A 115,343-nucleotide genomic window follows, 5' to 3' on the forward strand; every position below is an offset into this window, starting at 1 on the left:
CCCATCACCCGCACCTGGTTCGCCCTCTGCAACCCCGGCCAGCGCCGGGCGATCCAGGTGCTGATCGTCAACATGGGGGTCAACATTGGACGCCGATATGGGGTCAACTTTCCGCGCCGATTGACACGTCTGCATCTGCCAAGCCATGCGAAGGTGCGCTCCACGACCCAGCGACGCGGCAGAACCTCGAAGCTCTTGGCCTTGTCGTTTCGCTTGACAATCTGGACCGTGAACCAATCCGCGGCTGTTCCGTCGCAAGTCTCAGCAGACTGGCGCCGACCCGGCTGATCCCAACCCCATGTCTCGCATCGCGGCGCAAGGCCGTCAGGCAATCCACGTGTAGCGCCCTCGACAATCGCGGCGCCGAAACGGAACTAGGCGCCCGGCATTGCTGCCAGGCGCCACGTCATCAATGCAGCGGGAATTCGTCTTCAGTCGGCCTTGCCGACGGCGTGATAGGTGAAGCCGTGGGCCTCCACTTCCGGCGCGCGGTAGACATTGCGCAGATCGACAAAGACAGGCGAGACCATCGTCGACTTCAGCCTCGACAGATCAAGCGCGCGGAACTCGTTCCATTCCGTCACCAGCACCAGGGCCGCGGCACGCTCTGCGACCTGGTAGGGACCGCTGGCAAAATCGATGTCCATCATCTGACGGGCATTGTCCATGCCTTCCGGATCGTAGCCACTGACGACTGCGCCGGCATCCTTCAGCGTCTGGACGATGGCAATGGCCGGGCTGTCGCGCATGTCATCCGTGTTCGGCTTGAAGGTGAGGCCCAGCAGACCGATCTTCTTGCCCCGCACGTCGCCGCCAAGGGCGGCAATGACGCGACGACCCATGGCCCGCTTGCGATTGTCGTTGATGGCAATCGTGGTTTCGATCAGGCGAACCGGGCTGTCATGGTCCTGCGCCGTCTTGACCAGCGCCAGCGTGTCCTTCGGGAAGCAGGAGCCGCCATAGCCCGGGCCCGCATGCAGGAACTTGGCGCCGATGCGGCCATCCAGGCCAATACCGCGCGACACGTCCTGCACATCGGCGCCGACGCGTTCGCACAGGTCGGCGATCTCGTTGATGAAGGTGATCTTCATTGCCAGGAAGGCATTGGCCGCATACTTGATCAGTTCGGAAGTGCGCCGGCCGGTGAAGACCAGCGGCGACTGGTTGAGATAAAGCGGACGATAGACTTCGGTCATCACACCGCGGGCCCGGTCATCCGTCACGCCGACCACGATGCGGTCCGGCCGCTTGAAATCGTCGATGGCAGCGCCTTCCCGCAGGAATTCCGGGTTTGACACGACCGCGAAATCGGCGTCCGGATTGGTTTCGCGGATGATCCGTTCCACCTCGTCGCCAGTGCCGACCGGAACCGTCGACTTTGTAACGACCACGGTGAAGCCCTTGATCGCCCGGGCGATCTCCTCAGCCGCAGCGTAGACGTAGCTCAGATCCGCATGCCCGTCGCCGCGTCGCGACGGCGTTCCCACGGCGATGAAGACCACATCGGCAGCCGCGACCGCCGGGCCGAGATCGGTGGTGAAGGACAGACGCCCCGCCGATCGGTTCGAGGCGACCAGCGCGTCCAGACCGGGCTCGTAGATCGGCATGATGCCGTTGTTGAGCGCCTCGATTTTCTCAGCCGCCTTGTCGACACACACGACGTCGTGGCCAAAGTCGGCGAAGCAGGCGCCCGAAACAAGTCCGACATAGCCGGAGCCAACCATGACTATTCGCATTCACAATTCCTCATCGAGAGTGTTTCAAGATCTTTCGCCGAAGCGGAACGACATCACTTTATTGCATCGCAATATTGCAGCATCAAATCAACCGGCCGTCTGCAGCACAAGCGGATTTGGCAGCATGGCAGCAGCGTTCAAGCCTTCTCCCGGCCATAATCATCCTCAAGCCGAATGATATCGTCCTGCCCCAGATAGGCGCCCGTCTGCACCTCGACCATTTCCAGGAGGATCTTGCCCGGATTGTGCAGGCGGTGCACTTCACCCTGCGGAATGAAGATCGACTCGTTTTCCCGAACCAGGCGGACGCTGTCGCCGATCGTCACTTCTGCAACACCCTTCACGCAGATCCAGTGCTCGGCCCGATGATGGTGTCGCTGCAGGGACAACCGCTTTCCCGGCAGGACGAACAGGCGGTTCACCTGGAAGCGGTCGCCATCGAGCAGCGAGGTAAAGCCGCCCCAGGGTCGATAGGAAGTCGGGTGGCTTTCCGTCAGCCGCGCCGTCGATGCTTCGGCCGCCAGCCGCTTCACCAGCTTGCCAACCTCCTGGCTGTCTTCCAGCCGGCCGACATAGACCGCATCCTCACTGGCAATCACCGCCATGTCGCGCACGCCCTGCACGGCCAGATGATGCCCGGCCCGCGACACCACCAGGGAGTTTTCGGCATTGATGAGCGTCGCATTGCCCAGCACCACATTGCCGGCTTCGTCCTTGGCTCCCAGCTTCCATACGGCATCCCAGCTGCCGAGGTCCGACCAGGCAAACGCGGAAGGCACGACCGCTGCATTCTCCGTCTTTTCCATCACGGCATAGTCGATGGAGATGTCCGGGCTCCCGCCGAAGCTTTCCGGATCGAGGCGCACGAAATCGAGATCGCGATGAGCTTTCTCGACGGCGGCAACGGCCGCATCCAGAACGGCCGGCGCAAAGCGCTTCAACTCGCTGACCAGAAGGCCCACCCGGCACATGAAGATGCCGGAGTTCCACGAGAAGCCACCCGCCGCCAGCATGGCCTCGGCTTTTTCAAGCGGCGGCTTTTCCACGAAGCGTCTGAGAGCACGGGCCCCGGTCGGCAGCAGGTCGCCCAGCTCGATATAGCCATAGCCGGTTGCCGGTTCCGTCGGCGCAATCCCGAAGGTTACGATGCGGTCGGCAAGCGCCGTATCCCGTGCGATGCGGATCGCTTCCATATAGGCATCGCCGGCATCGATCTCGTGGTCGGATGCCAGAAGCTGCAGCAGCGCATCATCGCCGAAACGCTCGCCCAGATAGGCGCAGGCCGCTGCAACGGCCGGCGCCGTATTGCGGGCAACCGGCTCCAGAAGAATGCCGGACAGCGACATGCCGATATCGCGAGCCTGTTCCGCCACGAGGAAACGGAAATCCTGGTTGGTGATGACGACGGGTGCCTCATAGACCGTACGATCCGCCACGCGCAGCAGCGTGGCCTGAAACAGAGTGCGGTCACCGGCCACCTGGATGAACTGCTTGGGGGCGCTGGAGCGCGACAGTGGCCAGAGGCGCGTCCCCTTTCCACCTGCCATGATGACGGGGATGATCTTCTGGCTCATATCCAACTCCGGTACTGTTCAGACTGACAAATTCGCGCCAAACCGCGCCAGCAAGCCAAGCACAGCGACGGCAGTTGTTCAATCACACACTGCCGCCTCGTGGCAATGGAGACGCAGGACACGAAAAAATCCAGGGAAAGACCGCCGGAACAGGACATGTCGGGCCGGCGAAACCGTAATCGACGACCTCAGAAGCCCTGGCCCGACGTCAGCTCTGAACGAATGGTGCCGAGAATGATCTTGAGGTCGAGCCAGACGGAAAAATTGTCGACATAGTGAAGGTCGCAGGCAATGCGGGCACGCGCCTTCGAGGGACGATCGGTCGGGCCACGCAGCCCGCGCATCTGAGCCAGACCGGTGATGCCCGGCTTCATCAGGTGCCGACGATGATAGTCCTGAACCAGATCCTCGTAGGGAACGCCGGCAGCCAGCATGCCGATCGCATGACAACGCGGCCCGACCAGAGACATCTCGCCCTTGAGCACGTTGAGCAGCTGCGGCAGTTCATCGATATTGGTGCGCCGAATGATGCGGCCAATCCGGGTGATGCGCGGATCATCCTTGACTGTCTGATTGACGCCCGTCGGATCGCAGCGCTCGACATACATGGAACGGAACTTGTAGACACGGATGGGCTTGCATCCACGCCCCCAGCGCGTCTGCCTGAAGAACACGGGGCCACGGCTTTCCAGCCGGATCATAAGCGCCACGGTCAGCAGCAAGGGCGCAAGAACAATCAGCGCCGCCAGCGATACAGCCACGTCCAGCACCCGCTTGGCGCAAAGATGAAAGGCCTGGGATAACGGCGAACGCGCCGCAAATCCAACGACAGCCTCATCGGCGTCGTGATAATCCCAGAGCAAATGACCACCACTCAAAGACACAACAGATTGTTCTTTGTGCATATCGGTTGCCGCCACTGAAACCACCCACGGAATATTAAAAATATGATCACCCGCCAAGAACAAACCGTTCATATTCCGGAACGGAATCAGAGTCACCAATTAATTTAACCAGACGTAAAACATCTTGCGCGCGGACTTCAGGATGTGACCCAATCATCACACAACGAGTTCACCAGCTGCAAGTAATGCATCCGGCCTCAAAAGATTAGAGCGGCAGAACATGTCGTTGAACAAATAATGGAATCCCGTCGCAACCGGTGCGGACCAGAGCCCTCCGGCTTGACGACAAGCCGCACTCAGAGCTTCAGCCCGGTCATGGACGCCAACTTTGCCAGCTTCGCCTCGCGCGTCGGCAGATCCCGGATGGCGCGATCAAATTCCAGCACCTTTGCCCCGACCAGGAAGCGATACCAGAACCCCTGCAGGAAGTGATAGCAAAGCCCTTCCAGGCCATCCAGAAAGCCCAGCTGGACAAGATAACGATAGATGAAATAACCGAATGAGGAGATCGGAAACGGAATACGATTGTAGATCTTCTCCTTGACGAACCGCTTCACGGAAGCCTGCATGGACGAGGCATCCTTGGTGAGCACGGCATCGCTGGCAAACAGCGCATAACGCTTGTTCAACACATCCACCGCTTCACGACTGGCATATTTGTTATGCTTGTCGGTGAAGAATGTCAGGTCGTTCAGATTGTGATCGGAAAAGGGATTGTCGAACAATACGGTGCGGCCGCCCCACACCATGATATGCTCATCCATCCAGCGATCTTCGATACGCCCCTGCCCCCTGCGCCAGATGCGCGTGAGGATCAGCGGATAGCGACCGCCGTGGCGGATCCAGCGATCCAGGAAGATGTGCTTGCGCTTCAGGTTGACCGCCGCCACGTCCGCCCCGAGCGTCGGGAGTTTTTCGACGATCTCCGCCGCAAGCGCCGGCTCGATCACCTCGTCGGCATCGAGACGCATAATCCAGTCGGCCGTGATGGGCGCGTTGTCGAGGCCCCACTGAAATTGCTTGGACTGATTGATGAACGGATTCTGCAGCACTGTCGCGCCCAGTCGTTGGGCAAGTTCAACAGTGTCATCATTTGAAAAAGAGTCGATAACGACAATTTGGCTGGCAAAGGATTGAATGTGCCGGATGGCACGTTCAATGTGAATTGCTTCGTTGTAGGTGAGTATAATTACGCATATGCTCGTCATACCGCTTTTTCCCGACCAGCAACTTCCCTGTAAACAGAAAGATGCCTGGATGCTACAGTCGCAGGAGACGCCTGATCTTTCCAGTAATCATAAAACCTTCTGCCCTCTTCCCGGACCGAGGAGGGATCAGCCAACCAGAACAAAACCGCGGTCGCGATGTCGTCGGCCGAATGCGGATCAACCCTGTTCGGCAGTCTCGCACCGGGAGGGACGCAATCGCGGGCTCCTGGGGCATCCGACACGAGAGTGGCTTTCCCGCGCCCTGCAGCCTCAAGAACGACAATGGGCTGCCCTTCCACAAAGCTCGGAAGAATCATGAACATCGATTTGTCGATGAACAGCGGGACTTCTCTTGTGAAGCCCAGAAATTTGACGTTCTCCTCGACGCTCAACCTTCGCGAAAGCTCTACGAGTTCATCACGCAACGCACCTTCTCCGATAAGGAGAAGTTCCGCATCAGGCTTTTTTGCAACCACTCGCTTCCAGGCCTGCAACAGCGTTGCATGATTCTTGACTGGTTCAAGACGAGCGACGCAAATCACCGACGAACCTCCAAAGCTTGGTAGATGCTCTGGTTCTGCAAAAGGTGTCGCGTTGGAAATGTCGTAGATGGTCTTGCACCGTTCATACTGCTCAATATCTCTCCTGACAGAAGACGAGATTGCGATGGCTGCATCGACAAACAGGAGACTGGGCACGGTGCGCTTACCATAGGCAAGGTGGCCGGTGTAAACGACCGGAACCCCCAGAACTCGGCATAGGGCTCCCACAATCATAGCCAGACGGCGATGATGGACATGTACGACATCTATCTTCCGGGCCAGGATAAATGACCGGAATTGAATGATCGCCTTAAGCAGTCGCGGTGGCGACTTCGCCATGAGAGAGCACGTAACGACCGGGCTTTCTCCATCGCGAAGCCAGTCGAGGTCACTCTGCTGGGCGTCATCACCATAGTGACAATCCACAAAGTGCCAGCGTGCATTCAGGCCGTCGGCGCCTTCGTAAAGTCGCTTCAATGCGATCGTAACGCCGCTGCTTCGATAGTAATTGGGATTGACGACACAAATGTTCATCAGGAATATCTCTGCTTGATCTTGACAGCTGGGTTGCCCACGTAAACCCCGCATTCGTCAAGGTCGCGGAATGCCACTGCTCGTGCGCCAAGCACTGCGCCGGCCCCAATGGTAACCCCAGGCCCGACGAAGGCTTCCGCTGCAACCCAACAATCGTCCCCGATCACAATCGGCTTCACAATCAGTTGGAAATCGGGATCCTTGATATCATGAGAGCCTGCGCAGAGATGCGCCCCCTGCGAGACCACAGATCCCTTGCCGATCACGATCGGAGCCATGTTGTAGCAGTTGACCCGACCAGCAAGAATAGATCCCGGCTTCATCGTGAGGTTGGGCGGATACCACACCCGAGCGCTTCCCCGGACGTCGCACTTCCCCTCGATTCTGGCTCCGAACAGTCGCAGGAGAAAGCATCTCCAGCGATGCAGGAATGGCGGCGTCCAGGACGCCAGAAGCATCCAGACGACTCCCCAGCAGAGCCGCATCACCCTGTGCGCCAGCGAAAAACTCGCCCCCCCTTCCCGCGGCTTCGCGGTTTTGGCATCCAGCATCATTTTGAACGTCCCTGGGATGCGTTTCGGAGAACTGCCAGCAGCGCATCGGCCGCAACCTTCGGCCTGAAGTATGTATTGAAGCAGGCTTTCGCCGCGTCAGACACCTCTGCCCGATCAGCCGACGTCATCATCAGAAACTTCTCAAGCATCCGGCTGATGCCATCCTGATCGTCCTCATCCACAAGGCCAGCACCCGTCGCAACGACTTCTCGCCAGATGTTTACCTTGTTGGTCACGAGAACGGGGGTACCACAAGCCATTGCCTCCGCCACGACAATGCCGAAATTCTCCTGATGAGACGGCAGGATGAAGGCATCTGCGCTCCGGAATGCTCCCCACTTCGCGTCTCCGCCCAGCATGCCGGGCCAGTGAATGCGATGAGACAGGCCAACAGCCGCGGCCTTAGCAACCAGTTCGGCCTTCATGCCAACCTGGTCGGGACCAGCCACGACAAGATCAATGTCCGTATGATTACCTGCCAACGCAAGAAATGCGTCGATCAGCAGATCGCATCCCTTCTTGGGATGGATACGGCTGAGAAACAGCAGATAGCGCCGCCCGTTCAGCTCCGGAACCATCTGTTGAAACGCCGCGCGCTGCTGCTGTTCATTCTCCGCCGGCGCGCCGGCAGCATAAGCCACCACCCTTTCGCTGTAGGAGTGCCCGAAAAACACGCCGCGCGCCGCAAGGCGCTCTTCCTCGGAGGTAAACAGCACCTGATCTGCATCTCTGAGGACCTTGCCCTGCGCAAAGGTCCAGAAGGCCTGCTTCAACATATGTTTCAACGGGTAAGCCTGTCGGAACCAGGGATCAAGCATGCCGTGGGTGAAGACCACGTAAGGCAACCCGGCCTTTCGCAGTCCCTGCCAACCGCCGATCGACGCATGGTTCCAAAGGCCATGCACAACTGCTGCGTCGAATCTGTGCGCATTGTCGCCGATCCAACGGGCAAGCGCCGGCGTGTAGCCGTATATTTTCGTACCCGGTCCACAGGCGTGCACAGGAAAGGGAAAATCCGTCACGAAGGATGCCGATGGATTGTCCAGCGTCGCGACCTCCGTCTCGTGCCCGTCCTCGCGCATGGCCGTTGCGCTCAGTTTCAAGCCTTCGATAGGGCCGCCCGTGCGGGGGTCGACACTCGCGATGACACGCAAAACTCTCACGACAGCTCCCCGAGAAGATGTTCAAGATTGGATCGGAAATGCGTATTCAGATAGCGCGACAGCAGTTTCTGCTTGCCGGCCTCGCCCATGGCGGCGCTTTTCTGCGGGTCAGTCAGCAGAGTCTCCAAGGCCGCAGCAAGGCCGGCAATATCGGACGGATCGATGACAAAGCCGTCCACCTGGTCCGTCACGACTTCCCGAGAGGCACCCTGGTTGCTGCATATGACCGGCAGACCGTATTTCCATGCCTCGAGATAGACAATGCCAAAGCCCTCCTTCGACGACGGCAAGACGAAGCAGCATGCCCGGCGATAGCACTCGTCGAGAACCGCATCGCTGACGCGCCCATGAAAGGTGACAGCGGACGCAATATCCAGGCTATCGGCGAGCGCCACCAGTTCCGGCTTCAAAACGCCATCCCCGACGATTTCCAGTCGAGCCGCAGGCCGTCGCTCAAGGACCAGTTTGAAGGCATGAAGCAGCTTGTCGACATTCTTGCCGTGGTCATGCAAGGCCATGCGCGTCACGCAGAGCACAACCGGTTCGGGGTCGCGCGCGACATCGTCCTCTCCGACGGGCGCGTCAACGGCATTCGGAAAGAGACGAAACTTCGCCGGATCTACCGAAAATTCACGCGACATGATTTCAGCAGTATAGCGACTGACGGAGGCAACCATGCTTACCGCCTTCAGCAGCATGGGCTCGTACCATCGCTTGGCGCGATAGACCGGATCGTTCCAGACCTCAACGCCGTGAACGAACAGGCAGATCTTCAGGCGTGGATTAATCAACTTGGCCAGAAAGCCGACCGGAAGCAGATTGATCTGCCCCAGAAACAGAATGTCCGATCGCCTGGCTGCCGCCAGGGCGTCGCGCATGAAGGACAGTCTGCGGGGGCCGAAGCCGCGCACGGCAACCTGCCGGACCGGAGGGATGTCACGATCGACATCGCGCATGATCATCACCCGGCAATCCCTGATCATAGTCTTGCCGGCGATGTCGGAAAGGCACGAAATGACACGCTGGTTGAACCGCTGCAGTCCACCTGTACGCGAATAGGTGTCGAGGGCAAGGAAGAGAATCCGAGGTACATTCATGCCAGCCGCGTCCCCCGCCCCACCATCTGCGCTACCGACGCCAGTCCGTCGGCTGCGGATTGCGTACTGTAGTCGGTCATGAAACCTTGGGCCCAGCCATACTCGCGCTTGAACCCGCAAAGTTTCTGCAACAACACAGCCAGAGCGGCCACATCCCCGATCGGAAACACGCCGCAACGCTCTCGATGACCGAATTCGGCTGCAGCACCCACGGCTTCCGACATGGCCAGTGCGCAGCCGGCCTGCAGCGCCTCATTGCAGACAAGCCCCCAGACCTCACCCTCCCGTCGCGAGGCCAGCACGACGACGTCAGATGCAAGATAGTAATCCCCGATCTCTTCTTGATTGATGAAGCCCGTAAACACCAACCGGATCCCCGGACGATCTCGATATCTGTCGCGCAGTTCTGCCTCCAGGGCACCGCTGCCAACCAGAAGGCAGGTGATATTGCCCTTCGTTGAAGCGGCAAGCTCGATACACGCCTTGATAACGGTTTCCGGATCCTTTTTCGGAATGAGCTTGCCGAAGGCCGCGACAACCATGCTGTCCTTTTCGATGCCCAGCCTCTCCCTCAGAGCCTCGCAGCGAGCGCGCTTCTGTGCCTCGGAAAGGCCTGCCGCCTTGTCCACGGTCGAAAATCGCGTCATCACGAGTTGCGAAGGCCTGAACCCGTGGGCGACAAGATGCTTTCGATTCAGCTCTCCGAAGCAAAAGGCGCCATTGAACAGCGAGTAGATAAGCCGGTATCCGAAGCTCCGGACGAACTGCTTGAGCCGACTGCGCCGGACGAAAGCCTCATCCTGCGTTTCCACGCGCAACCAGCACGCAATGCCGCGAGCACGTGCGGCAAGCGCAAAGCGAATCCCCACCCAGTGATTGACGGAGTGAACGATCACCAGATCCGGCTTATGCTGGGAGAGAACCTTGCCGACGACGATCCCCCTGAAGCCCCAGAAGGTATCACGCGTATCCTCACGCCCCGGCAGCAACACCTGATAGGTGTAGCCGCTCAACAAGGGGATATTCCATTTCACCTCCTGCTGGAACTCGACATCCAGATAACCGCGCACCGAAGCGTCATTGTAATACGCCACGGTGAGCGACAGATCGTCATAGCCGGCCAACTGCTGATAGATGGGCGCTCGGTATTGGACGGGATGGGTGTCAACGATGAGAACACGCGTCATCGCCGCCTCCCGATCTCCAGTGCCCTCTCCACGATGTCCTGCATCAGGAATTCGTTATAGGTACGATTGCGGACAGACCGTTCTTTGGCTTTCCGCGCCATGCGCGCGCGAAATTCGTCGTCGGCAAGCAACCTCCGGCACTGGGCAATACATTCCTGGGCATCATCGAAGAGCAGGATTTCTTCGCCCTCATCGTACATATCGCGGTGATGGCTTGTTCTGGGCGCACACATTGCCGTGCCGATCGCCGGGATTTCCGCTGAGCGCGTTGTGTGCAGATCGAAGTTCCGATCATTGAGCATCACGAGCGCTACCTTCGCAGCGGAAATCGCCTTGGCGTAGTCCCGGTCCTTCAGAAATTTGAACTGAACGGCGGACTTGATCCGGTGAAAGTTCGGCGAGCGATCCCAACGGTTTCCATAGATGCGGATATCCAGGCCGGCTTCGACCAGTTCCGCCATGAACGCATCGCGGCCAGGCATCCAGGCACCCGCGAAAATCACATCACAGGCCCATTCGTCCTTTTCACCGTCCTCGAATGCATATGGCTGATGCTCGATCTCATCGGCACATTGCCAGATGAGCATAGGATGACGAATACCGAGCGCTCGCATTTGCTCGTCCAATTTATCCCGCTTCACGGCGACCACCAGATCATGAAGCTTCGCGGCACGCCGATGCATCGACCATCGGCGTCGCTCCGGCGGCGGATCATGATACGGGTTGTCGGCATTGTAATTGCAGGAGACCCGAGCAACCGAACGGATAAAGGACAGCGCGCGCGGCCCGATGACGTCACCGGAATCGACAACTGCCAAGTCAAATTCGCCGTCTGGAATCTGTCTCTTCAGGGACCGTGTCACTAGCCAATCCAGGCCAATTCCGCCTGTCCGGTACAACCACAAGCTCCACCGGCGCGGCAAGTCAACATAAGGGGAGATATGTGTAACCGTATAACCACTACGTCGCAGCGCGTCCGCTCTGTGTTTGCTTGTACCCGAGTTCGAACCAACAAACAGAATTTTAATCTTACGCATCCTACCGCTCAACTTCTCAACGTCATGTCGAAAGCGCGCTCGAACTGTTTCAGAACTGCTGTCTGGCTATAGATTTTGGTAAACAATTCAACGCCTCGCCTCGCCATCTGCAAACGTAACGAATGGCTTTCGCATAGTTGCATAAGTCTGTGCGCGATATCATCCGGCGACGAAGCCACAAGGCAACCGACATCACCGTCCTGGAGCATCATTCTCTGTTGCGGCTTGTCTGGAGCGATAGGAACTGCACCGGCAGCCAAAGCCTCAATGTAAACGATGCCGTAACTTTCCTCTCGACTCGGCATTGCAAAGACATGTGCACCCCGCATCAAACTTTGTACCTCCTGAGGCGGGAGAGCAGGCAACAACTCAATGGCAGGATCACTCGGCAATGGAACAGGTCCGTCCTGCATCTCTGAGACAATCGTAAGCGTAGCTTCAACTCCTCGCTGGCGTATCGACTGAAACGCCGCGACTAGCAAATCCAGTCCCTTGCGCCGCGCTGCTCGCCCCACGAAGAGGATCTTCATTGGGCTGGAGGTATGCTTGGCGGTTAGCAATTCGTCATCAATCGGATGCGTAAAGGGCAGAACGAACGGCAGAACATCGACACGTGACGGCTCAACCTCGAACTGATTGCAAAATAACATCTTCGAGTACTCGCTGGACATGGCCAGCCGTGTGGCAGTTTGCGAAATATCTCTTTTTGCACGCAGGCATTGATCGACCTCTGAGACCGACAGACCACGGCGCATCAGAATATCCACGTCCGTCGGCCCATCGTGCCAAAGTATTTTTGCATCTTTCGGCACGTCCCGAGGAAACGTACCGTATGAATAGAAGAAATCGTAGTGGCGAAGATCGCCGGGATAGCGTTCATAAGGGGTAAAAGCGGCAGACCGACCAACCGTCCTCGCTAAGACATATTTTCGCAGGTATGCGTAACTCGCCCGAGCAATTGATACCGGATTCCTATCCAGTTCCAGAGCGTACTTCTTGCTGTTACCCGTAATAAGGTCCGCAGTATACCTCGTGTGAAGCCAATCCGTATTTTTGGGACGAATGAACCAACGCGGGCTCAGACACAGACCACGAGGAAGTTCACGGATAGCAGGCAACACACTCACATCGTCATCCATAACCACTGCCTAAGCGTCACCAGTAAATTTTCCGACTACACAAACAAAACTTCTATGCCATATTCTTGCTGTGCTTTCTGGAAATTACAATTGTCACCAAAACCATCAATACATTCAGCATCAACGTGACAGCAGCGGCAGCAGGAAGCCCAAATCGCTCGATCACAAGCCACAGAACACCAATAGAAAGCACCGAAATAATTAGAAGCCAAAGTGCGAAATAGCTATGTCTATTCGTGGAAACGAAAGGCGTCTGCAGCGTATACCACACGATCTCGAACACAACCGCAAGAATCATCATATGAAATACTAGCGCTTGATTAACAACAGTTCCTCGCGTCCACCACGATAAAAACGCCTCGCCCAGCCACCACATGCCGATAGCATAGACGAAAGTTCCAACACTTGCCGCATATATAAGATAGGTGAATGCCTTCTTTTCTTTAGAAGTTTCCCCTGAGCCGGCCAATTGTGCAAATATTGGCTCGAGAGAACTAATCACGATCGAGGCTGCCGTCCGTCCCAGCCTTGTCAGGGTCCGGATGGCATTAATCACCACAACGGCCACCGGCCCTAGAAATGCTCCCACCAATAGACTTACACCTTGTATGTTCAAAGCATAACTTGCTGTATAGGACATATAGGAAACAGATGGCACCACCATGCGACGCAACAATACCAAGTCGGCCAAGTGTACTCCCGGTCGAAATGCTGGGTATTTCCGATAGAATTGGATGCAGGCCAACAAGAAGATTACCAAGCGGTTGACCAGAAGCAGCAGAGCCGTCGAAAGAAACCCGGCGCCAAAGAACGCACATCCGGCCAGCAGCACAGCTTCTGTCAAGCGAGATGTGGCATTGATGCTGACCACCGCCCACAACAGCCCAACGGAGCGCATCGCCGCGCCGACAACACCAAAGATGATCGATGTCAAAGTCAGAAGTCCCAGAACGAAGGTCGCAACCCTCAAGTCACTCGAACTCTCGGTCTTCAAACCAAACATCTGGTCCAGCGGCACGAACGACACGAAGAGGCCGAATGCGACGATCAGGATCAGGGTAACACACAGATTAAATAGCCAGGCAGTCTGATTCACAACCAGAGCGCCCTGGGTGTCCCCCCGCGCCATCCTCATAGTCATGTCGTTTGCAGAGATCTGCGCGAAGCCCAGGTCCGCCATGGACAGGTAGGAGGGCAGCGCGGAAATGATCAGCCAACTCCCGTATTTTTCAGCGCCCCAGAATGTCACCATCAGAGGAAGGACCAGCAACTGTGCGCCGATCGTTACGGCCTGAGAATAGCCCTGAGAGAAAAGCCCCCAGGTAAACTGCGACTTCAAGCTGGCGAGCTTCACGCGAATTTCCTCTTCCGTAGAGGCCCCTCACTTTTAACAAAACTATTGTAGAGAAAATAAATCAACGAAATCATGATCACGAATTGCAATGGGCCTCTCGTCGAAATGAGGGTTACGCTGAGAAGCGTCGTCGACAGAAACCCGTTCACGAAAAGCTGCGACGTAACAAGAATTCCGGAAACACGGGACCCCATGAGTCTGGTCATAACGCCGTACATGTAACTCATAATATAATACAGAGCAAACGTAACAATAAATACGCACGCATATCCGCCAATCGCGAATAGTTCTCCTTGGATAGTGATCATCGGCCGTCCGATTGTCGACCAGTCCCGCAAACCGAGTTCCCATACCACTTGATCGCTGAAGTACAGATCTTTCTCCTGCCCAAAAATATTCGGCAGAACATTCCAAAATAGGTTACCCCACAAGTCGTCCCAACGAACCTGCTCAATCGCCCACAGCTTGGAGACGACGATGTCCATTTGCGGTAGCAATGTCAGTCTGTTCAACAGACTATCAGAGCTTGCACTGTAAAATGCCGAATAAAACCCGCCCGTATCAGCGGGCGCAGACATCAATTCAACCTTGGAGCTGTTAATATAAAATGGATTCAATATCGAGATTACCGTTTCAAGCGAAAAGAACTTCTCTGCAAACAGAAGGGGAAGCGACAGAGACGTGTCTCGCGCCCAACGAATAGACAGGATAATAGCGGAAAATATGCTCAAAGTTCGCGCGGTGAGATATGCCACGATCAATGTGCCTGGGGTTATGATTTTTTCCTTCAGCATCATCATCGCAAATCCGAGCATCAGGAGAAGCGACATCAGCGCTGTCCTGCCGTTGCCGGCAGCAGATACGAATATCATGGTACCGAGTATGAGCCAAAGGACGGGATCTCGAACAGCTTTCGCAGACGAAAGCCTTACCGAAATCGTTATAAATAACAAACCTGAAATTGTACTTGAATACACAGCCGGAACCAAGCCGAATCTATCAACAACAACACCAACAAAACCGGCAAAAAGAAATACGTATTGAAGCTGAACAAGAATAAACCGCCTACGTACAGATAAATTCTGATTCGATTTCTGCATTACGTTCTTGTTTGGCGTCATCAGATACGCAAAATACAATCCGAACTGGCTGCAAAGGGCAACAAGAGCGCTTCGTTCCGCGTTTCCGAGACCATGCGAAGCAGTCTGACCGTAGAGGGCCGCGTATGCATATGTCGCAAAGGAAAACATCCAATAGACGTTCGTAAAAATGATGGTCCGAATGCCGTCCTTGCTTCGACTACCAATGATCCATGCCATGGCGGCCATCAGCAAGTGCGCGAGGGCAGCCACGGCTTGCTGGTCAAGAGCAAGATTCAGCACTATCCCGGCAACATGCAGCGGAACTGCAAACCGGACGAAGCTGCGAACCCGCTGGTCGAAGCGTCCTGCCAACATGGCATCACGCTCAAGTTCCGACTGCCCAGCAATAGACGACATCGCGACTTACCTTGCTCTTGGAACGGCGTCGAACAACCCGCCGATCTGCGGAAGCACGTCATGCGCGGAAAGCCCGCGCACAAGGATCAGTTGATCGATCGGCATGGATCGGCGCGCCTTGCCCGCAACCTCTCCGATTGAAAGTGCCATCTCCCCCGCATCGCCCGGCGGCACCACGATTGCCGCCCCCCTTACAAACTCCGCCAGTTCCGTACCCTCGTCCGCCGTCACCAGCACCGGCTTGCCGCTTGCCAGCATGCCGCCGAGCTTTGAGGGAAGCACCAGGTCGGCGGCGCCCTTGTCCTGTGGAAGGGCGTGCAGGTCGGCCATGTTGAGGAATTCGTTGAGGCGGGCATAGGGCTGGAAGGGCAGAAAGCGCAGATTGGGCAGATGCCCATAGCGCGCCTGCAGATCGGCCTTGACCGGACCTTCGCCGGCAATGACGAAATGGATCTTCGTCTCGTCCTTCAACTGTTCGGCCGCATCCAGAAGCACGTTGAGCCCCTGCTTGGCGCCGATATTGCCGGAATAGAGAACGACGAAATCATCCTTGGCAAAGCCGAGTTCAGCGCGGTAGGGACTCTCGTCTTCCATCGGATAGATATGGGTGAGATCCACCCAATTGCGCACCAGCGCCATGTTCTCCGGCGCCACGCCCTTGGCCACCAGCTTTTCGGCCATGCGATTGGAAATGGTGATCACCTTGTCGAAACGCTTCAGCGTGAAACGCTCGAAGGCGAAACCGAGTTTTTTCAGGAAACCGTAGGCGCCGAGATGGCCGACAGCAAAGGCGGCGTCCACCTCAAGATCCTGCACGTGCAGAACGGTGCGCGCACCGATCAGGGCGGCGGCCAGTTGCGCAACCGGCGAGGCAAACAGGGTGGGCTCGACGCAGAACACGGTGTCCGGACGGCGCCGCAGGATCTGCCAGAATGCAACCGGTGCCGAGGTGAGGGCAAAGCTCAGCGGCGCCAGCATGCGCCAGATGCCGCTCATCCTGCGGCGCAGCAACAGGGGAGCGCGCAGAACCCTCACCCCGTTTTCCACCGTACTGCCGTAGGCATTACGGTAACCGCTCTGCACGGCCCAGCCCGGATAATGCGGCGGCGTTGTCACCACCGTCACATCCGTCCCCTCTTTCGCGAGGTATTCGGCAATCTCGCCGGTATATTTGCCGACACCCGCCAGTTCCGGGGCATAGTTCATGCCATAGATCAGAACCCGGGCCGGGTGGGCGCGCTTGTCCTCGGCCTTCGGCATCGTCCCGTCGGCAGACAGATCGTCGAGCGCTGCCGAGGTCATGCCGCATTCCCCTGCTTGCGCTCGGCATATTCGCCGGCCAGGAACGCATTATAGGCGCTGCGAATGCCCTCTTCGAGCCCGATCTTCGGCACCCAGCCCGCCTCTCTCAGCCTGTCGGCGCTCATCAGCTTGCGCGGCGTGCCATCCGGCTTGGAGAGATCGTTGACGATCGCACCCTCATATCCAACCACCTTGCAGACAAGCTTCGTCAATTCGAGGATCGTCACGTCATCGCCGAAGCCGACATTCACATGGCTCTCGCCGGAATAGGTCTTCATCAGGTGAACGCAGGCATCCGCGCAGTCATCCACATGCAGAAATTCGCGCCGCGGCGTGCCCGTGCCCCAGACGACGATCTCGGACTTGCCATTGACCTTCGCCTCATGCGCCTTGCGGATCAGGGCCGGCATCACGTGGCTCGAATTGAGGTCGAAATTATCGCCGGGACCATAAAGATTGGTCGGCATGGCGGAGATGAAGTCGTGACCATGTTGCTTGCGATAGGCCTGGCACAGCTTGATGCCGGCGATCTTGGCGATCGCATACCACTCGTTCGTCGGCTCCAGTGCGCCGGTCAAAAGCGCATCCTCGGTGATCGGCTGCGGCGCAAACTTCGGATAGATGCAGGAAGAGCCGAGAAACAGCAACTTCTCCACCCCGACACGATGCGCGGCATGAATGATGTTCGCCTCCAGCACCAGGTTGTCATAGAGAAAGTCGGCCGGATAGGTGTCATTGGCCAGAATGCCGCCAACCTTGGCAGCCGCGAGAAAGATCGCATCCGGACGATGAGCGTCCATCCACGCCTCGACCTGATCCTGCCGGGTCAAATCCAGTTCGGCGCGCGTCGCAACCACAACCTCGCACCCCTCGGAGGCCAGACGGCGGACGATCGCCGACCCGACCATTCCGCGATGCCCGGCAACATAGACCTTCTTGCCAGCCAGATCGTATTGCACCTCAGCCATCCCGTACTCCACCAAACCCGCAACCTTCAGGCAAAATCCGATAGCCGAAAGCAGCCTGAAAGATCAAACAAACAGAGGTCGCACCTCAAGAAAACACATCCGGAGAGCGCAATTTACTTCACAGCACTCCAATCCGCCGCCAGATAGACTGCAGAATGCGGCGAGCAACCAGCCACCCCGCAAAACACGTGCGCAAACACTTGCCGCCCTGAGTACACCAGCCCAACAGGCGAGGCAATCGCCAATATAATCAATTCGTATGGCTCGACTATTTTTTAAGCATTGATGCAGAAACGCACCATTCTCCACATTTGACGTCGACAAAGGCAGGCAGATCGGGAAAATTCGGTTATATTTCCTTGCGATCCGGCCGGTCTTCTTGCAAAAGACCCCCAAAGAAACAGACAACGCGCTTTACGAGACCCCGGATCGGGGTGCAAACGAGGAATGATGCGAAGGCATACACCGACAACCGTCCCAATTTCGGGATTCCGTTATGTCACAAGCGCATAGCTAAAAGTATCGTATCAAGGCAGGATTGACCCTGAAACCGGATTGTTGTGCAAAGCTTCGGCCGTCAATCCTTGCAGTGAAACGCGAAAACAAAATATCAGGACATTCATCAGGTGGAATACAGCGCGGGAATGTTTACTTCGGATGAAGATCATCGGCAGGAACGCAAATGCATCTCGGCCGGATTTCTTTTGGAGTTGACGCGCCGTCGTTCCACAACATGCATATCTTGATGAAATATCGGCCTTTGGACACAGGGAATTGGTAAACATGGCAGATGGACGCAAAGTCGCTTTGATCACCGGCATCACCGGTCAGGATGGTTCCTATCTGGCGGAACTCTTGCTGAAGAAGGGGTATGAAGTGCACGGCATCAAGCGCCGCGCCTCGCTCTTCAACACGGACCGCATCGATCATCTCTATCAGGATCCGCATGAGAAGGATCGCCGCCTGATCCTGCATTACGGCGACATGACGGATTCCTCCAGCCTGATCCGCATCATTCAGCAGGTACAGCCGGACGAGATCTACAATCTTGCCGCCCAGTCGCACGTCGCCGTGTCATTCGAGGAGCCGGAATATACGGCAAACTCCGACGCGCTTGGCGCGCTGCGCATTCTGGAAGCCATCCGCATTCTTGGACTGGAGAAGAAGTCGCGCTTCTACCAGGCCTCCACCTCGGAACTCTATGGCCTCGTGCAGGAAATTCCGCAGCGTGAAACCACGCCCTTCTATCCGCGCTCGCCCTACGCAGTCGCCAAGCTCTATGCCTACTGGATCACGGTCAACTACCGCGAAGCCTATGGCATCTATGCCTGCAACGGCATTCTGTTCAATCATGAGAGCCCGGTGCGCGGCGAAACCTTCGTGACGCGCAAGATCACCCGTGCACTGGCCCGCATCAAGCTCGGCCTGCAGGATTGCCTCTATCTCGGCAACCTCGATGCCAAGCGCGACTGGGGTCACGCCAAGGACTATGTCGAGATGCAGTGGATGATGCTGCAGCAGGAACAGCCGGAAGACTTCGTCATCGCGACCGGCGTGCAGTACAGCGTGCGCGAATTCGTCGATGCCGGTGCCAAGGAAATCGGCCTCTCCATCACCTGGAAGGGTGAAGGCGTGGACGAGAAGGGCTATGACGCCAACGGCAAGTGCATCGTCGCCGTCGATCCGCGCTATTTCCGTCCGACCGAAGTGGAAACCCTGCTCGGCGATCCGGCCAAGGCCAAGGAAAAGCTCGGCTGGGTGCCGAAGATCACCTTCCAGGAACTGGTCGCCGAAATGATGCGCGAAGACCTGAAGGCTGCCGAGCGCGACGAACTCGTCAAGCGCCACGGCTTTGCGGCCTACGATTATCACGAATAAGCCGCAGGCTCCGTTCGGTGATATTTTTGAGGGGCGGTGGAGACACCGCCCCTTTGCATGTCACGCGCCTGCCAGGCAGTGGGGCAAATCGGGCCGGACGGGCCTGCCCCTGCCGTTCACCACAGATCGACGTGGCGGTTGACATCCTTGTAGAGCAGATAACGGAACCGGCCGGGGCCGCCGGCATAGCAGGCCTGCGGGCAGAAGGCGCGCAGCCACATGAAATCGCCGGCTTCCACCTCCACCCAGTCGGCATTCAGGCGATAGACGGCCTTGCCTTCCAGGACGTAAAGCCCGTGCTCCATCACATGCGTTTCCATGAAGGGAATGGTGCCGCCCGGCTCGAAGGTGACGATGTTGAGGTGCATGTCGTAGCGCAGGTCGGCGGGGTCGATGAAGCGGGTCGTTCCCCAGGCGCCGTTGGTATCGGGCATGTGGGAAATCGCGTGCTCGTCTTCATGGGTGAAGATCGCAGGCGGCAGTTCCAGCCCCTCCACCATCTGGAAGCGCTTGCGCACCCAATGGAATTTCACCGCAACCATCCCGTCGTTCTTCAGCGTCCACGCGGCTCCTGCCGGCAGATAGGCGAAGGAACCGGCGCGCAGACGGTGTGCAGCGCCCTCCAGCGTGATGGTCATCTCGCCCTCGACCACGAAGATGGCGCCCTGCGCCTCGCGGTTCGGCTCCGGCCGAAGGCTGCCGCCGCCCGGTGCCACTTCCATCAGATATTGTGCAAAGGTTTCGGAAAAGCCGGTCATCGGCCGGGCGATGATCCAGGCGCGCGTCTTGTCCCAGTGCGGCAGCAGGCTGGTGACGATGTCGGACATCACCGTGCGCGGTATCACGGCATAGGCCGTGGTGAACACCGCCTTGCTGGAGAGAAGTTCCGTCTGGCCCGGCAGGCCACCCATGTTGGCGTAATATCGCGCTTTTTCCATTCTTCCATTCCACGCTCTGGTCACGGCCGATCGTTGGCCTTGCCTTCTCATAAACCGAAGGACGGGCAAGATAAATGGCGCTGAGATCGGGCCGTGCCGGATCGAGTGCGACCGTGAGCATCAGGCATCAGGTCCGTCCGAGGATCCAGCCCTCCCACGTGGTCACCGGTGTCTCAGGGGGAGCCCCCTCCCCCCGGACGCCGAAAACCACGTCGATCATGGACAGCAGCCCGACGGCGCAATCGAAGCGGTCTTCACCGGAGGCATCCGCGCCGAAGCCATCGGCAAGGCATGGCAACAGGGCGGCGGCGTCCACCGATGTGCGGCTCTCGACCCAGCGCTGCAGAAAGCCGCAGACGCTGCGGCGCCCCTCCTGCCTGCGCTTGCTCCACACCGGCGCGCGCGGAATACCGATCTGGCCATAGCCATCGCCCGGATAGGTTTCCGCAATCACGGTCTTGTTTTCGGCCAGAACCTTGAACAGCGGGCCATCGAAAGGCCAGAGACCGACACGATACCGGTTGGGCTGGATGATCTCGCGCCAACCGGTGATTGCCGCCTTGCCAACCTGGTTGCCGCCAAGCGTCCAGAACAGCATGGCGGGCGTCGCGCGGCCCGGCGCCGGCCGCTCGCATTCGCGCAACAGATCGGCCGCCTGCAGTCCCAGCCCTTCGAACAGATGGCTGCGCAGCGTGCCGCCGGGTCGGGCGGGATAGAAGGGGCGCGTAACGGTAATCTCCCGCGGGATCGTGGCGACGCGAAACCAGTCCGCCCATTTCCCCTCGCCCGCCACATCCAGAAACTGGCGGAACGAAGCAAGGCCAGTGCGTGCGCCATAGGCGGCCGGCAGCCCGATCGGGAAATCAAAGCCCAGCAGCAGCGGACCGGCCGCGACGGCACGTGTCCGCAGACGGTCGATCAGATCGGCCGTGCTGGCAACCGGCTCAGGCGCGGTAACGTGATAGCGCTCGCCGCGTCGCAGAGCGACCGCCATCCAGCGCTTCCGCGCCTCAATGCTCCAGTCGCAATGGACGATGACTGCCGGCTGCATGGCCTCTGGTTCTCCGGATACTTCACCATGACACAAGGCGGATCAATTGAGATCCTTCAGCAGGCGCCGGTGCTTGCGGGTTTCGCGCAGCACCTCGCCGAAACGGTGAATGCCCCGCGCCGCCAGCATGTCCTTCAGCTTGAGGAAGACCTCTGCCGTCGCCATCGCATCGCCGATTGCGGTGTGGCGGTCGCTGCGGGCAATGGAAAGGCCCAGGCGTTCGGCCAGGGCATCCAGCGTATGCGTTTCGGCCTGGCCGAAGACGGCGGCCGACAGCAGCACCGTATCGAGGATCGGGTTGTCGAAGCGTCCGCCGAGTTCCCGCTCGCGCCGTCGCAGGAATTCCATGTCGAAGGGCGCATTGTGGGCCACCAGAATTGCTCCCTGTGCAAAGAGCCGGAAACGCTTGGCGATCATATGCGCCACTAAGATCGAGTTGCAACTCGCTTTTCCCAATGGTTTTGGACTGCAGGTCCTGCAACAGCGAGAAATCGCCGCCGGCCGGCAGCAGATCGAACATGACGTTCGAAAGCATCTGTACCATCGGGTCCGACCGCTCCTTCCAGCCACGCAATAGCGCCGCAAGGTGCTGACCGGCGGCGGGCACCATTGCGGATTGGTGGCCACCATGCCGCCGGGCAGACGATTTATCCACACTCATTACTCCGCGTGCTGACAAAGCAGGCAAGCTCCGTGAAATAGGCCATCTCTTTGGAAGTCACGCGATTATTGATAAAGGTGCAATTGTTCTGGTCGGATACGCCCGTATGTTCCTGGCGCGCCTGGATGCCGCAGGCAAGCCAGAGATCCGGCGCCGGCGGCGGGCTGCACCTCACATCGGGCAGAGGATCAGTCCGGCGCCCTGCCGGCGTTGAGTTTCCCGCACAGCCCACAGTTAGACCAAAGTCGTTCTGATCGGCAAATTTCCGTTGTGCTAGATTTCGATCTGTCGCTTTTGCTGGCTGCTGTCTGATCGACACCGGAGCGAAGGCCGTGCCCGGCACCAGCGGGCGAGGCAATGGGGAGGCGGACCGCGCAAGCGGACATTGCAGTCCGGACGGGTTGAGAGGGCCGCGTCTGGGCCGCAAACGACACGGAAGTGGCGTTTGCGGGACAATGTGATCAGCGACATTGGCCGGCTGGAAAGTCGGAAAACCAGGAGGAGGTATAAATGGCCGCAATTGAAATGAACGCCAGGGACCGATCGCGTCCCATGACGAGTGAGGAGAAGAAAGTCATCATGGCTTCTTCTGCCGGTACCATTTTCGAATGGTACGACTTTTATCTGTATGGTTCACTCGCCGCCATCATCGGCGCCCAGTTCTTCACGGCATTTCCGGAAGCCACGCGAAACGTCTTCGCGCTTCTCGCCTTTGCCGCGGGCTTCATCGTGCGTCCCTTCGGCGCTCTTGTCTTCGGTGCGCTGGGCGACCTTGTCGGCCGTAAGTACACCTTCCTGATGACCATTCTCATCATGGGCCTGTCGACCTTCCTCGTCGGCCTGCTGCCGACCTATAACAGCTGGGGAGCGGCGGCACCGATCATCCTGATCATCCTGCGCATGCTGCAGGGTCTGGCGCTTGGCGGTGAGTATGGCGGGGCGGCGGTCTATGTGGCCGAACATGCGCCCTCCAACCAGCGCGGCTATTTCACCTCGTTCATCCAGACGACGGCGACGCTCGGGCTGCTGCTGTCGCTGATCGTGATCCTGTCGGTGCAGAGCTACGTGAATGCCAACTGGGCGCCAACCGCCGTTCTCGATGCCGCCGGTGCGGCCGTGATGAACCCGGATGGCACGCCGCGCATGATCAAGGCCTTCGACCTGTGGGGCTGGCGCATCCCGTTCCTCGGCTCGATCGTGCTTCTGCTGATCTCGCTCTACATCCGCATGCAGATGAACGAATCCCCCGCCTTCAAGAAGATGAAGGAAGAGGGTGCTGCCTCCAAGGCGCCACTGCGTGAAGCCTTCGGCACGTGGAAGAACGGCAAGTTCGCCCTCATCGCGCTCTTCGGCCTCGTCGCAGGCCAGGCCGTCGTCTGGTATTCCGGCCAGTTCTACGCCCTGTTCTTCCTGCAGAACGTCATCAAGGTCGACAGCTTCACGGCCAACGTCATGGTGGCCTGGTCGCTGATCCTCGGCACGGGCGGCTTCCTGTTCTTCGGTTCGCTGTCGGACAAGATCGGCCGCAAGCCGATCATTCTTGCCGGCTGCCTGATTGCCGCACTGACCTATAAATTCGTCTTCCCACTGCTGACGGAAACGGCCAATCCGGCACTTTATGCAGCGCAGCAGACGAAGGTCACCGTCACCGCAGCCCCCAATGATTGCTCGTTCCAGTTCAACCCGGTTGGTACGGCAAAATTCACCTCGTCGTGCGATATCGCCAAATCGACCCTCGCACGTTCGTCGGTGAACTATGAAACCATTGAGGACGCGGCCGCAACCACGGCCCAGATCAAGATCGGCGAAACGGCGATCCCGGCCTATGACGCGAGCAAGCTTTCGGGCGACGCCGCCAAGACCACGCCGGCCGCCTTCACGAAGTCGGTCAACGAGGCCCTGACAGCTGCCGGTTACCCGCTCTCGGCCGACAAGAACACGACGATCATCCGTTCCGCGCATTTCTTCGACATCTTCAGCGGCCAGAAGATCGCCGTCGTTCTGATCCTGACCTACCTCATCATCCTGGTGACGATGGTTTATGCGCCGATCGCGGCGATGCTGGTGGAACTGTTCCCCACCCGTATCCGCTACTCGGGCCTGTCCCTGCCGTATCACATCGGCAATGGCTGGTTCGGCGGCCTGATGCCGGCAACGGCCTTCGCGATCTCCGCCCAGACGGGTAACGTCTATGGCGGCCTGTGGTACCCGATCATTATCGCGGCTGCGACGGTCGTGATCGGTGCGCTCTTCGTCCCGGGCAACACCCATAAGAAGGATATCTTTGCCGACGACGCGAAGTAATCCTCAAGCCCTTCGAGTTGCGCGACAGGCTGGCCTCACCGCCAGCCTGTTTCGCTTTGCAGACAGCTCAACGCTTCTGTTTTTCCCAGACGAGCCAGCCGAGCAGGAAGATGCCGAGAAGGACAGCATTGGCGAGGATGCCGAGACCAATGGTGGCAATCCGGCTGGCATCAGTTCCGGCGGCTGTCGTGAGCGGCAGGAGGATCGCAACGAACACCACACCCATGGCCAGGGGCACCGTCATGCCCATGGTGTGCCGTGTCCGGAGCGCCGTCACCAGAAGGAAGAACATCAACCCGATCCGGAACGGGTCCGTGAGCTGCGAAACCAGAAGATCCACCATCATTCAAACTCCCCCACAATTCACGGGCAGGCTTTCATAAAGCGCACCAGGGAGCAAGTCATTTCAATGTGTTATCGAAAATCGAAGTGGCAGCTGCCGGACACGAAAAAGGCCGGCGAAGAAACCTCGCCGGCCGGTCAAGTTGCTGGTCGTCGGATATCTCAGGCGAGCGTATAAGCGGTCTTCACCACGGTGAAGAATTCGGCGGCATACTTGCCCTGTTCGCGCGGACCGAAGGAGGAGGCCTTGCGGCCGCCGAACGGCACGTGGAAATCGACGCCGGCTGTCGGCAGGTTGACCATCACCATGCCGGCTTCCGAATTGCGCTTGAAGTGCGTGGCATGCTTCAGGCTCGTCGTGGCGATGCCGGCGGAGAGGCCGAAGGGCGTGTCGTTGGCAACCGCAAGCGCTTCCTCGTAGTTCTTGACGCGGATGACGGCGGCCACCGGCCCGAAAATCTCCTCGCGGCTGATGCGCATGTCGTTGGTTGCTTCGGTAAACAGCGTCGGCTGCAGGTAGAAACCGGGCGTTTCGCGCTCGATCCGCTCGCCGCCGAAGGCGAGCCTGGCACCTTCCTGCTTCCCGATCTCGATATAATCGCAATCCTGCTTCAGCTGCTTTTCATCGACAACCGGGCCGATATGCGTGCCGTCCTTCAGCGCGTGATCGACAGTGAGCTTGCTGAGACGCTCGGTGAGGGCCGCGACGAACTTGTCGTGGATGCCTTCGGTCACGATGATGCGCGAGGAGGCCGTGCAGCGCTGGCCGGTGGAGAAGAAGCCGGAATTGGCAGCAGCTTCGACGGCGACGGACAGATCCGCATCGTCCAGCACCACCATCGGGTTCTTGCCGCCCATTTCCAGCTGGAACTTGCGGTTATGCTCGATGGAGGCGAGTGCCACGCGCTTGCCGGTGCCGGTCGAACCGGTGAAGGTGATGCCGGCGAGATCCGGGCTGTCGAGCATCGCCTGGCCAACGACGGAACCGCGGCCCATCACGAGGTTCAGCACGCCCTTCGGCAGGCCGGCACGGTGCAGGATATCGACGATCGCCCAGGAGCAGCCGGGCACGAGATCGGCCGGCTTGAAGACGACCGTATTGCCGTAAGCGAGCGCCGGCGCGATCTTCCAGGCCGGAATGGCGATCGGGAAGTTCCAGGGCGTGATGATGCCGATCGGGCCGAGCGGCTCGCGGGTGATCTCGACGCCGATGTTCGGGCGGGCGGAGGGCAGAACCTCGCCGGCCAGACGCAGGGTTTCACCGGCGAAGAAATCGAAGATCTGCGCCGCACGGATCGTCTCGCCGATGCCTTCCGGCAGTGTCTTGCCCTCTTCCTGCGACAGAAGGCGGCCGAGTTCCTCCTTGCGGGCGAGGATTTCGTCCGCCGTCTTCTTCAGGATCGCGTGGCGCTCCAGAATGCCGGAGCGCGACCAGGCCGGAAACGCCGCCTTGGCCGCAGCAATGGCGGTTCTGGCATCTTCGGCGCTGGCCTGGGCATAGAGACCGACAACATCCTTGGTGTCGGACGGATTGATGTTCTCGGATGCCGAACCGCCGACCCACTCGCCGGCAATCAGGTTCTGGTGGATGGTCATGGAGCCTCCCTCTGGCGTTCAAGCGCCGTTTTGAAAATCACAAAGAAAATAGGCAAGGCGCACGCAATGTCACCCCTTCACTGCCGACATGCAACCAAACCCGCCGCCTGCACGCCACCATACTTATATTACGTATTCTCGCAATACATATGACAGGTTAGGCGACCTCGCGCCGCACGCTCCACAGCGCGCGCGAACGCCACGCAGAAAGGCAAAAAATTTGCGGATTTTCCCATGTTAACAGCGGGATAACACGAAAGTTTCCTAGCGTAACGGGACACCGGCGAAATTTTATTTTACAAAACCTCTTGCTCATTTGCCAAAAGCGCGTAAATTGCACTCATCGAACTTGGTTGTGACTTTGTCCACGAGCGGCGACGCTCTGTCAGATTTCCCTTCAAATATCGATCCTCGGCCGGGGTCCGGTCAGGAAACCTCAAGCGATTTGAAAAGGAGATCGTTATGAACAGTGGCACCGTAAAGTGGTTCAACAGCACCAAGGGTTTTGGTTTCATTCAGCCGGATAACGGCGGCCAGGACGTTTTCGTTCACATCTCGGCCGTTGAGCGCGCCGGACTTCGTGGCCTGACCGATGGTCAGAAGATCAGCTACGACATCGTCCAGGACAAGCGCTCGGGCAAGAGCTCGGCCGATAACCTGATCGCTGCGTGATTGTCATTCACCGGCACCGACCACGGATGTACTGGCGGTTGATCGGAACAATGACGTGAGAGAGGTCGGGGTAACGCCCGGCCTTTTTGTTTTGCGCACGCCGGGAGGCCACGCATGCCAGGTTCACGTTATGCCGTGGGGGACCGTGTGGTCCTGAAGGCCGCACCGGCCACGAGCGGATCGCCGACCACCGGCTGCATTTCCGCCGTGCTGCCCTCCGCGAACGGGCAGGCGCAATACCGAATTCGGTTCGAGAACGAAGCGTTCGAGCGCCGGATCATCGAGGCGGACATCGATCCTGAACGGTCGGATCGCCCGATGCTGGAAGACAAGGCCGTCCTGCCCGCCAAGGGGACCTCGTGGTTGAACCCCGCGCGGATCAAGATCGGCAAGTGACCAACCCCAACATTGCACATCAGCCGTCATTGGCGTGCAAAAAGGAGATGTTTTGCAGGTTCTAGTCCGAGACAACAATGTCGATCAGGCCCTCCGGGTCCTGAAGAAGAAGATGCAGCGCGAAGGCGTTTTCCGCGAAATGAAGGCGCGCAGTTCCTACGAGAAGCCCTCCGAGCGTCGCGCCCGCGAAAAGGCCGAAGCCATTCGCCGTCAGCGCAAGCTGGCGCGCAAGAAGATGCAGCGCGAAGGCCTTCTGCCGGCGCCGAAGAAGGCAGCCGTGCGCGGTCGCCGTTGATCGTGCGTCCAGAGCGTTTCCGCCCGATATGGCCGGAAACGCCCTCTTCCGTTGCAAGCCACGGCGCCAGACTGGCGCTTCACCGGTGCCGCAGCGCCTTCTCTCACGAACCGCAGGGCCAAAACCATGCCGGATGATGCCAAGCAAAGCCGCAGCAGACCTTCTGCCCGGGATCGCGCCGAAGCCACCGACCATACGGCCCGCGCGATCATAACGGCAGAGGCGGAAGCCCGCCTGAAGAAGACCGAAAAGCTGAAGGCTCTTCGGATGGAACGCGAGGCGGACACGCCGCCTGTGGAAAAGCAGCCGGCCGGCCGCCGCAAGCGCCCCGCCTGACCGCGCCGACGGCGCACCATTCGTCTCCTGACACCTAGCCGCCCTGTCGCGGCATCTGCTGGTCTCGCGGCAATTCGTGCGGCCTGATGACAGGCGTATCGCCAACCGGCGGCGCCGGCTCCACCATCTCGGGATCCCCAACCGCCGGCGGCTTCAACACGCCGTTGCAATCGGACAGTTGTGCCGAGGCGGAGGGGCTTGCGCCGTTTTCCCGGGGTCTTTCTGCGTTCTGCTGCTGTTCGGGCACCACACAATCCTGCCGGCCGCCATCAGCAGCACCGTCCTGCGCGCTGGCCGGGCCCTGGCCCATGGCGAGCAGCAGTACGGCTGCCGCCAGCGGCAGACGGATTGCGGAACAGACGTGCCCGCGCAAACGGATGCGGGGGTAAGCTTGGCTGCGATGTCGGGACATGGGTTTTCTCCTTTTGCGGAGTCAACCCGCGCCGCGGCAAGCCGTTCCCGCCGGGGCGAAGTCTTGCCGTCGCGGGCGGTTGAAGCGGCAGGCGCTCTCCGGCTCCTGCCCGGCATGCCAGGGATCAGTCCAGCGGCGTGAAGCTGTCGCGCACCACGATTTCCGGCACCACCCGCTCGCGCCCCGGCTCGCCATCCGGATCGGCGATACGCCGCTCCAGCAGGTCGACCGCGCGCTGCGCCATCACGACCGGGTCCTGGCGGAAGGTGGTCAGCCCGTAATTCAGCCAGGCGGCCTGCGGCACGTCATCGAAGCCGATGACGGCGATATCCCCGGGAATGTGAAGATTACCCTCGCGGCGCAGCACGTCCATCACCCCGAAGGCGATCAGGTCGTTGGCGCAGAAGACCGCATCCGGTCGTTCGCTTTCGGCGAGCAGCGCGCGGCCGGCCATCACGCCGCTTTCGTAGTCGGAATCCGGCCCGTGGGCGATCGCAACGCTGAGCCCGTGATATTCCACCTCCGCCACGAAGGCGATCTGCCGCTCCAGGATCGAGGGGGTTGCCGAATGCGAACCGGCAAAGGCCAGCCGCCGCCGTCCGGCGCGGATCAGAAGACGCGCCGCCTCGATGGAGGCTTCCGAATTTCCGGCATGCACGTGATCGGCATCCGGCTCCGAGCGGCCGATCATCACCACCGGCTGGCCGTTGCGCTTGGCAAGCTCGAAGAAGCTGGCCGGCGGCGAGCCGGACAGGATGATGGTGGCTTCCGCCCGGTGGCCGATCAGCGTCTTCTGGGCGGCCAGAAGCTCCTCTTCCGTCTGCCCGGTATTGATGAGGATCGGCACGCTGCCGCGGCGGATCAGTGCCTTGGAGAGGGCCGCCGTGAGGTAGGCGCGAAAGCCCACTTCCGGCTTGGTCGCCACGATACCCACCAGCCGGCTCTGGTTGTTGAGAACGCCGCGCGCCAGGTCGTTTACGTGATAGCCGAGCTCTTCCGCCGCCCTGAGCACCTTTTCACGGGTGGCGGGGGCAACGCTGGCCCCCGGCGTGAAGGTGCGCGATACGGCCGAGCGCGACACGCCCGCCCGCCGCGCCACCTGCTCGGCGCTGACAAAGCGCATCCGGTTTGAAGGGGTCTTTCCGTCTTTCATCGCAAGCCTCACCGTCCGACGCGAGAGAGAACGTCGGCCTTCAGGAAGCGCTCGACGATCAGCATGAAGATCAGGGATGGCACCAGAAGCAGCAGTGCCGTGATGGATGCAACCTGATAGTTGCCGCCGGACCCCGCCGTGTAAAGCAGCAGCGGCAGCATGTTCACATCCGGGGCACCGACGAAATAGCTGCCGGTGAATTCATCCAGGGATTCCAGGAAAACAAAGATCGCGCTGGCCATCAGGCCGGGTGCGGCCAGCGGCAGCGTGATGTCGCGAAAGGTGCGCATGGCACCCGCGCCGAGGCTGCGGGCGGCCTGTTCCAGTTCCACGTCGATGGCCGAGAAGGCGGCGGCGGCAATCCATACCGCATAGACCAGCCCGTGCGAGACATGCACCAGAACCACGCCGGCAATCGTGCCGTTGAGGCCGATCTCGTAGAAGAGGCGCGCCACGTTGACGTAGACGGTGAGGTTCGGAAATGCCTGCGGGATCAGGAAGGCAAGCAGGATGAGGCTGCGCAGCGGCAGCTTCAGCCGGGCCAGCGCATAGCCGGCGGGAATGGCGAAGGCGAGCGAGACGATCACCGTCAGCACCGCCACGACGAGCGAATTGCCGAGCGATTCCAGAGCCCCTCCCCGCGGCGCAAACACGCGCGTCCAGGCGGAAAATCCGTATTCCAGCGGCAGCGCATGCGGAAAGTACCATTTCTCCGTCACGGTCCACAGCAACATGTTGAACAGCGGGCCGAAGATGAAGAAGGCCATCAGGCCGAAGATCAGGCCGCGTGGCAGCCACCAGAGCACGGAGAGGTTCAAACGCAGGCCCGTCATCACGCGCGCTCCCTGAGGCTGATCTTGAGGTAGATCCAGGCGACCGACGAGGCGAGCACCAGCGAGATGAGGCCGAGCGCGTTCGCCACGCCGTAATCGCCATAGGCATTGACCCGGAAGGCGATATCGGCGGTCAGCATGGTCGGCGACTGGGCGTTGATCATCAGCGGCACCGACAGGACCGACATCATGGTGACGAAGGACAGGATGAGACCGACGGCAAGCGTCGCCGTGACCTGCGGGACGATGATCTCGATCAGCACGCGCAGCCGCGACGCGCCGAGATTGACAGCCGCCTCGATGCCCTCGCGGTTGACCGAGGCCATGGCGCCCGCCACCAGAAGGGCGACGAAGGGCGTCTGCTTCCAGACGAAGGCGATCACGATGCCGCGCCAGTCGAGAAAGCTCATCGCATCGATGGGCCCCATCAGGCCGAGGCTGACCGCCGTATTGTTCATCATGCCGTTCTTGGCCAGGAAGGTGCGCAGGATCTGGCCGACGACGATGAAGGGAATGAACATCGGCCAACGGTAGAGCCAGCGCAGGATGGTGACGGCAACGGGATGGGCTCCGAGCGTCAGATAGCCGCCGATCGCCACCGCGCCGAGCCCGATCAGCACCGTGGAGAGGCTGACAATGCCGACGCTGAACAGAATGTCCTTCAGGTAGAGATCAAAGGCCTTGGCAAAATTTCCCAGTCCCAGCCCGCCGTCCAGCTGAAAGGCGCCGACAGCCGACATGACGAGCGGCAGGATGAACAGCAGCGCGATGACCGCCAGAGCGGGCAGGACAAGCAGGAGACCGAGGAGACGTCTTGGCATCAAGGGAACCAGTCACAGCAGATGGATGAGGTATTCCGATCACGGGGGCAATGCACCGCCGCTCCTCCCCCTCTGGCCTGCCGGCCATCTCCCCCGCGAGGGGGAGACCGAACCGGCAATGCCGCCCTCCCTCTCATACGCCGTGACGGATGAGAGGCTCACCGCTCTGCGTTCTCCCCCTTGTGGGGGAGATGGCGGCAGCCAGAGGGGGTCTTTGCGGAACCGGAAAACTTACTTCACCGACTTCTCATAGGCTTCGAGGATTGCGGTGTTGTAGGGCGCGATCGGGAACGGCTTGCCCTTGGAGGCCAGGTCTTCCGGCGAAATGTCGACGAACAGCTTGTTCCAGGTGGCGTCGTCCAGCTCGGCCTTGACGTGCTGGGCGTCGATGCCCGGATACCAGTTGAAGCGCTTCACGATGCCTTCGGCCTGAACCTTCGGGCTGGTGGCGAGTGCCACGAACTTCTCGGCCAGATCCTTGTGGGCGGTCTTTTCCGGGATCACGTAGTGCATCGGCTGGCCCGGCATGCCCGGTGCCGGCAGAACGAGCTTCATGTCCGGCGGCAGACGGCCGTCGGCCTTCCAGCTGTAGAACATGTCGACCCAGACCGGACCCATGGCAATTTCGCCGCGCGACAGGAGATCGAGCGTGCCGGCATTGCCCGGCGTCAGCGTCGCATTGGTGGTGAAGTCGGCAAGGCTCTTCAGTGCCTTGTCCCACTTCTTGGTTTCCTCTTCCTTGAACGGGCCGTTCATCAGCGTCTTGGCATCGCCCTCGCCGAAGGCATAGATCCAGCCCATGACGAAGCTGACGCCGGAGGCGCCACCCTTGATGCCGTTATAGCCGAACTGCTTCGGATGGGCCTTCGCCCATTCGACGATCTCGGCATAGCTCTTCGGCGGGTTGGCGACGAGGGCCGGATTGTAGGCGATGGCCGTCTGGCTGTTGAACATCGGCATGACATAGCCATCGACATTGGTGCCAAGCGCCAACTTGGCATTGTCGCGGGTCACCAGCTTGCCGGTGTCGATATCGCCGCGATACTTGGCGAGATAGCCCTTGGTGACCATCGGGCCGACGAACTTCTCGTGGACCACGGCAACGTCCGTATCCCACTTCTCGGCCTTGGCGCCGGCCTGGGCGTCGAAGCGCTCGAGGATCTTCTGCGAACCGGCATCGCCGGGGCCGGTGCCGACGGCGCGCACCGTGTTGCCCGGATAGGTCTTCTCGAACAGCGGGCCGAGATACTGGTTGATGTAGTCGACCATGTTCTGGTCGCCGGCGGTGGCAACCGTCAGTTCCTCGGCATGCACGGGCATGGCCGCAAAGGCAGCGGCGAAGGCGACGTAGGACAATTTCTTCATGGATCTTCTCCGGTTGGGTCGGGAAAGGATGTCAGGCTTCGGTTTTCGCGCCCGAGGGGCGGGAAAGGGATGCGGCGGCGGGCTGCGCCGTATTGAACAGGAAGAGGGCATCGGCCCCCACATGGACGCTGACGCGCTCGCCCGGCTGGCAGGCACGCGGCGCATCCGCCAGGATCTCGTGGGCGCCGGCGCGCACCACATGGCGCCAGTGGCCGCCGGGATAGGTGACCGCCAGAACCTCGCCCTGAAAGGTCAGCCCCTCTTCGGGCGCGGCGGCATCGGCGTCGGAAAGAATGCGTGCCGCCTCCGGCCGGAACCGGGCCTCGACGGCGCCGGACGCGAGCGAGCGTCCGTCAAGCGACACGCTGCCGGTGGCCCGGATGGCGCCGGGCGCCAGCACGAAACGGTCGCCGGATACAAGACCTTCGAGCGCCAGCAGGTTCTCCGCCCCCATGAAGGCGGCGACGAAGGGCGTGGCCGGCCGATTGTAGACCTCTTCCGGCCGGCCCTGCTGGGCGATGCGCCCGGCATCCAGGATCACGATCCGGTCCGCCATCACCATGGCCTCCTCGCGGTCATGCGTGACATGGATTGCCGTGATGCCGAGGCGCTGCTGGAGCGCACGCAGTTCGTGCCGCACCGTCAGGCGGATGCGTGCATCGAGATTGGACAGGGGCTCGTCGAGAAGCAGAATCTCCGGGTCGATGACCAGCGCGCGGCCGAGCGCCACGCGTTGCCGCTGGCCGCCGGACAACGCCTGCGGCTTGCGCCCGCCCAACCCGTCAAGACCGAGCAGCGAACGCATGGCGGACACTTTCGCAGCGATTTGCGTGCGCGGCACGCCCTTCAGCTTCAGGCCATAGGCAATGTTCTCGTCCACCGTCATGTGCGGCCAGAGCGCATAGGACTGGAAGACCAGCGCCATGCCGCGCTTGTCCGGCGGCAGATGGGTGATGTCGCGTGCACCGATGTGCACGCTGCCAGACGAGGGAGCGACGAAGCCTGCCAGCGTGCGCAGGAGCGTGGTCTTGCCACAGCCGGAAGAGCCCAGCAGCGCGACGAATTCGCCGGCGCGGATGGACAGATCGATATCCTTGAGCACCTGCGTTGCGCCATAGCGGGACGCAATGCCGTTCAGCTCCAGATAACCCGATCCATTCATCTTCGCACTCTCCTTGCACAGCTGTGCAGCTACCGGAGAGTGTCTTAGGGCCTGTTTCTAACAGGCAGATGACAGGCGGGAACCTTGCCGAATTTTTAGCAGCAAGGGAAGAGGTCAGGCGAGGAAGGAGAAGCCTTCCGCGAGAGCGGGCGCGCAAGCCAAGATGCCGCCTCCCTGTGCCAGCAGCGTCTCAACGGGCGCCATCGCCACATGGGCACCGGCCTCGCGGGCGATCAGCGCACCGGCCAGCATGTCCCAGCTGTTCAGGTGCCGTTCGTAATAGAGATCGGCCGCGCCTTCGGCGACGCGCACCAGGCCAATGGCTGCAGCCCCCATGCGCCGGTAATCGACTCCGAGGTCGTGCAGCCGCCGGGAGACGGAAAGATAATCCTCGAAGCGCGTGCGGCGGCTGTGGCCGAGCATGGCGATCGCCAAGGCCGGATCCCGCGTTGCCGCCGCCCGGATCGGCGCCGCGTCACGAAAGGCCCCCTCGCCGGCAATCGCATGGAAAACGCAGTCCTGCGCCGCATCATAGATGACGCCGAGACGGATCTCCCTGTCCTCGACATAGGCAATCGACACGCCCCAGTGACGGAAACCGCGGATATAGTTGGTGGTGCCGTCGATGGGATCGACTACCCAGACGCCACGGCTGCCGGCGAGATTACCACCCTCCTCGCCCAGAAAGCCGTCGCCGGCGAAATCGGCCAGCAGCCGGCTGCGGATCTCGGCCTCGGCGCGTCGATCCACCTCCGTGACGAAATCCTGCGGCCCCTTGTTTTCGACCGACAGCGACAGGGGATCGTTCTCGGCCCGATGACGCGCCGCCCAGCGCCCGACCTGGCGGGCGATATCGATGGCGGCGGCGGCACGTGCCTCGACCGGGGTTCGATGCGGCAGGCTGTCGGTCATGAGATGGTGTTCTTTCCGGCGATTCGCGATCATGGGTGTCCGGGGTTATCACCTCATCGCTTCCGCCGGCGCAAGCCTTGGAACCCGCCGCAGAGGACGGCCCCATGGAGACATGGGGCGAATGTCACTTTTCCTGCACAGCAGGGAACCAAATGCGTGCAGGGCTGTTGTCCTGCACGTTGGAAGGAAGGTGACGACATGACGACTGATCACGCAAGCGATCGCGTCCGCGCGGAAATGATCGAACTCATTCCAGCCCTGCGATCCTTCGCCCGGCGACTGGATCGCAGCCCCAGCAATGTCGACGATCTTGTCCAGGAGACCCTGACGCGGGCCCTTGCCAATCTCGACAAGTTCCAGGAGGGCACCAGCCTCAAATCCTGGCTCTTCACCATCCTGCGCAATACCTTCTGTACCAAGTTCGGCCTTGCCAAGCGCGAAACGGTGGGGCTGGAAGATTGCGCCTCCGCCCGCCCGGCCGTCAACGCGCCGCAGGAATGGTCGGTCCGCGCCCAGGAATTCCACCGCGCCTTTCTCGGCCTGCCACCGCATTATCGCGACGCAGTCGATATCATCCTGATCCAAGGCCAGAGTTACGAGGTGGCGGCAGAGCGCTGCGGATGCCCGGTCGGCACGATCAAGAGCCGCGTCAACCGCGCCCGGGCCCAGCTGGCAACGCAGCTGGGCTGAGCCCGCCCCAGGCCGGCGCCGATTCCGGCAAGGGAACGGGCTTGCCCCCCCCCCCCGCAAGCGCGAACCGCCGTGCAGGCGCGAAATCCGTTGGCTCGCTTTTCCCTTCGAACGCGCCTTTGCCTGCCGCCACGGCAGGCCGGGTGTCGGCGTGCCCAGGCGACAGTCCACCTCAATCTTATTGCGTGATGGCGTGCGGGCTGGGCTGGCCCGGCTCGTTCTCGGTGGTTTCCTGGAAGGGCCGCGACCCGAACACCACGACGAGCAGCAGCAGCACGAGCGCTGCAATGATGATCCAGCTGTTTCTCTTCATGAGACAATCCTTGCCGGCTGGACGCCGGCCTTCTGCGCGGGTGGGAAACCGGCGGAACATCCGCCGGTTTCCGCGCGAATTACATCTGTTCGGCCTGGGCGCCGCTCTTCGGCTTGGCGGTGCCGAGATCGGGCTTTTCGCCGAGCGGCTTCATCGGCATGGAGGAGAAGCGGCCCTTGCCGTCAATCGATTCCCCTTCCGACCAGCGGCCGGCAATCGCATCCACTCCATCCTCCTGGAAGCCGAGGAAGGCATAGGAGAAGTCCTGCTTCTCCTTTTCCTGCGGGAAGCTGTTGGGAATCGGGAAGACGCCGTGATGGCCGCCCAGTTCCTCCAGTGCCGCCAGCCACTGGTTCTGGTGCATGGTGTCGCGGGCGATGAGATAGGACAGCATGTCTTTCATGCCGGCATCGTTCGTCATGTTGTAGAGACGCACCGCCAGCGTCCGGCCGGTGGATTCCGCCGCGATGTTGGCCGTCATGTCGGCAGCGATATTGCCGCTGGCATAGATATGCGACATGTCGAAGGGCACGCCGTCGCTGTCCACCGGCATGGCCGAAAGGCCGGACGAGAGGATGTTCTTCATGTTGATGCCGCCCAGCACCATGCTGGAGACGGGGTCCTTGGCAACCTCTTCCTTTTCGGAAAGCGGCGCGCCTTCGAGGTTGAGCGCCACGGCGGTCGCCAGCATCTCGATATGTCCCAGCTCTTCCGTTGCCGTGTTCATCAGCATGTCGCGGAACTTGTTGTTGCCGCGCGCGCCGCAGGCCTGGAAGAAATATTGCATGGCGACGCGGATCTCGCCCTCGATGCCGCCGATCGCCTGCTGCAGGGCCCGCGCGAAAAGCGGGTCCGCCTTCTCGACACGCACCGGATATTGAAGCTTGCCATCCGTGTAAAACATTCGTCTCTCCTTCAGGTTGGACCGGCAGCCCAACCGTGCGGGGTGAGAGAAGTTCCCTTTTGATGACGGGCGACAGGCCGGCGACCGGTCGTCACCGGGCTTGATACGCAAGCCGGATGCCGCTCAGGCGGCGCGCTCCGCCCCGATCAGGCGCGGCGAGACCTCCATTTCGAAGCTCTTGAGCGCCGCGCCGATGGCCTGGTGCATGTCGAGATAGCGATAGGTGCCGAGGCGACCGCCGAAGATGACACCCTTCTCCTCTTCCGCCAGTTTGCGATAGGCGAGATAGGTGCGCCGATCCTCCAGCGTATCGACCGGATAATAGGGCTCGTCGGCGCGGGTGGCGAAACGCGAATATTCGCGCACGATCACCGTGCGGTCGGCGGGATAATCGCGCTCCGGGTTGAAATGGCGGAATTCGAGGATGCGCGTATAGGGCACTTCCTCGTCGGCATAGTTCATCACTGCCGTGCCCTGGAAATCGCCGACCGGCAGCACCTCTTCCTGGAAATCGATGGTACGCCACTTCAGTTCGCCGGCGCGATAGTCGAAATAGCGGTCGATCGGGCCGGTATAGACCACCGTCCTGTCCGCCGGGATTGCCTGGCGCACGGCAAAGTAATCGGTACCGAGCTGCACGTCGATCAACGGGTTGTCGAGCATCCGCTGAAAGATCGCCGTATAGCCGTCGACCGGCAGACCCTCATAGGCATCGTTGAAATAGCGGTTGTCGAAATTATAGCGCACCGGCAGGCGGGTGATGATCGTTTCCGGCAGGTCGCGCGGATCGGTCTGCCACTGCTTGGCGGTATAGCCGCGAATGAAGGCCTCGTAGAGCGGCCGGCCGATCAGGGAGATCGCCTTTTCCTCCAGATTGCGCGGGGCACGCCCCTCCAGTTCGGCCGCCTGCGCCGCGACCAGCGCCCTTGCCTCGTCCGGCGTGAAGCGGCGGCCGAAGAACTGGCAGATCGTGCCGAGATTGATCGGCATCGCATAGACCTGGTTGCGATAGCTGGTGAAGACGCGGTGGCGGTAGTCGGTGAAGCGGGTGAAGCGGCAAAGATAGTCCCAGACCGCCTTGTTCGGCGTGTGGAACAGATGGGCGCCGTATTTGTGCACCTCGATGCCCGTCTGGCGGTCGTTCTCGCTATAGGCATTGCCGCCGATATGGTGGCGGCGGTCGATGATCAGCACGCGCTTGCCGAGCGCATTGGCGGCCCGCTCCGCCACCGTCGCCCCGAAGAAGCCGGCGCCGACGATGATAAGGTCGTAATCCTGGAAGCTCATGGCGTATCCCTCTTCCTGAAAGGCAAACCGGTGGCGAGGCCTTCGCGCAGCAAAGCCCTCATCGAACGGGCTTAGCCGCCCAGCCTTGAGCCGCCCTTGCGTGAGCGTGCGCCCGTGCAGTTTTCGTTTGCGCCGCGCCGGACCAGGGGGCATGTTCAGGCAAAAATCAACGAGATGAGGGGCAAGACAGGGATCATGACGGCAGATGCGATTGTTCTCGGTGCGGGCATTATCGGGGTCTCCACGGCCGTGCATCTGGCACGCCGGGGCAAGAGCGTGGTGCTGGTGGACCGGCGCGGCCCTGGCGAGGAAACCTCCTTCGGCAATGCCGGCCTTATCCAGCGCGAGGGCGTGGTGCCCTACGGCTTTCCGCAGGACCTTTCCCTGCTGATGCGCTATGCGCTCAACAACCGTATCGATGCCCATTACCATGCTGGCGCGCTGTCCCGGGTGGGCCGCTTCCTCGCCAGCTACTGGTGGAATTCGCATCCGGCCCGCCATGCCAGGATCACTCGGGCCTATGCGCCACTGATCGAGCATTCGATCCGCGAACATGACGTTTTGATCCGCGAGGCCGATGCCGGACATCTGATCCGCAAGCAGGGCTGGACGCAGGCCTTTCGCACGGCAGCCAGGCGCGATGGCGAGATCGCAGCGGCGGAGCGGCTGAAGCGCGATCATGGTCTCGGCTTCGAGGCACTCGATGCCACAGCACTTGCGGCCAAAGAACCGCATCTGAGCAGCGATTTCGTCGGCGCCCTGACCTGGACCGATCCCTGGTCGGTGACCGACCCGCATGCCCTGACGCTCGCCTATGCCGGGCTCCTGGAAAAGCATGGCGGCCGTATCGTGCGCGGCGATGCGACGACGCTTGCCGCCACCGGCACCGGCTGGCGCGTCACGACGGCCGACGGCGCCGTCGAGGGCCGCGACGTGGTGGTCGCACTCGGTCCATGGTCGGATACCGTCACGGCACCGCTCGGCTACCGTTTCCTGCTCGGCGTCAAGCGCGGCTATCACATGCATTACGGCATCAGCGACAACAAGCTTCTGAACGGCTGGACCATGGATACCGAGCGCGGCTATTTCCTCGCGCCGATGGACCGGGGCATCCGCCTGACCACCGGCGCCGAATTCGCGCTGCGCGACGCGCCGAAGACACCGGTGCAGTTGCAGCGTGCGGAAGCTGTGGCGCGCTCGATCTTTCCGCTCGGCGAGCGGCTGGACGCCGAACCGTGGATGGGAGCCCGCCCGTGCACGCCGGACATGATGCCGGTGATCGGCAGGGCGCCGCGCCACCGGGGCCTCTGGTTCGCCTTCGGCCATGCGCATCACGGTCTCACGCTCGGCCCCGTTACCGGTCGCCTGATCGCCGAGCAGATCTGCGGCGAGACGCCATTCCTCGATGCCCGGGCCTGGCGACCCGAGCGGTTCGCGATCTGACGGAGGCCTGATGCCCATGCAGAACAGCAATCCCGGCCACACCGCCTCCTGGTATGCCGCCTCTGCGAACGACAGGCGCGTGCGCCCTGCGCTCGAAGGCGAGGTGGAAGCCGATGTCTGCATCATCGGCGCCGGCTTCACCGGCATTTCCGCGGCACTGGAACTGTGCGAGCGGGGCTATTCGGTCGTGGTGCTGGAGGCCGAGCGCATCGGCTTCGGCGCATCCGGCCGCAATGGCGGCCAGATCGTCAATGGCTACAGCCGCGATCTCGCCACCATCGCCGGCCGCTACGGCACCGGGAAGGCGGCGGCACTCGGGCGCATGTCGCTCGAAGGCGCGGCCATCATCCGCGAGCGTGTCAGCCGCTACCATATCGCCTGCGATCTGATGGACGGCGGCTTCTTCGCCGCCTTCACCGACAAGCAGATGCGCGACATGGAGGCCCACAAGCGTGACTGGGAAAAGCATGGCCATCCCGGCCTGGAGATGATCGCGCGCCACGAAGTCGGCACCTATGTCCGCACCGATCGCTATGCCGGCGGGATGATCGACCGGCTGGGCGGCCATATCCATCCACTCAACCTGGTGCTGGGCGAGGCGGCCGCCGTGGAAGGGCTCGGCGGGCGGATCTTCGAAGGCTCCCGCGCCATTTCCCTGGAGGAGGGAACAACCAGCACGGTGCGCACAGAAAGGGGCGCGGTGCGGGCCCGCTACGTGCTGATCTGCGGCAATGCCTATCTGGCGCCGCAGTTTCCGGCGATCAGCCGGCGCATGATGCCCGTCTCCAGCCAGGTACTGACGACCGAACCGCTGACGGCGGAACTGGCAGAAACGCTTCTGCCGGCCAATTACTGCGTCGAGGATGCCAACTACATTCTGGATTACTACCGGCGCACCGCCGACAACCGCATCCTCTATGGCGGCGGCATCGGTTATGGCGGACGCGACCCGAAGGACATCGTTGCGGTGATCCGGCCGAACATGCTGAAGACGTTCCCGGCGCTCGCCAGGGTGAAGATCGACTTTGCCTGGAGCGGCAATTTTGCCCTGACGCTGACGCGCATCCCGCATATGGGGCGCCTCGGTCCGACCGTCTACTTCTCGCATGGCGACAGCGGCCATGGGGTGACGACGACGCATCTTCTGGGAAAGATCCTGGGCGAAGCGGTGGCCGGCCATGCGGAGCGCTTCGATGTGTGGAGTTCTCTGCCGAACCTGCCCTTCCCCGGCGGCATGCACCTGCGGGTGCCGCTGACGGTTCTCGGGGCCTGGTGGTACGGTTTGCGCGACCGGCTGGGGTTGTAGCCGGTCGCGCTCACCTTGACGGTCGTCCGCCACAGCGACCGTCAAGCCGTTGATGTCAGTGAGCCGGGCGCGGGCTGCTTTCGAGGAAGATGCGCACCTGATCGCGCGTCGAACGCTTGAAGTCCTCGAGGATCTTCTTGGCTTCATCCGCAGGCGTCTTCAGCGTCAGCCGCACGATGCTCACCGTCAGGTGGCACATCATGAAGGTGGTGCGGTAATACTGGTCGCGCAGGCTCTCGTCGATGAACTGCTCGGTGGCCATGGCAAACATGCCTGCCAGGCGCCGCGTCTCGATCAGGTCCATGTCGGCCAGCATCTTGTCGGCCTGGATGGCGTTGATCAGATCCTGGATCTGCGGATTGCTGTGAACAAAGAAGCAGTAGAGATCGATCAGCGCATCGGTGGCGCGATAAAGATCGTCGGCCACGCGAACATCGGAAAGGCCCTGCTGCATGAACTGCGTTACATTGGTAATGTAACGCTCGTAGAGCATGGCGATGATAGCGGACTTGTTGGGGAAATACTGGTAGACGGACGCAATCGGCCCGCCGGACAGCGCCGCGATTTCCTTCATCGTCACCGCGTCGATCCCCTTCTGGCCGATGAGATCCATCGCGACCTTCAGGATTTCGTCGATGCGTTCACGGCTGCGCTCCTGCTTCGGTATGCGTCGCAGCACCGGCCGGGCGGCGCCCTTGTTGGCATCTGGCATTTCGAACCTCAACCCATCCATCGTATTTCCCCCTTCCGGTGCGTGTCCCTTCCCTGGGACACTGGCGCTCGCTGCGCCTTCTTCTGTTCAGGCTGAAGGTGGCTCCGCCACCTTGCCTCTCCTGGCAAGACCGGGCAACCCCGCGCTGCCCTGTCGCCTGCCTCGGCCCTGGGGGGCCGCATCTCCCGCACCTCCTCCGGTGCGGGCCGGTTCTCACCTGTGACCTGGATGCAGGAGGCCCGAGAACCTCCTGCATCCCGGCCACTGGATGACCGCCCGTTTCCGCAGCATGTCGCCTCAAAATGCGACACATCACGAAGCCGCACACATCTTGAAACGCCCGCCCGGCGCCCCAAAATCCTGATTAATTGCCACACCTTTAGTAAAAGTATGACTGTTTGTAGCCATGGTCGAAACCAGACATTCCGGTTTCGACTTTAGACTGACCAGCATAGACGTTAAAAACGTCCTGCACCAGTCTTGCAGACTGTCTAATACCCTTCTCAACTCCGGGCATAATTCTTAATACTTCATGAGCTACATTAGTTCAATGGAAATTACGGCAGGATATCGGCTTCAGCCGCCCGTATTGTGACGGGTGAAAATTTATAGTGATCTGAATTTGGACAGAACGAAGGGCATCAGCACCGAGAGGAACAGCAGCCTGAGAATGTGGTGCGTACCAACATAGGTCGGGTCCGCATGCATGATCACTGCCATGGCCGCCATGGTTTCCAGGCCGCCTGGCGCAAAGGCGATCAGCGCCGCACCCAGCGGCACACCCAGCAGATGGGCGATCCCGACAGCGATGATCGCCGAGATCAGCCCGACCACCACCGTCACCGATGCGCCGGCTGCAAAGGCGTTGCGCAGATCCTTCAGATTGACGCCGGAAAAGCGGGTGCCGATCATGCCACCCAGCACGATATAGACGGGGATCTGCAGCCAGAGCGGGACGCTTCCGTGCACGATGCCGCTCAGATGTGCGGCAATCGACACCGCCATTCCGCCGACCAGCAGACCGGCCGGAACCCTGGCCTTCATGAAGGCATAGCCGAGCACGGCCGCGATGCCCCCCAGGGCGACGAGAGGCGCCGGTTCCATCGCGACCGGCACCACGACGGCGCCGGCGCCCGTGGTGCCCGAAAGCTCCACGATCATCGGCACGAACAGCGTCAGGGCCAGCACGCGCACGCTCTGGATGATGCTGATGCTGGCCAGATCGCCGCGCGTATCGGCGGCAAGGCTGAGCACGTAGCTCAAATGCCCCGGACAGGCAGCCAGCAACGCCGTCAGCCGGTCATAGCGGAAGACGCGCTGCAACAGCAGCCAGGCCGTCCACAGCAGCACAACCGAGGTGACAAGCACCATCAGGAAACTTGCCGGCCAGGCCCGCGCAGCCGTCAGCACATCCGGCGTGACGCTGGAGCCCATCGAGAGGCCAACGACGAGGAAGCAGAGATTGCGCACCGAAACCGGCACCGCAACGCGAAGGCCGGCAAGACTGCCGAGCGTGACGAACAGCGCTGGTCCGATGAGGAACGGCGCCGGAACCGACAGATAGCTCATCACGAGCGCAACGAGCGCGCCGAGGGTAATGGTCAGGCCAAAGGGAAAAAGAAGACTTAAATACATGGAGAAGGAAAGGAAGGAGCACAAGAAAACCGCGCCGGTTCACCAGCGCGGCATTTGGCGGGACGCATGGGCCTCGGCAATCCGGAGGCCCCGGCGCACCCGTCACGCTTCAGCCGCACCGCATCCCGCAGGAGATGCGGCGAGCAGCGCGGCCAGCCTCAGGCCGCAGGCACCGCGACCGGATTGGGTTCGAGTTCCAGCCCGAGCAGGAAATTGATCTGCGGACGCGCCTTCACCAGATCATCGATGGTGTATTCCGCCAGCACATCGAAGAAGGCGTTGAGAGCCTTGCGCAGGGCCGAATTGAGGCCGCAGCTGTCGACCAGCGGACACTCGACGGCGCCGTCCTCGAAGCACTCGGCCATGGCGAAACTGTCTTCGGTGACCCGCACCACATCGAACAGGGTGATCTTGTCGGCCGCCCGGCCAAGGCGGATGCCGCCATTGCGGCCCCGCAGGGTTTCCACCAGGCCGGCCCTGGTCAGCGGCTGGAGGATCTTGAACAGGAACAGTTCAGACACCCCGTAGGCCTTGGCGATCTCGGGAATCCGGCTCAGGTGACCGTCATTTGCCGCGCAATACATCAGCATGCGCACCGCGTAATTGGTCTGTTTCGTCAAACGCATGCCATTCTCCCTGCTTCAAGCCTGACCGGTATATAAGCCCTTTGCCACTTTTGAACAATTCCAAATATGCAGATTTTTGTCAGCTTATCGTCTTTTCACATCGCTGTGAATTGACCATAGAAGATAAATCATGATTTCGCTCTTCAAGATAATCCTAAAATTGGGAGGTTTTCCGGATGACACATTATCTCGCCAGGTCGGCTGCCACGTTGACCCTGCTGATGGCCGGCTTTTCCAGCGCATTTGCCGCCGGTGAGGTCAATATCTATTCCTATCGCCAGCCTGAACTGATCCAGCCGCTGCTGGACGCCTTCACCAAGCAAACCGGCATCGAGGCCAATGTGCTCTTCCTCGATCGCGGTCTTGTCGAGCGAATCAAGGCGGAGGGTGCCAATTCCCCGGCCGACGTGATCCTGACGGTGGACATCGCCCGCCTGATGGAGGCCAAGGAAGGTGGCGTCGTGCAGCCGGTCACCGACAATGCGACGATCAACAAGGACATTCCCGCCTCGTTCCGCGATCCGGACGGCGACTGGTTCGGCCTGACCACCCGCGGACGCGTGGTCTATGCCTCCAGGGAGCGCGTGGGCCAGAACGACATCACCTATGAGGAACTGGCCGATCCCAAGTGGAAGGGCAAGATCTGCATCCGCGACGGCCAGCACGCCTATAACGTGGCGCTGTTTGCCTCCATGGTGGCGCATCACGGTGCCGAATATACGGAAAAGTGGCTGACGGGCCTGAAGAACAATCTCGCCCGCAAGCCGGACGGCAATGATCGCAGCCAGGCCAAGTCGATCATGGCCGGCGAATGCGACATCGCACTCGGCAATACCTATTATGTCGGCCTGATGATGACCAATGACCGGGCGCCGGAAGAAAAGGAATGGGCGAAGGCCATCAAGGTGCTGTTCCCCAACGCAGCGGATCGCGGCACGCATGTCAACATTTCCGGCATGGCGCTGGCCAAGAATGCGCCCAACAAGCAGAACGCGCTGAAGCTGATGGAATTCCTGGCTTCCGGCGATGCGCAGAAGATCTATGCCGAGCAGGTCTTCGAATATCCGGTGATGCCGGGTGCCGAGCCTTCCGACATCGTGAAATCCTTTGGCCAGATCAAGCCGGACACGCTGCCGCTGATCGATATCGCGAAGAACCGCAAGATCGCTTCGGAACTGGTAGACAAGGTGGGCTTCAACGAAGGCCCGTCGATGTAAACCGCGGCGTCAGCGACAAGAGACAATATGGAAAGGCCGGGCACATGACCCGGCCTTTCGCATCATGTCGATATGTCGGTGCTTACTTCATCGTCGGCATGACGAATTCGGCACCGTCCTTGATGCCGGAAGGCCAGCGGCTCGTCACCGTCTTGGTGCGGGTCCAGAACTTGATGGAATCCGTGCCGTGCTGGTTGAGGTCGCCGAAGGAGGAGGCCTTCCAGCCGCCGAAGGAGTGATAGGCGAGCGGAACCGGGATCGGAACATTGACGCCGACCATGCCGATATTGATGCGGCTGGCGAAATCGCGGGCGGCATCGCCGTCACGGGTGTAGATCGCAACGCCATTGCCGTATTCGTGCTTCATCGGCAGCGAGAGGGCTTCCTCATAGTTCTTGGCGCGCACGACGGAGAGGACCGGGCCGAAGATTTCCGTCTTGTAGATGTCCATGTCCGGCGTGACATTGTCGAACAGGCAGCCGCCGACGAAATAGCCGTTCTCATAGCCCTGCAGCTTGAAATCGCGGCCGTCGACCACGAGCTTGGCGCCGGCCTCGACGCCGCTGTCGATCAGGCCGAGGATGCGATCACGGGCTTCCTTCGTGACGACCGGGCCCATGTCGGCCTTCTCGTCGGTATAGGGGCCGATGCGCAGGCTTTCCACCATCGGCGTCAGCTTCTCGATCAGGCGGTTGGCGGTCTCTTCGCCGACCGGGACCGCAACGGAGATCGCCATGCAGCGCTCTCCGGCCGAGCCGTAGCCGGCGCCCATCAGCGCATTGGCAGCCTGGTCGAGATCGGCATCCGGCATGATGATCATATGGTTCTTGGCGCCACCGAAGCACTGGGCGCGCTTGCCGTTCATGGCGGCCGTGCCATAGACGTAGCGGGCGATCGGGGTCGAGCCGACGAAGGAGATCGCACCGATATCCTGATGCGTCAGCAGGCCGTCGACGGCCGACTTGTCGCCGTTGACGACGTTGAGGATGCCGGCCGGCAGGCCGGCTTCGATCATCAGTTCGGCGAGACGGATCGGCACGGACGGATCGCGCTCGGACGGCTTCAGGATGAAGGCATTGCCGCAGGCGATCGCCGGAGCAAACATCCACATCGGGATCATGGCCGGGAAGTTGAAGGGCGTGATGCCTGCGCCGATGCCGACCGGCTGGCGGATCGAATACATGTCGATGTTGGGGCCGGCGCCTTCGGTGAACTCGCTCTTCGACAGGTGCGGGATACCGATGACGAATTCGCAGACTTCAAGGCCGCGCACGATGTCGCCCTTGGCGTCTTCGATGGTCTTGCCATGCTCGCGCGAGAGCATCTCGGCCAGCGAATCCATGTTCTCGTTCAGCAGTGCCACGAACTTCATGAACACGCGAGCGCGGCGCTGCGGGTTGGTGGCCGCCCACTTCGGCTGGGCCGCCTTGGCGCTTTCGACGGCGGCATTCAGTTCCGCGGCGCTTGCCAGCGCGACCTCGCCCTGCACTTCGCCGGTGGCAGGGTTGAAGATGGACTGGCTGCGGCCGGACGTGCCGGGCACGTGCTTGCCGTCGATGAAATGACCGATCTGGTACATGGGTGTCCTCCAGGTTTTCTCTGGCGGCAGTATGCGCTTTAATTTGCACAAGACAACGCGATGATTTACGCATCCGTTGTGCATGAATTGATGTGCAGGACCAGGCTTTGAACGCTCTTGATCAGGAATGCCCCCTCTGCCCTGCCAGGCATCTCCCCTTCAAGGGCAGACCGGAGGGGGATGCCGCCGGTCCGCCACATGCGAGGACATTCTGATGGACTGGGACAATGTGCGCATCTTTCTGGCCGTGGCGCGCGAGGGGCAGTTGCTGGCCGCCTCGCGGCGCCTGGGGTTGAACCACGCCACGCTCGGCCGGCGGATCAATGCGCTGGAAGATGCGCTGCGGACCCGGCTTCTGATCCGCAAGCCGAATGGCTGCGAGCTGACGGCGGAGGGCCATGCCTTCCTGCAGTCCGCCGAACGGATCGAGGCGGAAATGCTGGCGGCGCAGGCGCGCACCGGCCAGGTGGATGCACCGATCGAAGGCACCGTCCGGATCGGCGCGCCGGACGGTTTTGGCGTGTCCTTCCTGGCGCCCCGGCTCGGCCAGCTGACGCAGCGGCATCCCAACCTGCGCATCCAGCTGGTGCCGGTGCCCCGCGCCTTTTCTCTTTCGCAGCGGGAGGCCGATATTGCCATCACCGTGGAACGGCCCGCGCAGGGGCGCCTCGTTTCCTCCAAGCTCACCGATTACACGCTCGGCCTCTATGCCTCGCGGGATTATCTCGCCCGCAACGGCGAGCCCGCAACCCTGGAGCAGCTGAGGCTGCATCCGCGCATCGGCTATGTGGAGGATCTGATCTTCTCGCCGCAGCTGAACTTCACCGGCGAGGTGATGCGCGACTGGGATGCAGGCTTCGAGATTTCCAGCGCCATCGGCCAGACGGAAGCGGTGCGCACCGGCGCCGGCATCGGCATCCTGCATGATTACATCGCCCGTCGCGTGCCGGAACTGGCCCGCGTGCTGCCGGATATCACCATCCGCCGCGCCTACTGGACGAGCTATCACGAGAGCCTGCGCGACCTGATGCGCATCCGCGCCGTCGTCTCCTTCCTGCAGGAGGCGGTCGGCGAGGCACGGTCGATCTTCACCTGAAAAGGCAGGAGGCCGTGCATGATGCAGCCGGAAGGCTCACCCCTTCAGCGCTGCCTCGACGATGGCGTCAACCGGATCATCCGCTCTGAGATGCCGCCAGTCGGCGACCTGCGGCAGCCGATCGAGCTGGCGGGCCAGGACGTCGACGGTGGCATCCGATGGGCCGGGCGCCCGATCGCGCACCCGCCGATGCAGGGTCGCAGCATCGGCCTGCAGCCAGATGCCGGTAAAGCGCGCCGGCGCGGCATGCGCGGCCTCGGCCATGCGCGCCCGGTGTTCCGGCTTGTCGAACACGGCATCGGCCACGACGCAGGCGCCAGCCGACAACAATACGCCGGCCCGCAAGGCAAGCTCCCGATAGACCTCCTGCGACACGTCCGGCGCATAGGCCGCCTGAGGCAGGCGGGTTTCCGCCGGCACATCGAACAGCGACTTGCGGATGCGGTCGCTTTCCAGCAGGCGCGCCCCGGGCGGGGCGCCGAGCCGGGGCGCCAGCCGGTCGGCCACCGTCGTCTTGCCGGAGCCGCTCAACCCGCCGATTGCCACCAGCCGCGGCGGCTCGCCGCCAAGCAGCGCATCCGCGAGCGAGAAATAGGAGCGCGCCTCCCGCACCAGCGCTTCGGACGGCCCCCAGCTTTCCGCCACCTGCGTGGCCGTCACATGCGCCCGCACCGCCGCACGGATCGCCATCAGCAAGGGCAGGAGCACGAAGCCGTCATCCTCCTCCGCATCGTCGAGGTAGCGGTTCATCGTCAGGTTGGCGAGATCGGCAAAGCCCCGATGCCACAGATCCATCAGCAGGAAGGCGAGATCATAGAGAACATCCGTCGTCGCAAGCTCGGCATTGAACTCGATGCAATCGAACAGCCGCGGCTTGCCGTCGAGAAGGCAGATGTTGCGCAGGTGCAGATCGCCATGACAGCGTCGCACCTTGCCGGCCGCCGCGCGCCGGTCGAGAAGGCCCGCATGGCGGGAAAGCTCTGCACGAAACCGGGCCGAAAGCCGCTCCACCTCGTCGGCGGAGAAGACGCTGCTTGTGGCAAAGCCCGACTCGTTGATCGACAGCACATCGCCGATCCGCCGCGCGCCGCCCGCATCCGCCGAGACGGGGGCGGTTCGATGCACACGCGCGATCATCCGCGCCGTCTCGGTCATCAGGGCGGGCGTCAGCCGGCCGGCAGACGCCATGCGGTCGAACAGCAGATCCTGGTCGAAGCGGGCCATCTCGATCAGCGCATCCACCAGCCTTCCCTTACCGCCGAGCGTCAGATGACCGGCCGCGTCGCGGGTGATGCGGTGCACGCCCCGATAGAGACCGGGCGCCGTGAGGCTGTTCAGCGCTACCTCCGCCTCGCAGGCCGCAAGTCGAAGATCCGGCGTGGAGAAGTCGAGATAGGGCAGCTTCACCGCCCGCTTCAGCTTGAAGGCGCTGTCTCCGGCAAGGGCGATCAGCGAAATGTGCGTCTCGATCAACGTGACGGGCTCCGCCGCCTCGAAGGGGGCCCCATCGGCGAGGAAAGCCCGGATATCCTGCTGGTCATCCACGATCATGCTGGCTGGCCTCCTTGTTGGCGTGGTCGATCTGTCGTCGGTCAGGGCTGGCCGGGCAGCCGCGGCGGCCCGGCCTCCTTCGCCCCGGACATGGTATTGTGCCGTTCGCTGCGGCGCAGGATCCACTTGTCGAGCTCCATCACCACCAGCACCGAAGAGCCGAGCAGCAGCAGCATCAGCCATTCGCCGAGCGTCACCGGCTGCACCTGAAGCGTATCCCTCAGCCAGGGAACGTAGAAGGCGGAGATATGCAGGGCCTGGGCGGCGACCACCACGAGCAGCAGCAGCGGATTGCCGAACAGCGGCATGGCAAATACCGAGCGTCGCTCCGAGCGGCAGGCGAGTGTCTGGAAATTCTCGAAGAAGACGAGAAGCAGCAGCAGAAGGTTGCGTGCCTCGGCCAGCGGATAGCCGGCGCCAAGCAGCGCATGAAACAGCGCAAAGCCGCCAAGCCCCATGACGAGCGTGGAAAGCAGCACGCGCCGCAGCATCAACGCATCGAAGATCGGCTCGCCCGGCCGGCGTGGCGGGCGGGCCAGTTCGTCGCCCTCGGCCCTTTCACCGGCCAGCGCCACGTCCTGGATGCCGTTGGTGACGAGGTTCAGCCACAGCAGTTGCACGGCAATCAGCGGCATGGGCTGACCAAGCGGGATGGCCAGCAGGAAGAGCAGCATTTCGGCCGCTCCGGTCGCCACCAGCATCAGGATGACCTTGCGGATATTGGCATAGGCGACACGGCCCTCGCGGATGCCGGCGACGATGGAGGCGAAATTGTCGTCGGTGATGACGATGTCGGCGCTCTCCTTGGCGACATCGGTTCCCTTGCGTCCCATGGCGACACCGACATGCGCATGCTTCAGCGCCGGCGCATCATTGACGCCATCACCGGTGACCGCCACGAAATGGCCGTTGCGCGACAGGGAGAGAACGATCGCCAGCTTCTGGGCCGGCACCACGCGGGCATAGATGCGCGCCTTGCGGGTGAGCGCATCAAGCGCCGCCTCGCCCGCCTCTTCGGCCCGTCGCACCGCTTCGCCGGTGACGATCTCGTCTTCGGCAAATACCAGCCCCGCCTTGCGGGCAATGGCGGCGGCCGTGCGCGGATCGTCGCCGGTCACCATGGCCACCTCGACGCCGGCGGCATGGCAGGCACGGATTGCGGCTGGAACTTCGGCGCGAATGGGATCCTGCATGCCGACAAGCCCGAGAAAGACAAGATCAACCAGATGATGCGCGCCGTAGCCGCCGCTCTCTTCGGCAATCTCGCCTTCGGCAAAGGCAAGCACCCTCAGGCCATCCTGCGCCATGGCCTGCATCTGGGAGAGCAGGGCGTCGCGATCGATGGGGACGATGCCGTCTCCCGCATCCATGCGGTCAGCCATGGCAATCACCGTCTCCGGCGCGCCCTTGACGAACAGGCGAATGTCGCCGCTCTCCTGCGGCTTGCGATGGAAGGAGGCGGCATATTTGAGATCCGGTTCATAGGGGATGCGGGCGACGAGCGGCATCGCCGACCTCACGCTGTCTTCCTCCAGCCCTGCCTTGCGACCGGCCGCCAGAAGCGCGACATCGACCGTGTCGCCAATCCCCTGCCATTCGTCTTCCTGCCGCAACAGCCGCGCCTCGTTGGGCAGCAGCGCCGCCCTCATCAGCGGCGCCACCCGCGCGCGTGCCCTCTCCTCATCGCAGCCCTCACCGAGAATGGTGCAGCTTTCGGGATCGGTGCCTGCCTGCACCTCCAGCGCGGTGCCGTCCGGCAGGCGAATGTCGGTGACGGTCAGCTGGTTCCGCGTCAGTGTGCCGGTCTTGTCGGTGGCAATCATCGTGCAGGAGCCGAGCGTCTCGACCGCCGGCATGCGGCGCACGATGACATTGTGGCGGGCCATGCGGCTCATGGCGATCGCCAGCGCAACCGAGATCGCCACCGGCAGGCCCTCCGGAATGGCGCTGACGGCCAGTCCCACCGACATCATGAACATGTCTTCGAGCGACAGGCCGCGCACGATACCGACCAGTGCAATGAGCGCGATCGCCCCGCAGACGGCGATGCCGATCAGGCGGGAGAAATGATCGAGGCGCGCCAGCAGCGGCGGACGCGACATCGATGGACGGCCGACCTCCAGCGCGATGCGGCCGATTTCCGTCGTCGTGCCGGTCGCGCTGACAGTGCCGCGGGCGCGGCCGCGTGTGACGAGCGCGCCGGCAAACGCCATGAGGCGAACCGGATCGCCAGCCACCGGATCGGCCGGAGCCAGGCGCTTGTGCACCTCGGCGGATTCGCCCGTCAGCAGCGATTCATCGCAGAGCAGACCGTCGGCCTCAGCAAGGCAGATATCCGCCGGAACCCGCATGCCGGCCTCGAGCAACACCAGATCGCCCGGCACCAGATCCGCTGCGGCGATCTCCTGCCGCTCGCCATCGCGGATCACCACCGCATGCGGCTGTTCGAGCTTGCGCAGCGCCGCTGCCGCCCGCCCCGCGGAATGTTCCTGCACACCGCCGACCAGCCCGTTCAGAATCAGCACGATGCCGATGAACAGCGCATCCTCCAGATCGCCCATCAGCATCGAAATGCCCGCAGCGACCAGCAGGATATAGATCAGCGGGCTCTTGAAATGGTTGAGAAAGGTGACGAGGAACGGCACCGGCCGCCCCTGCGGAATGACATTCGGCCCCAGTTGCTCGAGACGCCGCGCCGCCTCGGCCGCAGTCAGACCGCCATCCGGCGCCCTTCCCTGCACGGCACGGTCCGGAAAAGATGTATTTGCGGCTTCCACGGCATTGTTCCCGTTGTCTCGGATGACCCGCAAGGGGCCATGCGTTCACAGAATGCACGAAGGCTACAGATACCGCGCAGGCGACGAATTGACATGCCTCAAGCGCACGCAAAAGGCGAGGCTGCAAGACGGACATGATCAAGGGAGGAAAGATGAAAAGTGGTACGGTTGAGTGGAGTTGAACCACTGACCTCAGGTGCCACAAACCTGCGCTCTAACCAACTGAGCTACAACCGCACGCCGCGCCGCCGGCATCGGCCGGCTGCGTCTGGGGCGTGACATAAAAGCATTGCCTGCGTTTTGCAAGCCCCGAATTGCGCCGCTGCCGCAAAAAAAGCGGAGACGAAAAAGCCGGGCGCTTTGGCCCGGCCTGGCATTCTCGTCTGTCAGCGGACAGGCGCCTTGATCAGGCGGCCTTGAACTGCGACATGACCTTTTCGGCAGCTTCCTTGCCCGGCTTGGAAACCTCTTCCGCCAGCTTGCGGGCGGCTTCCTGCATGGCCTTGGCCTGCTCGACGGTCAGTTCGGCCTGCTTGCGGAAGAAGCCGGTCTGCAGCTCGACCAGTTCGGCAACGGACTTGACGCCGAGCAGGGCTTCCATGTGGGAAAGCGACAGGTCGGCATTGCTGCGCAGCGCCTCGATGGCCTTGAGGCCAAGCTCGACGGAGCCGGCCTGCGCCGTCTGCATGGTGGATTCCACGGTCTTGGTGGCTTCCTCGGCGGCGCTCTTCATCTTGCCGAAGGCTTCGCGGGACTGGGCGGCACCCTTTTCGGCCATTTCGCGGAAACCTTCCGTGAAGCGGCTGGGGTCAAAGGCGGTGAAGGAAAATACGTCTTCGGTCTTGTAAGCCATGTTCATCGATCCTTGTTCGAACCTGGCCTCCGGTGCGGCGGCCTCATGCACACCTATATAGCGCAGAGATTGCTGCGTTGCAATAACATTGTGCACTGCAACATGCAGATTTCCTGATTAACCCTGTTGAGCAATTCCCGCGGCGCGCGTGTGGACCGGACGGGGCTGGGAAGTTACTAACAATGTGTTAACCTAGTGCCGGAATGAGATCGGCACCGAGTGCAAGGCCTGCCATGTCCGCTGTGCAATATCCCTTCATCGACATCGCCGTGCATCCGCGGGTGCGTGATCACTTTGCGGCAGGCAAGGCAGTGGTTCTGTTCTCGCAGGATCTCGGCGAGGTGCTCTGGACCAACGGGCTCGGTGCCCGTCTGTTCGGCAAGGCGGCGATCTATGACCTGATCGACCAGGGTCCGCCGCGTCTCGATCTCATCCTGCGCCAGGCGCGCACCACGGCGCGGCAACTGCACACCATTGGCGACAACCGCACCTTCCTCATCCGCATTACCGCGGGATTCGAGCGGGTGGCGGTGCAGGCGCTGTGTGAACTGATCGGCCTGCCCGATGGCGAAAAGGCCGTGCTGCTGGCCGTACCGGCCGCCGACCGGCCGCCGCTGGCCGCCGAGGCCGCCCGGCAGATGATGGACGGTTTTGACGATCCCGGCATGCATGTGGCAGTGCTCGATGGAGAGGGCCATGTAGTGTCCTCCTCCCCGGAATTCGACCGCCTGAACCTGACCCCGCACACGGCACGCATGCTGGTGACGCTCGCCGCCAACGACCGCGACCGGCTGGTCAAGCGGCCGGTGCCGACTGCAGCGGGCTATCTGCCGGCCGCCATCGCCCGCCTTTCCGATGACCCTGCCCTGAATCTTCTCTTCCTCGTGCAGGCCGATCCGGCAGACCGCGATCCGGCACTGGCGACAGAAGACAGACGGCCGGAGCCGATTGTTGCCGCCTTGCCGGTGCAGGCACCGGATTTCGACGAGGCGCTGACCGCCGTCTCCGGCATCGTCGAGATGGAGGACGAGGAAGAAGTCGCCGAGACGGATCCTGCCGTCGCAACGGAAGCGGCCGGGCCGGCTGCGTCTTCCGCGCCAGAGCCGGAGCAGGCCGTTTCCTGCGAGGAGCCGGTGGCCGAGGCTGCGCCGCGGGCCCCCGCTTTGCCGGACGAGGCGCAGCAGCAGGTCACCTCCGACGGCCCGACCGCGTCGGACGTTGCCGCCGCGCCGTCCGAACAGGCTTCGGCACCGCGCTTCGAATTCCGTGGGGAAACCCGCGCCACCCGTTTCGTCTGGAAAATCGACGCGGACGGCTGCTTCTGCGCGGTTTCGCCGGAGCTTGCCGCTGCCGTCGGCCCGCATGCGGCCGAAGTGATCGGTCTCGGCTTTGCCGATGTGGCGGCCCTGTTCAATCTCGATCCCGAAGGCAAGATCACCGAACTCTTGACCCGGCGCGACACCTGGTCGGGCAAGACGATCTACTGGCCGGTGGAAGGCACCAGCCTGCGCGTGCCGATCGATCTCGCTGCCCTGCCTACCTATACCCGCAACCGCGATTTCGACGGTTTCCGCGGTTTCGGCATCGTGCGGATCGCCGATGTGCAGGAAGATCCGATGGCAATCGGCCTGACGCTGGTGCCGGGGCCGGCAGACGCCCCTGCCGAGGAAGGCTGGGCGCCGGAAGGGCCGGAACAGGCCTGGGTGGAACAGGGCTGGGCCGCTAACGAGAGGGCCATCACCTTCGAGGAGAGCGCCGACGCAGCGCAGGAGAGCGAAGCCACTGTCACCACCGACAACGACATCGAACCCCTCCAGCCCTCCGAGGCCGGCGAGGCAGTGGCCGCACGGCCGGTGACACCGGAAGAGACCACCGCTTCCGTGCATCCCTTTCCCGGCGCGGAAAAGCCGGTGCTGCGCATCGTGCAGCCGGCCCCGCCGGGCAGCCCGGAAAAGGTGGTGCGCATCGAGGACCGCCGCCCGTCCGGGCGCGACAGCCTGACGCCCGTCGAACAGGCCGCCTTCCGCGAGATTGCCCGCCGCCTCGACGCCTTCCGCCGCCCGGATGCACCGGCCGTCGACACGCCGACGGCTGCGGCAGACGATCCGGCCACCGCCGTGCCGGACCATGCGGGCGAACCGGCCGACACGGTTGCCGAGAACCGGAGCATCGGCGGGCCGGCATCCGAACCGACACAAGCCTTGGGCATCACAGAGCCGGTTGGCGGGGACGACGGCATGCCCCTCACCGCCGACGAGGACGACGCCCCCGCCGAAACGGAGCAGGCCGAAGGCTCCCCTGAGGCCCCCTCCGCCGTCGTCGCGGATGAGGCCATCACCACCGAAACCGCAGATGATGCGGCAGACGCCCTGCCAGCCGCAGGCAATCCGGCAGAGGATGCGCCGGCAGAAGACGTTGAGGATGCCACGGTAGAGGAGCCGCAGACGGCCCACGACACCGGAGCCGGTGACGCCGGCGACGAGGACGCCGGCATCACGGATGTCATCGTGGATGATGCCGAAGCGTCCGAGCCGGAAGATGCCGAGCACGACCGCATCACGATGGCGGAAGCCTATGCGCAGGCGATCAAGCCCCGCCAGCGTCCCGATCTTTCGGCGGACATCATCGACCAGATGCCGGTGGCGCTGCTGGTGCATGCCGGCGACCGGCTGATCCATGCCAACCCGGAATTCCTGCGCCTGACCGGCTATGACTCGCTCGATGCATTGGAGGCGGTCGGCGGGCTCGATGCGCTGCTGCAGCGGCAGGATCTCGAGGACAAGACCTCGGAGGCCGGCGGCATGGTGGTGGTGCGCGCCGATGACAGCATCGTTCCGGTCACCGCACGGCTGCAGACCGTGCGCTGGGAACAGTCCACCGCCTTGATCCTCGCCCTGATGCCGGTGATGGACGCCGCAGAAAAGCCGACGACGGAAGACCCGGCGCGGCAGGCCGACCGGGTGTCGCGCATGGCCGTCGAAGTGGACGAGCTGCGCGCCATTCTCGACACCGCCACCGATGGCGTCGTCATCATCGGCAGCGAGGGCGAGATCCGCTCGATGAACCGGGCGGCGAGCGCGCTCTTCAACTATGACAATGACGAGACGGCCGGCAAACCCTTCGTGATGCTGTTTGCCCATGAGAGCCAGAAATCGGTGATGGACTACCTGGCGGGACTCGCCGGCCATGGCGTCGCCAGCCTGCTGAACGACGGGCGCGAGGTGATCGGCCGCGAGGCATCCGGCGGCTTCCTGCCGCTGTTCATGACCATCGGCCATCTCACCTCGTCCAACGGCTATTGCGCCGTCATCCGCGACATCACGCAATGGAAGCGCACCGAAGAGGAGCTGCGCAACGCCAAGCGGGCCGCGGAAACCGCCAATGCCCACAAGAGCGATTTCCTCGCCCATGTAAGTCATGAGATCCGCACGCCGCTCAACGCCATCATCGGCTTTGCCGACATGATGGCAACCGAACGGCTGGGCCCGCTCGGTCATCCGCGTTACGTGGAATATGCCAATGACATCGGCCGCTCCGGCCGCCACGTGCTGGATATCGTCAACGACCTCCTCGACATCTCCAAGATCGAGGCGGGCGAGATGGATCTCGACTTCTCCGCCGTCGGCCTCAACGAGACGGTGGCCGAAGCGGTCTCCCTGGTGCAGCCGCAGGCGAACGGCCAGCGGGTGATCATCCGCACCGCGCTGTCCCAGTCGGTGCCGCCGGTGGTGGCCGATCTGCGCTCGATCAAGCAGATCATCCTCAACATCCTGTCGAATGCCATCCGGTTCACGCCCTCCGGCGGCCAGATCGTCGTCTCCACCGCCTATGAAGCGAACGGCAGCGTCGTCCTGCGCATCCGCGACACCGGCATCGGCATGACCCGTTCGGAGCTGGAACTGGCCATGAAGCCCTTCCGGCAGGTGGCGGGCGGCACCCGCAAGCGCGGCGACGGCACCGGCCTCGGCCTGCCGCTGACCAAGGCGATGGTGGACGCCAACCGCGCCGCCTTCGCCATCCACTCGGCGCCGAACGAAGGCACGCTGGTGGAAGTGACCTTCCCTTCGCCCCGCGTGCTCGCCACCTGAGCAGCGGATGCGCGCCCATGCCGGCAGCAGCCCCGCCGCCGCAAAAGGCATTTGTCTTTTGCGGCGGATGCTGTAGGCCATCAGCACCGACATCTTGAGGCATCGCAGAAGAAGGAACCGGCCTTGCAGCTTGCTCGCCAGAGGCAGATGCGCGTGGCGCGACAGGATACCCGCTCCTTCTCCGTGCTGTCGCTGCTGGTGGCTGCCCTTGCCGTGATGCCGGTGGTGGCCGTGGTGTGGATCGCCGCCTCCGGCGGCTCCGACAGCCTGCAGCATGTTCTGGTGAACGTCTTGCCGCGCGCCACCGGCCGCACGCTGCTGCTGGTGGCTCTTACCGCTCTCGTCACCAGCCTGTTCGGCATCCTGACGGCCTGGCTCGTCACCACCTTCGATTTTCCGCTGCGGCGGCTGCTTTCGGTGGCGCTGGTACTGCCGCTCGCCATTCCCTCCTATATCGCGGCCTATACCTTTTCCGAGTTCCTCGATTTCACCGGACCGCTGCAGACCGGCTACCGCGCGCTGTTCGGCTTCCGGTCGGCCCGCGACTACTGGTTTCCGGATATCCGCTCGCTCGGCGGCGCGGTGCTGATCATGTCCTCGGTACTCTATCCTTATGTCTATCTCGCCTGCTGCTCCAACTTCCTGATGCAGGGGCGCGCGGCAGCCGATGTGGCCCGCACGCTGGGGGCCGGCCCCCTGCGCACCATCCTGCGCATACAGCTGCCCATGGCGCGACCGGCGCTGATGATCGGCCTGACGCTGGTCAGCATGGAAACGCTGAACGATATCGGTGCGGTGGAATATCTCGGCGTCAACACGCTGACCTTCTCCATCTACGACACATGGCTGAACCGGGGCAGCCTCGGCGGTGCCGCCCAGCTGGCGGTGGTGCTGCTCTTCGTCGTGGCGGGGCTGATCGCCGTGGAGCGGCTGGCGCGGCGGCGCCAGCGCTTCGTGGCGAACCGCACCACCGCGAGCGTCAACGAACAGATCCGCCCCCCGCTCGGGCGCGGGCGGCGCTGGCTTGCCGTTCTCGCCTGCCTTGTGCCGGTTGCCAGCGGCTTCGTGCTGCCCGTCGCCATGCTGCTGACCTATGCCTTCAAGCGTCTGGACCTGCTGCAGGACCCGCGGCTCCTCAAGGCCCTGTGGCACAGCGTCACCGTGTCGGGCGCCACCGCGCTTGCCACCGTACTGATCGGCTTCCTGCTGGCCTATACCGTGCGCAGCCGCGGCGGGGCGGTGAGCGGCCTTGCCGGACGGCTTGCCTCGCTCGGCTACGGCATGCCGGGCACAGTGCTGGCGATCGGCGTACTGGTGCCGCTGGCCGCCTTCGACAATGGGCTCGATGCCCTGCTGCGCAGCCATTTCGGCATCTCGACCGGGCTTCTGTTGTCCGGCACCGGCTTTGCCATCTTCTATGCCTGCACGGTGCGCTTTCTCACCATGGCGGAAGGCACGGTGGATTCCGGTTTCCAGAAACTCTCGCCGCATCTGGACATGGCGGCCCGCACGCTGGGGCGCAACCGCCTGAAGACGTTGACCGGCGTGCTGTTGCCCAACATGCGCCCGGCGCTCCTGACGGCCGCCCTCTTCGTCTTCGTGGAATCGACGAAGGAATTGTCGGCCACCATTCTGCTGCGCCCGTTCAACTTCAACACGCTGGCAACGCTGGTCTATGAGGATGCCTCGCGCGCCCAGATCGAGAATGCCTCGATCGCCTCGCTGATCATCGTTCTGGTCGGGCTCATTCCGGTGCTGCTGGTATCGCGCTCCATGGAACGGTAAGCCTCTTTGTCAGGCAGGCGGCGCCAAAAGAGAGGGCAGCCGAAGCTGCCCTGAAGTGGTGCAATGGAAACCCGCCGGGCGAACGGGTGCGGCCTGTCGCCGCCTCGTGACCGCCCTGCCGCACGCTCCGCCACCGATCTGCAGTTGCAGGCGTTAAGGCGTGGTTAAGATGTGACGGTTTGATGTCAGGCAGCCGGCAAGGGTTAACAGCCAGTCAATGCAGGCAGGGCGTCGGAACAGCGCAGACGGCTTCAACTGACGGCCCTGTTTGCAAGACGCCCGCAATTCCGATAACGAAGCGCCACGGCTGCAGCGCCGATCCACCCATTTTCCCGTCATCCAGCAAAGAGATGGCCAAAGACGCATGATCGACTTGTCACCGCGCAACCGGACCTCCCGCACAGCGCTTCTCGTCGTTGCAGGCATCCTGGTGCTCGCGGTCCTGTTCCGGGTCCTGTCGCCGGTGCTGGTCTCCTCGGCGCTGGTGCGCGATCGGGTCGAGACCGCGGTCGAGGCATGGCTCGGCCATGACGTGACGATCGACAGCGTGCCGCAGCTGGAATTCTGGCCGCGGCCGATGGTGACGCTTCGCGGCATCGTCATCCGGCAGGAGGACAGGCCAGGTTCCCCCGTGCTCGGCCACATCGACGAGCTGTCGGCCAATTTCAGCCTGCTGAAGGCTCTGACCGGCAATCCGGTGTTCCAGAACTTCACCCTTGTCGGCCCCGACATCACCGTCAGAACGAAAGCTGGCGGCCGGTTGAACTGGTCGAACCAGGGTCTGCTGGGAGCGGCAGTGCGCCATGCCGTCAGCACCGACCCGGCCGAGACCGCACGCCCGCTGCCGGAGGCGGAAATCGGCGACGTGACGATCTCCGGCGGGCGCCTGACGGTTGAGACGGCCGACGGGCGCAGCCTCGTCTTCGAGCGGATCAACGGTGCGCTCGACTGGGACGACCTCACCGCACCGGCACGCCTGCGCGCCCGCGCCGAGGTGCGTGGCGTGCTGCTCGACATCGACCTGTCCACCGCGCAGCCGCTGCAGTTGCTCGGCGGGGCAAGCGCGAGCCTCGATCTGGCGCTCAGTTCCAGCCTGATGACCGCCCGCTTCTCGGGCCGGGCCGATCTTGCCCGCACGGCCTTCCTTTCGGGCGACCTGCAGATGACCGTTCCGAAGATCGCCGATGTGGTGCAATGGGCGAACCTGCCCGTTCACACCGCCGATGCGCTGCACGATGTGACCCTGTCGGCCCGGCTGGTGACGCTTGACCGCGTCATGCGCTTCGACCAGCTGACCATCTCCGCCAATGGCAGCAGCGGCACCGGCGTGATGGACCTTTCCATGGCGACCGACACGCAGCCGCCGCGCGTGACCGGAACGCTTGCCTTCGATCGCATGGACCTGCGCGCCCTGGTGATGGCGATCTCCGACGATCAGCAGGAAATGGGCCCGCTGGATCCCGCACGGGAACCGCCCTTCGAACGGCAACTGGGCTTCGATGCGCGCTTTTCGGTGAAGACGGCAAGCTATGGAACGGTTTCGTTGACCAATGCCGCCGTCAGCCTGCTGTCGGATGCAAGGCGGGCCGAAGTCGAGATCCTCGACAGCGAGATGCTGGGCGGCAGCATGAGCGGCCAGATCAGCATGCGGCTGATGCCGAAGCCGGCAACGAAGATCCGGCTTGCGGCGAGGAATGTCGACTTCGAAGCTCTGGCCAAGCAGTTGTCGCTTCCCGGTCCGCTGTTCTCCGCCCCGGCCTCCATCGATCTCAATCTCGATCTCGCCAAGCCCCTCTCGCTTGCCAAAGCCGAGGATGTCACCGGGAGCCTGCATCTTTCGGCAGCATCCGGATCGATTCCACGCCTCGATCTCGACGCCTTCCGCAGGCTCGCCTCCGGGTCCGGCTATTTTTCCCTCGAAAAGGCAAGGGAAGGCCGCACGGATTTCAACAGCCTCGACCTGAAGGCCGAGTTCGCCGCCGGCAGCGCCCGGATCACCGACGCGACGATAGACGGCGAGACCTATGTCATGCATCTGTCCGGTGTTGTGCCCTACCAGACACGCAGTCTGTCGCTGATCGCCAGAGTGGACAGCAAGACGGGCGGCGCTTCGCACCGCGCCTTCATCGGCGGTGCATGGCCGAACCCGGTCATCTGGCCCGCACCGGATGGTTTGCGCCCCTGAGGACGCACTCCGCGTCCGGCCTGCAGCCACCGGGACGCGAACCTCCTCGCCATCAATCAACCAAGTGCGGAACAATGCATCCAGGCGTCAGTTGGAAGGCTGTCCAACTGCTCGAAAGGATTCGGAAATGCGCGCCCTTAACATCATTACCCTTCTGCTGGTCATCGTCGGCGGCCTGAACTGGCTTCTCGTCGGCATCGCGGATTTTGACCTCGTCGCCGCCATCTTCGGCGGTCAGGACAGTGCTCTGGCCACCATCGTCTACGTGCTGGTCGGCCTCTCGGCCCTCTGGCAGCTCATCCCGCTGACCCGCTCCATGTCGGTCGGCGAAACCGCTGCCCAGGCCAATGTGGGCCATCACTGACCAAGAAGACCCGGCAACCGACGCCGTCTGCCACAAAGGAAGGGCCGGCCTCCCCCGCGGAGCGCCGGCTTTTCTGCGCGCGGATGGAGCGCCGGAGGGCTCAATGCCGAGGATCAGCCGGCGCCGCGAATGGCGGCGTGTTCGTCGCGGATGCGGCGCGCCTCGTTGCGCTTGGTGGTGATCGAGGCAATGATCACGCCGATGGTGACGAGCCCGATCAGGATGGTGCAGACCGCATTGATTTCCGGTGTCACGCCGAGCCGCACCTGCGAGTAGATCTTGATCGGCAGGGTGGTGGCGCCAGGCCCGGTGGTGAAGCTTGCGATCACCAGATCGTCAAGCGACAGCGTGAAGGCCAGCATCCAGCCGGACACGATGGCCGGCAGGATCAGCGGCAGCGTGATACGGAAGAAGGTTTTCACCGGCGGGCAGCCCAGATCGAGCGCCGCCTCTTCCAGGCTGCGATCGAAGGTCAGAAGGCGCGACTGCACGATGATTGCCACATAGCACATGGTGAAGGTGGTATGGGCGATGGTCACCGTCCAGAAGCCACGATCGACATTCATCGCCACGAACAGGAGCAGCAGGGACAGGCCGGTAATGACCTCCGGCATGACCAGCGGCGCATAGATCATGCCGGTAAAGGCCATGCGGCCGGGAAAGCGCGGAAAGCGGTTGAGCGCCAGCGCCGCGAGTGTGCCCAGCACGGTGCCGAGCGTGGCACTGAGCACGCCGACCCGCGCCGTTACCCAGGCGGCATCCATAAGCCCCTCGTTCGACCACATGACGCGATACCATTCCAGCGAGAAGCCACCCCAGACGGTGACCAGCTTGGAGGCGTTGAAGGAGTAGATCACCAGGATGATGATCGGGATGTAGAGGAAGGCGAAGCACAGGGTCAGAACGGTGCTGTCGAAGCGCGATGGTTTCATCTCAGCCCGCCTTCTGCTGCTGGTTCTGGAAGATGACGATCGGCACCACGAGCGCAAGCAGCAGCAGGATGGCCACGGCGGACGCGAGCGGCCAGTCACGGTTGCCGAAGAACTCCGTCCACAGCGTCTTGCCGATCATCAGCGTTTCCGCCCCCCCGAGCAGGTCCGGGATCACGAATTCGCCGGTGATCGGGATGAAGCAGATCATCGAGCCTGCAATGACGCCCGGCAGCGACAGCGGAAAGGTGATCTTCCAGAAGGCCTTCCAGGGCGGACAGCCGAGATCGCTTGCTGCCTCCAGCAGCGTGCCGTCCATCTTTTCCAGCGCCGCATAGAGCGGCAGCACCATGAAGGGCAGGTAGGAATAGACGATGCCGATGAAGACGGCATAATCGGTGCGGAAGATCTGTACCTGGTCGTCAGGCCCCAGAAGCCCGATGGTCTGCAGCAGCAGCGTCAGGAGCCCCTCCGGCTTCAGGATACCGATCCAGGCATAGACGCGGATCAGAAACGAGGTCCAGAACGGCAGGATCACCATCATCATCAGCGTCGGGCGGATGGTGCTCGACGCCCGGGCCATGGCAAGCGCCATAGGATAGCCGATCAGCAGCAGGAGCAGCGTGGAGATCGCCGCGATCCGCAGCGATGACAGGTAGGCGTTGAAATAGAGCGGGTCCTCGGTGAGGAACTGGTAATTGTCGAAATCCAGTTGCGACAGGAAATCGCCAAGCGCGCCGAACCCTTCGAACGTCGGCGTATAGGGCGGCATGGCGATTGCCGTATCCGACAGCGAGATCTTCAGGATGATGAGGAAGGGCGCCGCAAAGAAGACGATCAGCCAGAGATAGGGAACCGCGACCACCAGCCAGCGGAACGGATTGGTCTGCGAGGATGCACCGATCTCAGCCATGCCCCGCCTCCCTCAGCGCGTCAGAACCAGGCCCGCATCGAGCGGCCAGGTCAGCCAGACCATATCCCCGAAGGTGATGGGGCGATCGACGAGGCGCGAGACATTGGCCTGCGCGGCCCTCAGCACGCGCCCATCCTCCAGCTTCACCAGGAAGACGGAGAAATCGCCGAGATAGCCGATATCCCAGACCTCGCCATGGGCGGTATTGGTCTCGGCGGCGGCCGGCGGATCGAGCGAGATGCGCACCTTTTCCGGACGGATGGCGAAGGCCACGCGGTCGCCGACCGCGGCCGGGCACTCCTGCTCGACCGCGATGGAAAGCCCGTCGCTTTCAAGGCGCACGACCGGCGGATGCCCCTCGTGAAGACAGACGCCCGCATTTTCCGTCAGCGCGCATTCGAGAATGTTGATGTCACCGATGAACTCGGCCACGTAGCGGCTGTTCGGCCCCTCGTAGATTTCGGCGGGCGTCGCCACCTGCACCACGATGCCCTTGTCCATCACCGCGATGCGGTCCGACACGGTCATCGCCTCTTCCTGGTCATGGGTGACGATGAGGAAGGTCAGACCCAGCGTATGCTGGATATCCATCAGTTCGAACTGGGTTTCCTCGCGCAGCTTGCGGTCGAGCGCGCCGAGCGGTTCGTCGAGCAGCAGCACCTTCGGCCGCTTGGCGAGCGAACGGGCCAGCGCCACGCGCTGCCGCTGGCCGCCGGAAAGCTGCGCCGGCTTGCGCCGCGCAAAGGCCTCCAGCTTCACCAGTTTCAGCATTTCCTCGACACGGGCCCTGATCTCCGGCTTCGGCAGGCCATCCTGCTCCAGGCCGAAGGCGATGTTCTTTTCCACCGTCATGTGCGGAAACAGCGCATAGCTCTGGAACATCATGTTGGTCGGCCGCTTGTAAGGCGGCGTGCCGGACAGGTCCCTGCCCTGAAGCAGGATGCGACCGGATGTCGGCTCCTCGAAGCCGGCCAGCATGCGCATCAGCGTGGTCTTGCCGCACCCCGAAGGACCGAGCAGCGAGAAGAACTCGCGCTCGTAGATATCAAGCGTCAGGTTGTCGACGGCAATGAAATCGCCGTAGCGCTTGGTGATATTCTCGAAGCGGATGAAGGGGGTGGCCGAGGGATCGGTCCAGGGTGAGAACTTGCGCTTGACCGGTCCCAGAGATTTTGCCATGCCCGCCCCTTGTTGTCTGCCCAGGTTCCGTTTGAACGACCGGCACCGCGATGCGATACCGGCCGGACTGCATGCACGAACGCGATCTTACTGACCGGTCTTGATCGCCGTCCATTCGCGGTTGATGACGCGCTGGGCCTTGGGATCGTAGGGCGAGATGGTGAACAGCTTGGCGAGCGTTGCCTCGTCCGGATAGACCGACGGGTTCTTCACCACGGCCTCGTCCATGAACTTCTGGGCTTCGAGATTGCCGTTGGCATACTGCACGTAGTTGGAGGCCTTGGCGATCACCTCCGGCTTCATCAGGTAGTTGATGAAGGCATGAGCTTCCTCGACATGCTTGGCATCCGCGGGGATCGCCAGGTTGTCGAACCACATGTAGGTGCCTTCCTTCGGGATGACATAGTCCACCTTCACCCCGTTGCCGGCCTCTTCCGCACGGGACTTGGCCTGCAGAATGTCACCGGACCAGCCGATGGTGATGCAGGTATCGCCATTGGCCAGTTCATCGATATAGGCGGAGGAGTTGAAGCTCTTCACGTAAGGGCGGATCTTCTTGTAGACATCGCCGCCGGCCTGCAGGTCCGGGGTCTTCTTGCTGTCCGGGTCCTTGCCGATATAGTTCATGCCGATGGCGAAGGTTTCGTCCGAAGCATCGAGGATGTTGATGCCGCAGGACTTCAGCTTGGCGGCGTTTTCCGGCTTGAACAGCACGTCCCAGCTGTCGATCTTCACGTCGCCGAGCGCCGCCTTGACCTTGTCGACATTGTAGCCGATGCCGGTGGTGCCCCACATGTAGTTGACGGCATACTGGTTGCCGGGGTCATACTTGGCGAGGCGCTCCGTCACCACCGGCCACATGTTCTTGAGGTTCGGCAGCTTGGACTTGTCGAGCTTCTGGAAGACGCCAGCCTGGATCTGACGGGCCAGGAACGGCCCGGTCGGCACGACCACGTCATAGCCGGAACCGCCGGCCAGAAGCTTCGTCTCGACCAGATCGTTGCTGTCGAACACGTCGTAGACGACCTTGATGCCGGTTTCCTTGGAGAAGTCTTCCAGGATCGATGGATCGATATAGTCGGACCAGTTGTAGACATGCACCTCGCGCTCCTGGGCGGCGGCGGCGGTTGCGGCCAGGGCCGAAGCGGCAAGGGCCAGCATGCGGAGCATGGGTGATTTCATGGTCTTCTCCAGTTCCCGTTCTATCGCTTCCCCCGGCAGGAGATGCAGATTGGTTGTCGTCTTTTCCCGCAGAGTAAAAAGGAAATGAACCGCTCACAAGCGGAAATGTGCGGCACCGCACAAGACTTGGGCAAAGACCCGCCAGCCCCCCCCGCATTACTGGAAGTCGAAGGCACTGAGCCCCGTCACCATCTCGTCAAGCCCGAGCGGACGGGTGAGCGGCGGCTCGGCACGCGCAAGACAGCCCTGCCGCTCGCAGAGCCGGCAGGCGGTGCCGGCGAGAATGCGCGCCGCCGGCAGTTCGGCAGCCGCCCCGTAAACCGTCTCGCCGGCCGCCGCCGCATCGCAGCCGACGAGGATCGCCGTGCGGCGCAGGCGCTCGCCGAAGGCGGCGCGCGGCCCCTCCAGCGTGCGACTGAGCGTCAGGAAGGCCGCCCCGTCCGGCATCTCCACCCGCTCGACCAGCATCTGGCCGGGCTGGGCAAAGGCCTGGTGCAGGCCGAGCTTCGGACAGAGCCCGCCGAAACGGGCCTGCGGAAAGCCCTGGGAGCCGGCCTTGCGCAACACGTTTCCGGCATGATCGACCTCCATCAGGAAAAAGGCAGGCACGCCGACACCGGCCCGGTGCAGCGAGACCAGCCGGTGGGCGGCCTGCTCGAAGGAGACATCGAAGCGGGCGGAGAGCTGGTCCAGATCGAAGCGGGCCCGCTGCGCCGCCGTCAGGAAGGCGCCGAAGGGCATCATCAGTGCGTGAGCCGCATAGCGGGCCAGTTCGAAGCGGCCGATGCGCAGTGCCTCGCCGCTCGAAAGCGACAGGCCGGCAAGCTCCGCCGCGATCTCCTGGCCCAGCGAAAGCAGCGCCACCTCCTGGGCAATCTCGCGGGTCCGCTCCGCCACCGACAGGCGCTCGGAGAGAAAGAGGCGCATGGAATGCCGGTCGTAGCGCCGGCGCAGCGTCGGCATGGCATGTACCGGCAGCTGTCGCACCACAATGCCATGCGCCGAACGCAGCCAGCCCTTCAGGGCACCCGTCAGATCGTCGCCGGGATTGAGCGTCGCGATGAAGGCTTCCGCCGCCTCGTCCAGCCGCGCAAACGCCATGGGACGCCTTTCCAGCGTCTCGCGCACCTCGTCCATCGGCAGGCGGGCGCGGCCGAGCGAGGTCTCGTGCCCCTCGCGTGCCAGCAGATCGGCGAGATCGGAAAGGCGGGCGGCCTGCTCGCGATAGGCGCGGTAGAGTTTGAGGATGCCGACCGCCGCATTGGGCGCGCCCTCCGCCACCTCGATCAGCTCCTGATCGCCAGGGATTTCGCCGGCCAGCAGCGGATCGGCAAACACCTCGCGCAGCTGCTGCGCCGCACCGCCCCCCTCACCCTGCAGCTGGTCGATATCGACCTTGTAGACCGAGGCGAGCCTCAGCAGCAGCTGCACGGTGAGCGGTCTCTGATTGCGCTCGATGAGGTTCAGGTAGGAGGGCGAGATGCCGAGCCCCTCGGCCATCGCCGTCTGGGTCAGATCGAGACCGAGCCGCAGCCGCCGCACCCTGGGTCCTGCAAAGATCTTCCGCTCCGCCATGTCACACCTTTTACAGAAGTCGCCCATTCAGAGTTTTTACATAATTTACAAATTTACACGATGAAACGTCAAAGGCAAGACAACCTAACCTCTTTCAGATCTCTGTTTTCGTTTATTTGCTGGCGACACGCTGCGCTGCACTGTAAATTCAGTCTCAGACATTCGGAGACGACATCATCGGACACAGGATGTGTCCTCGCCTCCAAAGCAGACGGGAGAGAGCATCATGACAGAGTTTTACAACCTTGTTCCCACCGCACCCGAAGGTCGTTTCGACGGCATCGAGCGCCCGTACACGGCAGAGGACGTGAAGCGGCTGCGCGGCTCGGTCGAGATCAAGTATTCGCTGGCGGAGATGGGGGCGAACCGCCTCTGGAAGCTGATCAACGAAGAGGATTTCGTCAACGCACTCGGTGCCCTCTCCGGCAATCAGGCCATGCAGATGGTTCGCGCCGGCCTGAAGGCGATCTACCTGTCCGGCTGGCAGGTTGCAGCAGAAGCCAACACCGCCTCTGCCATGTATCCTGATCAGTCGCTTTACCCGGCCAATGCCGCGCCGGAGCTCGCCAAGCGCATCAACCGCACCCTGCAGCGCGCCGACCAGATCGAGACGCAGGAAGGCAAGGGCCTGTCGGTCGAGACCTGGTTCGCGCCCATCGTTGCCGATGCAGAGGCCGGCTTCGGCGGACCGTTGAATGCCTTCGAGATCATGAAGGCCTTCATCGAAGCCGGCGCTGCAGGCGTTCACTTCGAGGATCAGCTGGCATCGGAAAAGAAGTGCGGCCATCTGGGCGGCAAGGTTCTGATCCCGACGGCCGCCCATATCCGCAACCTGAACGCCGCCCGACTTGCCGCCGACGTCATGGGCGTTCCGACTCTGCTCGTCGCCCGCACCGATGCGGAGGCCGCCAAGCTGCTCACCTCCGATATCGACGAACGCGACCAGCCCTTCGTCGATTACGACAAGGGCCGCACGGCGGAAGGCTTCTACCAGGTGAAAAACGGCATCGACCCGTGCATCGCACGCGCGATCGCCTATGCACCGCATTGCGACCTGATCTGGATGGAAACCGGCAAACCGGACCTCGAACAGGCCCGCAGGTTCGCCGAAGCCGTGCACAAGGTGCATCCTGGCAAGAAACTCGCCTACAACTGCTCGCCCTCGTTCAACTGGAAGAAGAACCTGGACGATGCGACGATCGCAAAGTTCCAGCGCGAGCTGGGGGCGATGGGCTACAAGTTCCAGTTCATCACGCTCGCCGGCTTCCACCAGCTGAACTACGGCATGTTCGAACTGGCCCGCGGCTACAAGGACCGCCAGATGGCGGCCTATTCGGAGCTGCAGGAGGCGGAATTCGCAGCCGAAATCAACGGCTACACCGCGACGAAACACCAGCGCGAAGTCGGCACCGGTTATTTCGATGCCGTGTCGCTGGCCATCACCGGCGGTCAGTCGTCGACCACGGCGATGAAGGAATCCACCGAGCACGAACAGTTCCGCCCGGCGGCTGAGTAAAAGCCAAGGCCCCTCCCCACAAGGGGGAGGGGTAACCCGCAGAACCGCCTTGCCCATTCGCAGCCGACAGCTTGCTGACGGTTTGAAGGGGCAGTCCGGTGCCACAGGCCACGCCCCTCCGCCTTGTGGGGAGGGGTCTGAGCATCCCCTTCAACAACCCCTGCACAACAAGAGGAGAAATGCCATGAATGTCCAGACCCGCGTCAAGGAACGCGCCGAAGAACAGTCCACCGCGATGAGCGCCGAACAGCAGTCGGCCATCCGCGTTCTCGCCAACGAACTGCACCGCCTGAACCATGCCGTCATGCGCGCCGTCGATGCCGGCGTCTCGGTCGAACTGGTGCGCTCCGCCCGCCACCATGGAGGCGAGGGCAACTGGGGCGACCTGATGATCCCGGTCATCGTGACACAGCCGCGCTGACCCCAGGGACAGCATGCATGAGGCGGGGAAGCGCAACGCTTCCCCGCCTCATGCATGCGGGCGCTCGCCCGCGAAAAGCGCGGCCTCATTCCGCACAAGATGCGTCATCCGGTCGATGACGGTGCGGATCTCGCGCCGGCCCCGGTCCTCGTTGTTCATCACGATCCACTGGCTGTGACGCAGTTCGGCGATCTCGCCATCCTGCCGGACGAGCTCCGGCAGCTGGTCGCCGACGAAACAGGGCAGAACCGCGGTGCCGGCGCCGGCAAGCACAAGATCGAGCAGGGAACGCGGCCGATTGACGCCGACCACAACCCGCTCGGCATGGCGTTCGCGCATAGCGCAGATAGGCGGAAATCGCGGCCTCCTCCCCAACGGCCAGCCAGCGTCCGGCCTCGGCGCCGGACAGGCTGCGGGCCCGATAGGCCGCGTAGGCAACCTCGCCGAGACGCGTGGCGGCAAGATTTGCCTCCGCCGGCTCGAAGGCCCGGATGCCGATATCGCTTTCCCGATGCGCCAGAGCCGCACGCTGCTCGCCGACGAAGATATCCAGCCGGAACCGGTCGTCCGGCCGGCAGAGTTCCGGCCACTGCCGCATCAGGTGCCAGGCCATCCAGGTGCCGCAGGCAATGCGCACAAGCGGTGCATGCAAGCCGCTGGCGTTCCAGCTTTCGATGCGGCGCGCCGCCGCCTCCATCTCCAGACATTGGGCAAACAGTGCCTCGCCATCGGCTGTCAGGCGATAACCCGTGCAGCTGCGCAGGAACAGCGGGCGACCGATTTCCGCCTCCAGATCCAGCATGCGCCGGCCGAGCGAGGCGGGGCTGAGGCCCGTGGCCTGCACCGCGCCCGACAGGCCGCCGCGGCGCGCGACCTCAAGGAAGGCTGCATAGATATCCCAGCTCACGTTTTTCATCGATGAAAAACATAGCCGGTTTTTCCCGGTTCTTGAAGCGCATTTCCCTGACTATTGAAAAGGATCACCGCAAACAGGCCCGCAAGCAGGCCATTGTCAGGAAAGGATGATCCCATGCAGGACTTGATCACTGCCCAGATTTTCGACGCCTACCTGCGGCAGCGGCAGAGCAGGCAGAGCGAGGATGATTTCTATCGCCTGCATGCCGAACCTCTGCCACGTTGGCTGCGATGGTTTCGGCTGCCCCGTCTCCGGCTCAACGCGACAAGGGGCGATCCGCAGACCGCCCCTTCTCATCCGATGCCGGAAACCGGCTGCAGCTTCACGCCGCGTGGCGACCGCCCGTTGCCTGCCCCGTCTCGGTGCGGAACTGTTCGACGAGTTGCATGAGCCGGCCTGCCTCGCCGGCAAGCCGGGCGCTGGCCTGGCTGGTTTCGGTGGCCATGGCGCCATTCTGCTGGGTCAGCTGGTCCATCTTGTTGACGGTGCCGTTGATCTCCTTCAGCGCCGAGGACTGGTCCTGGCTGGCAGTGGCAATCGATTCCACGTGGCGGCTGGCGCCGGCGATCTGTTCGCTGATCGCCGCCAGCACCTGGCCGGCCTGCTGTACCAGTTCGGAGCCGTTGCGCACCTCATTGCTGGACTGGTTGATCAGGTCCTTGATCTCGTGCGCGGCACTGGCGGAGCGCTGCGCCAGTTCGCGCACTTCCTGCGCGACGACGGCAAAGCCCTTGCCGGCCTCGCCGGCGCGGGCCGCCTCGATGCCGGCATTGAGCGCCAGGAGATTGGTCTGGAAGGCGATGTCGTCGATCACCTCGATGATCAGCTCGATCTTCTTCGACGCCTCCTCGATGCGGCCCATGGCTTCGACGGCACTGCTGACCACCGTGGAGGAACTGTCGGCCGTGCGGCGCGTGCGGGAAACCGCCTCGTTCGCCTCGCGGGCACGGCTGGCCGAATTGGTGACTGTGACCGTGATCTGGTCGACGGCCGCCGCGGTCTCTTCCAGCGAGGCGGCCTGGCTCTCGGTGCGCCGCGCCAGTTCGTCGGACGAGGCGTTGAGATCCGTGGTGCCCTGCCGGATCGTCAGGGCGGTATGGCGGATATGGCCCATGGTATCGCGCAGATGGGTGATCGAGCCGTTGAAATCCTGCCGCAACTGCTCCAGCCTGCCGGCAAAGCGGGTCTCGATGGTACGGGTGAGATCGCCTTGGGAGAGCCGCGCCAGCGCCGCGCCCAGTTCGCTGACGGCCTGGTCGATCTGCCGGTCCGTCTCCTGCTTTTCCGCATCGCGACGGCGCCGCTCGGCTTCGGCCTCGGCCCGTTCCTCGTCCGAGCGCGCCTCCACAAGCTGCTTCTCCTCGGCATTGCGGCGGAACACTTCCAGCGCGCGGGCAATGTCGCCGAATTCGTTGCGGCTTTGCGTGAAGGGCACATCCACGGAGCGGCCGGAGGAGATGCTGATGACGGTGTCCGTCAGCACGGTCAGCGGTCGCACGAGCCTGCGGATCATCACCAGGCCGACGAGGCCCACGCAGAGGATGGCGACAAGCCCCGTCACCACCATGATCCAGGCGGAGGAGGAGATCTGTGCGAAGTAGACCTCGAGCGGAATGCCGATGAACAGCACGCCGGTCACGGCACCGCTGTCGTTCTTGATCGGAAAATAGCCGGTGACGAAGCTGCGGCCGAACAGGGTGGCCGGGCCGTAATAGGCCTCGCCCCGCGCCAGGAAAGCCTGGGCCGGATGATCGGCGGCAAGCTTGGTGCCCGTGGCACGGTCGCCATTCTCCTTCTTCACATTGGTGGAGATGCGCACGTAATCGGCGCCCTGCTTCTGGAAGATGGTCGCGACGCCGGAAATCGACTGCGCCGTGCGATCGACCAGCGCATGGTCTGCCAGCGCCACCGGCGCCTCCTGCCGCACCGCGCTGACGATGCCATCGGCAAGGCGGATGTCCGAACCCGGCACCGATGCGCCGTAGAGAATGGCCATGGCCCGCATCGCACTGCGTGCATCGTCATCCGTCCGCTCCATGATGCTGGAGCGCAGGTAGCCGTAGGTCATGCCGCCGACGGCGGCTACGGCGGCCACCACCAGCAGAAGACAGAGCAGAAGAATGCGCGATGCGACCGAAGCCGGAATGATCCTGGACATGATGCCCCCGTCGAAAGTCAGAGCGAAGTTCAATCCAGGGACTCTAGGCCATCAGGGTAAAGGGAACCTGACTTGCGTTCTATCAATTCTGAGGGGTAAGGATGTCGGCCGCAGGACCCTCCCCCTTGGCAAGGGCCGGGCGCCACGACAGAGCCGCAGCGGCAGGCGGTCAGAAGAACAGACCGGGCAGAGCGATCAGGGCAGCGGTGGCCGACACGGCGAGAACAAGGAAACGAAGCTTCAGCGAAGCCTGCGTCCGGGCTTCGGCAATGGCAATGGCACGCGCGCGATGTCTCTGCATGGTACGATCCCCAAAACGATCTGGTTGGCCTGCCGCGGAACGACAGACTGCGCGACACTTCCTTGAAGCCGGAAAATGTGGACGCATTGCGACAGCATGCGGCGAGGGAACTTAAGAAGTCTTGAATGAAGGCGCTGATTTCTTAGCGCCGGCCAATGCCGGGCCGGAATGGTCCGGGAATGGTAAAGGGCCCTTCAACGGCGAGGATGAAAGGCCCTTGCTGTCTCCCAGGACGGCGCCGCATCAGGCGGCGCGGGCGCCCCGGTATCCGTCGCTCCGCTCGACGCGGAACTGTTCCAGCAGCATCACCAGCTGATCGGCCTCCTCCGCCAGCTGGCGGCTTGCCGCGCTGGTTTCCTCCACCATCGCCGCATTCTGCTGGGTCAACTGGTCCATCTGGCTGACGGCGCCGTTGACCTCCTGCAGGGCGGACGACTGGTCGCGCGAGGCCGACGCAATGCCCTCCACATGGGCGCTGAGGCTGGAGATCTGCCGGCCGATGGCGGCCAGCGCGTCGCCGGTGCGCTGCACGAGATGCGATCCGCTGCTGACCTCCTCCGTGGAGGCATTGATCAGGCCCTTGATCTCCTTGGCCGCGCTGGCCGAGCGCTGGGCAAGCTCGCGCACTTCCTGCGCCACGACGGCAAAGCCCTTGCCCGCCTCGCCGGCCCGCGCCGCCTCGACGCCGGCATTCAGCGCCAGGAGATTCGTCTGGAAGGCGATCGCATCGATGACCTCGGTGATCTGGGCGATCTTCTGCGAGGCAACCTCGATCCGCTGCATGGCCGAGACGGCCTCGCCCACCACGACAAGCGAGTCGTCGGCGCTACGCCGGGTTTCGCCGACCACGACATTGGCCTCGCGGGCCTTGTCGGCCGCGGCGCGAACATTGGCGGTCACCTCGTTGACGGCCGCGGCCGTCTCCTCCAGCGACGCGGCCTGGGTTTCGGTGCGGCGCGAAAGATCGTCGGTCGACTGCGACATCTGCCGGACATTGCCCTGAATGGCCACGACATTGCTCTTGATCATCGCGATCGTGTCCTGCAGGCGGGTGAGCGAGCGGTTGAAATCGCTGCGCAGCTGTTCCAGACGTCCGACAAAGGGCGTGTCGATGGTGGCAGACACATCGCCTTCCGCCAGCCGCTCCAGGCCCATTGCCAGCGCGGTGACGGCAAACTCGATCTGCCGGTCGATCTCCTGCTTCTCGGCCTCGTTGCGACGGCGCTCCGCCTCGGCTTGTGCGCGCTCCTGCTCGCTCATCGCCTCGACGCGCAGCTTCGCCTCGGCATTTTCCTTGAAGATGCCAAGCGCCCGGGCCATGTCGCCCAGTTCGTCGCGGCGGGCCGCCCCTTCGATCGCGGTGCTGAGATCGCCGGCGGCAAGCCGCCGCATGGTGGCGGCAATCTGCAGGATCGGTCCCTTGAAGGTGAAGATCAGGCCGATCCCGGCAAAGATGGCCACCAGGATGCCAAGCAGCATGGCGCTGACGGAAATCTGGTTGGCCTTGTCGCGCTCGATGCCGGCGGCGTCGCGCTGGTGGGAGGCGAACTGGGTCAGGCTGCCCCAGATGGCATTGATTTCGCGTTCCGCCGAGCGGAAGGCATCGATCCGCTTGCGCGAGAGATCGAGCAGCGCCTCGGCCTTGTCCTCCATGCCGACGATCCGCGGCAGGATGGCGTCCGCCCGCTTGCGGATCTCTTCCGGCACGGTCTGGTCGGCCTGCATGGCGCCGGTCGACACGTCGAGCGACATCAGCGCGCCCAGCAGGTCGTCCAGCAGGGTCGCATCGGGCGCCACGGTGTAGCGGGCGACCTTCAGTTCGACGGTGCGCACGGCATCGCTGATCTGGCGCGTGACAGTGACGAAGCGGGTGGCCGCGGCAATCGGCGCATCGAGCTGGCCGAAGGCTTCGGTGGCCTGGCGGGCCTTCAGGGTGGCGGCGCCCTGCAGACGGATCGCGGCGGGGCGCATCAGGTTGACGGCCCGCTCGACGGCACCGATGGTCGCATCATTGACGACGTTGATTTCCGCCTGTTTGGTAATCTGGCCGAGGCTGTCCGCCAGCTGATCCGCCACGACCTTCTGGTCTGCCGGCAGCGCGGCATTGACCTCGGCCATCGTCGTCTTAAGCTGGCCGAGTTGCGGCGTCACGACATCCATCTTCTGCTGCGCGGTCGCCTGGCCGTTGAAATCCGCCACCAGCCTGGAGATCAGGTTGGCGCCGCGGGTCAGCCGTTCGGCATCGCGCAACAGTTCCTTTGCCTTGCCTTCGTCGGCGCTCAGGTTCTCGCGCTTGACCGTCGCATAATTGAGCAGGTCGGCCTGCTGCTTGACGATGATGCCCAGATCCTCGTCGATGCCATTGCGCAGGGCGACCTCGTCCTTGTAGAGCGCCCAGAGCGCGTCGATCTGACCACCGATCGTTTCGGCCCCCTGAATGGCGGCTCCGATCTCGGCACGGCCATCAGCGTCATCGGCCGCAGCCGCCACCTGCTTCAGAAGCGCCGACTGTTCGCCGAGCTGGCGCACGAGAACGCTGCGCGTTTCCTCGCTGGTATGCTGCAGGAACTCCGTCATGCCGGCATAGACCTGCTTGAAGCCGCTCAGCGACTGCAGCACGGAATTGGACATGTCCATACGCACCTGCAGGAGGCGCGAGGCATAGAGACCGGAGAGCCCGACGGCCGATATGCTGAGAACGAACGGAACGATGAAGGCGATGACCTTCGTCTGGATCTTGAAGCGCGCGAGCAGGCGATCGACGAGCATTTGCAACCTCTGAAATGAAAGGCCGCCCGGACTGGCAGACGGGCAGATATGCCCCTTGAAATTCAAGGCGGCCATATCGTTCTCCCACTCGCCGCTAAAGAAATGCTGAAGATTCAGCCTAGAATGGTACAAATGAAATTGCGAATATACTGATATGAGAATAATGCGTGCAGAAACTGCACAGGTTCGCCTCTCTCCGGCAGCGCGGGCGGGTCAATGGTGAGGCGACGACACTGTCAACGCCTCGCCGCAGACATGGCCGGAGGCCCAGGCCCACTGGAAATTGTAGCCGCCAAGCCAGCCGGTGACATCGACGCATTCGCCGATGAAATAGAGGCCCTGCACCGACTTTGCCTGCATGCTGCGCGAATCGAGTGCATCGACATCGACACCGCCGAGCGTGACTTCCGCCGTACGGTAACCTTCCGAGCCCGCAGGCTTGAGGCTCCAGGATTGAACCGCCGTCGCGACCGCCTGCAGCACGCGGTCGCTCTGATCGGCGAGCGGCGCCGACAGGCCGAGATCTTCCGCAAAGAACTGCGCCAGCCGGCGCGGCAGGATCTCCGCCAGCGCCGTCTGCACCGCCTGGCGACCGTTGTCCCGGCGCGCCTGTTTCAGGCGGGCGAGCAGGTCGATATCCGGCTCAAGCGACAGCGTGATGGCATCGCCCTCGCGCCAGTAGGAGGAGATCTGCAGGATGGACGGCCCGCTGAGACCGCGATGGGTGAAGAGCAGCGCCTCACGGAAACCCGTCTTGCCGTGGCGCACCTCGGCCTCCACCGAAATGCCGGAGAGGACGGAAAGCTTCTCGAGCATGGCCGGTTCCAGCGTCAGCGGCACCAGCGCCGGTCGCGTCTCGGTGACCGGCAGGCCGAACTGTTCGGCGATGCGATAGGCAAGGCCGGTGGCGCCCATCTTCGGAATGGACTTGCCGCCCGTCGCCACCACCAGCGCGCGCGACTCGACGATGCCGCTGTCGAGGGAAAGGCGGAAACCCTCCTCGGATTTTTCGACCGCGCCGACCGGCTGCTGCAGACGAAGCTCGACATCGCCGGCCTGCATTTCGGCAAGCAGCATGCGGATGATGTCCTTGGCGCTGTCATCGCAGAACAGCTGGCCGAGCGTCTTTTCGTGCCAGGCGATGCGATGCTTCTCGACCAGCGCCAGAAAATCCCTCGGCGTGTAGCGCGCGAGCGCCGACTTGGCGAAATGGCGGTTGCCGGAAATGTAGTTGGCCGGGGCGGCATGAAGATTGGTGAAGTTGCAGCGCCCGCCGCCGGAAATACGGATCTTTTCGCCGGGCGCCCGGGCATGATCGAGCACCAGGACGCGCTGGCCGCGCTGGCCCGCCCTCAGCGCGCACATCATGCCGGCGGCCCCGGCGCCCAGCACCACAACATCGTATCGGCGCGTCACGTCACTCTCATCCTGTCTTGCCCGTCCGCTCCTTCCTGTTCGCGATCAACCGTACAAAGTCAATGATCCCCCTCGCCAATTGCCGTGTTCCGACTATGATGCGGGCAACGTCAACAACGTCCGGTGCCTCATGCCGCCCAAGAAAAAGCCGACCGCCCGTGCCACTGGAAGCGTCCTGAAGGCCGCCACGGCACAACCGCCTCTCACCTCGCTTCGGGGCGTGGCGAACTGGCGGGACGCCGCCGCCTGGCTGAAGGCCCGCGGCATCGAGGATGTGGAATGCATCACCCCGGATCTGGCCGGCGTGCCGCGTGGCAAGATGATGCCGACGTCGAAATTCACCTCCAACACCTCGCTGGCGCTGCCGTCTGCGCTCTATCGCCACACGATCTCCGGCGACTATCCGGACGAGACGGCCAATTTCCGCTACGAGCCGCGCGACAGCGACCTGAAGCTGGTGCCGGACCTGTCGACCCTCTCCGTGGTTCCCTGGGAAAGCGACCCGACGGCGCAGGTGATCTGCGACGTGGTGGGCACCACCGGCGAACAGGTGCCCTATACGCCGCGCAACGTGCTGAAGAATGTCATGCGGCTTTACGACGATCAGGGCTGGAAGCCGGTCGTGGCGCCGGAAATCGAGTTCTATCTCGTCGCGATCAACGAGGATCCGGATTACCCGCTGCATCCGCCGAAGGGCCGCTCCGGCCGTTCCATCGTCGGCGGCCAGGGCTATTCGATCGCCGGCATCAACGAATTCGACGAACTGATCGACGACATCTATCACTTCTCCGAGAAGCAGGGGCTGGAGATCGATACGCTGATCCATGAGGAAGGCCCTGCGCAGCTGGAAATCAACCTGCGCCACGGCGACCCGATCCAGCTCGCCGACCAGGTGTTCCTGTTCAAGCGCACCATCCGCGAGGCGGCCCTGAAGCACGGCATCTATGCCACCTTCATGGCCAAGCCGATGCAGGGCCAGCCGGGATCTGCCATGCACATCCACCAGTCGGTGGTGGATGCCAAGACCGGCAAGAACATCTTTTCCAATCCGGACGGCTCCCCGTCGCGCGCCTTCTTCCACTTCATCGGCGGCATGCAGAAATACGTGCCGAGTTCGCTCGTGATGCTGGCGCCCTACGTCAACTCCTACCGGCGGCTTACGCCGGACATGGCCTGCCCGGTCAACAATGCCTGGGGTTACGACAACCGCACCACGGCGTTTCGCGTGCCGATCTCGGAGCCCGCGGCGCGGCGCGTCGAAAACCGCCTGCCGAGCTCGGACGCGAACCCCTATCTGGCGCTGGCGGCCTCGCTCGCCTGCGGCTGGCTCGGCATCATGAAGGAGATCGAACCGACGGAGCCGACCTATGACACGGCCAACGAGGGTTCCATCGATCTTCCGCGCGGGCTGCTCGAAGCCGTTGCCCTTCTCGAGGGCGAACCGGCCTTCGAAGAGGTGTTCGGCAAGGAATTCATCGGTCTTTACGCGGGGGTCAAGCGGGGCGAGTTCGAGACCTTCATGCAGGTGATCAGCCCGTGGGAGCGTGAATTCCTGCTGCTGAACGTGTAAGGTGACCCCATGACATGGCAAAGCCCCATTGCACCGGGCCTGTCCTGGTATCAGGACAGCGTTGCGGATCGGCCGACCTACGCAGCACTCGACGGCTCGGTCACGGTCGATGTCGCCATCATCGGCGGCGGCTTCACCGGGCTGCAGGCGGCCTGCAATCTTGCCCAGCGTGGCGTCTCGGTGGTGCTGATCGAGGCAAGCCGGCTCGGCGACGGGGCATCCGGCCGCAATGGCGGCCAGCTGGGCTCCGGCCAGCGCGCCTGGCCGGACGAACTGGAGCCGGAACTCGGCTACGAGCGTTCCCGCGCCCTGTTCGACATGGCTGAAAACGCCAAGCGCTACCTGCTCGATTTCGCCGAAACGCACGGCATCGACATGGACTACATGCCGGGGCAGATGAATGTGTCGCACAAGCCGGGGCATGCCGACGACTACCGGCGCGTCGCCGATCTTCTGGCGACGCGTTACGACTATCCGCATGTTTCGTTCATGGACAAGGCCGAGACGACCGCGCGACTGGGCTCTTCCCATTACCATCACGGCGTGCGCGATGCCGGCACCGGCCATATCCACCCGCTGAAACTTCTGATCGGCCTTGGCCGGGTGGCGGCTGAAGCCGGTGCGAGGATCTGCGAGATGACGCCGGCCAACGGCATGACGCAGGCGGACGGCAGGACGCGGATCGAGACGCCGCGCGGCACGATCACCGCCGAGCGGGTTCTGCTCGCGACCAATGCCTATATCGGCAAGCTGGAACGGGAAACGGCGGCACATGTGATGCCGATCCGTTCCTTCATCGGCGCGACCGTGCCGCTCGACCGCTTCCCCGACATCCTGCCGGGCGCCGAGGCCGTGGCGGATTCGCGCTTCGTGGTGCGCTATTTCCGCAAAAGCCGCGACGGACGCCTGCTGTTCGGCGGGCGCGAAGCCTATACCGCCGACAGCCCGCGCGACATTTCCCGCCACATCCGCAAGCAGATCGCCGAAATCTATCCGGCGCTGAAGGATGTCGCGATCACCCATGCCTGGGGCGGTTCGGTGGGCATCACCCTGCCGCGCAAGCCTTTCGTGCGCGAAGTGATGCCGGGCGTCACCTCGATTGCCGGCTATTCCGGCCATGGCGTCATGCTGTCAAACTACGCAGGCAAGATGTATGCCGACGCGGTTGCCGGAAACGCCAGCGAGCTTAACCTGTTCCAGGATCTGAAAATCCCGCCCTTTCCCGGCGGAGCGCGGTTCAGAAGCCCGCTGCTGTTCCTGGCGCTGACCTGGTACGCCCTGCGCGACCGGTTCTGATTGCCGTGTGACGCTTTGCCCCATCAGGGGGCTGGCTTTTTTAAATCGATTAGATTATGTAGACATCAACCCTCAGACTTCGAAAGAGCTAGGCATGAGCAGTCAGATCATCCCCGTGGAACCCTTCGACTATGTCGTCTTCGGCGGCAATGGCGACCTTGCCGAACGCAAGCTGCTTCCCGCCCTCTACCACCGGCAGATCGAAGGCCAGTTCACCGAACCGACCCGCGTGATCGGCGCCGCCCGCACCCCGATGAGCCACGAGGAGTTTCGCAAATTTGCCGACGAGGCGCTGAAAAAGCACCTCAAGGAGGGCGAATACGACACGGCGGAAGTGGCCAAGTTCCTCGCCCGCCTGTTCTACGTCTCCGTCGATGCCAAGACCGATGCCGGCTGGGACCAGCTGAAGAAGCTTTTGGACGAGGGCAAGGAGCGCGTGCGGGCCTTCTATCTCGCGGTATCGCCGGCGATCTTCGGCGCCATCTCGGAAAAGATCCGCGACCACAAACTGATCACCAAATCCACCCGCATCGTGGTGGAAAAGCCGATCGGCCGCGACCTCTCCTCCGCGCTCGACCTGAACGACACGATCGGCAAGGTGTTCAAGGAAGAGCAGATCTTCCGCATAGACCACTATCTCGGCAAGGAGACGGTGCAGAACCTGATGGCGCTGCGCTTTGCCAATGCGCTCTATGAGCCGCTGTGGAACGCCCAGTACATCGATCACGTGCAGATTTCGGTTGCCGAATCCGTCGGCCTCGAAGGCCGCGCCGGCTATTACGACACGGCCGGCGCGCTGCGGGACATGGTGCAGAACCACATTCTGCAGCTTCTTTGCCTTGTCGCCATGGAAGTGCCCTCCTCCATGGATTCCGAAGCCGTGCGCGACGAGAAGCTGAAGGTGCTGCGCGCCCTGAGGCCGATCACGGAAGCCAATGTCGAGCAGATGACGGTGCGCGGCCAGTATCGCGCCGGCGCCTCTGCGGGTGGCCCCGTGAAGGGTTACCTGGAAGAACTCGAAGGCGGCGTGTCCAACACCGAAACCTTCGTCGCCATCAAGGCCGAGATCAACAACTGGCGCTGGGCGGGCGTTCCCTTCTACATCCGCACCGGCAAGCGGCTGGCCAGCCGCATGTCGGAGATCGTCATCACCTTCAAGCCGATCCCGCACAACATCTTCGAGCCGGCCGCAGGCCGTATCTCCGCCAACCAGCTGATCATCCGCCTGCAGCCGGATGAGGGCGTCAAGCAGTCGCTGATGATCAAGGACCCCGGTCCGGGCGGCATGCGCCTGCGCAACGTCTCGCTCGACATGAGCTTTGCCGCCGCCTTCAACGTGCGCAATCCGGATGCCTACGAGCGGCTGCTGATGGACGTGATCCGCTCCAACCAGACGCTGTTCATGCGCCGCGACGAAGTGGAAGCGGCGTGGAAGTGGGTCGATCCGATCCTGAAGGGCTGGGAACTGACCGGCCAGCCGGCGCAGGGCTATACGGCCGGCACCTGGGGTCCGAGCCAGGCGATTGCGCTGATCGAGCGCGACGGTCGCACCTGGCACGAGGGCTGAGCCGATGGCATCGACCCTGCACAGCTTCGCCAATGCCACCGAACTGGCCGAACTGCTCGCCAGCGACGTGGCGACCCATCTTGAGAAGGCAATTGCCGAACGCGGTTCGGCCTCGATCGCCGTCTCCGGCGGTTCCACGCCAAAGCGCTTCTTCGAGGCGCTTTCGACGCGTGACATCGCCTGGGACAAGGTGACGATCACGCTGGTGGACGAGCGTTTCGTGCCGGCCGACAATCCGCGCTCCAACCATCTGCTGGTGGAAACCCACCTTTTGCAGAACAATGCTGCGAGCGCCATCTTCGTGCCGCTCTATCACGATGTCGCTTCCGCGCTGCAGGCAGCGGCGATTGCGACGGAAAAGACGGAAGACATCGGCAATCCGTTCGACGTTGCGATCCTCGGCATGGGAACGGACGGCCATACGGCCTCGTTCTTTCCGGGGGGCAATCATCTGGCACGCGCCATCGATCCCGATGCGCCGCGCGGCGTGATGACGATGATGGCGGATGGCGCCGGCGAGGAACGGCTGACCTTCACCTATCCGAGCCTGGCCGATGCCCGCTTCCTGGTGCTGCATATCGAGGGCGAGGCAAAGATGGCGGTGCTTGAAAAGGCGATGGCCGGCACCGACGAGATGGAAATGCCGGTGCGTGCTCTTCTGAACCGTGCCCCGTCACCGGTCGAGATCTACTGGGCGCCCTGACGCCAAGGCGCCCGTCACGCGCTTCCCTGCGCGGCAAACGAAAGCAAGAGAACATCAGGCGCGGCGGCCTCCCAACCGCCGCTGGCCTTGCCCATGGAGGATGATATGGCTGCCCATTCGAGCATTGAAGCGATCACCCGGCGCATCGTGGAACGGTCGAAACCGCATCGCGAGGCCTATCTCGACCGAGTTCAGCGGGCTGTCGCCAAGGGCGTGCACCGTTCGACGCTGTCCTGCGGCAACCTTGCGCATGGCTTTGCCGTCTGTTCCCCCGCCGAGAAGGCCGCGCTCGCCGGAGACGTCGTGCCCAATCTCGGCATCATCACCGCCTATAACGACATGCTTTCGGCGCACCAGCCGTACGAAACCTTCCCGCCGATCATTCGTGATGCGGCGCGTGAGGCCGGCGGCGTCGCCCAGGTAGCGGGCGGCGTGCCCGCCATGTGCGATGGCGTGACGCAGGGGCAGCCGGGCATGGAGCTTTCGCTCTTCTCGCGTGATGCGATTGCCATGGCCGCCGGCATCGGCCTCTCCCACAACATGTTCGATGCCGCCGTCTATCTCGGCATCTGCGACAAGATCGTGCCGGGCCTCGTGATCGCGGCTCTCACCTTCGGCCATCTGCCGGCCGTCTTCATTCCCGCCGGCCCTATGACCTCCGGCCTGCCGAATGACGAGAAGTCGCGCATCCGCCAGCTCTATGCGGAAGGCAAGGTTGGCCGTGCCGAACTTCTGGAAGCCGAATCCAAATCCTATCACGGCCCCGGCACCTGCACCTTCTACGGCACAGCCAACTCCAACCAGATGCTGATGGAGATCATGGGCTTCCATATGCCGGGCGCCTCCTTCGTCAATCCCGGCACGCCGTTGCGCGAGGCACTGACCAGGGAAGCCGCCAAGCGCGCGCTCGCGATCACGGCGCTCGGCAACGAGTTCACGCCCGCCGGCGAGATGATCGACGAACGCTCGGTCGTAAACGGCGTCGTCGGTCTGCATGCGACCGGCGGTTCCACCAATCACACGATGCACCTCGTCGCCATGGCGCGCGCGGCCGGCATCGTCCTGACCTGGCAGGACATTTCGGAACTCTCCGACACCGTGCCGCTGCTTGCCCGCGTCTATCCCAACGGTCTTGCCGACGTGAACCATTTCCATGCGGCCGGCGGCATGGGTTTCCTCATCAAGCAGCTCCTGAAGACCGGCCTCGTGCATGATGACGTGCGCACCGTCTTCGGCCAGGGCCTTGCCGCCTATACGGTCGAGGCACGGCTCGACGAAAACGGCATGGTGGTGCGCGAGGAAAGCCCGGAGGAGAGCGGCGATCCGAAGGTGCTGACCCGCATCGAAAGCCCCTTCCAGGCCAATGGCGGCCTGAAGATGCTGCACGGCAATCTCGGCAAGGGCGTCATCAAGATTTCCGCCGTCAAGCCGGAGCGCCACGTGATCGAGGCACCGGCAATCGTCTTCCACGACCAGCAGGAACTGCAGGACGCCTTCAAGAAGGGCGAGCTCAACAAGGATTTCGTCGCTGTGGTGCGCTTCCAGGGCCCGAAGGCGAACGGCATGCCGGAACTGCATCGCCTCACCCCGCCGCTCGGCGTGCTGCAGGACCGCGGTTTCAAGGTGGCGCTCGTCACCGATGGCCGCATGTCGGGCGCCTCCGGCAAGGTGCCAGCGGCGATCCATGTGACGCCGGAAGCCTCGGATGGCGGCCCGATCGCCAAAATCCAGAACGGCGACATGATCCGCCTCGATGCCGTCAACGGCACGCTGGAAGTGCTGGTGGATGCGGCTGAGTTTGCCTCGCGCCCCTTGGCCGAGGCCAATCTGGACGTCAACGAATTCGGCATGGGCCGCGAACTCTTCGCCCCCTTCCGCCGCAATGTCGGCCCGGCGGACCAGGGCGCGAGCGTGTTCTTCGCGTAACCTTTCCGGATGAAGCAGTGCCGGGGCGATTGTCTGTCGCCCTGGCGCCATTCGCGTCACAGCCGTGTCGTACAGCATTGTTAGGGCGGGGCATTTCCGAAAAAGGGATTGTCCAGATGCTGCTCAACCGCCGCGCCGTCCTCGGCCTGTTTTCCTCCGCCGCCCTCCTGCCTCTGGCTGGCCTTGCCGCCCGTGCCGCCGAGCCGGGCGTCGATCTGATCATCTTGTCGGACCTGCATTCGGCCTATGAGCGGATGGCCGAGTTGCTGCAGGCGGTGCAGGCGCGTGTGGCGGCTGCCAGCCGGCCGCAGGTCATTCTCTTCAATGGCGATCTGTTCGAGGTCGGCAATGTCGCGGCCGCCCGCTCCGGCGGCGAGGCCGACTGGGCCTTCCTCGGCGCTCTGGCCAAGCTCGCACCGACCGTCTTCAACATCGGCAATCACGAGCCGGATTTCGACAATGATCTCGCCCATTTCGTCGAGAAGGCCCGCTCGCTCGGCGTGACCGTGCTCAGCAACATCACCGACAAGCGGTCGGACAAGCCCTATACGGAGGCTTCCGCCACGCTCTCCGCCGGCGGCCTGACGCTCAGCATCGCCGCCCTCGGCACCAACGCAATCAACACCTATCCCAAGGCGACGCGCGAGATGATCGCCGTGCCGCAGCCGGTGGAATGGGCCAAGGCCAACCTGCCGTCGATGCTGAAGGGCAATAGCGTCAACATCGTGCTGAGCCATGCCGGTGTCATCGCCGATCGCGACATCCTGCCGATGCTGCCGGATGGCACGCTGATGATCGGCGGCCACGACCACCTGACGCTGGTGCATGAACAGGGCAAGACCCGCTATGTGCATACCGGGTCCTGGGCCTCGCTGATGACGGTGGCGACGATTGCAGCCCCGGGTGCAGCCGCCAGCCTGGAGCGGGTGGCGATCGAACGCGGCGGTCCGGCCGCGCCGGACCTCAAAAGCGCCATCGCCACCGTGCTGGAAAAACACCTGACGGCGGAAGACCGCAGCGTCGTCGCCCGCACCAAGGCGCCGCTGACGCTGGGTGAAACGGCCCGTTTTGCCGCCGCCGCCATTGCCGCCAAGGCCGGCGCCGATATCGGCTTCATCGGCCACACCTCCTTCGGCACCGGCCTGCCCAAAGGGGAGGTGAGCCGTTTCGACTACAATGCGGCGCTACGCTTCGAAGGCAAGATCATGAAGGCCGAGGTGGATGCGGCGACGCTTGCCGCGATCCTCGCACGCTCCAACCAGGATGGCGACGTGCCGCTTGCGGCGCGCACCGGCGACTTCCTCTATTCGGCACCGGCGCTTGCCCCCGGCAAACAAAGCTACATCATAGCCTGCAACGACTGGTCGGCGATCAACCGCAAGGCCTATTTCGGCCGCGAGGACCTGGCCTTTGCCGAAGTGCCGGAGCTGAAGCTGAAGGCGCTGGTGATCGAGGCGCTCAACAAGGCCTGATCCGGGAGCGGCCTTGCGCAACGGCAGACGGCATTAGCGGTCTGCCGTCGCAAGCTTGATGCCGAGGCCGACAAAGGCTGCGGCAAAGCCCCGCCGCAGGCCTGTCATCACCGCCGGGCGTGAGAGGATGCGGTCCCGAACGCTTGCCGCACACAGGCTGTAGAGAACGAACACGGCAAAGGTGATGGCCATGAACACCAGCGAAAGCTCGGCCATGTGGAGGACGGCGCCCTCCGCATCCGCAGCGATGAACTGCGGCATGAAGGCCAGAAAGAAAATCGACAGTTTCGGATTCAGGAGATTGACCATGATCGCCGATACGATGGTCTGCCGATCCGAGCGGGGAGCGGTGGCGGTATCGACTGCGAGTGCACCGTCCTCGCGGGCAATCATCACCGCCATATAAAGCAGATAGGCGACGCCGGCATAGCGGATCGCTTCATAGGCGAGCGCACTGGCATGCAGCAGCGCGGCGAGCCCTGTCATGGCCGCCAGCATGTGCGGCACGATGCCGAGCGTGCAGCCGAGTGCCGCAACGACGGAGGCCCGGCGACCGTGGGCAAGTGCCGCAGCCAGCGTGACGATGACACCGGTGCCGGGCGTCGCCACCACGATCAGCGAGGTGAGCAGAAACTGCCAGCTCATGCGCGCCCCTCCCCGCCGTTCGGCGCAAGAGGGTTCCAGGCGGCGGCACGCGGCCTTGCATTCATCATCGGACAACCTTCCCTGTTGAGAACAGCCGGATCATGCCCTCGCCCTGGCGGGCGGTCTTGGATGAAATTGCAGCCTTGCGATCTCAACTGCGGACAGCCGCCTGGGCATAGGCACCGGGTGTCAGCCCGAAGCTCCTTGCGAAAATGCGGTGCATGTGGCTCTGATCGGCAAAGCCCGCTTCGGCCGAGGCTTGCGACAGCGGCATGCCGCGGCGGATCAGCCGGCGCGCAAGCTGCACCCGCCGCTGCAGCAGATAGGCATGCGGTGTCAGGCCCGTGTACTGCCTGAAGGCGCGCAGCAGCTGAAAACGGCTGAGGCCGGCAAGCGTGGCCAGTTCCTGCAGAGTGACCGGCACGGCAGGGTCATCGTCCATGCGATGGAGCGCGCACTGCACGGGCGGCGGCGGTTCGCGGCGCAGCGCCGCCCGCTCGCAAAGCCGCGCCAGAACGGAAAGGAGAAGTTCTTCGCCGCGCAAGGCAGTATCCGGCTCGGCGCGGCCGGTGACGAGGCCGAAAAGTTCCGACAGGTCCCGTGCGAGCAAAGGCTGGCGCGCCACCGGCAGGGTCAGTTCGAACGATGCCGGCCGCCCCTCCGTGATGGCAAGCCCCGCCTGCGCGACGATGGCCGGATCGAGATACAGCATGCGCCAGGCACGGCCGCCATCGCCGATCGGCCGCCCGTCATGCACCTCGCCCGGATTGACCGTGATCACGTCCCCCGCCCTGGCTTCCACAGGACCACGGCCGCTCGCGGAATGCTGGGCGCCACGGCAAAGCAGGCCGATGCCGAACTGGTCATGGGTGTGGCGTCCGAAGCTTCGGGCGCTGTCGGCCTTGACGGCATCAAAGCCGTCAAGGCAACTGGCAAGGGCAATGAACTGGCTGGACATGGCACGGGCTCCCCGGGGTCACCCCTCGTCCGGCCGCAAGCCGGATTTACCAGCTTCTCACGTCCAGCTTCTTGTCCTTGTGCGCCGGGTGGGTGCTGAAGATGAAGATGCGGTCGAGTTCCTTCTGCGTCAACATCCTGAGGAACCGCACGTCGATGGTGTTGTTGGCATTCACCCGCATCAGGATGCAGCCGATCTTCATGATGCGCGCGTCGGGAATGTCGAGCACGAATTCCTTGGGAAGATTGTACTGGGTGAGCAGCGCCAGAACCGCGCCGCTCATCGAAATGCGGATCACATCGCAGCGGCGCTGGGCCATGTGCATGACATGCTTTTCGGTATATTCGATCCGGCCGGCATTCATCGTGTCTTCCAGGCGGAACCGCGTCTCGCGGTCATACATGAAAGACTCTTCCTTCTTCAGATAGTGTCTCGGTTGTCCGGACATGGCGGCCTCGGGTATTACGCAACTGAACCTGTCGCGATCCTAGGTCCGGAACCTTAACAGAGGGTATGAATGGCACCCACGGATCGGGGTGCCATGCAGGAAAGCGGAAAGGATTGCGCCTCAGCGGCGATAGGTCTGACCACCGGCATCGAAGAGATGCATCTTGGCCTGCTCGGCGGCAAAGCGCAGTGTGGCGCCCTTCTCCACCTTGAAGATGCCGGGCAGCTTGGCGATGATCGGCTCCTCGTCGGAGAGGCCCTCGATGTAGAGCAGCGTCACTTCGCCGAGTGCCTCGACGATGGCGACCTTGCCTTCGAACAGGTAATCTTCGCCGGTCGTGACGGTCAGATCCTCCGGCCGAATGCCGAAGCTCGCGGCCTTGCCCTTTTCCGAGGCGGCCGTTGCGACGGGCACCGAAATCAGCTTGCCGCCCTTCAGCGCGATCCGGGTGGTCTCACCCGTCTCGGTCACGGTCGAGGGAATGATGTTCATGGCCGGCGAGCCGATGAATTTCGCGACGAACAGGTTCTGCGGCCGCTCGTAAAGTTCGAGCGGCGCACCCACCTGCTCGATGCGGCCGGCCGACAGCACCACGATCCGGTCGGCAAGCGTCATCGCCTCCACCTGGTCGTGGGTAACGTAGATCATCGTGGTATCCGGCATGCTCTCGTTGAGCTTGGCGATCTCGATTCGGGTTGCCACGCGCAGGGCCGCATCGAGGTTGGAGAGCGGCTCATCGAACAGGAACACTTTCGGATCGCGGCAGATGGCGCGGCCGATTGCGACACGCTGGCGCTGGCCGCCGGAGAGCGCCTTCGGCAGGCGCTCCAGATATTGCGTCAGCTGGAGAATATCGGCGGCGGAACGGACGCGGCGGTCGATCTCCTCCTTGCTCTCCCCGGCGATGCGCATGCCAAACGCCATGTTGTCATAGACCGTCATGTGCGGATAAAGCGCATAGGACTGGAAGACCATGGCAATGCCGCGCTTCGACGGCGGCACCTCGTTGACACGGTTGCCATCGATGAACATGTCGCCGCTGGAAATCTCCTCCAGCCCCGCGATCATGCGCAAAAGCGTGGACTTGCCGCAGCCGGACGGCCCGACGAAGACGACGAACTCGCCCTGCCGGATGTCGAGGTCGATGCCGTGCAGCACCTTCACCTGGCCATAAGCCTTGCGGATATCCTTCAGCACCAAGCCAGCCATGTCTCTCCCCTTCTGAAGCCTCTCGACCCGTTTTCCATGTCCCGGGCAAGGTTTTCGTGTGTTCCGGAGGTCCGGGAGGAGCTGCCCACCCGGACCCGATCGTGAAAAATCTCAGGCCAGCCGCGCGAAGAAGGCGCCCCAGGCCGGCAGCGTCACCGAGCGGCCGTCAAGCACCGCCTCGAAGCCATGGCCGGACAGCACCTCCCACTCACCGGGCGGCAGTTCGCTGACCGCTTCGTCCGCGCTCATGTTGAACAGGCACAGCAGCGTCTCGTTGCCGAGGCTGCGGGTATAGGCGAGCACGCCGTCGGTCGGTGCGAGGAAGGCGATGTCACCCTTGGCAAAGGCCTGATGCTCGCGGCGGAAGGCGAGGAAACGGCGGTAATGCTCCATCACCGAAGTCTCGACGCCCTGCTGCACGTTGACCGCCCTCAGCTGATGCTCGACCGGGATCGGCAGCCAGGTCTTTTCCGCGGTGGAGAAGCCGGCCTGCACCGCATGGTCATCCCAGACCATCGGCGTGCGGCAGCCATCGCGGCCCTTGAACTCCGGCCAGAACTGGATGCCGTAGGGATCCTGCAGGTCGGCATAGGCAATATCCGCTTCCGTCAGGCCGAGCTCCTCGCCCTGATAGATGCAGACCGAGCCGCGCTGCGTCAGCAGAATGGCAGAGAGCAGCTTGGCATAGGCCTCGCGGTCCATCACGTCGGCGCCCCAGCGCGACACATGGCGCACCACGTCATGGTTGGAGAAGGCCCAGCAGGCCCAGCCTTCCGGTGCTGCCGCGGCAAAATCCTTCTGCACTTCGGCGACGCGCGCCGGCGTCAGCGGGTCGGGCGCCAGGAATTCGAAGGCATAGCACATCTGCATCTTGTCACCGCCGGAGGTATATTCTCCGACGATTTCAAGGCCGCGCTGGCTGTCGCCAACTTCACCCACGGCGGCAATCGCCGGGAACTCGTTCAGGACCGCACGGAAGCGCTTGAGGAATTCGAGATTTTCCGGGCGGTTCTTGTCGTAGATGTGTTCCTGGAAATTGTACGGATTGACCGCCGGCGCCGTGGAGGCATTGCGGCGCTCGGGCGCCAGCGACGGATTGTCCCGCAATTCCCTGTCGTGGAAATAGAAGTTGATGGTGTCGAGACGGAAGCCGTCGACGCCGCGCTTCAGCCAGAAGCGCACCACGTCGAGCAGCGCATCCTGAACCTCGGGATTGTGCAGGTTCATGTCCGGCTGGGAGGTCAGGAAGTTATGCAGGTAATACTGCATGCGCGTCGGATCCCAGGCCCAGGCCGAGCCGCCGAAGATCGACAGCCAGTTGTTGGGCGGCGTGCCATCCGGCTTGGGATCGGCCCAGACATACCAGTCCGCCTTCGGGTTGAAGCGGCTCGAGCGGCTTTCGATGAACCAGGCATGCTGGTCCGAACTATGCGAGATGACGAGATCGATCATCACCTTGATCTTCAGGCGATGCGCCTCGGCGATCAGCGCGTCGAAATCCGACAGCGTGCCGAACATCGGATCGACATCCGTGTAGTTCGACACGTCATAACCGAAATCCTTCATCGGCGACGGGAAGAAGGGCGAGATCCAGATGGCATCGGCGCCGAGCGCTGCGATATGCGGCAGGCGGGCGGTGATGCCCTTCAGGTCGCCGACACCATCGCCGTTCGAATCCTGATAGGAGCGAGGATAGATCTGGTAGATGACCGCGCCGCGCCACCAGTCGGCATCCGGCGCTTCGATCGTCTGGGAGGAAGCAATCATTGACGTCAAACCTTGAAAAGAAAAATGCTCAGCCGCCCTTGACCGAACCGGCAAGGAGGCCGCGCACCAGATAGCGTTGTAGCCCGAAGAACACCAACAGCGGCACGATGATCGTGACGAAGGCGGAGGCCGTCAGGATTTCCCAATTGCCGCCGCGCGAGCCGAGCAGCGCATTCAGCGCCCCCGTCAGCACAAGCTGATCGCGGCCGGTGCCGAGGAAGACGATGGCCACCAGGAGATCGTTCCAGACCCAGAGGAACTGGAAGATGGCAAAGGAGGCCAAGGCCGGGAAGGACAGCGGCAGGACGATCTTCAGGAAGATCTCGAAATCGGAGGCGCCGTCGACGCGGGCGCTTTCGATGATTTCCTTGGGAAGTCCGGCAATGTAGTTGCGCAGCAGATAGATGGCGAGCGGCATGCCGAAGGCGGTATGCGCCAGCCAGATGCCGGCATAGGTTTTCGACGAGGTGCCGAAGAAATTGCCCACCTCGTTATAGAGCCTCAGAAGCGGGATCAGCGACATCTGCAGCGGCACGACGATGAGGCCGACGACCATCGCGATGATCAGAGCGCGACCCGGAAAGCTCATCCAGGAGAGCGCATAGGCGGCAAAGGCGGCAATCAGGATCGGGATGATGGTGGCGGGGATCGTCACCGTCAGCGAATTGATGAAGGCCTGGCCGATGCCCTCGCCCTGCAGCACGGTCTGATAGTTCGTCAGCGTGAATTCCGGCGGGGTTGCGACCGTCAGATAGATACGCTTGCCGCGCGAACCCTCGAACGGGCCGTTCTTGGTGTAGACGTAACTGCCGTCGCTCTCGATGGTCAGCGTCTCGCCTTCGCCGAGATCAGCCGGTTCGCCGGCCGGAAAGGCCGCCGGCTCCTGAACGCGCACGCCGAAGGAGCGGACGGTTCCGCCCTGGCCCTGTTCGAAGACCGAGCCGGTGATCACGTAGCTGGCACCCTCCTGCCTTGCGGTGGAGGGATCGCCCAGGCGGCCGGCGCTGGTCTGGGTGGAACTGCTGAACGAGGTCCACCAGCCGGAGGTGGTGATCTGGTCCTTGTCGCGGATCGAGGTGACGAGAATGCCGAGCGTCGGGATCAGCCACAGGATGGCGATGGCGAGAACCGACAGGTGAACGATCAGCCGCGGCAGGCCGACGCGCTTGAGGCGAAGGGAAAGGCTTGCCATCTCAGTGTCCTCCGGCGTCGCGATTAGCCTGGCGGATGTTCCAGATCATGATCGGCGTGACGGCCGCCATGATGACGAGCGCGATCACTGCGCTGCGGCCGCTGTCGCCGCCGCCGCGGAACATCCAGTCGAACATCAGATTGGCGAGCACCATCGTGTCCCACTGGCCGTTGGTCATGGTCAGAACGATGTCGAAGACCTTCAGGACGAGAATGGTGATCGTCGTCCAGACGACGGCAATGGTGCCCCAGATCTGCGGCACCATGATCTTCCAGAAGATCTGCCAGCCATTGGCGCCATCGATGACGGCCGCCTCGATGGTTTCCTCCGGAATGCCGCGCAGGGCGGCGGAGAGGATCACCATCGCAAAACCGGTCTGGATCCAGATGAGGATGACCATCAGGAAGAAGTTGTTCCAGAACGGCAGGGCGATCCACACCTGCGGATTACCGCCGAGCATGGTGACAAGCGCGTTCAGCAGGCCGATCTGCGTATCGCCGGCACCGCGATACTCATAGATGAACTTCCAGATGACCGAGGCGCCGACAAACGAGATCGCCATCGGCATGAAGACGATGCTTTTGGCGATATTGCCCCACCAGATGCGGTCGGTCAGCACGGCGATCACCAGGCCAAAGAAGGTGCAGGCGGCCGGCACCACGGCAAGCCAGAGAATGTTGTTGAAGATCGATTGCCGGAAGCCGGCATCGAAGAAGGCCCAGCGGTAATTGGCAAGGCCGACGAAGGTCTGGCCACCACGATCATAGAAGGACAGGATGAGGGTCGCGACCACCGGGTAGACGAGATAGATCCCGAGCAGCAGCAGTGCCGGCCCGAGAAACAGCCAGGGCCGGATGACCGCGCGACGGTTGAGATTGCGCGACGCCTGCGTCACATCGCCATCGCGCACCGGAAGCGCCAGGTTCAGAACCTTGTCGGACAGCCAGTAGTAAAGAGCGCAGACGAAAACGCCGACGATCATCACGCCGACGGCCGAGACGATCTGCGATACCATTTCCCCTCCTCATGGTCCTGCCTGGACCCGTTTATACCGGTGATCATGCCGGCTGTTTGTGAAGGCAGAAAGGGGGCGCCGCCGACCCGTCAGGCCTGCGGCGCGCCCCGGTTTGCGCCCGTTACTTCAGACCGTCCCAGGCCTTCTGGATTTCGTCGCCCACCTGCTGAGCGGACTTGCCGCCGACGAAATCGACCATGCCCGTCCAGAAGGCACCGGCGCCGATCTTGCCCGGCATCAGGTCGGAACCGTCGAAGCGGAAGGTCGTTGCCGTCGTCAGGATCTCGCCCTGCTTCTTCAGCGCGTCATTGGCATAGGCTTCGGTCTTGACGCCCTTGTACGGCGTCAGGAACCCGGACTGCGCCATCCAGACCTCATGTGCGATCGGCGTCTTCAGGAAGTCGATGAAGGCCTGCGCCGCCGGCGAATCCTTGGTGATCGTCACCAGCGTACCGGCGCCGAGCACCGGCGTGCCGAGTTCCGGCTTGGAGGCGAAGGTCGGCATGTAGAAGAAGTCCGCATCCGTGCCGAGCTTGGTGCCTTCCGGGAAGAAGGTCGGGATGAAGGAGGCCTGGTGATGCAGGTAGCACTTCGGCGGAATGTCGAAGAGACCCTTCGGGCTGTCGCGGAAATCGGTCGAGGCAACGGCCGCCACGCCACCCGAGACATACTTCTCGTTCTTGGCGAACTTGCCGAATTCGTCGATGACGCCGACGACCTTCGGATCGTTGAACTTCACCGTGTTGTTGACCCAGCCGTCATAGGTTTCCGGCGTGTTCATGCGCAGCATCAGGTCTTCGACCCAGTCGGTGGCCGGCCAGCCGGTCGCACCGCCCGAACCGAGACCGATGCACCAGGGCGTGCCGCCATCCTTGACGATCTGGTCGGAGAGCGCGATCAGCTCTTCCATCGTCTTCGGGACCTTGTAGCCGGCTTCCTCGAAGTTTTCCGGCACGTACCAGACGAGCGACTTCAGGTCGGCCTTGTACGGGAAGGCGAAGAAGGCATCCTTGCCGTCCTTGCCCTTGTAGGTGCCGAGCCCGACCCAGCTTTCACCCGCGCCGTAATTGGTCTTCACCCAGTCGGCGGTGCCTTCCTTGAGGGGAACCAGAAAGCCCTTTGAGGCCAGATCCTGCAAAAGACCCGGCTGCGGCAGGATCGCGATGTTCGGGGGAGAACCCGCTTGCGTATCGATGACGATCTGCTGCTCGTAGTTTTCGGAGGACGAATACTGGACGTTGGCGCCCGTCGCATCGTTGAAATAGGCGAGCACGCTGCGGAACAGTTTCTCGTCATCGCCGCGCCAGGGGCCGAAAATCGTCAGCGTCTGGCCCTTGATGTCGCCATGCGCCTTCTTGAAATCCTCGTAGCTCTTCCAGTTGAACTTGGAATCCTGACCCGGCGCAAACTTCAGATCCGCAGCATTGGCGCCAGTAATTCCCAGGCACAGGGCAGCAACGCCCGCAAGCAAAAGATGTTTCATGCAAAACCTCCCCTTCAGAGATGTAAATCTTCCTACCCACATCGCATCGAAAGCATTCAAAGCGCTTTGAGGCGAAGTAGCCACGCCACAGGCATCGGAGTCAAGTCTCTTTTCGAATGAAGCCCGACGTATGCAACCTTGACATGAATTAGGGCAGAGGTCAGCCGTGTCCACTTTTCAATTTTCGCGACATTTTTGCGCTGATAAGGTATCGAAGCGCTTTGAATGCCGGCTGGGACAATCCGCCGCTTCGGCATGTGGGGGAACGGACACGGTGAATCTCAAGCAATTGTCGGAGCTTCTGGGGCTTTCCCAGACGACGATCAGCCGTGCGCTGAACGGCTATCCGGAGGTCAACGAGGAAACCCGCCAGCGCGTCCTCAAGGCGGCGCAGGAAACGGGCTATCGGCCGAACCGCGCGGCCCGCCGGCTTGCCACCGGCAAGGCGGGTTCGCTTGGCCTGGTAATGCCGATTTCCGACGGCCAGTCGGCGGACATCCATTTTGCCGAGTTCCAGAGCGGGCTGGCCGACGAATGCCTGCGCCACGAATTCCATTTCGTCATCATGCCGGCCCATCCCCAGCAGGAGGAGCAGGCCATTCGCGAATTGGTCAACAGCGGCAGCGTGGATGCCTATTATCTCGCCTACATGCGCGCCCGCGACCCGCGGCTGAAGATGGCGAAATCGCTGGCGCTGCCCTTCATCGTGCACGGGCGTTCGCTGGGCGTTGCGGAGGACTATCCCTATCTCGATGTCGACAATGAGGGTGCCTTTGGCCAGGCGGCGCGCTATCTGCTCGACCTCGGCCATCGGCGCTTCGCGCTGATCAACGGCCTGGCGGACCTCGATTTCGCAGCCCGCCGGCGCATGGGCGTCGAACGGGCGCTGGGGCAGGCAGGGCTTCGGCTGGAGGAGGATTGCGTCAGCAGCACGCTGATGACCGATGCGAACGGCTATCGCCACATGGCGCGCCTGCTGCAAAGGCCGGAACCGCCGACGGCTGTGCTCTGTGCCAGCACGGTGCTGGCGCTGGGCGCCGTGCGCGCCATCCGCGAGGCCGGCCTGCAGCTGGGCAGCGACATCTCGCTGATTGCCCATGACGACGACCTGATGCTGCTGAAGCCCGAGCACTTTTCGACGCCTCTCAGCACCACCAGTTCGTCGCTGCGGGAGGCGGGCCGGCGCGTGGCCGAGCGGCTGATCGCCGCGGTGACGGAGCCGGAGGCGGACATGCCAACCGCCGAATTGTGGAGCGCGGAACTGACGATCCGCGCCTCGACCGGGCCGGCGCCGTGCTGAGACGGGCCTCTCGGCCTCAGAAGCTTGGAATCGGCCGACCGACGGACCGATAGGCTGCGACCACCGTGTTGGCCATCAGCATGGCGATCGTCATCGGACCGACGCCGCCCGGAACCGGCGTGATGGCACCGGCCACCTCCGCGCATTCGTCGAAGGCGACATCGCCCACGAGGCGGGTCTTGCCCTCACCCTTTTCCGGCGCGTCGATGCGGTTGATGCCGACATCGATGATCGTCGCGCCCGGCTTCACCCAGTCCTGCCGGACCATGAAGGGCCGGCCGACGGCGGCGACGAGAATATCGGCCTGCCGGCAGATCGCCGCCAGATCCTTCGTGCGCGAATGGGCCATGGTCACGGTGGCGTTGCCGGCCAGCAGCAGCAGCGCCATCGGCTTGCCGAACAGGTTGGAGCGGCCGATGACCACGGCATTGAGGCCCGACAGGTCGGAACCGTGGATGTTGCGTACCAGGATCATCGCGCCTGCCGGCGTGCAGGATACGAGACCGCTGGCGAGATCGCCGCTCGCCACCTTGCCGGCATTGACGACATTGAGACCATCCACGTCCTTTTCCGGACGGATCGACTGGATCACCGGCTCGGAATCGAGATGCCGGGGCAGCGGCAGCTGCACGAGGATGCCATGCACCGCCGGATCGGCGTTCAGCTTGGCGACCAGCGATTCCAGTTCATCCTGCGTCGTCTCTTCGGCCAGCGAATACTGCATGGAGTTGAAGCCACACTGCTTGGCCATGCGGCTCTTGGCATTGACATAGGCATGGCTTGCCGGGTCATTGCCGACGATGACCACCGCGAGGCCCGGCTTGACGCCCGCCTCCCGCTCCAGCGTCGCCGCTGCCTCGGCCACGGTGTCGGTGACCGTTGCTGCCGTCTGCTTTCCATCAATGATCCTGGCCACGCGCCTGCCTCCTCGGGATGGACGAACAATCGCGGTCCGATGCCTGAGGCATCAAGCGTCAGCGCAGGCGGACCGTTGCCAACGCCCTAGGCCTTCGGGAAGGGCAATGCAAGGGGTTCGGCGCCCGCCTTGCCGCGAAGCGCCGCGCACCGGTTCAGCCGCGGCGGCGCAGGCGGCCCGCCTGCCCCTCATCCAGCACCGCCTGCAGCGCGGCCACCTCGGCGCGAAGACGGCCAAGCTCGGCGCGCAGCTGCAGCAGGTCGTCGTTCGAGGCCTGCGGCTGATGACGATGCGTCACCTCCGCCTCGCCGCTCATGATCGCCGCAAGCAGCGAGGGGAGCGGATGGGCATCCGGCGGCTGGCTGTGGGAGACGAGCAGATCCGCCAGTTCGTTGCCTCCGTCCGCGCCTCGATCCGTCGACACGCGCGAGCCGGTCGTCTCCCGCCGGTGCGACTTGGGGACAGTTGGTGGGGCAAGCGATGGTATTGCGACGGACGGCAAGGCGCCCTGCGGCGGCGTCAGGTGCCGGTCCGCATTGCCGGCCATCGCCGGCGGATGCGCGAAGCGAAGGGGCGGCAGGGCTTCAGCGCCTGGGAGGGCCGCGGGGCCGGCCGGATCGGCGCCGGCTTGCGTCGGTCGCAGAGGGATCGCCGCCGCCGGCTGGGCGGCAGGCGGCGGCGCGCGCATGTCGCTGACCGGCCGCCTGCCTGCCGGTCGAATTGCCTGTCCGGCAGCCTGTCCACCGGACTGCACATCTGCCCGCCCACCGACCGGCGGGGAAGATTGGGCGCGCACGGGAAATGCCGCCCAGGCAAGACAGAAGGCGGCAAGGCCTCCCATCAGCGAGGCAAGCCAGAACGGCAGGCCGGTGGCCGTCGCATCCGCGGCGCGGGCCGGCACGGCAAGTTCGGCGAGGAAATGAGGTGCCTCAGGGGTCCTGCCCGCGGCGGCCTGCGCCTCGGCAAGCGCCTTGCGGGCCGCGGCAACCGCCGCCTCCTTCTGCACATAGTCCTGCTCCGCGGGCGATACCGTGCGGCTTTCCAGCCGGCGCCGCTCCGCCTCCAGCCGGGCAATCTCGTCTGCAAGGCGGGCTTCTTCCTGCTGCCAGTGGGCGCGTTCACGCTCGATTGCCCGTGCAATCGCAGCCCGCGCCTCCTCGACGGCGGCCCGTGCAGCAATCAGCTTCGGATGACGGGGACCGAGATCCGCCGCCAGGCGATCGGCCTGCAGGCGGGCTTCGAGAAACTGCCGGCGCAGCGGAACAATCGCATCCGGATCAAGCGCTGCAGGCAAGGCCGCCTCCGTCGCGCCGGCGGCGGTCAGCCCCTTGACGGCTTCCAGCGACCGGCGGGCCTGATCGAGATCGCCGCGATGCTGACGCAACTGCCCGTCGATCTCCGGCCCGCGCGCCGCAAACGCACGCCATGCCGCGAGATCGGCATCGGTGACGGCTTCTGCTGCAAGGTCCGCCTGCGCCCGCTGCAGGGCCTGTTGCGCAGCGACCACGCGCGGCCCGGCCTCGTCGGCATCGCGCTGCACAAGGCGCGCGGCGAGCACGGCGGCGGCAGCATTGGCAAGACGCGCAGCCTCCAGCGCGTCGCGACCGCGCGCCTGAACCAGCATCTGCCCCGGCAGACCGGCCGCAAGGCTGACAGCGCCGGCGAGTTCGCGGTGAGCGGGAAGGATATGCTGCAGCAGTGAAAGCGCGGGCGCATCGGTCGCTGCCGCATCCGTGCCAGCCTCTTCCGCAAGCCTGTTGCGGATGGCATCGCGCATGCGCGGCTCGGCAAGGGCGCGATGCAGCGGCAGGAGCAGAGCCTGTACCGCCGGCTGCCCTACCCCGGGCGCCTCCACCTGCAGCACCGCCGTCGCCTCGAAATGGCGGGTGATATCGACCGGGAGCATCATCGGCATCAGCGCGCCGGCAAGGGCGGCAAAGATCAGAATCACACGCCCCCAGCGGCGATCCGCCCGGGCATCCGGCGCAAGCCTGTCGCCGGCCAGGCCGGCAAGGCTCTCAATGTCCTTCGAAGCATGCATGGCAGACCGTTCCCGGCGCAACCGGAGGCGCCTTTTCTGTGTTCGCTGCGGAAGCCGGCCTGAAGGGAGCATGACAGCGCAGCCGCCTCTCCCGCCGCGGCGAACGGCGAGACAGATGGCGAGGCCACGCGCCCTGAAACCAGAATACGCCCGTCATGGCGCTGGAAGGAAGAAGGTAAAGGATCTGCCGGGCAAGGCCCCGCTTCGGCTCGCCGTCGCATCATGCGCCGGCCGAACCGTCATCCGTCGAAGCAGGCCGCCGGGAACGGCGCAGGGGCTCCCGCCAGGTCGGCTTCCGCATTGCGAAAGGCTAAAGTTTTCTGGCAAACAAACGGTTAACGCCGGCGATCAGCCGCACCCCGCCGCGTGCAGATCCGGCACCGGCGGCAAATGCGGGCTGCGCCAGCAGCACCAGCCCGTCATGCCGGTAGGAAAGATAGGTCTGCAGCCGGATCTCGGTTTCCGGGTCGCCGGCATCGGCGATCACCACATCCGCCCCCAGCCGCTCGATCGCGCCGTCCATGGCCGAGCGGGCGCGCCCGCAAACGGTGGTCTCCAGCACGATCACCGAAAAGACGTGCCACGGCGCATGGGCACGAAACCTGTCGCGGGCCGCCTCCAGACGGGCGGAATCGGGGCCGATCAGCAGGATATGGCGGCTGTGTTCCATGAAGGTGAGCAGTGACGGCACGAAACGGTGCGGCACGAGGCTTGCCACCGGCTGCCCCGGCCGGACCAGCCCGAGCAGCGCAGCGGCAAGGCGCCCTGCCGGCAGGAGGATCTGCCCGGCAAGCCAGGTCCGGTAGACAGGATCGAGCGCGGCGCGCAACACCCTGGGCAGGTCGAGGAAAATGACCGCGCGGCAGCCAATGCGGTTCTCGGCACAGGCCGAAAGCCTGGCAAGGCTCTCCCCCCAGCCGGATGGCGGCGACGGCGCGTCGAGCGCCCGCCGTGACAGGGGCTCGAAGGCCGTCGCCGGACCGTTCATGCCCCTGCTCTGCCGATCCTGGCCTGCCGGATGAAGCGGCACGCCCGCGGATCGCGCCGGATGGCCGGGATCAGGATGGCGGGATCGTGCGGCATGGGACACTCTCAGGAAAACCTCGCAAGACAGTCAGGCGGAAGCCTTTCATCTATCAGGCCGCGGTGAAACCCGGCCTAATCCCGCCGGTCAAATCCGAGCCTGCCGATTCCGCGATCGTTAACGATGCTGTCGGTCAATGGCCGCTCTTGGCCGCCGCATCGACCTTCACGCCCTCGACGATCTTGGTCGGCATCACCTGCTTGCCCTGCGGGCGCTCGCTATTGGCGCGAATGTCGTCCTTGGAAAGATAGTCGATCTGCTCCACCAGGGGCTCGATGACATAATCGTCGCCAAACTTCTTGTTGAGGTTCTCCTTGACGCGCGTCTTGAATGCCTCGAGATCGAAGGACTTCACGTCGGACAGGTCGACCATGCGATCGCCGACGAGCAGGGTGAACAACTCGTCGGTCATCAGTTCGGTCAGCGGCAGGTGCAGGCCCTTCACCTTTTCCTTGTCCATGAGGAAGGAGACACGGGTGATGAAATAGCCCTGCACGGCGCCGTTGGCGAGGACAGGGACGTTGATCGCCTCGCCCTTCACCAGTTCGCTCTTGTCCTTCAGCAGCTGCGATTCGTCCACCGGCGGGGGCGGTGCCGCCATCTGCACGGAGAAATACACCGCGCCCAATGTCACGGCACAGACCCAGAGTCCGGTGAGGAGCAGCTTAACCATCAGGATTCGCTATAGTAGAATTGCTCTTGGGTGTAGGTGCCGTCGCCATCGGCATCGCGCACCGCGTTCTTCAGGAGATCCGCCACGGTGCGCACCGCGTTGAGATGGGCCTCGACGCGCCGCGCATTGAGCGCGAGCTTGGTCTTCAGCGCATGCATCTGCTCGATGTGATTGCTGGCGAATTCCTGCGGGCTGGTGCTGCGGAACAGCATGGTCAGCTCGTAGAGGCAGCGGCTCTTGTGCGCGTTCGACACCTTCAGGTCGAACTGCGGATCCTTGCCGATCCGCTCGTTCTCGTTGTCGATGATCATCTCCAGCCGGCCAAGGACTGTCTTGATGCGATAATCATTCGAGATAACTTCCATATGTTCGGTCCCGCCGTGCTGCGTTGTCATGCCTTGCTCCCGTCTGCCGGGGCGAGGTCGAATACCTTGCGTTCAAAATCGTCGATCATGGACAGGGCGCGGCTGCGCTCGTTCTCGTCCGTGCGGGCATTCAGTTCGCCGCCATTGCGCATCTTCTGCAGGGACTGCGAATAGACCTGCTCGGCAATGCCGACGCCGCCGCTTTCGCTGATCTGGTTGGCGATCTGTTCCGACATCATGCTCTTCCAGAATTCACCGGCCGAGCCCTTGCCGTAAACTTCCTCGCTGTCGCTGGGGAGGATGGAATTGACGAAGGTCTGCAGGACAGACGCCTCGAACTTGCGATATTCCTCCGGCATCTTGTCGGCCTTGGCCGCGCTGGCCGGCAGGTGCAGGCCGGCCTTGGTGCCGGTCTCATCCAGCCGGTCCACGGCCACGGAAAATCCCTTGTCTGTCGAGGCGAGCGAGGTTGCGGCAAAGGCCGCGCGATTTGCCTTGAGCTTCGCCTGGGCCGCCTGCACGTCGCTCGGGTCTGCTGCCCGCAGCACATCCATCACGAGATCGGTGGGAGGAGAGATCGCCACTTGAACGTCCTTTCGTCTGTGTGGCGAGACTATGCGCGGTGAAGCTTGCTTTAGGCTGGCGTGACGGCCGCGTGACGCAGAAAGTGCGGCGACTTCCGTTTCAAGCTGCTAATATTGCTTGCTTTTTCCCGATGCCAGGGTGATTTCCAGAAGATCGTAGACGGCGTTGTCGTCGCGTTCGCGGTCTTCCAGGCTCAAGGCATCCTTCATGTGATCCTCAAGACGGTCGCCCTTGGTGCGCTCGCGCAGCACGCGCGCCTCCAGCACCTGCTGCACGCCGGCAAGCTGGCTGTCCTTGACCATAAGCCGACCGAAGCGCTCCGAGTAATGACGAGAGAACTGCATGTGCAGTGGCGTCATGGAGCCGATGGCACCGATGACCAGATCCATCTGCTCGCCCACTTCGGCGCGCTGGCGGGTGGCGCCGGCCAGTTCCCCCTCCGCCATCTTCTCGAGGTGACGCTGCACGGCGACGAGCCGCTTCAGCTTGCTGGATCGGGTCTGGCCGCTGTCTGCCATGATCGCCTCAGAAGGAGTTGAACACCGGCCCGAACCCCTGCGCGAACTGCCGCACCATGGCGGCAATCGCAAGGTAGAGCATGAAGATGCCGCCGGTGACGAGATAGGGGGTGGAAATGAAGTAGACCGGGATCTGCGGCGCAAGCTTGTTGACGAGGCCGATGGCCACGTTGAACAGCAGGCCGAAGATCAGGAACGGGCTCGCCAGCCGCAGCATGATATAGGTGGAGGCCCGCAGCGTGTCCGTCATGGTGATCAGCATCTTCTGCGGCTCGATCAGCGCGCCGACCGGCGTCGCGGCATAGGAATCGAGAAGGGCGCGGAACACGATGTGGTGGAAATCCATGATGAACAGCAGCATCAGCCCGCAGAAGACGATCAGGCTGGTCACGGAGGTTTCCGAGGTGTCTTCGAGGATGTCATGGCCGCCCGGCGCCGTGAAGCCGATCGCCATGGTGAGGATGGCGCCGGCAAACTGCAGGCCGAGCACGTAGATACGGGCGATCATGCCATAGACCACGCCGATCAGGCTTTCCGAAAAGATCAGGCCGACATAGGTCGCCCCGGGCGAGGCTGCGGCCGGATAGACGCTGTCCCAGATCAGCGGCAGGATCGCCATCGAGACCGCCACCGCCAGGAACAGGCGGACATTGCCCGAAAGGCGGGCACTGGAGAAACCCGGCAGGGTCATGATGCAGCCTCCCATGCGGCAAAAGGCCAGGAAGAGCGCCAGCATGGTCCCCTGCGGGTCTGTAATCATGAAATCGAGCCCAGAATCTTGATGTCTAGCCCCTTGGCGAGTTCCACATGCGAAAGAACTGGAAGCGTCGCGAACAGGCGTTCAACGATCATTCTGACATAGGAGCGCGTCTCAGGCGAGGTCACCAGCACGAAAGGCAGGCCGCGATCCATGAATTCGCGGATCACCCGGCTCGCCTGCTCGCTGAATTCCTCCAGCGCCCGCGGGTCGATGTCGAACTCGACCACTTCGCCCTTGGGATCGCGCTTCAGCGCCTGGTGGAACAGCAGGTCCCACTTGCTGCCGAGGCGCAGAACGCGCAGCACGCCGTTGTCGGCCAGATCGCCGCACAGTTGCTGGGCCATGCGTACGCGCACATGCTCGACGATCTGCTCGGTCTTGCGCACATGCGGTGCAAGCTCGGCCACGGCCTCGAGGATGAGGTGCAGGTTGCGGATCGACACCCGCTCCGCCAGCAGGAGCTTCAGCACCGCCTGCAGGCCGGAATAGGACATGTGCGAGGAGCAGATCTCGTCGGCCAGCTTCTTGTATTCGGGATCGAGCCGGTCGATCAGGATCTTCACGTCCTTGTAGGAGAGAAGCTGCGGCAGGTTGTTGCGGATCACCTCGGAGAGATGCGTCAGCACCACCGAGACATTGTCGATGGGGTGGAAACCCTCGCGCTTCAGGTCGTCGGCAAAGGCTTCGAGGATCGAGACCGCCGGCATGCCGAAAGCCGGCTCGCGGATCTCGTCGCCGGGGATCGAGGGCTTGCGGCCCGAGCCGGTCACCACCAGCACATCGCCGACACGCAGCGTGTTGGAGGCGATCGTCGTGCCATGGATGCGGATCTGGTAGGACTTCTCCGGAATCGAGATGTCGTCGGTGACCTTGATTTCCGGCACCACGAAACCGTACTGCGTGGCGAACTTCTTGCGCATCTTGCCGACCCGGAAGGCCAGTTCCTGGTGCGCGCCGAGCAGCCGGGTGGAGACCTGCTTGCCGAGCGCCAGCTCGATCTCGGAGGTACGCAGCATGGACTTGACCGAATCCTTCTCGGTCTCCTTGGTCAGATTGACCTTCTTCTCCTCGGTCTCGCGGCGCAGCTTGTTTTCGGCCTCCAGACGGCGCGGCACGATCCAGGCGCCGAAAGCCATGACGCCGCCGAGCGCGACGAAGGGAATGAAGGGCAGGCCCGGCACCAGCGCCAGAACGCCCATCAGCGCGGCAGCCAGCGAAAGCGCGCGCGGATAACCGCCGAGCTGGTCGAGCACCGCCTTGTCGGCGGTGCCGGGCGTTCCGCCGCGCGACACGAGCAGGCCCGCCGCCAGCGAGACGACGAGGGCCGGAACCTGCGAGACGATGCCATCACCCACCGACAGCTTGACGAAGACGTCCGCCGCCTCGCCGATCTGCATGCCGTGGCGGAAATAGCCGATGATGATGCCGCCGAAAATGTTGATGGCGGTGATGATCAGGCCGGCCACAGCATCGCCGCGCACGAATTTCGAGGCGCCGTCCATGGCGCCGAAGAACATGCTCTCCTCTTCCAGCTCGCGACGGCGGCGCTGCGCCTCCTTCTCGTCGATGATACCGGCCGAAAGGTCGGCATCGATCGACATCTGCTTGCCGGGAATGGCATCGAGGGTGAAGCGGGCGCCGACTTCCGCGATACGCGTGGCGCCCTTGGTGATGACGATGAAGTTGACCGTCACCAGAATCATGAAGACGATCACACCGATCAGGAAGTCGCCGGACATCACCAGCGAGGCAAAGCCGGCGATCACGCCGCCGGCCGCATCATGGCCCTCGTGCCCGTGGGTGAGGATGGTGCGCGTCGTCGCGATGTTGAGCGACAGACGGATCATCGTGGAGATCAGCAGAATGGTCGGAAATGACGAGAAGTCGAGCGGCCGCTGGATCCACAGGGCCACCATCAGGATCAGCACCGAAAAGGCGATGGAGAAGGCCAGGCCCATATCGATCAGAAAGGTCGGAATGGGCAGGAAAAGGATGCAGAGAATGGCGATGATGCCAAGTGCGAAGCCAATGTCCCGGCCGCTGGGACTGACCTTGGGAATGGTGAGTGCAGGTGGTTGCGCCATGGAATTCCGTCTCTTCATGAGAAGGCGGCGCAACGCCTGTTACGCCGGTTCATCTGAAGCCTAGACGGCGAAGCTTGCGCGAGGCAGGCGCAGGCCTCGCGCAGCGTCAGAAGCCGGACTGGACGCGGGAGAAGACAAGCTCGGCGAAGAGATAGATCTGGCTGCCGATGAAGGGAGCCGTAAGCCCGACCGCCAGCAGAATGGCGACGATCTTCGGCACGAAGGTCAGCGTCATTTCCTGCACCTGGGTGAGTGCCTGCAGGAAGGCGACGCCGACGCCGACGACCATGGCCGCCAGAATCGCAGGTCCGGACGCGATCAGGACCGTGCGCATGGCGGCCTGCATGATTTCCAGTGCATCGGCTTCGTTCATCCAAGCCACTCCCTGCCGCCCTCATGGCAGCGATTCGATGGATCCCGTTCTACCGGGATCCGGTTGTCGCGTCGAGGCATCAGGAGCTGCTGTCGCTGCTCTCGCTGTCGGACGACGAGGTGGATTCGATGGCCTGGTCGGAGACGACGACGCCTGCCTGCAGCAGCACCTTGTCGCCGGCTTCGGTCACGGCGATCACGCCGTCCGAATAGACCTGCACTTCCTTGACCTTGCCCATCACCGTGTCGTCGGCGCTCATGACGTACTTGCCGACCAGGTCACCGGCGCGCGTCAGGGCTTCCGCCTGCAGCATGCTCTTCAGGTGGGTGTTGGTCTGGATCGTCTGTTCCACCTGCGAGAAGGAGGCCAGCTGAGAGATCTGCTCGGACGCATCCATGGGATCGGTCGGATCCTGGTTCTTCATCTGCGCGATCAGCAGCTGAAGAAAGCTGTCATAGTTCAGGCTCGCATTGTTGGCATCCGTGCTGGAGGCTGCCGCATTGGCCCAGGGGTTGGAACTGGACGTGCTGCTGCTGACCGAATCTACCGCCATGGAGCGATCTCCCGGCGGATCTGCTCGACCGTTGCCGGCGTCATCTCATGGCTGTTGAGGATGCGGTCCTCGATCGGGTAGAGCCCGCGGATCGCCTTCAGCGCGTCAAAGGCGCGGCCGCTGACGACCATGGCGTCGATGCGCTTCAGCTCCGCCAGAACCTCGTCGTTCTGGAAGCAGGAGAGCAGCATGGTGATCGACTTGCGGAACATGGAGAGCGACTGCTCCTTGCCTTCCGGGTTGATCAGCATCATCTGGGCGATGAAGTAGAGTTGGCGCAGCGGCGTCGTGGCGTCTTCCAGCTGCAGGACGTGGTTTTCCAGCAGGAAGGTCACGTCGTTGAGGAATTCGAGCGCAACCTTGCGATCGACCCGCAAGACGGCCCCGTTGATGAAGATTCGTTCGCCCGATTTCAGCGAGATGCGCAGAGTGCTTTTCATTTAAGTCCATCCCTGATGATGGTTGTCACGTCGATGAGGCCCTGGAAGTTGTCGGACTGGCGCCGCCGGATCTTTTCGCACTCCTTGAGTATCCACAGGGCAATGGAAATCAGATTGGCGCGAAGTTCGACATTCAGTTCGTTTTCCGGCTGGCGCAGGTCCTCGATGAACCTGATCCAAACGCGCCGGGTGTAAAAAAGAGCTTCGATCGCAGCGCGCGAATAATCCGACGCGTCGCGCGCGGCCTTGAGCAGCTCTATGGATCGATCAAGGGCCTGCCGCTCACGGGACTTGGCGTCAGCGACGTCGTCCTCCATGATCTCGGCATATGAAAACTGGTACATTCATGTATCCTTCATTTTCACCACTTCCCTTTGCCATCAAAGGAAGTTCACAAGGCTCAGCTGTTGAATTCGGGATGTGAGAGTGTAGGCCGCTTCGAGAAGCGCCTGCAGCGAGGTCACGCGGGTCGAGGCCTCGTAGGCATCGACACCCTGGAGATCGTTGAGATGCGTCTCGATGATCGTCTTCTGCGCCTCGAGCGAGTCATTGGCCTGGGAGACGCGCTGCGACGACAGGCCGATGGCCGAACGCTGGTCGTTGATGCCGGAGATCGCCTTGCCGATGGCCGTGGTGGCCTTGGCGGAGACGACGCTGCGAACGTTTTCCGGCATCTCGTCCGTCAGGAACTCGCTGCCGACCACGGCGGCGAACACAAAACTCCGGAAGCCCTGCTCGTTGGCATTGGTGGAGGTGCTGACCACTTCCGTCGAACTGATGCGCGTCGTCATGTCGGTCGAGGAGGCATCCGAGACGAAGGTGGACCAGAAGTCCTGGCCGCCGAGCCCGGTATGGGGCGGATCGGTCAGTGTCGTCGTGCCGTTGAACTTGGACTCCAGGTCGCTCAGGAAGGCATCCATCTGCGCCGGCGTCATATCCTCCTTCGAGGCGATGCCGTTGCTGGACAGATAGTAGTTCAGTTCCGTATCGACGGCAGCGTTGAAGGGCGAACCGGCATCCGAATAGGAGGTCAGCGGCTTGACGTCGGTATTGGTGCCGGCAAACAGGTATTCCCCCGTGACCGACGTGTTGGCGATGTCCGTGAAGGAATCGAGCGCGCTGGACATCGTGGCGCGCGCATCGCCGAGCGTCGAGGTGCTGCTGGTGAGAGCCGCCAGCGAATCGAGTACCTTCTGGCCGAGATCCGCGAGCTGGCTCAGCGCCTCCTCCGAGGAATCGAGCCGCTGATCGGCGATCGAATTGGTGGTCAGCTGCGCCTCGATACGCGAGACATCGCGGGTCAGGTCGATGCTGCGGGAGGTGGCGCCGCCCAGCGCCACGCCCATGTCGGCATGCACGCCGGTGGTGACTTCCTCGTTCGCCTTCACCAGGTCGTTCTGCGCCTTGGCCATTGCCTGGCGCAGACTGGTCTGAACGGAGATCGTCGATGTGAATGAGGTCTTCATGATCCTTATCCTGCCACGTCGATGAGGGCCTTCAGCATCTCGTCGATGGTGCTGACCAGTTTCGTTGCCGCCTTGTAGGACTGCTCGATGTCCAGCAGCAGGGACAGTTCCTCGTCGAGGCTGACGCCCGTTTCGCTGGAATGGGCTTCCACCGCCCGCGACTGGGCGGCCGTCTTGGTCTCGTCCGCTGACGTTGCCGTGCTGCGCAGATTCTCCAGCCAGCCGGCCGAGTCGGAGGCAAACGAGATCACGTCGAGATTGCCGTCGATGCCGGTGGAGGCATCGAAACTCTGTTTGGTCTGGAGCGCCTGCGAATAGCTGTCCAGCAGCGTGGAGAAGCCGGCCGAGGCATCGGTGTTGACCACATAGGCCGTGCCGTTGATGCCGCCATCGCGCACCAGCTGCGGATTGGCCGTGACGGCGGCATTGATCGAGATCTGGCCTGCAAGGCCGGGAACGACGGTGCCGGCGGTTGCAACGCTCGAATCGACGCCATTGGTGAACAGGCCGGCCTGCGGCGTCAGCGCGCCGGAGGGGCCGGTTTCGGCAAAGGCGACGATCAGTCCGCGCGCCACCTCGTCCAGCTGCGACTGGAAGGTCGGGGCAATGTCGTCGCGGATCTGCAGGAGCGCCTGCAGCGAGCCCTCGGCATCGGTGTCGGCGCCGGTACCGGCCTTCATCGCCACGCCGTCGACATAGATGGCATTGCCGGTGACGCTGGCCGTGTAGGTGGAGGTCGGCTGGAAGGAGACCGTGCGCGGGATTGTCTCGAACAGGGTGGTGCCGTCCGAGGTGTAGATCGCCACGTCATTGCCCGGACGGGTGACGGTGGATATGCCGACGATCTCCGAGATCTGCTTCAGCAGCGCGTCACGCGTGTCGAGCGCGTTGTTGGCATCCTTGCCGGTGATCGTGGCACGGATCACGTCGTTGTTGGCCGTCTCGAACTTGGCAAGAAGCGTGTTGAGCTTGTCGACCTGCGTCTTGATCTCTGCATCGGCGCGGGTGCGGATCGCCTGCACCTCGTCCGATGCCGTGTTGAGCGTGTCGACGACGTCCTGGGCCGAGGAAACCACCGTGGAGGCGAGCGTCGCCTCGTTGGGCTTGGCGGCATAGGCGTCGAGATCGCTGACCAGCTGGGAGAGCCGCGCGCTCGGCGAGGCATCGTAATCGTTGTTGCCGAGCAGGCTGCGCAGCTCCTCCAGGCCGGAAAGCAGCGTCTCCTGCCCGCTGGCCAGCGAGGTGCTGGTGATGGTCTGCCGGAAAAGCGTGGTGTTCTGCGCGCGTTCCGTGGTGGCGACGAGCGCGCCATTGCCCGCCGTGACCAGGACGGCAGTGCGCCGCGAATAGTCGGCGTTCTGCGCGTTGGAAATGTTCGTCGACGTGACCGACGTCTGGGTGCCGGTGTTGTTGAAGATCGACTGAGCCGTGGACAGTGCTGTGGAAAGCGACATTGTACTGAGCCTTTACGGAACGTGCGGCGGTTACCTCTTGAGGTTGACCAGCGTTTCCAGGAGTTCGGAGCCGGTCTGGAAGACCTTCGAGTTTGCCGTGTAGTTGCGCTGCGACTCGATCATCGAGGTCAGCTCTTCGCCGATGTCGACATTGGAATCTTCGAGCGCGCCGGACAGGATTTCGCCATAGCCGCTGCTGCCGGCATAACCCATGACGATGACGCCGGAATCGTTGCTCTGCGAGTAGACATTGCCGGCCAGCGGATTAAGGTTGTTCGGGCTCTGCACCGTCGCCATCGCAATGCGGTAGGTCGGGATCGACTGGCCGTTCTCGTAGAGAATGGAGACGATGCCATCCTTGCTGATTTCCACCTTGTCGACCGAGCTTGCGCCCTGGCCGTCGATGTCGCCCTCTGCGGAGTAGTCGCTGCCGAGCTGCAACAGGTCACTGATGTCGATGTCGATGCCACTGAGCGTGGCCCCGGCAATCGTCTGGCTGGTGGTGCTGATGCTGGTCGGCGAGGACAGCTTGCCGAGACCGTCAAAGGTCAGCTCGTAACCGGTGCCGTTGCCGTCCGTCGATGCGGAAACCGAGGAAACGGCCGTGCTCTGGCTCAGGCCGGACAGATCGACGGTGAGCGCGCCGAGCGTGCCGTTTGCGGTGGTGGTGAACGAGGCCGAGCTGGTCAGGTTGCCGGAGGCATCGAAGGTGAGCGAGGACGTGCCGATCGAGGTGGTGCCGTCCAGCACTTCCAGATCCCAGCCCGAGGCCGTCTTGGTGTAGTTGTAGCTCAGCGTGTGGGCGGAGCCGTCGCTGCCATAGGCAATGGCCTTGGTGGAATAGGTATCGCCGGTGGCCGCCGCAGAGTTCAGCGTGCCCGACAGGGCACTCGTTGCGGAGGCAGCCGCCGTCTGGCCGGTGATAGACACGCCGTTATACTGGATGTCGAGCGACCAGGTGTTGTTGGCCGTCTTCGTGTAGACCAGGTTCAGCAGACGGGAATTGCCCTGCGAATCATAGGCAACCAGCGAGGAGGATTTGGAATAGCCGACCGCCTCGTTGGCCGGAAGGTTGCCGGACAGGGAGCCCTCCTCCGAAGGCGTCGCCTGCAGGCCACCGGCCGAGACGTTGATCTCGCTCAGGCCCTCGAAGCCGTTGATGACGATGGTCGGGTCCTCGGTCGAGGAATAGGGATAGCCCATCAGCGTGAAACCGGCCGCATTTTGCAGCGTGCCGTCGTCCTGCACCTCGAAATTGCCGGCGCGGGTCAGATATTCGACGCCGTCGGCGCCCTGGACGATGAAGAAGCCGTCGCCGTTGATGGCGAGATCCGTGGTCGAGGTGGTGTAGCTGAAGGAACCCTGGTCATTGATCGAGTAGCGGATCGTGGAATTGACGCCGCCGGAATTGTAGCTGCCGTTGGAGGACGGCAGGATCATCGACGAAAACTGCGCGGACGACTTCTTGTAGCCGACAGTGCTCGAGTTGGCGATGTTGTCCGCCACCGTGCTGAGACGGTTTGCCTGAGCATTCATACCGGACACACCGGTGCGCATCGTTCCATAAAGGCTCATATCAAATCCCCGTTTTGCCTATGCTGGCGACACTAGATCACGGGCCTTGCGTGAAGCTGTCTGTCTCGACCTCACTCCTCGTCTTGCGCCTTGCCGTCAGCCCGGCGGGTACGCGCCGTTCTTTCGACGAAGCCTAAAATACAACCCCGGAAACCGACGTCGATTTCCGGGGTTGTACATGTTTAACGCTTGCTGAAGGGGGGCTTTCGGAGCCGCCGGCCTGTGTCAGTTCCAGTCGATGCAGTAGCCGAGGAACCGCTTGGAATCGATCGGATCGAAACCGAGCTTCTTGCGCAGCTTCTTGCGCAGCTTGCTGATATGGCTTTCGACGACGTTTTCCTCGACCTCGTCGTCGAAGATGCCGTAGATCGCGTTGAAGATCTGGGTCTTCGAGACGCGACGGCCGCGATTGGCGACCAGATATTCGAGGATGCGGCGCTCACGCCGCGGCAGCGGGAAGATCTCGCCCTGGATCTCCGGGTCGCGACCATCGGAGAACACCCGGATCGGACCGATGTCGGTGTAGTTGGCAATCGCCTTCAGGCGCCGGCGGATCGCCGCCGCACGTGCAAGGATCTCGCGGGGGTGGACCGGCTTGCGCACAACGTCATCGACGCCGCTGTCGAACAGCGCAAGCGTGGCTTCCAGCGAGTGATGATCGCTGACTGCGATCACCGGGGCCTGGGTGCGGTCGCGGATGGCCCGCGGCAGCTCCAGGGAGCGCTCGGTCTGACCGATGAGGAAAGCCTCCACCGCGTCGATATCCGTATCGGCCGCCGTGTTGACCCATTCCCCGAATTCCTTCGGATCAAACCCTGTCGAGGGAACTCCCTCGCGCCCAAACAGTGAAGTGTAACCTTCCTTAACGAGCTCACGCTCATCAACCACTACGATCATTCGTCCGCCTCCGAATCAGTGTGGTGCCTCGATGCAGTATGCGTACGAATCGAGGGATTCACGGACAACTACACAAAGTTAACCATAGAATTTAAGAGTTGATTAACCATTGTGTCGCGATTTGGCCCATATTTAGTGGCTTAGGGCCCGAAACGGCACAAGCGCACCGCAAAAAAGTTAATTTTTTATGACACAGCCTTCGACCTGCCACGTTTTGGGCCAACACGTGACAAAGGTGCGGCGAAGCACCCGATGCCTATGGTCAATCAACTCAGGATTGTTATCAACGACAAAATTCGGAGGCGCCCGGCGTCCATTTTCCGTAGCCGGTGGCGACCAGATTGGCGAGAACGCGACAGACATATCGCTTCTGGGCGGGGTCGTTATTGGGTCCCGCATGGTAACGCGCTACCGCCATGGTCCAGGTCTCATGCCGGTCATGAAGGTTGCGCAGGAACTTCGCCGCATATTCCACGTTGCGTTTCGGATCGAACATCTCGTCCGCCGAGCGAAAATTCTCGCCATGGAAATGATGGTTGATCTGCATGCAGCCGATGTCGATGAGCTTGCGCCCCTCCCGCTCCGCCGCGCGAAAGACCTCCAGCGCGTCCGCCCGGCTGTCCGGGAAATAGGCCTTGCCCTCGATGTTGAGCGCCCAGGGATAGAGGCTGCCCTTGCGGCCGGTCTCGGTGAGACCGACCGAATAGAGGATGCCTTCGGGAATGCCGTATTTGGCGGCCGCCGACTGGATCTGCGTTTCACAGGCACCGGGCGCGACGGCAAGGGCCTCAGACGTAGAGATGGTCAGGGCGAGCGCCGCCAGTGCCGGCAGCGCCATGATCCGTCGCAGCTTCATTCTCGAACATTCCCGCAGTCGATCCGCCTCCCGGCTGGGAGGATTGTTGTTCACGCCCCGGCTGGCCGCCCTGTCCCTGGCCGGAGCCGGCCGCCGTCTGCTGCCCCGGCCCGTCCTGCTGCGCCGCCTGCGTCACGGAGGACGAGGGGGCGATGGAAACCGTCACCTGGTCCACGGAGAAGCCCTGGGCGCGCAGCGCATCGAGGATGCCGCTGCTGTCCTGCGTCAGTTGCTTGTGGGCCGCGCGGGTCTCCACGGTGAGCTGCACGTTCAATTCGTCGCCGACCAGCCGCAGCGTGGCGGTGACGGTGCCGAGATCGATCGGCGTCATCTGCAGCTTCAGCGTATTGACCACGTTGCCGGTGCTGCTCTGGGCCGCCGCGTTGGACAGCGAGGCGCCCGGCTGCATGGCGCCAGCCCATTCCGGATCGCCGGACATGGCCGCCGTCAGCGCCGCGCCGTTGACCGACTGGCCGAAGCCGAGGAAGCGGCGGGAATCCAGCACCGCGATGGTCTCGGCCTGGCCGGTCGTGGCGCTGCGTGTCTCCACGCTTGCCAGCCCGTCCCTGCCGGTGCCGATGATCATCTCCATGCTCGCGCCCTTGCCGCGCGACGAGGAGAAGCGGAAGGTCCGCTCATCCGTCGAAAGTGTCTGGCCGCTCGGCAAATCCAGGCTCTGCGGCTCGCCGGACAGTGCCGCGAGTTCCGCCTCCGCCGCCGAGGCAACCGCCTGGCTGCGGTCCGCTTGCTTGTCTTCGCCGGCCTGACGGCCACTGGCGCGCGTCGCTGCCCCCGCCTGCCGGCCTGCCAGCGTCGCGTCGGCCTGGCTGGCGCCGGCGAGCATGGACAGAACGCTCGTCAATCCATCGGGCGCCGTACTGGCCTGGACGGTCTCCGCCGCCTCGCCCTTGCCGCCGTCTGCAGCCTCGGCACTCGCCGTCTCGCCATCGCCCGTGGAGCCTCGCCTTGATACGTCCGTTGCGGCCGCGGTCTTGCCGATCCTGCTGCGCAGGCCTTCCCGGTCGGCGGCCTTGTCCAGCCCGGCCTCGCTTGCCACGCCACCTGCCGCCTTGCCGGTCTTTGCCTCGGATGACAGGCCTGCCTGCATGGCGGCCAGCGCCCGCGACCGTGCCAGTGTCGCGGCACTCAGTTCGACCCGTGGTGTGGACCCTGTTTCGTCCGTGTCCGATACGCCGGTGCCGGCATCGGAATCCGCCTGCGTCTCGCGCCCGGCGCGGTCATCGGCCGCGCGGCGGCTGCCCTGCTCCAGGCTCTCGAGGGCACTGCCGAAGCCTCCCTCGCCACCCTCCGACCGTGCGCCCGAGGAAATTCTGGACGCGGATGTGGGATCGCCGGCCGCAGCCCGCGTCGGTACATCAACAGCAACCATGAAATCAGTTCTCCTCCTTCAACAGATCGTCGATGGCATTCAGCGTCGAACGGCCCCTATCGACATAGGTCTGGAAGTCTGGATCGAGCTTCTGAGCGCCTGCCCTGGCCGAAGACCCCGGGGCAGCGGCTTGTCCGGCCTTGTCATCGCCGGAGACGGCGGAGACGGTTTCTCCGCTGATGTCATTCTTCACGGTGCCTGAGTCGTCTTGCCCGAAGCTTTCGGCAACGGGGGGCCGCAGCACCTCCTCCACGACACGCTGGGCCGCAGCCCTCAGCGCCCGGTCCTCCGGGGTGAGTGCGGCATCCGGAATCTGGGACAGGATGCGGGCCGCATCCTGCGCCTTTCCGTCCGGCAGCTTGGCGACGCCGCCAAACAGCCGCGCCAGCGTCTCGTCACGGGCCGGCAGGTCCTTGCCCCGTTCCGCCGCCCGCTGCGCGGCATGGCGAGCCAGTTCGTTCTTGCCTGCAATCGTCGCCTCGCGCGCGATGCGCAGATAGATCTCGCGGCTGCGGTCGTCGTTCATCACCTCCAGCGTCCCGTCGATATCCTCCACATGGATCGTGCCGAAATGGGCAACCACCAGCCGCACGAAAAGATCGGCGAACTGGCTGGCATAAGGGGAAAAGACGAAGCGCCGTGCATACTGGCGCGCGTAGAAAAGCGCCTTCTCGGGCAGGTCCGCTTCCACGGCAATCGCCACGGACCGCCGCAGCGCCGCCTCCTCGACGATCGTGCCCGGTGCCGTCAGCCGTGCCCAGTCGTAAAAGGACAGGGCCTCGGTCGGGCTCTTGGTCACCGTGACATTGCCGGCGACGAGCGCGAGATAGGGGCCGATCCGCTGGTTGCGATATTCCGGCACCATCTTCGAGAGGCTGTTGGCGGCCAGCATGCCCTTGCCGGCCAGATACTTGCGCAGCGCATCGGCAACGCGCGTATCGAAATTGCCGGAGACATCCTTCGCAACCAAGAATTCGAGCGTCGCCGGATTGCCGCCGCTCATCGCATAGATCAGCGCGGCATCGACATTGCGCGGATCGTCGAAGGCCGACGGATTGATCGTGCGCAGCCGCTTGTCGAGCGCCGAAAGCATGAAGCGCTGCATCTCGGCGGCGGAGTGATCGCCCATCACCACCGTATCCTGCACGAACTGCAGCGAGCGCAGCATCTGATAGGGCTCAAGGCCTTCCGCCTGCTGCTGCTGTGCCAGACCGGACTGCACCCAGAACGCGGCAAGCGCGCCAGCAAGCAGGAAGGTCGATGTCCTCTTTCGCCGCATCGTCAGGCCTTGCCATCCTCGAGCAGAATTTCGATGCGCCGGTTCCGGTCGGCAAGCGGATCATCGGGAACCTGCAGGCGACGATCGGCAAAACCGGAAATCTGCTTCACCCGCGTCTCCTCGAGCCCGCCCTTCACCAGCATGAAATAGGCACTGTGCGCCCTCGCCGCCGAGAGGCGCCAGTTGTCGTTGCCGGTATCGCGGAACTGACGGCCATCGGTATGGCCGCGGATGACGACATCGCCCTGGCGCTGCTTCAGCAGCGCGCCGATCTTTTCCATCGCCAGCACCATCTCCCGCCGCGGTACCGCCGATCCGATGTTGAACATCGGCGTTTCGCTCTGGTCGGAAAGGGTGATCAGCACGCCGCCCTCGGCCGGCGTGACGATGAGGCCCTCGGCAAGCTTGCCGGACACACCGGCGATCTGGTTCTCGATCGCCTGGCGCAGTTCGTCGGCCTCCTTCTGGCGATCCGCAAGCGTCGGAGGCGCGCTGCCGTCCGGCTGCGGATCGATGTCGGCCGGATCGGGGCGTGGCCGGGGAATGGCAAGCGCAAGCTGCGCCGGGGTCGGCTTGGCCGGATCGCCGGCCGGAGCGGCGGGCGCCGCGTCGGAAGGCGCATCCGCCGGGGCGTCGGCGGGCGCGCCAGCCCGGTTTGGCGGCTGCGCCGGCGAAGCCGCCGCGGGCTGGACGGCCGCCATCTGTTCGGGCGGCGTCGGCGGCAGCATTTCGGCCACAGAATCCTGGGCCGCCTGCTCTGCGGGCGCGGCCGGCGAAGGGGCCGCATCCGCCCGCTCCTTGCCGTCGGACCGCTTCGTTTCGATCTGCTGGGTCCAGAAATCCGGGTCGAACGGATCGCGGAAGGCCTCGC

At 63.0% G+C, this 115,343-nt stretch carries 100 protein-coding genes, 1 tRNA gene and 2 pseudogenes (1 of these 103 running past the window's edge); 24 read left to right on the forward strand and 79 right to left on the reverse strand.

Features of this window, described 5'->3' with window-relative positions:
* Positions 1–122 precede the first annotated feature (122 nt).
* The 16 genes and pseudogenes from KLP42_RS18170 to fcl all read right to left on the reverse strand — a co-directional run.
* Positions 123–233, reverse strand: a pseudogene (locus KLP42_RS18170) (transposase); the annotation flags it as partial.
* A 198-nt stretch (positions 234–431) separates the two neighbouring features.
* Complete coding sequence (locus KLP42_RS18175; RefSeq protein WP_215568377.1) at positions 432–1,736, reverse strand: UDP-glucose dehydrogenase family protein; 1,305 nt, start codon at positions 1,734–1,736, stop codon at positions 432–434.
* A 137-nt stretch (positions 1,737–1,873) separates the two neighbouring features.
* Positions 1,874–3,310, reverse strand: a complete 1,437-nt coding sequence (locus KLP42_RS18180; RefSeq protein WP_215568378.1) for a mannose-1-phosphate guanylyltransferase/mannose-6-phosphate isomerase — start codon at positions 3,308–3,310, stop codon at positions 1,874–1,876.
* Between the two features lie 188 nt (positions 3,311–3,498).
* Entirely contained in the window at positions 3,499–4,314 is an 816-nt protein-coding gene (locus KLP42_RS18185; protein WP_353844894.1) for a sugar transferase, read from the reverse strand.
* Positions 4,315–4,511: 197 nt separating this feature from the next.
* Entirely contained in the window at positions 4,512–5,423 is a 912-nt protein-coding gene (locus tag KLP42_RS18190) for a glycosyltransferase family 2 protein (RefSeq protein WP_215568379.1), read from the reverse strand.
* Entirely contained in the window at positions 5,420–6,499 is a 1,080-nt protein-coding gene (locus tag KLP42_RS18195) for a glycosyltransferase family 4 protein (RefSeq protein ID WP_215568380.1), read from the reverse strand. Before KLP42_RS18195 ends, KLP42_RS18190 begins: the two co-directional genes overlap by 4 nt.
* Positions 6,499–7,053 (reverse strand): LbetaH domain-containing protein, encoded by a 555-nt coding sequence (locus tag KLP42_RS18200; protein WP_215568381.1) that lies wholly within the window; start codon positions 7,051–7,053, stop codon positions 6,499–6,501. Before KLP42_RS18200 ends, KLP42_RS18195 begins: the two co-directional genes overlap by 1 nt.
* Positions 7,050–8,216, reverse strand: coding sequence for a glycosyltransferase (locus KLP42_RS18205; RefSeq protein WP_215568382.1), 1,167 nt, complete (start codon positions 8,214–8,216; stop codon positions 7,050–7,052). Before KLP42_RS18205 ends, KLP42_RS18200 begins: the two co-directional genes overlap by 4 nt.
* The gene (locus tag KLP42_RS18210) at positions 8,213–9,313 is read right to left on the reverse strand and encodes a glycosyltransferase family 4 protein (RefSeq protein WP_353844896.1); all 1,101 of its coding nucleotides are present in this window, start codon (positions 9,311–9,313) and stop codon (positions 8,213–8,215) included. Before KLP42_RS18210 ends, KLP42_RS18205 begins: the two co-directional genes overlap by 4 nt.
* Positions 9,310–10,500, reverse strand: a complete 1,191-nt coding sequence (locus tag KLP42_RS18215; protein WP_215568384.1) for a glycosyltransferase family 4 protein — start codon at positions 10,498–10,500, stop codon at positions 9,310–9,312. Before KLP42_RS18215 ends, KLP42_RS18210 begins: the two co-directional genes overlap by 4 nt.
* Complete coding sequence (locus KLP42_RS18220) at positions 10,497–11,318, reverse strand: CgeB family protein (protein WP_215568385.1); 822 nt, start codon at positions 11,316–11,318, stop codon at positions 10,497–10,499. The genes KLP42_RS18215 and KLP42_RS18220 overlap by 4 nt, the downstream gene beginning before the upstream one ends.
* Before the next feature lie 227 nt (positions 11,319–11,545).
* Entirely contained in the window at positions 11,546–12,676 is a 1,131-nt protein-coding gene (locus KLP42_RS18225) for a glycosyltransferase family 4 protein (RefSeq protein ID WP_215568386.1), read from the reverse strand.
* A gap of 52 nt (positions 12,677–12,728) precedes the next feature.
* Positions 12,729–14,030: a lipopolysaccharide biosynthesis protein gene (locus KLP42_RS18230; protein WP_215568387.1), complete on the reverse strand. Its 1,302-nt coding sequence runs from the start codon at positions 14,028–14,030 to the stop codon at positions 12,729–12,731.
* Positions 14,027–15,529: a hypothetical protein gene (locus tag KLP42_RS18235; RefSeq protein WP_215568388.1), complete on the reverse strand. Its 1,503-nt coding sequence runs from the start codon at positions 15,527–15,529 to the stop codon at positions 14,027–14,029. Before KLP42_RS18235 ends, KLP42_RS18230 begins: the two co-directional genes overlap by 4 nt.
* 6 nt (positions 15,530–15,535) lie before the next feature.
* The gene (locus KLP42_RS18240; RefSeq protein WP_215568389.1) at positions 15,536–16,831 is read right to left on the reverse strand and encodes a WcaI family glycosyltransferase; all 1,296 of its coding nucleotides are present in this window, start codon (positions 16,829–16,831) and stop codon (positions 15,536–15,538) included.
* On the reverse strand, positions 16,828–17,799 hold the full coding sequence (fcl, locus tag KLP42_RS18245; protein WP_215568390.1) for a GDP-L-fucose synthase: 972 nt from the start codon (positions 17,797–17,799) through the stop codon (positions 16,828–16,830). The genes KLP42_RS18240 and fcl overlap by 4 nt, the downstream gene beginning before the upstream one ends.
* A 783-nt stretch (positions 17,800–18,582) precedes the next feature.
* Between fcl and gmd the strand changes: the two genes are divergently transcribed.
* Positions 18,583–19,677 carry a GDP-mannose 4,6-dehydratase gene (gmd, locus tag KLP42_RS18250; protein WP_215568391.1) on the forward strand — a complete coding sequence of 365 codons (1,095 nt, stop codon included), beginning with the start codon at positions 18,583–18,585 and terminating at the stop codon, positions 19,675–19,677.
* 116 nt (positions 19,678–19,793) lie between these two features.
* Here the strand turns inward: gmd and KLP42_RS18255 are convergent, their stop codons facing one another.
* From KLP42_RS18255 to KLP42_RS27290, 4 genes are all read right to left on the reverse strand, one after another.
* The gene (locus tag KLP42_RS18255; protein ID WP_215568392.1) at positions 19,794–20,615 is read right to left on the reverse strand and encodes a bifunctional allantoicase/(S)-ureidoglycine aminohydrolase; all 822 of its coding nucleotides are present in this window, start codon (positions 20,613–20,615) and stop codon (positions 19,794–19,796) included.
* A gap of 127 nt (positions 20,616–20,742) precedes the next feature.
* Positions 20,743–21,666 carry a DUF429 domain-containing protein gene (locus KLP42_RS18260; RefSeq protein ID WP_215568393.1) on the reverse strand — a complete coding sequence of 308 codons (924 nt, stop codon included), beginning with the start codon at positions 21,664–21,666 and terminating at the stop codon, positions 20,743–20,745.
* Between the two features lie 42 nt (positions 21,667–21,708).
* Positions 21,709–22,296 (reverse strand): 3'-5' exonuclease, encoded by a 588-nt coding sequence (locus tag KLP42_RS27285; RefSeq protein ID WP_353844897.1) that lies wholly within the window; start codon positions 22,294–22,296, stop codon positions 21,709–21,711.
* A gap of 17 nt (positions 22,297–22,313) precedes the next feature.
* Entirely contained in the window at positions 22,314–22,670 is a 357-nt protein-coding gene (locus tag KLP42_RS27290) for a DUF294 nucleotidyltransferase-like domain-containing protein (RefSeq protein ID WP_353844898.1), read from the reverse strand.
* A 209-nt stretch (positions 22,671–22,879) separates the two neighbouring features.
* Here KLP42_RS27290 and KLP42_RS18275 point away from each other — a divergent pair, with 209 nt between their 5' ends.
* Positions 22,880–24,631 (forward strand): MFS transporter, encoded by a 1,752-nt coding sequence (locus KLP42_RS18275; protein WP_215568566.1) that lies wholly within the window; start codon positions 22,880–22,882, stop codon positions 24,629–24,631.
* Positions 24,632–24,698: 67 nt separating this feature from the next.
* Here KLP42_RS18275 and KLP42_RS18280 read toward each other — a convergent pair whose 3' ends face one another.
* Both KLP42_RS18280 and KLP42_RS18285 read right to left on the reverse strand, forming a co-directional pair.
* Complete coding sequence (locus KLP42_RS18280; RefSeq protein WP_215568396.1) at positions 24,699–24,977, reverse strand: hypothetical protein; 279 nt, start codon at positions 24,975–24,977, stop codon at positions 24,699–24,701.
* 158 nt (positions 24,978–25,135) lie between these two features.
* Entirely contained in the window at positions 25,136–26,569 is a 1,434-nt protein-coding gene (locus KLP42_RS18285) for an aldehyde dehydrogenase family protein (protein WP_215568397.1), read from the reverse strand.
* Positions 26,570–27,031: 462 nt separating this feature from the next.
* Between KLP42_RS18285 and KLP42_RS18290 the strand changes: the two genes are divergently transcribed.
* The 4 genes from KLP42_RS18290 to KLP42_RS18305 all read left to right on the forward strand — a co-directional run bounded on the left by KLP42_RS18290 (position 27,032) and on the right by KLP42_RS18305 (position 28,268).
* Positions 27,032–27,241 (forward strand): cold-shock protein, encoded by a 210-nt coding sequence (locus KLP42_RS18290; protein ID WP_215568398.1) that lies wholly within the window; start codon positions 27,032–27,034, stop codon positions 27,239–27,241.
* A gap of 114 nt (positions 27,242–27,355) precedes the next feature.
* The gene (locus KLP42_RS18295; protein WP_215568399.1) at positions 27,356–27,637 is read left to right on the forward strand and encodes a cold-shock protein; all 282 of its coding nucleotides are present in this window, start codon (positions 27,356–27,358) and stop codon (positions 27,635–27,637) included.
* A 52-nt stretch (positions 27,638–27,689) separates the two neighbouring features.
* Positions 27,690–27,932, forward strand: coding sequence for a 30S ribosomal protein S21 (gene rpsU / locus KLP42_RS18300; protein WP_165215382.1), 243 nt, complete (start codon positions 27,690–27,692; stop codon positions 27,930–27,932).
* Between the two features lie 126 nt (positions 27,933–28,058).
* A complete protein-coding gene (locus KLP42_RS18305) occupies positions 28,059–28,268 on the forward strand; it encodes a hypothetical protein (protein WP_215568400.1) in 210 nt (69 codons plus the stop codon).
* A gap of 34 nt (positions 28,269–28,302) precedes the next feature.
* Here KLP42_RS18305 and KLP42_RS18310 read toward each other — a convergent pair whose 3' ends face one another.
* From KLP42_RS18310 to KLP42_RS18340, 7 genes are all read right to left on the reverse strand, one after another.
* Positions 28,303–28,680, reverse strand: a complete 378-nt coding sequence (locus KLP42_RS18310; RefSeq protein ID WP_215568401.1) for a hypothetical protein — start codon at positions 28,678–28,680, stop codon at positions 28,303–28,305.
* Positions 28,681–28,804: 124 nt separating this feature from the next.
* Positions 28,805–29,833 (reverse strand): LacI family DNA-binding transcriptional regulator, encoded by a 1,029-nt coding sequence (locus KLP42_RS18315; protein ID WP_252193090.1) that lies wholly within the window; start codon positions 29,831–29,833, stop codon positions 28,805–28,807.
* An 8-nt stretch (positions 29,834–29,841) separates the two neighbouring features.
* Positions 29,842–30,666, reverse strand: coding sequence for an ABC transporter permease (locus KLP42_RS18320; RefSeq protein ID WP_215568402.1), 825 nt, complete (start codon positions 30,664–30,666; stop codon positions 29,842–29,844).
* The gene (locus KLP42_RS18325; RefSeq protein ID WP_215568403.1) at positions 30,666–31,487 is read right to left on the reverse strand and encodes an ABC transporter permease; all 822 of its coding nucleotides are present in this window, start codon (positions 31,485–31,487) and stop codon (positions 30,666–30,668) included. Before KLP42_RS18325 ends, KLP42_RS18320 begins: the two co-directional genes overlap by 1 nt.
* A gap of 231 nt (positions 31,488–31,718) precedes the next feature.
* Positions 31,719–32,852 (reverse strand): ABC transporter substrate-binding protein, encoded by a 1,134-nt coding sequence (locus KLP42_RS18330; protein WP_215568404.1) that lies wholly within the window; start codon positions 32,850–32,852, stop codon positions 31,719–31,721.
* 31 nt (positions 32,853–32,883) lie between these two features.
* The gene (locus tag KLP42_RS18335) at positions 32,884–34,014 is read right to left on the reverse strand and encodes an ABC transporter ATP-binding protein (RefSeq protein WP_215568405.1); all 1,131 of its coding nucleotides are present in this window, start codon (positions 34,012–34,014) and stop codon (positions 32,884–32,886) included.
* A 114-nt stretch (positions 34,015–34,128) separates the two neighbouring features.
* Positions 34,129–34,926: an inositol monophosphatase family protein gene (locus tag KLP42_RS18340; protein WP_215568406.1), complete on the reverse strand. Its 798-nt coding sequence runs from the start codon at positions 34,924–34,926 to the stop codon at positions 34,129–34,131.
* Positions 34,927–35,124: 198 nt separating this feature from the next.
* Here KLP42_RS18340 and KLP42_RS18345 point away from each other — a divergent pair, with 198 nt between their 5' ends.
* Positions 35,125–35,616, forward strand: coding sequence for a sigma-70 family RNA polymerase sigma factor (locus tag KLP42_RS18345; RefSeq protein ID WP_215568407.1), 492 nt, complete (start codon positions 35,125–35,127; stop codon positions 35,614–35,616).
* A 178-nt stretch (positions 35,617–35,794) separates the two neighbouring features.
* Here KLP42_RS18345 and KLP42_RS27155 read toward each other — a convergent pair whose 3' ends face one another.
* The 3 genes from KLP42_RS27155 to glf all read right to left on the reverse strand — a co-directional run bounded on the left by KLP42_RS27155 (position 35,795) and on the right by glf (position 38,120).
* Positions 35,795–35,929 (reverse strand): hypothetical protein, encoded by a 135-nt coding sequence (locus KLP42_RS27155; protein WP_286675486.1) that lies wholly within the window; start codon positions 35,927–35,929, stop codon positions 35,795–35,797.
* Positions 35,930–36,008: 79 nt separating this feature from the next.
* Positions 36,009–36,833: a manganese catalase family protein gene (locus tag KLP42_RS18350; protein ID WP_215568408.1), complete on the reverse strand. Its 825-nt coding sequence runs from the start codon at positions 36,831–36,833 to the stop codon at positions 36,009–36,011.
* Positions 36,834–36,956: 123 nt separating this feature from the next.
* Positions 36,957–38,120: a UDP-galactopyranose mutase gene (gene glf / locus KLP42_RS18355; RefSeq protein ID WP_215568409.1), complete on the reverse strand. Its 1,164-nt coding sequence runs from the start codon at positions 38,118–38,120 to the stop codon at positions 36,957–36,959.
* Positions 38,121–38,315: 195 nt separating this feature from the next.
* On the opposite strand from glf, the gene KLP42_RS18360 reads away from it, so the two are divergent.
* Positions 38,316–39,563: an NAD(P)/FAD-dependent oxidoreductase gene (locus tag KLP42_RS18360; protein WP_215568410.1), complete on the forward strand. Its 1,248-nt coding sequence runs from the start codon at positions 38,316–38,318 to the stop codon at positions 39,561–39,563.
* A gap of 10 nt (positions 39,564–39,573) precedes the next feature.
* Positions 39,574–40,869: an NAD(P)/FAD-dependent oxidoreductase gene (locus KLP42_RS18365; RefSeq protein WP_215568411.1), complete on the forward strand. Its 1,296-nt coding sequence runs from the start codon at positions 39,574–39,576 to the stop codon at positions 40,867–40,869.
* Between the two features lie 55 nt (positions 40,870–40,924).
* On the opposite strand, the gene KLP42_RS18370 is transcribed toward KLP42_RS18365, so the two are convergent.
* From KLP42_RS18370 to rirA, 3 genes are all read right to left on the reverse strand, one after another.
* A complete protein-coding gene (locus tag KLP42_RS18370) occupies positions 40,925–41,581 on the reverse strand; it encodes a TetR/AcrR family transcriptional regulator (protein WP_215568412.1) in 657 nt (218 codons plus the stop codon).
* 606 nt (positions 41,582–42,187) lie between these two features.
* Positions 42,188–43,240 (reverse strand): AbrB family transcriptional regulator, encoded by a 1,053-nt coding sequence (locus KLP42_RS18375; RefSeq protein WP_252193091.1) that lies wholly within the window; start codon positions 43,238–43,240, stop codon positions 42,188–42,190.
* 134 nt (positions 43,241–43,374) lie between these two features.
* Positions 43,375–43,842, reverse strand: a complete 468-nt coding sequence (gene rirA, locus KLP42_RS18380) for an iron-responsive transcriptional regulator RirA (protein WP_215568413.1) — start codon at positions 43,840–43,842, stop codon at positions 43,375–43,377.
* 221 nt (positions 43,843–44,063) lie between these two features.
* On the opposite strand from rirA, the gene KLP42_RS18385 reads away from it, so the two are divergent.
* Positions 44,064–45,059, forward strand: coding sequence for a Fe(3+) ABC transporter substrate-binding protein (locus KLP42_RS18385; RefSeq protein WP_252193098.1), 996 nt, complete (start codon positions 44,064–44,066; stop codon positions 45,057–45,059).
* Between the two features lie 82 nt (positions 45,060–45,141).
* Here KLP42_RS18385 and KLP42_RS18390 read toward each other — a convergent pair whose 3' ends face one another.
* Positions 45,142–46,638: a CoA-acylating methylmalonate-semialdehyde dehydrogenase gene (locus KLP42_RS18390; protein ID WP_215568415.1), complete on the reverse strand. Its 1,497-nt coding sequence runs from the start codon at positions 46,636–46,638 to the stop codon at positions 45,142–45,144.
* 214 nt (positions 46,639–46,852) lie between these two features.
* Between KLP42_RS18390 and KLP42_RS18395 the strand changes: the two genes are divergently transcribed.
* Positions 46,853–47,734 carry a LysR family transcriptional regulator gene (locus tag KLP42_RS18395; RefSeq protein WP_215568416.1) on the forward strand — a complete coding sequence of 294 codons (882 nt, stop codon included), beginning with the start codon at positions 46,853–46,855 and terminating at the stop codon, positions 47,732–47,734.
* A gap of 36 nt (positions 47,735–47,770) precedes the next feature.
* On the opposite strand, the gene KLP42_RS18400 is transcribed toward KLP42_RS18395, so the two are convergent.
* From KLP42_RS18400 to KLP42_RS18415, 4 genes are all read right to left on the reverse strand, one after another.
* A complete protein-coding gene (locus KLP42_RS18400) occupies positions 47,771–49,285 on the reverse strand; it encodes a bifunctional aminoglycoside phosphotransferase/ATP-binding protein (protein ID WP_215568417.1) in 1,515 nt (504 codons plus the stop codon).
* Between the two features lie 41 nt (positions 49,286–49,326).
* Positions 49,327–52,062, reverse strand: coding sequence for an HAD-IC family P-type ATPase (locus KLP42_RS18405; RefSeq protein ID WP_215568418.1), 2,736 nt, complete (start codon positions 52,060–52,062; stop codon positions 49,327–49,329).
* Between the two features lie 160 nt (positions 52,063–52,222).
* Positions 52,223–52,299 (reverse strand) — tRNA-His (locus tag KLP42_RS18410).
* A gap of 169 nt (positions 52,300–52,468) precedes the next feature.
* Positions 52,469–52,915: a phasin gene (locus tag KLP42_RS18415; RefSeq protein WP_215568419.1), complete on the reverse strand. Its 447-nt coding sequence runs from the start codon at positions 52,913–52,915 to the stop codon at positions 52,469–52,471.
* Between the two features lie 233 nt (positions 52,916–53,148).
* Here KLP42_RS18415 and KLP42_RS18420 point away from each other — a divergent pair, with 233 nt between their 5' ends.
* The 4 genes from KLP42_RS18420 to KLP42_RS18435 all read left to right on the forward strand — a co-directional run bounded on the left by KLP42_RS18420 (position 53,149) and on the right by KLP42_RS18435 (position 61,337).
* Complete coding sequence (locus tag KLP42_RS18420) at positions 53,149–57,003, forward strand: ATP-binding protein (protein ID WP_215568420.1); 3,855 nt, start codon at positions 53,149–53,151, stop codon at positions 57,001–57,003.
* Between the two features lie 147 nt (positions 57,004–57,150).
* Positions 57,151–58,788 carry an ABC transporter permease gene (locus tag KLP42_RS18425; RefSeq protein WP_215568569.1) on the forward strand — a complete coding sequence of 546 codons (1,638 nt, stop codon included), beginning with the start codon at positions 57,151–57,153 and terminating at the stop codon, positions 58,786–58,788.
* Positions 58,789–59,152: 364 nt separating this feature from the next.
* Positions 59,153–60,973, forward strand: a complete 1,821-nt coding sequence (locus tag KLP42_RS18430) for an AsmA family protein (RefSeq protein WP_215568421.1) — start codon at positions 59,153–59,155, stop codon at positions 60,971–60,973.
* Positions 60,974–61,100: 127 nt separating this feature from the next.
* The gene (locus tag KLP42_RS18435) at positions 61,101–61,337 is read left to right on the forward strand and encodes a DUF378 domain-containing protein (protein ID WP_215568422.1); all 237 of its coding nucleotides are present in this window, start codon (positions 61,101–61,103) and stop codon (positions 61,335–61,337) included.
* 113 nt (positions 61,338–61,450) lie between these two features.
* Here the strand turns inward: KLP42_RS18435 and KLP42_RS18440 are convergent, their stop codons facing one another.
* From KLP42_RS18440 to KLP42_RS18460, 5 genes are all read right to left on the reverse strand, one after another.
* Positions 61,451–62,269 (reverse strand): ABC transporter permease, encoded by an 819-nt coding sequence (locus KLP42_RS18440; RefSeq protein ID WP_215568423.1) that lies wholly within the window; start codon positions 62,267–62,269, stop codon positions 61,451–61,453.
* Position 62,270: 1 nt separating this feature from the next.
* Positions 62,271–63,179 carry an ABC transporter permease subunit gene (locus KLP42_RS18445; RefSeq protein WP_215568424.1) on the reverse strand — a complete coding sequence of 303 codons (909 nt, stop codon included), beginning with the start codon at positions 63,177–63,179 and terminating at the stop codon, positions 62,271–62,273.
* A 12-nt stretch (positions 63,180–63,191) separates the two neighbouring features.
* Positions 63,192–64,358, reverse strand: a complete 1,167-nt coding sequence (locus KLP42_RS18450) for an ABC transporter ATP-binding protein (protein WP_215568425.1) — start codon at positions 64,356–64,358, stop codon at positions 63,192–63,194.
* An 87-nt stretch (positions 64,359–64,445) separates the two neighbouring features.
* Positions 64,446–65,540, reverse strand: a complete 1,095-nt coding sequence (locus KLP42_RS18455; protein ID WP_215568426.1) for a polyamine ABC transporter substrate-binding protein — start codon at positions 65,538–65,540, stop codon at positions 64,446–64,448.
* A gap of 156 nt (positions 65,541–65,696) precedes the next feature.
* Positions 65,697–67,115, reverse strand: coding sequence for a helix-turn-helix domain-containing protein (locus KLP42_RS18460; RefSeq protein WP_215568427.1), 1,419 nt, complete (start codon positions 67,113–67,115; stop codon positions 65,697–65,699).
* 226 nt (positions 67,116–67,341) lie between these two features.
* Here KLP42_RS18460 and aceA point away from each other — a divergent pair, with 226 nt between their 5' ends.
* A complete protein-coding gene (gene aceA, locus KLP42_RS18465; protein WP_215568428.1) occupies positions 67,342–68,631 on the forward strand; it encodes an isocitrate lyase in 1,290 nt (429 codons plus the stop codon).
* 184 nt (positions 68,632–68,815) lie between these two features.
* A complete protein-coding gene (locus KLP42_RS18470; RefSeq protein ID WP_143126471.1) occupies positions 68,816–69,052 on the forward strand; it encodes an SMc00767 family acetate metabolism repressor in 237 nt (78 codons plus the stop codon).
* A 48-nt stretch (positions 69,053–69,100) separates the two neighbouring features.
* Here the strand turns inward: KLP42_RS18470 and KLP42_RS18475 are convergent.
* The 5 genes and pseudogenes from KLP42_RS18475 to KLP42_RS18490 form a co-directional block, all read right to left on the reverse strand.
* A pseudogene (locus tag KLP42_RS18475) lies at positions 69,101–69,968 on the reverse strand (LysR family transcriptional regulator).
* Positions 69,969–70,290: 322 nt separating this feature from the next.
* The gene (locus tag KLP42_RS18480; protein WP_215568429.1) at positions 70,291–72,126 is read right to left on the reverse strand and encodes a methyl-accepting chemotaxis protein; all 1,836 of its coding nucleotides are present in this window, start codon (positions 72,124–72,126) and stop codon (positions 70,291–70,293) included.
* A 169-nt stretch (positions 72,127–72,295) separates the two neighbouring features.
* Positions 72,296–72,427 carry a hypothetical protein gene (locus KLP42_RS27160; RefSeq protein WP_286675487.1) on the reverse strand — a complete coding sequence of 44 codons (132 nt, stop codon included), beginning with the start codon at positions 72,425–72,427 and terminating at the stop codon, positions 72,296–72,298.
* Between the two features lie 243 nt (positions 72,428–72,670).
* Complete coding sequence (locus tag KLP42_RS18485) at positions 72,671–75,196, reverse strand: methyl-accepting chemotaxis protein (protein ID WP_215568430.1); 2,526 nt, start codon at positions 75,194–75,196, stop codon at positions 72,671–72,673.
* Positions 75,197–75,409: 213 nt separating this feature from the next.
* Positions 75,410–76,612, reverse strand: coding sequence for a BaiN/RdsA family NAD(P)/FAD-dependent oxidoreductase (locus KLP42_RS18490; RefSeq protein ID WP_215568431.1), 1,203 nt, complete (start codon positions 76,610–76,612; stop codon positions 75,410–75,412).
* Positions 76,613–76,742: 130 nt separating this feature from the next.
* On the opposite strand from KLP42_RS18490, the gene KLP42_RS18495 reads away from it, so the two are divergent.
* From KLP42_RS18495 to KLP42_RS18520, 6 genes are all read left to right on the forward strand, one after another.
* Positions 76,743–78,182, forward strand: coding sequence for a glutamine synthetase family protein (locus tag KLP42_RS18495; protein ID WP_215568432.1), 1,440 nt, complete (start codon positions 76,743–76,745; stop codon positions 78,180–78,182).
* A 9-nt stretch (positions 78,183–78,191) separates the two neighbouring features.
* A complete protein-coding gene (locus KLP42_RS18500; protein ID WP_215568433.1) occupies positions 78,192–79,478 on the forward strand; it encodes an NAD(P)/FAD-dependent oxidoreductase in 1,287 nt (428 codons plus the stop codon).
* A gap of 94 nt (positions 79,479–79,572) precedes the next feature.
* Positions 79,573–81,045, forward strand: coding sequence for a glucose-6-phosphate dehydrogenase (gene zwf / locus KLP42_RS18505; protein ID WP_215568434.1), 1,473 nt, complete (start codon positions 79,573–79,575; stop codon positions 81,043–81,045).
* A 4-nt stretch (positions 81,046–81,049) separates the two neighbouring features.
* Positions 81,050–81,748 (forward strand): 6-phosphogluconolactonase, encoded by a 699-nt coding sequence (pgl, locus tag KLP42_RS18510; protein WP_215568435.1) that lies wholly within the window; start codon positions 81,050–81,052, stop codon positions 81,746–81,748.
* A gap of 105 nt (positions 81,749–81,853) precedes the next feature.
* Complete coding sequence (edd, locus tag KLP42_RS18515; protein ID WP_215568436.1) at positions 81,854–83,674, forward strand: phosphogluconate dehydratase; 1,821 nt, start codon at positions 81,854–81,856, stop codon at positions 83,672–83,674.
* A gap of 116 nt (positions 83,675–83,790) precedes the next feature.
* Positions 83,791–85,146, forward strand: a complete 1,356-nt coding sequence (locus KLP42_RS18520; protein WP_215568437.1) for a metallophosphoesterase — start codon at positions 83,791–83,793, stop codon at positions 85,144–85,146.
* 33 nt (positions 85,147–85,179) lie between these two features.
* On the opposite strand, the gene KLP42_RS18525 is transcribed toward KLP42_RS18520, so the two are convergent.
* The 8 genes from KLP42_RS18525 to KLP42_RS18560 form a co-directional block, all read right to left on the reverse strand.
* Entirely contained in the window at positions 85,180–85,791 is a 612-nt protein-coding gene (locus tag KLP42_RS18525) for a LysE family translocator (RefSeq protein WP_215568438.1), read from the reverse strand.
* A 151-nt stretch (positions 85,792–85,942) separates the two neighbouring features.
* Positions 85,943–86,749: an AraC family transcriptional regulator gene (locus KLP42_RS18530; protein WP_215568439.1), complete on the reverse strand. Its 807-nt coding sequence runs from the start codon at positions 86,747–86,749 to the stop codon at positions 85,943–85,945.
* 46 nt (positions 86,750–86,795) lie between these two features.
* A complete protein-coding gene (locus KLP42_RS18535; protein ID WP_215568440.1) occupies positions 86,796–87,152 on the reverse strand; it encodes a hypothetical protein in 357 nt (118 codons plus the stop codon).
* A gap of 165 nt (positions 87,153–87,317) precedes the next feature.
* Positions 87,318–88,406 (reverse strand): ABC transporter ATP-binding protein, encoded by a 1,089-nt coding sequence (locus KLP42_RS18540; RefSeq protein ID WP_215568441.1) that lies wholly within the window; start codon positions 88,404–88,406, stop codon positions 87,318–87,320.
* A gap of 111 nt (positions 88,407–88,517) precedes the next feature.
* The gene (gene bglA / locus KLP42_RS18545; protein ID WP_215568442.1) at positions 88,518–90,173 is read right to left on the reverse strand and encodes a beta-galactosidase BglA; all 1,656 of its coding nucleotides are present in this window, start codon (positions 90,171–90,173) and stop codon (positions 88,518–88,520) included.
* A gap of 28 nt (positions 90,174–90,201) precedes the next feature.
* Positions 90,202–91,365: a carbohydrate ABC transporter permease gene (locus KLP42_RS18550; RefSeq protein WP_215568443.1), complete on the reverse strand. Its 1,164-nt coding sequence runs from the start codon at positions 91,363–91,365 to the stop codon at positions 90,202–90,204.
* Between the two features lies 1 nt (position 91,366).
* Positions 91,367–92,380 carry a carbohydrate ABC transporter permease gene (locus tag KLP42_RS18555; RefSeq protein WP_215568444.1) on the reverse strand — a complete coding sequence of 338 codons (1,014 nt, stop codon included), beginning with the start codon at positions 92,378–92,380 and terminating at the stop codon, positions 91,367–91,369.
* Between the two features lie 121 nt (positions 92,381–92,501).
* Entirely contained in the window at positions 92,502–93,863 is a 1,362-nt protein-coding gene (locus KLP42_RS18560) for an ABC transporter substrate-binding protein (RefSeq protein WP_215568445.1), read from the reverse strand.
* A gap of 274 nt (positions 93,864–94,137) precedes the next feature.
* On the opposite strand from KLP42_RS18560, the gene KLP42_RS18565 reads away from it, so the two are divergent.
* Positions 94,138–95,163 carry a LacI family DNA-binding transcriptional regulator gene (locus tag KLP42_RS18565; protein ID WP_215568446.1) on the forward strand — a complete coding sequence of 342 codons (1,026 nt, stop codon included), beginning with the start codon at positions 94,138–94,140 and terminating at the stop codon, positions 95,161–95,163.
* A 16-nt stretch (positions 95,164–95,179) separates the two neighbouring features.
* On the opposite strand, the gene folD is transcribed toward KLP42_RS18565, so the two are convergent.
* From folD to KLP42_RS18670, 21 genes are all read right to left on the reverse strand, one after another.
* The gene (gene folD, locus KLP42_RS18570) at positions 95,180–96,079 is read right to left on the reverse strand and encodes a bifunctional methylenetetrahydrofolate dehydrogenase/methenyltetrahydrofolate cyclohydrolase FolD (RefSeq protein WP_215568447.1); all 900 of its coding nucleotides are present in this window, start codon (positions 96,077–96,079) and stop codon (positions 95,180–95,182) included.
* Between the two features lie 154 nt (positions 96,080–96,233).
* Positions 96,234–98,120, reverse strand: coding sequence for a hypothetical protein (locus KLP42_RS18575; protein ID WP_215568448.1), 1,887 nt, complete (start codon positions 98,118–98,120; stop codon positions 96,234–96,236).
* 310 nt (positions 98,121–98,430) lie between these two features.
* Entirely contained in the window at positions 98,431–99,108 is a 678-nt protein-coding gene (locus tag KLP42_RS18580) for an MDR/zinc-dependent alcohol dehydrogenase-like family protein (protein WP_215568449.1), read from the reverse strand.
* A 229-nt stretch (positions 99,109–99,337) separates the two neighbouring features.
* Positions 99,338–99,877 (reverse strand): hypothetical protein, encoded by a 540-nt coding sequence (locus tag KLP42_RS18585; RefSeq protein WP_215568450.1) that lies wholly within the window; start codon positions 99,875–99,877, stop codon positions 99,338–99,340.
* Positions 99,877–100,242 carry a hypothetical protein gene (locus KLP42_RS18590; protein WP_215568570.1) on the reverse strand — a complete coding sequence of 122 codons (366 nt, stop codon included), beginning with the start codon at positions 100,240–100,242 and terminating at the stop codon, positions 99,877–99,879. The genes KLP42_RS18585 and KLP42_RS18590 overlap by 1 nt, the downstream gene beginning before the upstream one ends.
* 26 nt (positions 100,243–100,268) lie before the next feature.
* A complete protein-coding gene (locus KLP42_RS18595) occupies positions 100,269–100,826 on the reverse strand; it encodes a rod-binding protein (protein WP_215568451.1) in 558 nt (185 codons plus the stop codon).
* A 108-nt stretch (positions 100,827–100,934) separates the two neighbouring features.
* The gene (locus tag KLP42_RS18600) at positions 100,935–101,345 is read right to left on the reverse strand and encodes a hypothetical protein (protein ID WP_215568452.1); all 411 of its coding nucleotides are present in this window, start codon (positions 101,343–101,345) and stop codon (positions 100,935–100,937) included.
* Positions 101,346–101,352: 7 nt separating this feature from the next.
* Positions 101,353–102,105: a flagellar biosynthetic protein FliR gene (gene fliR / locus KLP42_RS18605; RefSeq protein ID WP_215568453.1), complete on the reverse strand. Its 753-nt coding sequence runs from the start codon at positions 102,103–102,105 to the stop codon at positions 101,353–101,355.
* Entirely contained in the window at positions 102,102–104,189 is a 2,088-nt protein-coding gene (gene flhA / locus KLP42_RS18610) for a flagellar biosynthesis protein FlhA (protein ID WP_215568454.1), read from the reverse strand. Before flhA ends, fliR begins: the two co-directional genes overlap by 4 nt.
* Positions 104,190–104,295: 106 nt before the next feature.
* Positions 104,296–104,562: a flagellar biosynthesis protein FliQ gene (gene fliQ / locus KLP42_RS18615; RefSeq protein ID WP_215568455.1), complete on the reverse strand. Its 267-nt coding sequence runs from the start codon at positions 104,560–104,562 to the stop codon at positions 104,296–104,298.
* A 79-nt stretch (positions 104,563–104,641) separates the two neighbouring features.
* On the reverse strand, positions 104,642–105,115 hold the full coding sequence (flgD, locus tag KLP42_RS18620; RefSeq protein ID WP_215568456.1) for a flagellar hook assembly protein FlgD: 474 nt from the start codon (positions 105,113–105,115) through the stop codon (positions 104,642–104,644).
* Positions 105,106–105,555, reverse strand: coding sequence for a flagellar biosynthesis repressor FlbT (flbT, locus tag KLP42_RS18625; protein WP_215568457.1), 450 nt, complete (start codon positions 105,553–105,555; stop codon positions 105,106–105,108). The genes flgD and flbT overlap by 10 nt, the downstream gene beginning before the upstream one ends.
* Entirely contained in the window at positions 105,552–105,899 is a 348-nt protein-coding gene (gene flaF, locus KLP42_RS18630; protein ID WP_215568458.1) for a flagellar biosynthesis regulator FlaF, read from the reverse strand. The genes flbT and flaF overlap by 4 nt, the downstream gene beginning before the upstream one ends.
* A gap of 36 nt (positions 105,900–105,935) precedes the next feature.
* Positions 105,936–107,021 carry a flagellar hook-associated family protein gene (locus tag KLP42_RS18635; protein WP_215568459.1) on the reverse strand — a complete coding sequence of 362 codons (1,086 nt, stop codon included), beginning with the start codon at positions 107,019–107,021 and terminating at the stop codon, positions 105,936–105,938.
* A gap of 5 nt (positions 107,022–107,026) precedes the next feature.
* Positions 107,027–108,475, reverse strand: a complete 1,449-nt coding sequence (gene flgK / locus KLP42_RS18640; protein ID WP_215568460.1) for a flagellar hook-associated protein FlgK — start codon at positions 108,473–108,475, stop codon at positions 107,027–107,029.
* 30 nt (positions 108,476–108,505) lie between these two features.
* Positions 108,506–110,050 (reverse strand): flagellar hook protein FlgE, encoded by a 1,545-nt coding sequence (locus KLP42_RS18645; RefSeq protein ID WP_215568461.1) that lies wholly within the window; start codon positions 110,048–110,050, stop codon positions 108,506–108,508.
* Positions 110,051–110,275: 225 nt separating this feature from the next.
* Entirely contained in the window at positions 110,276–110,947 is a 672-nt protein-coding gene (gene rem / locus KLP42_RS18650) for a transcriptional activator Rem (protein ID WP_215568462.1), read from the reverse strand.
* 283 nt (positions 110,948–111,230) lie between these two features.
* On the reverse strand, positions 111,231–111,803 hold the full coding sequence (locus tag KLP42_RS18655; protein ID WP_502941315.1) for a transglycosylase SLT domain-containing protein: 573 nt from the start codon (positions 111,801–111,803) through the stop codon (positions 111,231–111,233).
* Positions 111,736–113,193: a flagellar hook-length control protein FliK gene (gene fliK / locus KLP42_RS18660; protein WP_215568463.1), complete on the reverse strand. Its 1,458-nt coding sequence runs from the start codon at positions 113,191–113,193 to the stop codon at positions 111,736–111,738. The genes KLP42_RS18655 and fliK overlap by 68 nt, the downstream gene beginning before the upstream one ends.
* Before the next feature lie 4 nt (positions 113,194–113,197).
* Positions 113,198–114,472, reverse strand: a complete 1,275-nt coding sequence (gene motC, locus KLP42_RS18665) for a chemotaxis protein MotC (RefSeq protein ID WP_215568464.1) — start codon at positions 114,470–114,472, stop codon at positions 113,198–113,200.
* 2 nt (positions 114,473–114,474) lie between these two features.
* Positions 114,475–115,343, reverse strand: partial view of a MotB family protein gene (locus tag KLP42_RS18670; RefSeq protein ID WP_215568465.1) — the 3' portion only. 517 nt of this gene lie beyond the right edge of the window; only the last 869 of its 1,386 coding nucleotides appear in the window; its start codon lies off the right edge, out of view; it ends in the stop codon at positions 114,475–114,477.

The organism is Rhizobium sp. CSW-27, from assembly GCF_018760785.1.
Classification (GTDB): Bacteria; Pseudomonadota; Alphaproteobacteria; order Rhizobiales; family Rhizobiaceae; genus Neorhizobium.

Excerpts from the sequence above, each read along its gene's own strand:
- KLP42_RS18175 (WP_215568377.1), bottom strand. The coding sequence starts at position 1,736 with ATGCGAATAGTCATGGTTGGCTCCGGCTATGTCGGACTTGTTTCGGGC.
- KLP42_RS18180 (WP_215568378.1), bottom strand. The coding sequence starts at position 3,310 with ATGAGCCAGAAGATCATCCCCGTCATCATGGCAGGTGGAAAGGGGACG.
- KLP42_RS18190 (WP_215568379.1), bottom strand. The coding sequence starts at position 5,423 with ATGACGAGCATATGCGTAATTATACTCACCTACAACGAAGCAATTCAC.
- KLP42_RS18195 (WP_215568380.1), bottom strand. The coding sequence starts at position 6,499 with ATGAACATTTGTGTCGTCAATCCCAATTACTATCGAAGCAGCGGCGTT.
- KLP42_RS18200 (WP_215568381.1), bottom strand. The coding sequence starts at position 7,053 with ATGATGCTGGATGCCAAAACCGCGAAGCCGCGGGAAGGGGGGGCGAGT.
- KLP42_RS18210 (WP_353844896.1), bottom strand. The coding sequence starts at position 9,313 with ATGAATGTACCTCGGATTCTCTTCCTTGCCCTCGACACCTATTCGCGT.
- KLP42_RS18215 (WP_215568384.1), bottom strand. The coding sequence starts at position 10,500 with ATGACGCGTGTTCTCATCGTTGACACCCATCCCGTCCAATACCGAGCG.
- KLP42_RS18225 (WP_215568386.1), bottom strand. The coding sequence starts at position 12,676 with ATGGATGACGATGTGAGTGTGTTGCCTGCTATCCGTGAACTTCCTCGT.
- KLP42_RS18235 (WP_215568388.1), bottom strand. The coding sequence starts at position 15,529 with ATGTCGTCTATTGCTGGGCAGTCGGAACTTGAGCGTGATGCCATGTTG.
- KLP42_RS18240 (WP_215568389.1), bottom strand. The coding sequence starts at position 16,831 with ATGACCTCGGCAGCGCTCGACGATCTGTCTGCCGACGGGACGATGCCG.
- fcl (WP_215568390.1), bottom strand. The coding sequence starts at position 17,799 with ATGGCTGAGGTGCAATACGATCTGGCTGGCAAGAAGGTCTATGTTGCC.
- gmd (WP_215568391.1), top strand. The coding sequence starts at position 18,583 with ATGGCAGATGGACGCAAAGTCGCTTTGATCACCGGCATCACCGGTCAG.
- KLP42_RS18255 (WP_215568392.1), bottom strand. The coding sequence starts at position 20,615 with ATGGAAAAAGCGCGATATTACGCCAACATGGGTGGCCTGCCGGGCCAG.
- KLP42_RS18260 (WP_215568393.1), bottom strand. The coding sequence starts at position 21,666 with ATGCAGCCGGCAGTCATCGTCCATTGCGACTGGAGCATTGAGGCGCGG.
- KLP42_RS27285 (WP_353844897.1), bottom strand. The coding sequence starts at position 22,296 with ATGGTGGCCACCAATCCGCAATGGTGCCCGCCGCCGGTCAGCACCTTG.
- KLP42_RS18275 (WP_215568566.1), top strand. The coding sequence starts at position 22,880 with ATGACGAGTGAGGAGAAGAAAGTCATCATGGCTTCTTCTGCCGGTACC.
- KLP42_RS18280 (WP_215568396.1), bottom strand. The coding sequence starts at position 24,977 with ATGATGGTGGATCTTCTGGTTTCGCAGCTCACGGACCCGTTCCGGATC.
- KLP42_RS18285 (WP_215568397.1), bottom strand. The coding sequence starts at position 26,569 with ATGACCATCCACCAGAACCTGATTGCCGGCGAGTGGGTCGGCGGTTCG.
- KLP42_RS18290 (WP_215568398.1), top strand. The coding sequence starts at position 27,032 with ATGAACAGTGGCACCGTAAAGTGGTTCAACAGCACCAAGGGTTTTGGT.
- KLP42_RS18295 (WP_215568399.1), top strand. The coding sequence starts at position 27,356 with ATGCCAGGTTCACGTTATGCCGTGGGGGACCGTGTGGTCCTGAAGGCC.
- KLP42_RS18305 (WP_215568400.1), top strand. The coding sequence starts at position 28,059 with ATGCCGGATGATGCCAAGCAAAGCCGCAGCAGACCTTCTGCCCGGGAT.
- KLP42_RS18310 (WP_215568401.1), bottom strand. The coding sequence starts at position 28,680 with ATGTCCCGACATCGCAGCCAAGCTTACCCCCGCATCCGTTTGCGCGGG.
- KLP42_RS18315 (WP_252193090.1), bottom strand. The coding sequence starts at position 29,833 with ATGAAAGACGGAAAGACCCCTTCAAACCGGATGCGCTTTGTCAGCGCC.
- KLP42_RS18320 (WP_215568402.1), bottom strand. The coding sequence starts at position 30,666 with ATGACGGGCCTGCGTTTGAACCTCTCCGTGCTCTGGTGGCTGCCACGC.
- KLP42_RS18325 (WP_215568403.1), bottom strand. The coding sequence starts at position 31,487 with ATGCCAAGACGTCTCCTCGGTCTCCTGCTTGTCCTGCCCGCTCTGGCG.
- KLP42_RS18330 (WP_215568404.1), bottom strand. The coding sequence starts at position 32,852 with ATGAAGAAATTGTCCTACGTCGCCTTCGCCGCTGCCTTTGCGGCCATG.
- KLP42_RS18335 (WP_215568405.1), bottom strand. The coding sequence starts at position 34,014 with ATGAATGGATCGGGTTATCTGGAGCTGAACGGCATTGCGTCCCGCTAT.
- KLP42_RS18340 (WP_215568406.1), bottom strand. The coding sequence starts at position 34,926 with ATGACCGACAGCCTGCCGCATCGAACCCCGGTCGAGGCACGTGCCGCC.
- KLP42_RS18345 (WP_215568407.1), top strand. The coding sequence starts at position 35,125 with ATGACGACTGATCACGCAAGCGATCGCGTCCGCGCGGAAATGATCGAA.
- KLP42_RS27155 (WP_286675486.1), bottom strand. The coding sequence starts at position 35,929 with ATGAAGAGAAACAGCTGGATCATCATTGCAGCGCTCGTGCTGCTGCTG.
- KLP42_RS18350 (WP_215568408.1), bottom strand. The coding sequence starts at position 36,833 with ATGTTTTACACGGATGGCAAGCTTCAATATCCGGTGCGTGTCGAGAAG.
- glf (WP_215568409.1), bottom strand. The coding sequence starts at position 38,120 with ATGAGCTTCCAGGATTACGACCTTATCATCGTCGGCGCCGGCTTCTTC.
- KLP42_RS18360 (WP_215568410.1), top strand. The coding sequence starts at position 38,316 with ATGACGGCAGATGCGATTGTTCTCGGTGCGGGCATTATCGGGGTCTCC.
- KLP42_RS18365 (WP_215568411.1), top strand. The coding sequence starts at position 39,574 with ATGCCCATGCAGAACAGCAATCCCGGCCACACCGCCTCCTGGTATGCC.
- KLP42_RS18370 (WP_215568412.1), bottom strand. The coding sequence starts at position 41,581 with ATGCCAGATGCCAACAAGGGCGCCGCCCGGCCGGTGCTGCGACGCATA.
- rirA (WP_215568413.1), bottom strand. The coding sequence starts at position 43,842 with ATGCGTTTGACGAAACAGACCAATTACGCGGTGCGCATGCTGATGTAT.
- KLP42_RS18385 (WP_252193098.1), top strand. The coding sequence starts at position 44,064 with ATGGCCGGCTTTTCCAGCGCATTTGCCGCCGGTGAGGTCAATATCTAT.
- KLP42_RS18390 (WP_215568415.1), bottom strand. The coding sequence starts at position 46,638 with ATGTACCAGATCGGTCATTTCATCGACGGCAAGCACGTGCCCGGCACG.
- KLP42_RS18395 (WP_215568416.1), top strand. The coding sequence starts at position 46,853 with ATGGACTGGGACAATGTGCGCATCTTTCTGGCCGTGGCGCGCGAGGGG.
- KLP42_RS18400 (WP_215568417.1), bottom strand. The coding sequence starts at position 49,285 with ATGATCGTGGATGACCAGCAGGATATCCGGGCTTTCCTCGCCGATGGG.
- KLP42_RS18415 (WP_215568419.1), bottom strand. The coding sequence starts at position 52,915 with ATGGCTTACAAGACCGAAGACGTATTTTCCTTCACCGCCTTTGACCCC.
- KLP42_RS18420 (WP_215568420.1), top strand. The coding sequence starts at position 53,149 with ATGTCCGCTGTGCAATATCCCTTCATCGACATCGCCGTGCATCCGCGG.
- KLP42_RS18425 (WP_215568569.1), top strand. The coding sequence starts at position 57,151 with ATGCGCGTGGCGCGACAGGATACCCGCTCCTTCTCCGTGCTGTCGCTG.
- KLP42_RS18430 (WP_215568421.1), top strand. The coding sequence starts at position 59,153 with ATGATCGACTTGTCACCGCGCAACCGGACCTCCCGCACAGCGCTTCTC.
- KLP42_RS18435 (WP_215568422.1), top strand. The coding sequence starts at position 61,101 with ATGCGCGCCCTTAACATCATTACCCTTCTGCTGGTCATCGTCGGCGGC.
- KLP42_RS18440 (WP_215568423.1), bottom strand. The coding sequence starts at position 62,269 with ATGAAACCATCGCGCTTCGACAGCACCGTTCTGACCCTGTGCTTCGCC.
- KLP42_RS18445 (WP_215568424.1), bottom strand. The coding sequence starts at position 63,179 with ATGGCTGAGATCGGTGCATCCTCGCAGACCAATCCGTTCCGCTGGCTG.
- KLP42_RS18450 (WP_215568425.1), bottom strand. The coding sequence starts at position 64,358 with ATGGCAAAATCTCTGGGACCGGTCAAGCGCAAGTTCTCACCCTGGACC.
- KLP42_RS18455 (WP_215568426.1), bottom strand. The coding sequence starts at position 65,540 with ATGAAATCACCCATGCTCCGCATGCTGGCCCTTGCCGCTTCGGCCCTG.
- KLP42_RS18460 (WP_215568427.1), bottom strand. The coding sequence starts at position 67,115 with ATGGCGGAGCGGAAGATCTTTGCAGGACCCAGGGTGCGGCGGCTGCGG.
- aceA (WP_215568428.1), top strand. The coding sequence starts at position 67,342 with ATGACAGAGTTTTACAACCTTGTTCCCACCGCACCCGAAGGTCGTTTC.
- KLP42_RS18470 (WP_143126471.1), top strand. The coding sequence starts at position 68,816 with ATGAATGTCCAGACCCGCGTCAAGGAACGCGCCGAAGAACAGTCCACC.
- KLP42_RS18480 (WP_215568429.1), bottom strand. The coding sequence starts at position 72,126 with ATGTCCAGGATCATTCCGGCTTCGGTCGCATCGCGCATTCTTCTGCTC.
- KLP42_RS27160 (WP_286675487.1), bottom strand. The coding sequence starts at position 72,427 with ATGCAGAGACATCGCGCGCGTGCCATTGCCATTGCCGAAGCCCGGACG.
- KLP42_RS18485 (WP_215568430.1), bottom strand. The coding sequence starts at position 75,196 with ATGCTCGTCGATCGCCTGCTCGCGCGCTTCAAGATCCAGACGAAGGTC.
- KLP42_RS18495 (WP_215568432.1), top strand. The coding sequence starts at position 76,743 with ATGCCGCCCAAGAAAAAGCCGACCGCCCGTGCCACTGGAAGCGTCCTG.
- KLP42_RS18500 (WP_215568433.1), top strand. The coding sequence starts at position 78,192 with ATGACATGGCAAAGCCCCATTGCACCGGGCCTGTCCTGGTATCAGGAC.
- zwf (WP_215568434.1), top strand. The coding sequence starts at position 79,573 with ATGAGCAGTCAGATCATCCCCGTGGAACCCTTCGACTATGTCGTCTTC.
- pgl (WP_215568435.1), top strand. The coding sequence starts at position 81,050 with ATGGCATCGACCCTGCACAGCTTCGCCAATGCCACCGAACTGGCCGAA.
- edd (WP_215568436.1), top strand. The coding sequence starts at position 81,854 with ATGGCTGCCCATTCGAGCATTGAAGCGATCACCCGGCGCATCGTGGAA.
- KLP42_RS18520 (WP_215568437.1), top strand. The coding sequence starts at position 83,791 with ATGCTGCTCAACCGCCGCGCCGTCCTCGGCCTGTTTTCCTCCGCCGCC.
- KLP42_RS18525 (WP_215568438.1), bottom strand. The coding sequence starts at position 85,791 with ATGAGCTGGCAGTTTCTGCTCACCTCGCTGATCGTGGTGGCGACGCCC.
- KLP42_RS18530 (WP_215568439.1), bottom strand. The coding sequence starts at position 86,749 with ATGTCCAGCCAGTTCATTGCCCTTGCCAGTTGCCTTGACGGCTTTGAT.
- KLP42_RS18535 (WP_215568440.1), bottom strand. The coding sequence starts at position 87,152 with ATGTATGACCGCGAGACGCGGTTCCGCCTGGAAGACACGATGAATGCC.
- KLP42_RS18540 (WP_215568441.1), bottom strand. The coding sequence starts at position 88,406 with ATGGCTGGCTTGGTGCTGAAGGATATCCGCAAGGCTTATGGCCAGGTG.
- bglA (WP_215568442.1), bottom strand. The coding sequence starts at position 90,173 with ATGATTGCTTCCTCCCAGACGATCGAAGCGCCGGATGCCGACTGGTGG.
- KLP42_RS18550 (WP_215568443.1), bottom strand. The coding sequence starts at position 91,365 with ATGGCAAGCCTTTCCCTTCGCCTCAAGCGCGTCGGCCTGCCGCGGCTG.
- KLP42_RS18555 (WP_215568444.1), bottom strand. The coding sequence starts at position 92,380 with ATGGTATCGCAGATCGTCTCGGCCGTCGGCGTGATGATCGTCGGCGTT.
- KLP42_RS18560 (WP_215568445.1), bottom strand. The coding sequence starts at position 93,863 with ATGAAACATCTTTTGCTTGCGGGCGTTGCTGCCCTGTGCCTGGGAATT.
- KLP42_RS18575 (WP_215568448.1), bottom strand. The coding sequence starts at position 98,120 with ATGCATGCTTCGAAGGACATTGAGAGCCTTGCCGGCCTGGCCGGCGAC.
- KLP42_RS18580 (WP_215568449.1), bottom strand. The coding sequence starts at position 99,108 with ATGAACGGTCCGGCGACGGCCTTCGAGCCCCTGTCACGGCGGGCGCTC.
- KLP42_RS18585 (WP_215568450.1), bottom strand. The coding sequence starts at position 99,877 with ATGGTTAAGCTGCTCCTCACCGGACTCTGGGTCTGTGCCGTGACATTG.
- KLP42_RS18590 (WP_215568570.1), bottom strand. The coding sequence starts at position 100,242 with ATGGAAGTTATCTCGAATGATTATCGCATCAAGACAGTCCTTGGCCGG.
- KLP42_RS18600 (WP_215568452.1), bottom strand. The coding sequence starts at position 101,345 with ATGGCAGACAGCGGCCAGACCCGATCCAGCAAGCTGAAGCGGCTCGTC.
- fliR (WP_215568453.1), bottom strand. The coding sequence starts at position 102,105 with ATGATTACAGACCCGCAGGGGACCATGCTGGCGCTCTTCCTGGCCTTT.
- flhA (WP_215568454.1), bottom strand. The coding sequence starts at position 104,189 with ATGGCGCAACCACCTGCACTCACCATTCCCAAGGTCAGTCCCAGCGGC.
- fliQ (WP_215568455.1), bottom strand. The coding sequence starts at position 104,562 with ATGAACGAAGCCGATGCACTGGAAATCATGCAGGCCGCCATGCGCACG.
- flgD (WP_215568456.1), bottom strand. The coding sequence starts at position 105,115 with ATGGCGGTAGATTCGGTCAGCAGCAGCACGTCCAGTTCCAACCCCTGG.
- flbT (WP_215568457.1), bottom strand. The coding sequence starts at position 105,555 with ATGAAAAGCACTCTGCGCATCTCGCTGAAATCGGGCGAACGAATCTTC.
- flaF (WP_215568458.1), bottom strand. The coding sequence starts at position 105,899 with ATGTACCAGTTTTCATATGCCGAGATCATGGAGGACGACGTCGCTGAC.
- KLP42_RS18635 (WP_215568459.1), bottom strand. The coding sequence starts at position 107,021 with ATGAAGACCTCATTCACATCGACGATCTCCGTTCAGACCAGTCTGCGC.
- flgK (WP_215568460.1), bottom strand. The coding sequence starts at position 108,475 with ATGTCGCTTTCCACAGCACTGTCCACGGCTCAGTCGATCTTCAACAAC.
- KLP42_RS18645 (WP_215568461.1), bottom strand. The coding sequence starts at position 110,050 with ATGAGCCTTTATGGAACGATGCGCACCGGTGTGTCCGGTATGAATGCT.
- rem (WP_215568462.1), bottom strand. The coding sequence starts at position 110,947 with ATGATCGTAGTGGTTGATGAGCGTGAGCTCGTTAAGGAAGGTTACACT.
- KLP42_RS18655 (WP_502941315.1), bottom strand. The coding sequence starts at position 111,803 with ATGAAGCTGCGACGGATCATGGCGCTGCCGGCACTGGCGGCGCTCGCC.
- fliK (WP_215568463.1), bottom strand. The coding sequence starts at position 113,193 with ATGGTTGCTGTTGATGTACCGACGCGGGCTGCGGCCGGCGATCCCACA.
- motC (WP_215568464.1), bottom strand. The coding sequence starts at position 114,472 with ATGCGGCGAAAGAGGACATCGACCTTCCTGCTTGCTGGCGCGCTTGCC.